Consider the following 115,343-nt stretch of genomic DNA (forward strand, 5'->3'; position numbering starts at 1 on the left):
ACGCCTCGGGCTTTACCCAGGGCACGATTGGGTTTGGCGTGGATGCCTATGCGTACGGCGCGATGAAGCTCGACGCTACCCACGCAGATGCCGGCACCGGTGAGCTGCCGACCGACCGAAATGGCGACCCTGCAAATGGCTACGGTTCAGTGGGCGCTGCGGTGAAGATCAAGGTCTCCAAGACCCAACTCAAATTCGGTGATATGCAGCCCACCGCACCGGTCTTCGCCACTGGCGGCACACGCATTTTGCCGCAGACGGCCACCGGTTTTGACCTGACCAGCAGTGAAATCGCTGGCCTGGACCTGGAAGCCGGGCACTTCACCAGCACCAACAGCGGCATGACCAGCAACCATGACCACGATATCTATGCGACCTATGCCAACGTGGCCGCCAACAGTGCCAGTTTCATCGGCGGCAAATACACCTTCACACCGTCCTTGAGCGCGACCGTGTATGCCGGCGAGCTGGAAGATATCTGGCGCCAGTACTACACCAACCTCAATTACGTATTGCCATTGGGGCATGACCAGTCGCTGGCACTGGACGGCAACCTGTACCGCACCCTCGACACCGGCAGCGCCAAAGCCGGGGCAATCAACAACACCACCTACTCGGTGGCGGCGGCCTATTCGTTCCTGGCGGCGCACACCCTGACCTTGTCGTTCCAGAAAGTGCATGGCGACACGCCGTTCGACTACATCGGCACCGGCGACAACGGCGCAGGCGAAGGCGGCGACTCGGTCTTGCTGGCCAACTCGGTGCAATGGGGCGACTTCAACGGCCCGGGGGAACAATCCTGGGGCGTGCGGTATGACCTGAACATGGCCAGTTATGGCGTGCCGGGCCTGAGCTTCATGACCCGCTACATCAACGGCTCGGACATCAACGGCACCCACACCCCGGCCAACAGCGCCTATGCCGGCGACTACGGCGCGGATGGCGACCACCACGAAACCGATGTGGAGGCCAAATACGTACTCCAGAGCGGCCCGGCGAAAAACCTGTCGCTGCGCGTGCGTGACGCCATGGTTTCATCGAATGCCGATCAGCGCGACGGCAAGTTGAATGAGCTGCGGGTGATCGTCGACTACCCGTTCGCCCTTTTGTAAGGCGTTCAGTGCGCCGACCGGCTCCTATGCTGGCCGGCGCACTGCCATTATCCAACCCAGCCGACCGCGGCTTTCGGAATGACCTCAGACTCATCCATCTTTGAGGCAAACATGCTCACGGCTTGTACGGCATCGCTGGTGCTGGTGCGGATCTGCAGGATCACCGAACCCGCCTGGTCAGCCAGGCTCACGCCACGCTGCGCGCCTTCCTGAGTGGCATTCATACTGGCAACGGCATCACGGGTCTCCGACAAGATCATGCTGATCATCTCGGCAATCTCCGCTGTTGAACCGCTGGTCCGCCCTGCCAGTTGCCGCACCTCATCGGCCACCACCGCAAAGCCACGGCCCTGATCACCTGCCCTCGCCGCCTCGATGGCAGCGTTGAGCGCCAGCAGATTGGTCTGGTCAGCGATGCCGCGGATGGTATTGACGATGGCAGTAATCTGTTCGGAGCGATCACCCAGTTGGCCCACCAGCCGGGCGGAGACGCCGATGTTGTCCGCAATCCGGCGCATTTCACTGGCGGTTTCTTGAATCACCTGTGTGCCATGTTCGGCGAATCGCTCTGTTTCGGATGAAATATGGTAAGCCCTTGAAGCGCCTCGTGAATCTTCCTCGAACTTTTCCACGCGCTCGGTGATGTCGCTGGCAAATTTGACAATCTTGATCAAAGTGCCATCGCCGTCATACACCGGGTTATAACTGGCTTCCAACCATACAACGCGACCGTGCTTGCCCACACGCTTGAATTGCCCGGTAAAAAATTCGCCATTGTTAAGGCGGCGCCAGAAGTCGGCGTACTCATGGCCATTGATCAAGTCGGGCTCGCAAAACATGCGGTGGTGTTTGCCTTTGAGTTCCGCGAGTGAATACCCCATCACGTTGAGGAAGTTTTCATTGGCCTCCAGGATTTGCCCTTTCAAGTCAAACTCGATCACCGCCATCGCCCGGTCCAGCGCGACCAGTTTGCTGTGGATGGCCGCTTCCTGTTCGACTTTGCGGGTAACGTCCAGCGCGTACTTGACCACTTTTATGACCTGGCCACGGTCATCCAGCACCGGGTTATAACTGGCCTCCAGCCAAACAACGCGGCCGTCACGGGTTACGCGCTTGAAGGTGCCTGATACGAACTTCCCCGCCTTGAGGTCATTCCATAACGCCGCATAGGCCGGGCTGCTGGTCAGCGCAGGTAAACAGAAATCACGATGGGCCTTGCCGACCAATTGATCGGCGCTGTAACCCAGGGCGTTCATAAAGTTTTCGTTGGCGCGTAGCACTTTGCCATTTGTGTCGAATTCGACCACCGCCATAGAGCGCTCGAGTGCAGTAATCAGTCCTTTATACTCGACGACTTCGGCCGTCCTGGCCGTCAGTTCTGTTTTGAGTGTTTTATTGAACATGACATACCCTCGTTTGTGCGCAGAATCCGGGTTACTCCATTGCACTATCGACACGGAAATACGCGACTTGATAGTCGAAAAATAATTATTAATTGACGTCAATTGTCCGGTGAGTTTTGCGCCGAATCGCCGTGACCCTGTGTTTAAATTGACGCCCCTTTTTTGCCTGCCAGGAAAACACCATGGCCAACCACGACCTGACCTACACCCCCGATCCGGATGCCGATTCCATTTCCTCCGACGTTATCGGCTTCAACGGCATTCTGGTCTCCACGCAGATCCCGACCCACGCCGACGGTAGTCTGGAACTGGGTGATATCACCCTGCAGAGCGAATGCACATTGCAAGCGTTGAAGGTGGCGCTGGAAAAAGCCGGCAGTTCCATGGACCGGGTCATGCACCTGACCATCTATCTCACCGACATGGCTGATCGGGCTGCATTCAACGAAGTCTACAAGCGATTTTTTGCCAAGCCCTGGCCTGTTCGCGCTGCCGTCGGCGTAGCGGCCCTGGCCGTTGAAGGCATGCGTGTGGAAGTCACCGCGATGGCTGCCAAGGCCTGACAGCCCTGTGGTAGATGCCGGTCAGGCATTTCACGGCTACAATGCACGCCTCAACCGTGACAAGCCTGACTAAAAAAACTATGTCCTTGCCCAAGCATCACCTGGAATTGCTCAGCCCTGCCCGCGATGTCGCCATCGCGCGCGAGGCTATCTTGCATGGCGCCGACGCCATCTACATCGGCGGCCCAAGCTTCGGCGCCCGCCACAATGCGTGTAACGAGGTGAGCGATATCGCTCAACTGGTCGAATTCGCCCGCCGTTACCACGCCCGCGTGTTCACCACCATCAACACCATCCTGCATGACAACGAGCTGGAACCTGCGCGCAAGCTGATCCATCAGCTGTACGACGCCGGTGTCGATGCGCTGATCGTGCAAGACCTGGGCGTGATGGAGCTGGATATTCCGCCGATTGAGCTGCACGCCAGTACCCAGACCGACATCCGTACCCTGGGCCGCGCCAAGTTTCTCGACCAGGCCGGTTTCTCGCAGTTGGTATTGGCCCGTGAGCTGAACCTGCAAGAGATCCGCGCGATCGCCGATGAAACCGATGCCGCCATCGAGTTCTTTATCCACGGCGCCTTGTGCGTGGCGTTCTCCGGGCAGTGCAATATCTCCCACGCGCAGAATGGCCGCAGTGCCAACCGTGGCGACTGCTCCCAGGCCTGCCGCCTGCCGTACACCTTGAAAGATGACCAGGGCCGCGTCGTGGCCTTTGAAAAGCACCTGCTGTCGATGAAAGACAACAACCAGAGCGCCAACATTCGCGCGCTGGTCGAAGCCGGTGTGCGTTCGTTCAAGATCGAAGGTCGCTACAAGGACATGGGCTATGTGAAGAACATCACTGCCTATTACCGCCAGCGTCTCGACGAAATCCTCGAAGACCGCCCGGACCTGGCCCGCGCGTCCAGCGGCCGTACTGCGCATTTCTTCCTGCCCGACCCGGAAAAAACTTTCCACCGTGGCAGCACTGACTACTTCGTCAGTGATCGCAAGATCGACATCGGCGCTTTCGACACCCCGACCTTTACCGGCCTGCCGGTGGGTGTGGTGGAAAAAGCCGGCAAGCGCGACCTGCAAGTGGTCACCCATGAGCCGCTGTCCAACGGCGACGGCCTCAATGTGCTGGTTAAACGCGAAGTGGTGGGTTTCCGCGCCAACATCGCAGAAGCCAAAGGCGAGTTCGAGGAAGACGGCAAGAAGCGTTACCGTTACCGTGTCGAGCCGAATGAAATGCCGGCCGGGCTGCATCAACTGCGCCCGAATCACCCGCTGAACCGCAACCTGGACCACAACTGGCAACAGGCGCTGCTCAAGACCTCGGCCGAGCGCCGTATCGGTCTGTCGTGGGTAGCACGCCTGCGTGAAGATCAGTTGGAAGTCACTGCTACCAGCGAAGAAGGCATCCGCGCCAGCGTTACCCTGCCCGGCCCGTTTGGCGTGGCCAACAAGCCGGAACAGGCGCTGGATACACTGCGCGATTTGCTTGGCCAACTCGGCACCACCGAGTACCACGCCACGCACATCGAACTGGATGCGCCCCAGGCGTTCTTCATCCCCAACTCGCAGCTCAAGGCATTGCGCCGCGAAGTAATCGAAGCGCTGACGGCCGCACGCGTCGCGGCTCACCCACGAGGTGGGCGCAAAGCCGAGACCTCGCCGCCGCCGGTGTACCCGGAAGCGCATTTGTCGTTCCTGGCCAACGTCTACAACCAGAAAGCCCGTGACTTCTACCACCGTCACGGCGTGAAGCTGATTGATGCGGCCTTCGAAGCCCACGAAGAAACCGGCGAAGTGCCGGTGATGATCACCAAGCACTGCCTGCGGTTCTCGTTCAACCTGTGCCCTAAACAGGCCAAGGGTGTGACGGGCGTGAAGACCAAAGTCGCGCCGATGCAGTTGATCCACGGCGACGAAGTGCTGACCTTGAAGTTCGACTGCAAGCCATGCGAGATGCACGTGGTGGGCAAGATCAAGGGGCATATCCTTGGGTTGCCGCTGCCGGGCAGCGGCGTGGGCCATTTCGACCCGGAAAATATCATCTTTCAGGGCACGCACTAGCTCTTGGGGAGCGGGGCCACCACCAGCCCCGCTGCAACCCCGCTGCCGCTAACAGAATCGCAACAACCCCCAGCCATTGCAGCCAACCCAGGCGATGCCCAAAGGCAATCCAGTCGACAACAATCGCCGCAATTGGGTAGATAAACGACAGCGCGCCGGTCATCGCGGTCGGCAGTTTCTGGATCGCCCCGTACAGCAACACATACATCAGGCCCGTGTGCACAACGCCCAGCGTCACCAGCGCAGCCCAGGCATTTGGGGTTGCGGGCAAGCTGTTCCAAGGCACTAACGGCGCCAACAGCAATGCGCCAGTGATTACTTGAATCAACGCCATCAAGTGCGCAGGCACTTCCTTCAAGCGCTTGATGATCAGCGCCGCAATCGCATATAAGAACGCTGCGCCCAAGGCCAAAGCGATACCCGCCAGATAATCCCCGCCACCGCTTTGCTGCTCGCCATGGGCGGTGACAATCGCCAACATGCCCAGGAACGCCACGCTCAACCACGCGAGTTTCTGCACGGTGATTTTTTCGCCGAGAAATACCGCCGCCAGCATCACCAGCATGAACGGCTGCACGTTATACACCGCGGTACTGATGGCGATGGACGCGCGCGAATAGGATTCGAACAACAGCAACCAGTTGCCGACAATGGCCACGCCGCTGAGCATCGCCAGGCCAAGCTTGGCCCAGGTGAGCAGGTCCAGTCGCAGGTAACCCAGCAACGCACAGACCAGCAACAGCGTCAGCGCGCCTATCACGCAGCGCCAGAACACCACTTCGATCACCGATACGCCCGACACCAGCACAAACCAGCCGATGGTGCCCGAAATCAGCATGGCGGCAACCATTTCCCACGACCCGCGACGGATAGATGTGTCCACGATGGAGGCTCCTCAAGTGAGGCTCAATTATGGCAATCTGAGTATCAGCCGCTCCAGCGACTAAACAAGGCAAAACGCCGCAATCACCTTTTCTTATTAGGCAAACCGCATGATTGACACCATCGACCAGCAACTGATCGCCGCCTTGATGGACGACTCGCGCCTGTCCCTCAAGGCGTTGGCGGGTATCACCGGGCTGTCATCGCCCAGTGTTGGCGAACGCCTGCGTCGCCTCGAGGAGCGCGGCGTGCTGACCCACTACACCGTCGACATCGACCCCAAACACTTCGGCTATTTGTTGCAAGCCATCGTGCGCATCCGTCCGTTGCCCGGCAAATTGCAGGAGGTGGAGCGCCAGATCCAGGCGATCCCGGAGTTCACCGAGTGCGACAAAGTCACCGGCGATGACTGCTTTATTGCGCGCCTGCACGTTCGCACCATGGATCACCTCGACAGCCTGCTCGACCGGCTCAACGCCTATGCCGAAACCAACACCGCCATCGTCAAGAAAACCCCGGTAAAACGGCGTTTGCCGCCGCTGGCTGATTAATGACTGAGGGTCATTAAAGCAGTGACGGAATCGCTATTCTGTCATCGCTGGCCGGTCTTTATGCTGGGCTCCACTCATTGGAACCCACAGGTGTAAAGCGCATGTACGTCATTACAGGTATTACAGGCAAGGTCGGCGGCGCGTTGGCGCGTGCGCTCATCGCAGCGCAGCAACCGGTGCGCGCGGTGATTCGCGATCCCGGCAAAGCGGCTTATTGGGCCGACCTGGGTTGCGAGATCGCCTTGGCTCGGATGGAAGATGCACAGGCACTGACTGAGGCGTTCAAAGGTGCCACGGGCGTGTTCATTCTGCCGCCGTCGGATTTTGACCCGCAGCCCGGGTTTCCTGAAGCGCGTGCGGTGATCGCTGCCGTCAGCCAGGCCCTCAAGGCCGCCGCGCCACACAAGGTGCTGTGCCTGTCGACCATCGGCGCCCAAGCCACAGAGCTCAACCTGCTGACTCAGCGCACGCTGATGGAGCAAGCGCTGAGTGCCCTGGACATCCCCGTGACCTTCCTGCGCCCGGCCTGGTTCATGGAGAACGCGGCGTACGATGTCACCACCGCGCGTGACAACGGGCTGATCCATAGTTTCCTGCAACCGCTCGACAAGCGCGTGCCGATGGTTGCGACGGCCGACATCGGCGCCCTCGCCGCGCAGCTGTTGCAGCAAGACTGGACCGGCCGCCGCGTGGTCGAGTTGGAAGGCCAATGGGTGAGCCCGAACGACATTGCCCAGGCCCTGGGGCAACTCCTGGGCCGTGACGTGAAGGCCGAAGTGGTCGAACGCGAAACCTGGGAAACCTTGCTTCGCGCCCAAGGCGCACACAACCCAACGCCGCGCATGCGCATGGTCGATGGATTCAACGAAGGCTGGATCTGTTTCGAGCACGACCCCGTGCTCAAGGGCACCACCTCGCTGGACAGCGTGCTGCGCAGTCTGGCCATTCAAACCACCTGATCCAGTGTGGCACCGCTGCTGTGGCGAGCGGGCTTGCCACAACAAAGGTCACCAGGAGGCTAATCAGTCGTGCAGCGCCTTTGCCGCAGCGTGTAAACCCTGGAACTTGCGATAACGCGCTTCCAGCCTCGGCTGTTGCGTGGCGTCCGGCAAGTACCGCGCCTTGACCGGCATGCCCGCTTGCAACAAGGCTGCGCCCTGCCCGATCGCCAGAAACCCAAGTTTCGCGGCGCCAATGCAGGCGCTCAATTCACTGCCCTGCAAGGTAACTATCTCGCGCTGCAGGATATTGGCCAGCAACTGCGCCCAATATTCGCTGCGCGCCCCGCCACCGACCAGGGCGCAAGCCCCCACGCTGGCGCCGGCCGCTTGCACGGCGCGCAGGGCATCCAGCAAACCAAAACCCACGCCTTCCATGACCGCATAACCGAGCATGGCCGGCGTGCAATCGTGGCCCAGGCTCATAAAGCCGCCGCGCAATAAAGGATCGTTATGCGGCGTGCGCTCACCGGCCAGGTACGGCAGGAACAGCGGCGTGTCCAACGGCACGGGCTGTGTGATCGGCAGCTGCGCTTGCACCCGATCCAGCAACGTCTGCTCATCCGGCATACCGGTCAGCCGCGTCACCCAACGCAAACAACTGGCACCGGCCAGCATCGCGCCCATGGTGTACCAGCGGTTCGGCAGCGCGTGGCAGAAGCTGTGCACGGCGCTGGCCGGATTCCCGGCGGCATGATCGGTAATCGCGACAATCGCCGCGCTGGTGCCCAGCGTAATGAAGCCGTCACCGGCGTTGATCGCGCCGATGCCGACGGCGGCCACCGGGTTGTCGCCGCCACCGCCGGCAATCACGACCTCAGGCGACAGGCCCAAGCCGCTCGCGGTCAAACACGCACTTGCCGCGCCGCCCTCCACCAACCTGGGCATCTGCGCAGGCGTCAGGCCCGTGGCGCGCACCATGGGCGCAAACCATTCACGCTGCGCCACATCCAGCCACAGCGTGCCGGCGGCATCCGACATCTCGCTGATGCGTTCGCCCGTCAGGCGTAGGCGCAGGTAATCCTTGGGGGACAGCACGCAATCAATCGCCTTGAACACCTCGGGTTCATGCCGCTGCAGCCACAGCAGTTTCGGCGCCGTGAGCCCGGCCATCGGCAAGCTGCCGGTGACCTCGGCAAACCCGGCACCGAGTTGTTCGGCCTCGGCCATCGCGCGCGAGTCGTCCCACAGGATCGCCGGGTACAACACCCGATCGTCTTCCCCCAGCAACACCGCGCCGTGCATCTGCCCCGACAGGCCGATACACGCCACACGGGCATACGCCTCATGCACCCGTAACTGCTCCAGCGCCTGCAAACAGGCCTGCCACCAGTCTTGCGGCGCTTGTTCGGACCAGCCGCTCTGGCGCCGCGACACGCTCAAACGCACGCCACTGTGGGCCAGCACGACGCCGTCAGCGTCCATCAGGATCGCCTTGAGTTCCGAAGTGCCGAGGTCTATGCCGAGGGAAACAGGACTGCTCATACGGGGATCATTCCAATCAAATACAGCCACATGAATTACGGTATTGCAGGCGGGGTGCCAGGCGCACACTTTGCGTAGGCGCAGCCGGCGACGCCATGCGCTGCAGCAACATTTGTACGGCGCGAGCCCCCAATTCGTTGACCGGTTGAGCAATCAACGTCAGGCGCGGCACGAAAAAATCCGCCCAGTCAAAATCATCAAACCCCACCAGGGCCATCTGCCCCGGTACTTCAATGTGCGCATCACGCAAGGCGTGCATGGCGCCAAGCGTCATCAGGTTATTGCCCGCCATGATCGCTGTCGGTGGCGCGGCCAGGCCCAGTAACTGCGCGGTAGCGGCCCGCGCCGGCGCGCTGCTGGAACCGCCATTGACCAGCAATTGCGGGTCAAATACCAGGCCCGCCGCCGCCAGGGCAGCGCGGTAACCCGCCACGCGCTCATCGGTGGTACCCAGCCCCGCTCGCCCGGCGATAAAGCCGATACGACGGTGCCCGTGTTCAATCAGGTGGGCCACCAGCGCCAGTGTGGACTGGGTATTCTCCACCCCGATCTGATCAAACTGCTCACTCATCATGCGGTCCACCAACACCGTCGGCATGTCATTGGCCTGTAGATACTCCAGGGCCGTTGACCCAGTGGACGGTGCCAACAGAATGCCGTCGACGCGCCGGTGATGCAGCGCCGTGACCACCCGCAGCTCTTGCTCCGGGTCGTCATGGGGGTCGGCAAACAGCATCATGTAGCCGTGCTTTGTGCACTCGGCTTCAATCGCGTGCACCATCTCGCTGAAGTAGTGGTTGGACAGCGCCGAGATCGCCACGCCAATCGTGCTGGTACTGGACCGGGCCAGCGAGCGCGCCAGGGTATTGGGGATGTAACCCAGTTCCTGAATCGCGCGCTGCACCGCCTGCACCGTGGCCGGGCTGACCTTGCGGGTGCCGTTCAACACGTGCGACACCGTCGACGTCGACACACCCGCTCTGCTCGCCACGTCATCCATGGTGATCACGACGCGCTCCCCTTCAGTGGATCAATGTTTGCTCGACCAGCCGCTGTAGGTACCGATGTTGTCGCGGGTAATCAATTTTGGCGTGAGCAGGGTCACCGCTTCGGCCGGAGCCTTGTCATTGAGAAGGTCATTGCCGACATTCACCGCGGTCTGGGCCATGGCCCAAGGGTCCTGACTGGCGGAGGCCTGGATCTGGGTGTCAGTCTTCAATGCATTCTCGATGTCCGGCGCACCGTCCACCGAGGTGATGACGATACCGCTGCGTTTAAGCTGCTTGGCCGCCAGGTCGCTGCCGATAGCCTGCGGGTCGTTGATCGCAAACAGACCGTCGATTTTCGGGAATCGAGTGAGGTAACCCTGCATCACATTCAGGCCACCTTCGCGCGAGCCTTTGCCGTCCTGGTCGTCGGAGAGCACCTTGATGTCCGGCGCGCCAGCCAATGCAGCCTTGCAGCCTTTGACGCGGTCGGTCACGGCGGTCACTTGCGGGCCATTCTGGATGATCACATTGCCTTTGCCCGCGAGCTTGTCCACCAGGAACTGGCAGGCCAGCTTGCCGGCTTCGACGTTGTCGGTTTGCACGGTGGCGTTGACGCCTTTGGCGTCTACATCCACGGCCACCACCACAATTCCAGCGTCACGGGCTTTCTTGATGGCCGAGGCCATCGCCGACGGATCGACGGCGTTGAGCAGGATCAGGTCGACCTTGGACGAAATGAAGTTGTCGATCTGCGAGAACTGCTTGCTCAGGTCATAGTCGGCCGACACCGAGGTGACCTTGACGTTGGGGTTCAGCTCCTTGGCCCGAGCCGTGGCACCGTCGGCCAGGGTCACGAAATACGGGTTACCGAGCGAGCCCATGCTGATGCCGAGGGCTTTGAGCTCCCGGGCTTCCACGACGTTGGACATCAGGGCAGCCAAGGCAAGCACGGGAAACAGGCGTTTAAGGTTCATGCGGGTCTCTCTTGTGATTGTTGTGGGAGTGAAATCAGGTACGTGCGCCGGATTGGCGATAGCGATCCAGCGCCACCGCGCCAATGATCACGATGCCCTTGATGATGTACTGCCAGATATCCGACACCCCCAACAGCACCAGGCCATTGGTGAGCACCGCGATAATCAGCGCGCCGATCAACGTGCCGCCGATGGTGCCGACGCCGCCGGTAAAACTGGTGCCGCCGAGAATCACCGCAGCGATCGCATCCAACTCATAGGACTGGCCCAGTTGCAGGCCATTAGCGGCAAACAGGCGCGAGGCGCTCATCACCGCGCCGAGCCCGGCCAATGCACCGGACATGGCGTAGACGAACAGCAACACCTTCCACACCTTGATCCCCGACAGCCGCGCGGCCTCCGGGTTGCCGCCCACCGAGTAAATCTGCACGCCCATCACGGTGCGGCGCAGGATGAACCACGACAAAAGCACCACCGCCACGGCGATGACCACCAGCCACGGCACGCCGAGGATCGAGTCATTGCCGATAAACGCGAATGGCAGGTCGGGGTTGAACACGGTTTTATCATCGGCCAGCAAACGTGCAAGACCACGCATGGCAGTCAGTGCGCCGAGGGTGACGATGAACGGTGGCAAGCGCATGAATGCAATCAGCCCACCGTTGACCAGGCCCAGCAACAAACCGAAACCGATCCCGGCGGCGATCCCGAACATGCCGAACTGCGGCGACATCGACGCCTGTAGCGCCACCACGGCGGAGGCCGCAAGGATTGCGCCGACGGACAGGTCGATGCCCGCCGTGAGGATCACAAAGGTCATGCCCGCCGCCAGCACCACGTTGACCGAAGCCTGCTGGGTAATGATCGACAGGTTCTGCACAGTCAGAAAGTTCTCGCTGGCCAGGGCAAAGCCCACCAGCAGCAACACCAGTACAGGCAGCATGCCCACCGTGCGCATCAGCTCGCGGACGCGTTCGGCCTTGCCCACCGCCGCGATTGTCATCGTGTTGTTTGAATCAACCATTGGCAGCCACCTGATCGCCACCGGTGGCGAGGTCAATAATACGTTCCTGGGAAATAACGTGGCCGGATGCCCCGCCCACTTCGGCCACCAACTGGCCTTCGCGCATAATCAGCACACGGTCGCAGGTGCCGATGATTTCCGGCAGCTCGCTGGAAATCACCACGATGCCAACCCCGGCCAACGCCAGTTGATTGATGATGCGGTAGATCTCGGACTTGGAGCCGATGTCGACGCCCCGCGTAGGTTCGTCGAGGATCAGCACATGCGGCTTGACCTCCAGCAGCCGCGCCAGCAGTACCTTCTGCTGATTGCCGCCGGACAGTGCACCGACATTGACCTTGCCGGAGGCCACGCGAATCGACAGCGACTTGATCGCATCATTCGCGCGTTGCGCGGCATGGCCGCGGTCCAGCACACCACCCGCGTGGGCATCCGGCACACACGCGCAGACGTTGATGTTGTCGGCGACGCTCATGTCCAGGAACAGGCCCTGGGCCTTGCGGTCTTCGGTGAGGTACACCACGCCGGCGCGGATTGCGTCCGCCGGGTTGCGCAGTTGGGTAACGGTCTTGCCCACCACTTCCAGGGTGCCGGAGGTGCGCGGGTCGGCGGCGAAGATCAGCCGTGCCAGTTCGGTGCGCCCTGCCCCGACCAGCCCGGCGATGCCCAGCACTTCGCCGGCATGCAGGTCGAAGCTGCAATTGCGCACGCGCTTGCCATCGGCCATGTCGCGCACGCGCATCACTACGTTGCCGGGGTTATAGGCGGCGTGTTCCTTCTTGTAGAAACCAGAGAGGTCGCGGCCGACCATCATTTTCACCAGTACTTCGGCCGACAACGCGTCGCGGGTCAGTTCGCCAATGTACTGGCCGTCGCGCAGCACCGAGACCCGGTCCGACAACTCGTAGATCTCGGCCATGCGATGGCTGATATAGATGATCGCCAAGCCCTGGCTACGCAGTTGTTTGATCAGCGCGAACAGCCGATCGGTCTCGCGCGATGACAGCGGCGTGGTCGGTTCGTCCATCACCAGGATCCTGGCGTGGGCATGCAGCGCACGGGCGATTTCCACCAACTGGCGCTCGGCAATCGACAGGCTGCTGACCGGCGTTGTGGGTTTGAACTCGGCGCCCAGCCGTTGCAGCACCTCGATGCAGCCGTTCTGCATGCCCTTACGGTCGATGGTCCAGCCACGCCGCAGTTCACGGCCCAGGTAAATGTTCTCGGCCACGCTCAGGTTCGGGCACAGGCTCAGTTCCTGGTAGATCACAGCGATGCCGAGGGTTTTGGCGGTGGCGGGGTCAAACGTGGCGACGGGCTGGCCGTCGATGCGGATTTCGCCGCTGGGGTCAGCCTGATAGGCGCCGGAGAGGATTTTCATCAAGGTTGATTTGCCGGCGCCGTTCTCACCCATCAAGCCGTGGATTTCACCGGGGTAAACCTTCAGGCCGACGTTCTTGAGCACCCGCAAACCATTAAAGGTTTTGCTGATGCCCTGCATTTCAAGCAAGGGTTCAAGGCTCATGCATGAGCTCCTGGAATTATTATTTTTGTAGTCGAACGCTGCCGACTCTATTCCAGTTGCATTTCGTTACGCAAGCGCTTGCGTCTGCCGTTTATCGCTTGGTTAAACGTTTCATCAGCTCAATAAATGTGAAGTTAGCGAATTTCATGGATGGCTGAACTCCTCCCCTGAGGCGGCTTGCAGCCATCCATGCCGATGCCCGGCGCGGTCCCGGCAAGCCCCAAGTGGTCATAGGTCGGCGCCTTCAGGGGGTAATCGCGACTTTCATGACGCCATCGCGCTGATGGGCGAACAGCTCATAGGCGGCTTCGATGTCGTCGAGTTTGAAACGGTGCGTCACCAGCGGCGACAGGTCCACCCCGCCGCTGGCAACCACGGCCATCAACCGGCGCATGCGTTCCTTGCCGCCAGGGCACAGGGTCGACACGATGCTGTAATCCCCCAGCCCTGCCCCAAAGGCATCATAGGGAATACGCAAGTCGCTGGAGTACACCCCCAGGCTGGACACACGCCCGCCCGGGCGCAGCACCCGCAATGCTGACTCGAACGTGCCTTGGGTGCCCAGGGCTTCGATCGCCACATCCACTCCGCGACCGTCCGTGAGGGCCATGATCTGCTCAACGACATCGCCTTTCTTGAAGTCGATGATATGAGTGGCCCCCAGGCGTCGAGCCACGCCCATGCGCTCAGTCACGCCGTCGACGCCGATGATCATCGACGCGCCCTTGAGCCGTGCGCCCGCCACTGCACACAAGCCGATAGGCCCCAGGGCAAATACCGCCACCGTATCGCCAATGCTCACCTCACCGCGTTCGGCGCCGGAAAAACCGGTGGACATGATGTCCGGGCACATCAGCACTTGTTCGTCGCTCAGGCCGTCGGGAATCGGGCACAGGTTGGCCAGCGCGTCGGGGACCAACACGTACTATGGCAACGCCTGGGGCTGGGGCGCATTTTGCTGCAGCACCTGATGACGGCGGCGCGAGCCCATGGCTTCAAACGGATGTATACGGTCGATGCGGCGACTAACCTGCCACTGCGTGAACTGACGCATGCGCTGGGCTTTAACAGCGTCACAGACCCCGATGAACGTACTCAGATCATCAGCAGTGTGGCGCTCTGAGCGCATTGGCACTGCAAACGACTCATACACTCGTTTGAGTGTATTCGTACCGTGCTGGTCGCAGCATCTGCTATTGTCCAAGGACCTCATCTCCTCCTCATCGCGGTCATGCGATTTTCTGTGAGCATGCTCTGCGGCCGTGTTCTGAACACGGCCGGGTCTGATATGCACGGACAACACTGCATTGGACAAAACCAGCCCTGGCGCAGCGCCCGAATTACAATCGCGGGCCGAAAAAATCGTCGAGTTCAAACGCCAGAAGACCCTGCTCAAGACCGGCGCCCTGCAAGACGCGATCTTCAACAGCGCGTACTTTTCGAGCATCGCCACTGACGAAAAAGGCGTGATCCAGATCTTCAATGTCGGCGCCGAGCGCATGCTCGGCTATGCCGCCGACGACGTGCTCAACCGCATCACCCCCGCCGACATATCCGACCCCGCCGAACTGATTACCCGTGCCGCCGCCCTTAGCCTGGAGCTGGACACGCCGATCACACCGGGCTTCGAAGCCCTGGTGTTCAAGGCCTCACGCGGCATTGAAGACATCTACGAACTGACCTATATCCGCAAGGACGGCAGTCGCCTGTCGGCCATGGTCTCGGTAACGGCCCTGCGCAATCGCCACGACACGATCATCGGCTACCTGTTGATCGGCACTGACAATACCGCGCGCAAACAGGAAGAAGCCGAGCGCAAAGGCTTTGAACGCGCGCTGGAAGAAAAGAACCTGGAACTGGAACACGCCAGCCACATGAAGTCCGAGTTCCTCGCCACCATGTCCCACGAGCTGCGCACGCCGTTGAACGCGGTGATTGGCTTTTCAGAGGCGTTGAAGGATGGTTTGGTCGGCGACATGAGCGAGGTGCAGCGCGAGTACATCGGCGACATCTTCACCAGCGGCCAGCACCTGCTGTCGTTGATCAACGACATTCTCGACCTGTCCAAGGTCGAGGCCGGGATGATGGACCTGGAGTTGGAGCCTGTGGAACTGGCGGGGTTGCTCGCCAAAAGCTTGTTGATCGTGCGCGAGAAAGCCGCCTTGCAACGTATCCAATTGAAGCTGGAATGCGAGGACGATTTTGGCACCCTGGAACTGGACCTGCGCAAGACCAAGCAGATTATCTACAACCTGCTGGCCAATGCGGTGAAGTTCAGCGCACACGGCGGCTCCGTGACCCTGGCGGTCCGCGAGGTCAGCCTCGCGCATGTCGGCCACATCCCCGGCGATTGGCCCGCCCACGGCTTCGCCCTGCAACCCAGCACTCACACGCAGTTCCTGGAGCTGAGTGTCAGCGACACCGGCATCGGGATCGCCGAGGACGACATGAGCAAGCTGTTCAAGGCCTTCAGCCAGATCGACAGCAGCCTGGCGCGCAAATTTGAAGGCACGGGTTTGGGGTTGGCAATGGTCAAGCAACTGACCGACCTGCACGGCGGCAGCGTCGCCGTGGCCAGCCGCGAAGGCTTGGGTACGCGCTTTGTGGTGTGGCTGCCGTTGCACCGCGCGCCGGAGGCTGCATGGCTGACATCCTGATCGTCGAAGACAACGAGGCGAACATGCGCCTGGCGCGGTTGTTGCTCGTCAATGCCGGGCACGGCGTGTTGTGGGCGGCGGATGCAGAAACCGGCCTGACCCTGGCGCGGGAAAAACAGCCGGCGCTGATATTGATGGATATTCAGTTGCCGGGCATGGACGGCCTGGCCGCCACCTCGTTGCTTAAGCAAGACCCCAACACCGCACACATTCCGGTGATTGCGCTGACCGCCATGGCCATGAAGGAGGACCGCGAAAAAACCCGCCTGGCCGGTTGCGACGCCTACATCATCAAGCCGCTGCGCTACAAAGAGCTTTACCAGGTCATTGACACCTTGCTGCAACAGCACATCAGCCCCCACCTGTGAGTCCTCTCCATGGCCAGCCAACCTGCAACGCTGTTGATCGTTGACGACGAACCCCAGATTCGCAAATTGTTGGAAACCCTGCTGCAGCACGAGGGCTACCAGACCCTGAGTGCGAGCAGCGGTGAAGAGGCCTTGCAGCTCGTGGCGCAACAACCGCCTGACCTGATCCTGCTGGACATCATGATGCCGGGCATGGACGGCTACGAGGTGGCCAGCCACTTAAAGGGCAACGAAACCACGGCAAGCATTCCGATCATCATGTTGTCGGCCCTCAGTGAGCCGAGCGCGCGCGTCAGCGGGCTGGAAACCGGCGCCGAGGAGTTCCTCAGCAAACCGGTGGAACGTGTGGAATTGTGGCTGCGGGTGCGCAACCTGTTGCGGCTCAAGGAACGCGGTGATCAGTTGAAGGTTCACAACCTGATGCTGGAGCAGCAACTGCAACGGCAAACGGGCGAGCCAGCGGGGATGAGCGTGCACGACCTGGCGCGCCAGGACTTTGAAAAAGCCCTGCGTCAGGCGGTGGAAAACAGCGAGTTCACCCTGCACTACCAACCCAAGATCGAGCTGGCTGGCGGGAAGATATGCGCCCTTGAAGCCTTGCTGCGCTGGGAGCGTCCCGGCTATGGCACGGTGTCGCCGGCGGTGTTTGTACCCGTACTCGAGAGCCTGGGCTTGATTGTGCAGGTCGGGCGCTGGGTGATCGACAGCGTTTGCCAGCAAATCGCCGTGTGGCAACGCGGCCTGATTGGTGCCGTAGAGATTTCGGTCAATGTATCCGGTCACCAATTGATCGAGGGCGATCTGATTGCCGATATCGAACGCATCCTGAGGGCAACCGGGGTTGCGCCCCATTGGCTGGAGGTTGAGCTGACCGAAAGCTCATTGATGGAAAACACCCAGCACACCATCGCCAGCCTGCAACGATTGCGCACAATGGGCGTGAAAATCTCCATCGATGACTTCGGCACCGGCTATTCAAGCCTGGCGTATCTGCGGCGGTTCCCCATTGATACGTTGAAGATCGATATCGCGTTTATCCGCGAAGTCACCACTAACCCGCAAGACGCGGCGATCACCCGCACCATCATTGAACTGGCCCATAGCCTGGGCTTACAAGTGGTCGCCGAAGGCGTGGAAACCCAGGAACAGTTGGGGTTTTTGAAGCAAGCCGGCTGTGATCAGATTCAGGGGTATCTGTTCAGTCGGCCATTGCCCGCAGCAACCCTGGAGCGCCTTTTGTTGGAACGCACGCCGCCGTTGTAGCCGTGAGGTTCAAGCCGCGGTTGTTCCTAAGGGTCGAGCACCCCACCGCTGTAACTGTCGGATAACCGCGCCCCGGTAAACTTCGCCACCACCGCGCCCTGCGCCACCAGGCGTTCGCGATGGGCCGTGACCATGCGCCCGGTTTGCGCGGCGTGTAAAATCACTTCTGACGCCGCATCACCCGGCCGTCCGATGATCCTGGCGAAACGCTCGCCCTCCTCGACCTGATCGCCCAGGCCCTTTTCAAACACCAGCACACCGGCGCGGGGCGCGAGGATGGTTTCCATACAGCCCATGTCCACTGCCTCGCCTTGCCATTCGCTGATCGCGGCCACTTCGTCGATCACGCCGTTGATGCACAGCCACGCCCACAGGCCATCGACATCCTGTTGCGCCAGGGTATCGCTGACATCCGCTTGCCCGCGCAATTCGATAGTCGCCGCCAGCCGTGGCGCGCCGTGATTGATGATGGTTTCTTCAAAGGAGCCGTCGCCGCCGTCATCCCAGACGATCACCACATCCACCTGCAAGGCCGCCGCCAGCGCCAGGCCTTGCTCCGGCCAGAAGCTGCGATGAATGTAGAGGTAAGGCAGTGCCTCATCGTCGGTGTGCAAGTCCAGCACCAGGTCGGCATCGGCGGCCAGTTGCACCAGGCTCTTTTGCCACTGCGCCAGGTTGCTCGCTGGGCGCTCCATGGCAAGGGAATGATCGAAGGCACGATTGAAATTCTGCCCGGTGGCCTCGTGAAACCGCCCCAGCAGTCGGCCCTGACGAAATTGGCCGATACCAAACGGGTTAGCCTGCGGCACTACGGTGACACTGCCTTTGAGCCGGCCCTGTGCCTGGCAAGCCTGCAAGCGCGGCAACAGTTGGTGCAGCACCAGCATCCCGGCGATTTCATCGGCGTGCACGCCCGCTTGCAGGTGCACTGATGGCCCGCTACCGTCGCCTTCATAGCGCCAAGCACCGATGTGCAGCGCGTTGCCCGCATCGCCCGCCACCTGCCACGAAAGGTCGTTTGCCATGCCTTGCCCTCCTCTCATCATTTAATCGCTAGAGATTGAACACGCGTTCAACTAACCTGTGCGCTCTGGTCTTTCATCAAAGGCATTCCCGTGACCATCGACCCTCCCAAACTGCGCCGTGCCGACCCCGATGAACGCCGGGACTTGCTGATTGCCGCCACCCTTACCAGCCTGTCCCGCGACGGGCACGCTGGAATTTCCGTGCGCAAGATTGCAGCGCAAGCCGGTGTTTCAGTGGGCTTGCTCAATCATCATTTCGGCAGCATCGATGCACTGATCGCCGAGACCTACCACAAGCTCGCCAGTGAATTGACCAGCGCGTTATGGGCGCAAGTCGAGTTGGCCGAAGGCGCCGCCGCGCGCCTGGATGCGTTTCTCAGTGCATCCTTTTCACCACGCGTCATGGACCCCGACCTGCTCGGCGTGTGGGTGGTGTTCTGGAGCCTGATCCGCCACTCGCCCCACGTAAATCAGTCCCATGAAAACAGCTACCGCGCTTACCTGGCGCTGATCCAGCAACTGCTCGACGACCTGGCCCGCAGCGAAAGCCTGGTGATCCACGACAGCCACCTGGCCGCTATCGGCTTATCGGCGATGCTTGACGGGCTCTGGCTCGAGGGGTGCCTCAACCCCGGCACTTTCAGCCCCGCCAACGGCCTGCACATCTGCCGCTGCTGGGTACAGGGGTTGCGTCACGGCGCATTCGGCGCCGACCACATCGTGTGATTCGGTGTGGCGGGCGCTGAGCATCGCCAACGTCCCGCTGACTGCGATCAGCACCGCGCCGATGATCAGCGACAGGTCCATCGACGTGCCCCAGATCAGGCTGGATAACAGAAACGCCCAGATCAAACCGGTGTACTCAAACGGCGCGAGCAAGGTCGCCGTGGCTCGACGGAAACTGGCAAACAACAGAAACTGACCGATACCGCCGACCAGCCCCGCCGCCAACATGCCCAGCCAGGCCGGGGTCGGCGATGGGGTATGCGTCCAGGGCAAGGTCAGCGCCATGCACACCACGAACACCACATTGGTGATCAGCATCTGCTCCAGCACCGAGGTGGTCGGGTCGACCTGGCGCAACTGGATATAGGTAAATGCCCAACACAGCGCAGCGGCCAGGGTCAGTGCGATTGGCAACGGGTCGACCATATTGCTCGGGCGACAGGCGATCACCACGCCGACAAAACCGATGATCAGCGCGACCCATTGGCCACGGCTGGCGCGTTCCTTGAGGATCAGCGCGGCGAGCAACGTGACCATGATTGGCGCGGAAAAATACAAGGTGGTCATTTCCGCCAGGGTCAGGTCCTTGGCGGCCGTGTAATAGAGCAACCACGCCAGCAGCGACAGCAACCCGCGAATGATCAGCAGCCTGCGGCTCACCGACGTCCATGCGCGACGCAACAAGCCCATGCGCCCGGCGATCACGCAGGCGCCCACCACCACCAGGCTGCGCCAGAACAGAATGGTGAACACCGAGTAATCAGCCACCAACCATTTGATCACCGCATCCTGCAGCGCCAGGAACGCATAGGCCAGTGAACACAGGGCAATCCCTTGCAACGCGCGATCCTGTTTCATCCGACCGACCTGCGCAGCGGCGTGCCGCGCCGTTCGGCGATGGCGTAAACGCCTTCGATCAGGAACGTCAGGCACAGGTAGACACCGGCTACCAGCAACAGCGGTTGATAGATCTGCAACGTCTGCGCCCGCACCACGTTGGCCGCGCCCAGCAGGTCGACCACGGCAATCGTCGACGCGAGTGCGGTGGACTTGAGCAACATCACCGTCTCCCCCGCCAGGGTCGGCAGCAGCAGACGCATCGCCCGGGGCAGGCGCACCCTCAACAACGCCTGGCGCGGCGTCATGCCGAACGCCGAAGCGGCCTCCATCTCGCCCTTGGGCACTGCCAACAGGCCGCCGCGAATCACTTCACCGACATAAGCGCCTACCGACAGCACCAGGGCAAAGACGATGTACCAATACCCGTCGCGCAGGAATGGCCACAGGAAGCTGGTGCGTATCAGTGGAAACTGGGCGAACAAACTCCCCAGCCCGTAGTAGAAAATATAGATCTGGATCAACAGCGGTGTGCCCCGCAGCACACTGGTGTAGGCCAGCGCACCCCGGGCCAGCCATTTGCGCCGCGACAAACGCGCCAACGCCACCAGCACCGCCAGGACGAAGCCGAGCACTGCCGAGATCGCCAGCAATGACAAGGTGGTCTGCAGCCCCTTGGCGATCAGCCCCGCGTAGTAACTTATCCATTCAGGCATAGCCCACTCACTCGACAACCGGCATCCAGCGACGAATACGTCGTTCCAGGCGCCCGGACAGGTAGTTGGAAGCCAGCGTCACCAGGTAATACAAGGCGGCGGCCGTGAGGTAGAACAGTAAGTATTGACGGGTCGAACCCGCCGCCTGCTTGGCGGTGTAGAGCAATTCGTTGGTGCCGACCACACTGATCAAGGCGCTGTCCTTGATCAGGTTGATCCACAGGTTGGACATGCCGGCCAGGGCGTACGGCGCCATGATCGGCAAGGTCACCCGGCGGAACAGGCCCATGCCGCTCAAGCCAAAGGCCCGCGCCGCTTCAATCTGGCCATGGGGAATCGCCAGGATTGCCGCACGGAAAATCTCCGACGCATAGGCGCCCTGCACCAGCCCCAACACCAGGATCGCCACCAGCGGGCCGCTGATGTTCACCTGCTCGAACCCCAGCCACAGCATCAACGCGTTCAGGCCCATGGAACCAGCGTAGTACAGCAGCAGGATCAACAGTAACTCCGGCACCGCGCGAAACACGGTGGTGTAGCCGCGCATCAACAAGGCGACCGGGCGTGGCGCGCTGAGCTTGGCGCAGGCCACGACCAGGCCGATCAGCAAGCCCACGGCAAACGAGCCGGCGGAGATTTGCAGGGTCATCCATAACCCTTTTAGCAGTGCGTCGCCCCATCCCTGTTCGCCGAAGCTGAGAAGGTCGAACATCTTATTCGGTCTTCTGGGCGATTTGCTGGTAGGGGCTGTCGCAAACCTTGCTCACATACGCCGGGGTGTCGGCACGCTTGCACGGGCTGACCGACACGCCGAAGTAATGCTCGGACAGGTCATCAAAATCCTTGCTCACCAGCAGCTCTCCGATGGCCTTGTCGAGACGGGCCTTGAGCGCGGTGTCTTCCTTGCGTAAGCCGGCACCGACGCCACGCCCGATGATCGGGTCGTAGGGCACGCTGGCGATATGCGCCAGGCCACTCGCCTCGGGGGTTTTGACCATCATCGCGATGGCGGTGTCGTCTGCCATCATGTAGTCGATACGGCCTGCGATAAGGTCGGCGTTGGCCGATTCCTGGGTGTCGTAGTACTTAAGGTCGGCGATGTTTTCGTAATACTTCTTCAGGTAGTTGGCGCTGACGGTGGAGATTTGCACACCGATCAACTTGCCCTTGAGGCCTTGAGGGGTAATGTCCACCGTCGCGCCCTTGGGCCCTGCCACACCCAGCAGCGAGTCGTAGTAGGCACGGCTGAAGGCGATCTGTTTTTCACGCTCATCAGTCACCGACATCGACGAGAAGATCACGTCGATCTTCTTGGCCAGCAGCGACGGGATGATGCCATCCCACGCCACTTCCTTGATCTGGCATTCGGCTTTCATGCCTTCGCAGAGTTTGTGAATCAGGTCCACTTCAAAGCCCGACCACTCGCCGTTACCGCCTTTTACGGTGAAGGGTGGATAGGGTTCCGCCGCCACCGCAAACACGATGGGTTTCTCCGCCGCCAGCGTAAAACCTGCGGCCAACATCAACACTGCACCGCTCAACCAGCTTGCCATGGGTCTTGATTTCATGATTTGCCCCGTCTTTTTGTGGAGTTAGCGCGTTTGATGCGCGTTGACGAACTGCCGGCAACGCTCACTGCGTGGGTCGATAAACACCGAGTCCGGCGTGCCGGTTTCCTCGATCATGCCTTGGTGCAGAAAAGCGACTTTGGAGGACACATCCCGGGCGAAGGCCATTTCATGGGTGACCAGGATCATGGTGCGGCCTTCTTCGGCCAGGGAGCGGATAACGCGCAGCACTTCGCCCACCAGTTCCGGGTCGAGGGCCGAAGTGGGTTCGTCGAACAGCATGACTTTGGGACGCATGGCCAACGCGCGGGCAATCGCCACCCGTTGCTGCTGGCCGCCAGAGAGAAACGCCGGGTATTCATTGCGCTTGGCGGCGAGGCCGACGCGATCGAGCAAGGCCTCTGCGCGCTCGATCGCCTCGGCGCGGCTTTCGCGCAGCACCTGGGTCGGGGCTTCGATGAGGTTCTCGAGCACCGTGCGGTGAGGCCACAGGTTGAAGTTCTGGAACACCATGCCGAGGGTCGAGCGGATGCGCACCAGTTGCTTCGCATCCGCCACCAGCGGCGCGCCGGGAATGCCGTAATTGAGCTTGATGCTTTCGCCGTCGACATGAATGCTGCCTTGATCCGGCACTTCGAGCATGTTGATGCAGCGCAACAAGGTGCTCTTGCCCGAACCGCTGGCGCCGATCAGCGAGATCACCTCACCTTCGCGAGCCGTGAGGGAGATGCCCTTGAGCACTTCGATATTGCCGAAACGCTTATGCAGGTCGATGACTTCAATCATCTTCCTGGCTTCGACCGGTTGCAGCACTTCAATCTTTGGCGCAGCCGCGACACGCGGCTCACCGGCGAGCCTGGCAACAAACCCGGCAATACGCTGGCAAGCCTCGGCCAGGCGGGCCTCACCCAAGGTAAACGACAACCGTACAAAGCCTTGCGCCGGCTCACCAAACGCGGCGGCATCGAGCACCGACACGCCCGCCTCGCGGAATAACCGCCAGGCAAAATCCAACGACCCCAGGCCGGTGCCGCGCACATCCATCAACACGAACATGCCGGCTTGCGGCGCCTGCACCTTGATCCCCGGGCACGCGCCGAGGCCGGCCACCACCAGGTCACGGCGGCGCCGGTAGATCTCGCGCATGCCCTGCGTCACATCATCATGGGCCAGCACCGCCGCCGTGGCGGCCTCCATCACGAACCCGGGCAAGCCATAGAGCATGCTCAATACCAGGGTTTCTGCGTGACCGATCATCTGCGGCGCAGCAATGATCCAGCCAATGCGCCAGCCGGTCATGGCATGGGATTTGGACAAGCTGCCAATCACAATGCAGCGCTCGGCCATGCCCGGCAGTGCGGCGAGGCTGTGGTATTCACCGTCGAACACCAGGCTTTCATACACCTCATCCACGACGACCCAGAGATCATGGGCGATGGCCAGGTCGGCGATGGCTTGCAGCTCTTGGGGGTTGAGGACCACGCCGGTGGGGTTGTTCGGGTTGGAGAAGAAAATCGCCCGGGTACGCGGCGTAATCGCCGCGCCGAGCAATTGCGCATCCAGGCGAAAGCCCGACGCCGGCGAACACGGCACGCGCGTTAGCGTTGCGCCGCTGGCCTTGAGCGTGGCTTCGTAGGTGACGTACATCGGGTCGAGCACCAGCACTTCATCACCGGCTTGCAGCAGGCACAGCGAGCTGATGAACAACGCGTTCTGCGCACCCGGCACGATGATGACGTTTTCGGCTGTCACCGGCCGCGACAGAGTCGTGCTGTAGCGGGCTGCAACGGCGTCGCGCAATGGCGGGCGGCCAGGGATTTCGGTGTAGTGGGTGTCACCGTCGCGCAGTGCGCTGACGGCCGCGTCGGTAATAAAAGAAGGCGTGGCAAAATCCGGATCGCCGACGCTGAGGATGATGATGTCCTCGCCCTGGCTGGCGGCGTGGAACGCGGCGTGGTGGATGTCCCAGGCGGCTACGCCCTGCCCTGCAATCCGCTCAACAAAGGGGGAAAACCGCATGCCAGAGCCTCTCGTACAAGAAGAAAAAGCGCGAACCCGTCTGCGTACAAACGGGTGGATGCGGTCAACATAGTGCAAACTGAACAGTCGTTCAATGGATACGCTTGCGGGGTGTCGTTTATCGAGCGAACAGGTCGCAGTCAGTGTTTTATCGACCTCGTCGCGACAGTGGGCTTACCGCGCGGTCATCAGGTTACAGTGGTGGTCCTGCAATTCCTCGGCCGAACCGAGGTTCAGTTCACTCAGCGCCACGTGTGTGCTCAGCAACACAAAACTGCCGTCTGCACGAGGTGCCATCAGCAGGCTGTACTGGCTCATGCTCGCGCCTTGGGCATCGACGTATGCACGCAACACGACCAAGGGGTCGAGCGCATCAGCGTCCACCGCCGTCAGCGTACGGGCACTGTAGGTGTGCCCCATCAATCGGGCCGGCAGTACCCGCCACTGTTCGTTGAGGGCAGTGCCTTGCTGGTTGAGCACGGCAAAGATATCCGGGCGCAGGCAGGCGATATGCAGATGCAGCTGGTTCTGTGTGCGGCCGTAACGGGAGTTGATCGCCACCGAAACGAAAGCATCGGGAATCGGCTTTATCAGGCCATCGGACAACACACTGCGGTGCCGCCAGGCTTGGGTAAAGTAATGCGGCAGCAACTGACGGCCCAGGGCCGCGTCTTCGATGCCGGTGATTTTATCCACCGGAATCAGCAGATCCTGCAGCGGGCCGTTGCGGTCTTTTAACAGGGTGTAGCCACGGTCCAGATCGACCGCCAGGCACGGGCTGGGGTTGTGCTGCTGTTGCTGGTTGGGCACGCATTGCCGGCTGACGATATGCCACAAGGCATCGGGGTTGCCCCGCCATTGCCAGGCGCCGACCAACACCAACCCTAAGAACACACCACCGACGATCTTGAATACGGTACCGCGCTTCATGCAAAAACCTCTACGCACAGGGAAATTGTTTTTTTGCCGACATCCCTGTCGTAGAGCTAACGTTTTACGGGCGTCATACAGTCCGGTTCGATCGGATTTTTTAGCGTGTTGGCGAGGATACGGTCGATATGTGTCAGGTCATCGGCGCTCAGGTGCCAGCCAAACGCCTCTTCAAAACCGTTCAATTGCTCGGGACTACGGGCGCCCCACAGTGCGATGGTCGGGCCTTGGTCCAGTACCCAGCGCAAGGCCAGTGCGAGCACCGACTTGCCATGACATTCACGGGCATAAATATCCAGCGCCGCCACGGCCGCCAGGTAGTGCTCAAAACGCGGCGCCGTGAATTTCGGGTCGAGCTTGCGTCCGTCATCGTCGGCAAAGCGGGCGGCTGAATGCAGGCTGCCGGTCAGCAACCCACGGCACAACGGGCCATAGGCCAACACCACCAGGGAATGTTGCTTGGCATACGGCAGAATGTCGCTGTCGATAGCGCGCTCGAACAGGTTGTATGGCGGCTGTACCGTGGCCAAGGTTGTGTGCCGGCTGAAATCGTTGATTTGCGCGCAGGAATAGTTGCTGACGCCTACCGCAAGGATCTTGCCCTCGCGGCGCAGGCACTCGAGCGTATCGGCAGTTTCCTGCTGAGCCACCAACGGGTCGGGCCAATGCACCTGGTACAAGTCGATGTAGTCCGTTTCCAGGCGCACCAACGAGTCTTCAACCTCTTTGCGAATACGCTGGGCCGTTGCATGGCGTCGGGGGGAGCCGTCGTCCCATTGCAAGCCGGCTTTGGTGGCGATCACGGCACTGTGGCGCTGGCCGCGCAGCGCCTTGCCGATCAGCGTTTCGCAAAGGCCCAGGCCGTGCACCGGCGCGCTGTCGATCAGGTTGATGCCGCAGTTCAACGCGTGGCGAATCGTTCTGATCGACTGCTCGTTATCCCCGCCGCCCCACAGGTGCCCGCCCATGGACCAGGTGCCGAGGGCGATCCGCGAGACGGCTTTGTCGATGCCGGCAATCCGGAGGGTCTCGATGCGCATAAAAAATAACCCCTGCCCGTAAAACGACGTATAAAAGCAATTACTCTAGATCATCCAAGGTTGAATAGGGCTCAACGCCGCATGCAACCGAACTCCTATAAAAGAGGCTTGTAATGGCGGCTTTCAATCGTTCCGAATTGGCCGATCTCAATGTGTTCATGGCGATCATCCGGCGCCGCAGTTTTCGCCATGCTGCCCACGAGCTGGGGGTTACCACGTCGGCGTTGAGCCACACCATGCGCAACCTGGAAACGCGCCTCGGGGTAAAGCTGCTGTACCGCACCAGCCGCGCCGTGGAACCCACCGACGCCGGCACCCTGCTCGCCGAAAAACTCGGCCTGGGTTTTGCCATGATCCAGGACGGCCTCGACACGCTGGAGTTGCACCGCGAGTCGCCCATTGGCCGCCTGCGCCTCAACGTGCCACGCGATGCGGCGGCGCTGCTGCTGGCGCCGATCCTGGGCGAATTCGCCAACGCCTACCCGCAACTGCGCCTGGACTTGATCGTCGAGGACGCAATGATCGATATCATTGCCGAAGGCTACGACGCGGGTATCCGCTACGGCGCCACCGTGCCCCAGGACATGGTGGCGGTACCGCTGACCGCGGCGTTGCGCTGGATCATGGTCGCCTCCCCCGCTTACCTCGCACGCCGGGGCATACCGCAAGCCCCCCAAGACCTGCTGCAGCATTCCTGCATCCGCATGTACCTGGGCGACAAGACCACCTACAAATGGGAACTGGGCAACGGCCCGAGGCAGCAACGTATCGACGTGCCCGGGCATTTCAGCGCGGCCGACACCGAGACCATCGTCAACGCCGCGCTGCAAGGCGTCGGGATTGCTTACTGCCTGTCCAACCGCGTGCAACAGGAACTGGCGGACGGCCGTTTGGTAGAGGTCATGCCGGACTGGGCCTGCCTGGGTGAACCGCTGTGCATGTACTACCCGAGCCGCCGCCAGTCGCAGCCGGGGCTGCGCCAGTTGATGGACATGATCCGCCTGAAAACCATCGGCTCGCAGTTGATGGCATCACATTGAACCTGAGCCCGGCAGCCATCCTCCAACCTGCATAGACCACGGCCGCGGTGCACGCTTCATGACTTTTATCCTATGGTTGGCCGTATTGGGCACTGTGCTGCTCACGCTCGCCCTCACTTCTTCCTATTTGCGCTGGATGCCGGTGACCACCTCAGCCGTGTGCCTGTTGCTCGGCGTGGCCATCGGGCCGCTGGGTGTGGACCTGTTGCACCTGGATATCAAAAACTCAGCCCGCTGGATGGAGCACCTGACCGAAGTAGCGGTGTTGTTTTCCCTGTTCGTCAGCGGTTTGAAACTGCGCCTGCCGCTCCGGCATCGCACCTGGCGTATCGCGTTTGGCATGGCGGGGCCGGTGATGCTGCTGACCATCCTCGGAGTGTGCCTGGCCCTGCATTACGTGTTCGCGTTGTCCTGGGGCGTCTCGTTGCTGGTGGGTGCGATACTTGCGCCGACCGACCCGGTACTGGCGGGGTTGGTCCAGGTCAACAATGCGCAGGACTATGACGCGCTGCGTTTTGGCCTGTCCGGCGAAGCAGGCTTGAACGATGGCACTGCCTTTCCCTTCGTGATCTTTGCGCTGCTGTTCATGCAGCACGGCGGTTTTGAGGGTGACTGGTTCGGTGGCTGGGTGCTGAAAAACCTGCTGTGGGCGGTGCCGGCCGGGCTGTTGATCGGCTACTGGATGGGCCGTGGCATCGGCCGCGTGACGCTGTGGATGCGCATCACCAATGAGGACAGCACGCTGTCCCCCAACGACTACCTGACCCTGGCGTTGATTGCCCTGGCCTACGTGGTCGCCGAGGCGGTGGGTGGCTATGGCTTTTTGTCGGTCTTCGCCGCCGGGCTGGGCTTGCGCCAGGCGGAGTTCAGGTCCACGGGCAACTCGGTAACGCCCTCGGAGCATCTGGCTCTGCCGGTGGTGGGCCACCTGGAGGTGGCTCCTGAGCGCGCCCTGCAAGGGGATGTCAGCGAACTGGCGGATACGCAGATCGCCGCCGGCGTGATGATGGGCGACATGCTCTCGTTTGGCAGCCTGGTGGAGCGTTCGATGGAGGTGTTTCTGGTGACGGTGTTGGGCATCGTGCTGATCAGCCACTGGGACTGGCGAGCACTGCCGGTGGCGGCAGTATTGTTCTGCGTGATTCGCCCCGTGAGCGTGCTGGCAATGCCATGGGGCCGTTTGATCGATTACCGACAACGCGGTTTGATGGGCTGGTTCGGAATTCGCGGGATCGGCAGCATTTACTACCTGTTCTACGCGCTCAATCATGGGCTGGTCGGCACCAGCAGCGCGGTAGCGGTGAACCTTACGGTGTCGGTCATTGCCTTGAGCATCGTCGTTATGGCCTCAGCACCCAACCGATGCTGTTGTGGTACGAACGACGAGCCAAGGCTAAGACTCAACAGGTAACCGCTCAGTCCTGATTTTCGGTATTGCCCACATCAGCCGCATCGTCCAGGTCATTGAGCGGCACTTCTGCATCATCCATCAATGAGCCCGGGTCTTCGTTTCCCGGGTCATTGAGTTCTTCGTCGTCGTCGAGTTCTTGTGACATGACTGTCTCCTTTAACCGCCTTGAGTGTCGATATCAGCATCCGTTTCAGGCTTGGGCTCGCGCTCGGGCTTGAAGTCTGGACTGTAGTCGTTTTCCTTGGCCTTGGGGTCGACGGCAGGCTTCGGATCTTTCGGCGCGTCAGCCGCCGTACCGGGTGCGGGTTCACCACCGTCGATCGCCGGATCGTTACGGTTGCTGACTTGCGGATCGTTGCTTGTGTTCATGAGTCACCTCTTCGCAGTTTCAGAAAACACATCCTGCATAAAGGTAAGGTCCTGCGCAGGACGGTGAAGTTCCGACGATTTAACAGGCAACGCTCAAGAGACCGGGTTATCAATCTGGATGTAAAACGCATAGGCACCGAGTAATACCCAGAACACCATAAACAACCACGGCGCGCGCATGGAGAACAGCAGCGACTTGCGATAGCCCTTGTGGGACGACTCGGTTTCACAAAACAACGGCGAATCGTCATAAGCCATGCCCATTACCGGCTCGCTGCGCAGCAGTTCACTTTGCTTGTAGTGCCAGTGGTCGATGATTTCGTACGCGGCACGGATACCCGGCCAGGCATTCAGGGAGCTGAGAACGCCAAGGGACGCCAGGAACACCGGCACGATCAGCGTAAAAAACTTACCCCATTCCGGGTTGAGGTTGCCCATGCCGGAGACAAAGGCGATGACCAGGAACGACTGCGCGGTGAGGTAGGCGTCGGTGCGGTTGGCCAGGATGGTGGTTTCGTACTGAATTTCGCGGCGATAAAAGTCAAGACGGTCCTTGGGTGAACCGAAAATCTTGGCGTTGTGTTCACTGTGTTCGTCCAGCGACGCTTCTGGAGTGTTTGGAGAGATGATTCTGGGCACGACGATGCTCCACAAGGTGACAAGTCTTGTTAGAAGAATCGGGGCTGAGTGAAGTTCAAGTTTGTTCATGCACCATTGTGGAACACGTGCCGCACTGTTGTGGCGATCGCGCTGGGCTGGCGGCTGCTGGAGTGCGCAGGCCTCGGGCATTTTTCGGCCCATTGCTCAGCCCGGCGCCCGCTGGCTCGCTCGCCAACGGGTAATTACTCTGCCAAAAATGGGTTTCGGCACAGGCATTGCTTAATCCATTCATCTGCCCGGATACAGGAGCATTCGTTACCCCCCGACCCAGAGCCGACCACATAAGAAAGTAAGGACCAGGCTTGTTGGCACCCTCAGCCACAGGCTCATAAAACTATGCGTTTTTCAAAGCGGCAGTGCCACCCGCGCAATCCTCGGCACTGACAAGGTACTGGAATGGCTCGATCTTTCTTTGATGAAATGAATGACGCACAAGGCGCTTGCCGTGCGCACTATCAGGAATTCTCCCGCTGGCTGGCCAACACGCCGCCGGAACTGCTGGCCCAAAGGCGCCGCGAAGCGGATTTGCTGTTCCACCGGGCCGGTATCACCTTCACCCTTTACGGCGACGAGCAAGACACCGAGCGCCTGATCCCCTTCGACATCATCCCCCGCAGCATTCCTGCCAGCGAATGGAGCGTGATCGAGCGCGGCTGTATCCAGCGGGTCAATGCGCTGAACATGTTCCTTGCCGACATCTACCACGACCAGCGCATCATCAAGGCCGGGATCATTCCGGCGGATCAGGTGCTGGGCAACGAGGGTTATCAGAAGGCAATGGTTGGCCTGGACCTGCACCGCGACATCTACTCGCATATCTCCGGTGTGGACCTGGTACGCGATGGCGACGGCACCTATTACGTGCTCGAAGACAACCTGCGCACCCCCAGCGGCGTGAGCTACATGCTCGAAGACCGCAAGATGATGATGCGCCTGTTCCCCGAAGTGTTCGCCAAACAACGCATCGCGCCGGTGGACCACTACCCCAACCTGCTGCTCAAAACCCTGAAAAGCGCCAGCCGCCTGGACAACCCCAACGTGGTGGTCCTGACCCCCGGGCGCTTCAACAGCGCGTTCTTCGAACACGCGTTCCTCGCCCGGGAAATGGGGGTGGAACTGGTGGAAGGCGCCGACCTGTTCGTGCACGACCTCAAGGTGTTCATGCGCACCACCGACGGCCCCAAGGCGGTGGACGTGATCTACCGCCGCATCGATGACGCGTTCCTTGATCCGCAGGCATTCAACCCCGACTCCATGCTTGGCGTGCCTGGCCTGGTGGCGGCGTACTGCGCGGGCAATGTGGTGCTGGCCAATGCAATTGGCACCGGCGTGGCCGATGACAAGTCCATCTACCCCTATGTGCCGGAAATGATCCGTTTCTATCTGGATGAAGAACCCATCCTGCAAAACGTGCCGACCTTCCAGTGCCGCAAACCCGATGAGCTGTCCCATGTGCTGGCCCATTTGCCCGAACTGGTGGTGAAGGAAACCCAGGGCTCCGGCGGCTACGGCATGCTGGTCGGCCCGGCGTCCACTGCGGCCGAGATCGAGGACTTCCGCCAGCGCATCAAGGCTCGCCCCCACGCGTACATCGCCCAACCGACCCTGAGCCTGTCCACCTGCCCCACCTTTGTCGAAAACGGCATCGCGCCACGGCATATCGACCTGCGCCCATTTGTGCTCTCGGGCAAGGAGACCCGCCTGGTGCCCGGCGGCCTCACGCGCGTGGCGTTGAAGGAAGGTTCGTTGATCGTCAACTCGTCGCAAGGCGGCGGAACCAAGGACACCTGGGTGGTGGAGGGCTGAGTATGTTGAGTAGAACCGCCGCAGATCTGTACTGGATGTCCCGTTACCTGGAGCGCGCAGAAAACCTGGCGCGCATGCTCGAAGTCAGTTATTCGCTGTCATTGATGCCCCAGGCCGGGCGTAGCGATGGGCTGGATGAGCTGGCCATGTCGTTGCTCAGCAGCGGCACGCTGGACAGCTACCTTGAGCGTCACAAACAACTGGATGCGATGCGCATGCTGCACTTCTTCGCCCTCGACGAAGAAAACCCCGCCAGCATCTATAACTGCCTGCGCGCCGCGCGGGGCAATGCCCACGCAGTGCGCGGGCGGATCACCGCCGACATGTGGGAAAACCTCAACGCCACCTGGCTGGAAATGCGCAGCATCGCCGCCGGTGGCCTGGCCCGGCATGGCATCAGCCACTTCTGTGACTGGGTCAAGCAGCGTTCGCACCTGTTCCGGGGGGCGACCTCGGGCACCATCATGCGCAACGACGCTTACCGATTTATTCGCCTGGGCACGTTTGTCGAGCGTGCGGATAACACCCTGCGCCTGCTCGATGCGCGCTACGAGATGTTTGGTGAGGAGTCGGAAGAAGTCAGCGACCTGTCGGCACGCGGGTATTACCAATGGAGCGCCCTGCTGCGGGCCTTGTCGTCATTCGAGGCGTATACCGAACTGTACCCGAACGCGTTGAACGCGCGCTCGGTGTCCGAGTTATTGCTGTTGCGCAGCGATGTGCCGCGTTCGTTGCACGCCTGCATCGAGGAGTTGAGCCACATCCTGGCGGACTTGCCCGGCAGTTATGGGCGTACGGCGCAGCGCCTGGCGGCCGAGTTTGAAGCGCGCCTGCGGTACACGGGGATCGATGAGATTCTGGAGGACGGCCTGCACAGTCGGCTCACCGACTTCATCGACACCGTACGCGAGCTGGCCCGGGCGATTCATAGCTCCTACCTGGAAGTGGTGTGAGTTCATTGCAGTCACTTAACTGTCAATTCGGGTGATTGACCCTGCTTTGTTACCGCTCTTATGTTGGCGAGGTGAAATGCCTTTCCACCATAAGAACAGGTACACAGCATGTCCGAACTGAAACTGCACCCCGCCGCCGCCCACAGCCTGCAACGCTGGCATGCCATGCTGGCTGCTCACGACCTCAAGCCCCTTCCCGAATTGCTGGCGCCCGACGCCGTCTTTCGCTCGCCCATGGCCCACACGCCCTACCCTGGCGCGCCCGTGGTGTCGATGATCCTCAACACCGTGTTCAAGGTGTTTGAAGACTTTGCCTATCATCGCGAACTGGCCACCGGTGACGGCCTGAGTGTGGTGCTGGAGTTCAGTGCGCGGGTGGGTGACAAGCAGCTCAAGGGCATTGATTTGATCCGCTTTAACGAGCAAGGGCAGATTGTTGAGTTTGAAGTGATGGTGCGGCCATTGAGTGGCTTGCAGGCGCTGGGTGAAGAGATGGGGCGGCGGTTGGCGCCATACCTGGCAAAAGCCAAATCCTGAGCCGTAGTGGAGGCTAGTGTGGGAGCGGACTTGCTCGCGAAGGCGGCGTGTCAGGCACAGTATTAGTAACTGACCCACCGCTTTCGCGAGCAAGCCCACACATTTTGGTTTGCGGTGACTACTGGTTTTTGACCAGCACCGGTTCTGCTCTGTATTGGTCCGGGAACAGCTTTTTCAGCTGCGCCACTTTCGGCAAATCATTGATCACGATGTACGGGTAAGACGGGTTCTCGGTGAGGAAGTCCTGGTGATAGGACTCCGCCGGGTAAAACGCCTTGCCCATCTCTACCTTGGTCACGATCGGCTTGTTGAAGGCTTTGGCCGCGTCCAGCTGGGCGATATAGGCCTGGGCGACTTTTTGCTGCTCGGCATTCTGCGCAAAGATTTCCGAGCGGTATTGAGTGCCGCTGTCGGGGCCTTGGCGGTTCAGTTCTGTGGGGTTGTGGGCCACTGAAAAGTAGATTTGCAGCAGCTTGCCGTAGCTGACCTTGCTTGGGTCGTAGGTCACCGACACCGACTCGGCGTGGCCGGTATCGCCTCCGCTGACCGACTCGTACTGGGCGGTGTTAGCCGCGCCGCCGTCGTAGCCGGACACGGCGTTTTTCACACCCTGCACGTGCTGGAACACACCTTGCACGCCCCAGAAGCAGCCCCCGGCGAACACGGCCGTTTGCAGGTTGCCGGGCTCGGCGGGAAGGTCGAGGGCAGGTGGTGCGATTATTACGGCGTCTTCGGAGGCGCCAAAAGAGAATGCCGAGCTTTGGCCGACGAAAGCAGCGAAAGCGAGTGCGGGTAAAAATTTGAGCAGTTTCATACAACGTACTCCAGTACTCGGTTGAATGTGGGCGCTGGCTTGCCAGCGCCCACATTGACCGGGTTAACAGTTAATGAACGGGTTAGCCGAAAGTGAAGGCATAGGCGGCCACATGCGGGTCGAGAAAATCGATGGTGAAGGTACGGTCCTGCACGGCGCCGCGCTGACGAACCAGTTGGTACAGGCGTTGCTCGGTCACCGTGCCGCTGCCATCGGGCGCCACATCCGTGCCGTGGGCATCGCCCGGGGCCTGGCCATCAATCGTCACCTTGAATCGCACCGGTTTGCCGTCAGCCGCCGGGCCCAGCACCAGGTGCAGGTCGCGGGCATGGAAGCGATAGACGATGCGCCCGCCAGCCTGGTCGAGGGTGGCTTGCTGGCCGCCAACGTTCCAGTGGCCTTCCAGGGTCCAGTTGTTCAGGGCCAGCGTGCCGGCGGCCGGGTAATTCACCACTTTGTCGGTGGCCTGGGTGCCAGTGGTCACGAAGTTTTCGGCACGCTGGAAGCCCAGGTAGGTTTCCGGCGACTGCACTTCATTCATGTCCGGCGCTTGCTCAACGCCCTTGGCATCCGCCTCGATCAAACCACCTGCGACATCTTTCGCCCCGGCTTCACGCAGCAATTGCTGGATCACCCGCTCCGACTCGGCGTAATCACCCTCGCCAAAATGGTGATAGCGAATCTGGCCCTTGGCATCAGCAAAGTAATGCGCCGGCCAGTACTGGTTATTGAACGCGCGCCAGATCTTGTAGTTATTGTCGATCGCGACCGGGTACGTGATGCCCAAGTCCTTCATGGCCTTGGTGACGTTGTTCACGTCGCGTTCAAAGGCAAATTCCGGGGCGTGTACGCCAATCACCACCAGGCCCTGGTCGTGGTACTTCTCGGCCCAGGCTTTCACATACGGCAAGGTGCGCAGGCAATTGATGCAGGAGTAAGTCCAGAAATCCACCAGCACGACTTTGCCCTTGAGCGCTTCGGCGCTGAGCGGCGGGCTGTTCAACCATTGCACCGCACCATCCAGCGGCGGCAGCGTGCCTTCGATCGGCAGCGCGTCGCTGTGATTGGCCGCCATCATCATCGCGCCACCGGCCATCATCGCGCCGCCCTTCTGTTCGGGTTTGGCACTCAATTTGTCCACCAGGCTTTGTTCCAGGCCGCCCGTGGATGCAGTCGACAAGCGCGACAGCACACCGGTGTCCAGGCCCAGGGCGATGGCGGCCACACCGACCAGCATCAGTGCGCCGAGGCCACGGCGCAGCCATTCACCGGCACCGAGCGAGCGCTTCATAACGCCAAAGACTTTACCGCCGACCAGCAACGCCAACGCCAGGGACGTAGCGGCACCGGCGGCGTAGGCCAGCAACAGCAAGGTCGTGCCGATGCTGGCGCCCTGCAGCGCCGCGCCGGTGAGCACCAGCCCCAGGATTGGCCCCGCGCACGGTGCCCACAGCAAACCGGTGGCCACGCCGATCAGGAACGAAGCGCCCGCACGCGGCTTTGCGTCCGTTCCAGCGGCTTGCGACAGGCGACTGCCGGCGGCCACTAAAGGACGCGTCAAGCGTTCCGACAGTTGCGGCAGCAGCAGCGTGAGTCCGAACAGGGCAACGCACAGCAACGCGAGCCAGCGCCCGTACTGATTGACTTGCACCACCCAACCGCCGCCCACTGCCGCCAGTGAGGCCACCAGGGCGAACGTCACCGCCATCCCCGCCAACAGCGGCAAGCCACTGCGCATAAACGGCTGCCCGGTGCGAGCGAAGACAAAAGGCAGAACAGGCAGGATGCACGGGCTGACAATTGTCAGCACGCCGCCCAGGTACGCGAGAACCAGAAGCCACATGGGATCTTCCCTTATAAATATGCAGAGACATCGGCTTAAGCCGCCGTGAACGTCATGGCCACGCCATTCATGCAATAGCGCAGACCAGTAGGTGCCGGGCCGTCATCGAACACATGCCCTTGGTGACCGCCACACCGGCGGCAGTGAATTTCCTTGCGCACCACGCCGTAGGACGTATCGGTGTGGCTGGCGACAGCGTTGTCCAGTGGCTGCCAGAAGCTTGGCCAGCCGGTGTGGCTGTCGAACTTGGTGCTCGAGGCGAACAACGGCAACGCACAACCGGCGCAGGCAAAGGTGCCAGTGCGGTGTTCATCATTAAGGGGGCTGGTGTAGGGGCGCTCGGTGCCCTCCTCGCGCAGCACGGCGAATTGCTCGGCACTCAGCAGGCTGCGCCATTCGGCCTCGGTATGGTTGACTTCGAACGTCTCGGCGGCCTCCACCTCAGCGACCATATTCAGCTGTTTCAGCAAGCCGCCGGCCAGGACGGCGACACCCAGGCCACCACCGGCCAGCAGTATTTGTCGACGTGAGTACATGGCGTTCTCCTCGTTAAGCAATGAGGCCATCTTGAACCCTGGCCGGTCGCGAAATCCTCACGCAGAGTTAAACAATTCGTGATAACTACACTGTTGCAAAACCCGCACAATGCGCGAACTACAAGCGAAGGTTTCTTTACATGGATCAGCCCAAACGAGTCCTCGTCGTCGAGGACGATGCCCATATTGCCGACTTGATCTGCCTGCACCTGCGCGATGAGCAATTTGAGGTGGTGCACAGCGCCGACGGTAACGAAGGCCTGCGCCTGCTGGAACAAGGCGGCTGGGATGCGCTGATCCTCGACCTGATGCTGCCCGGCGTGGACGGCCTGGAAATCTGCCGCCGTGCCCGCGCCATGACGCGCTACACACCGATCATCATCACCAGCGCGCGCTCCAGCGAGTTGCACCGCATCCTTGGCCTGGAGCTGGGCGCGGACGACTATCTGGCAAAGCCGTTTTCCATGCCGGAGCTGGTAGCGCGGGTCAAGGCGCTGTTGCGCCGGGTCGACGCCATGGCGCGTAACTTGAAGATGGACGCCGGCAGCCTTGAGCTCGGCCCGCTTTTCATCAACCCGCTGACCCGCGATGCCACCTTGCAGGGCCAACGCCTGGACCTCACGCCGCGCGAATTCGACCTGCTGTATTTCTTCGCCCGCCAGCCAGGCAAGGTCTTCTCCCGCATGGACCTGCTCAACGCCGTCTGGGGCTACAGCCACGAAGGCTACGAACACACGGTGAACACGCATATCAACCGCCTGCGCGCCAAAGTCGAGACCGACCCGGCCAACCCGTCACTCATCCTTACGGTTTGGGGCCGGGGCTACAAATTTGCCGAGAGCAACCCATGAAGCTGACCCTGACTCAACGCCTGTCAGTCGTGTTCGCGGTGCTGCTGGTGATTTGCAGCGGTACCTCGGCCTGGTTGCAGGTACGTTCCAACCGCATGCACGAACTGGAAGTGGTGCAAGGCTTGTCCCGCGACCTCGCGGCGCACATCGCGCGTGATACACAGCTGATGGACGCCGACGGCCTCAAGCCCGATGCCGTGCGCATGCTGTTCAGCCAATTGATGCTGGTCAACCCGAGTGTCGAGGTGTACTTGCTCGATATCGACGGCCGCGTCGTGGGCAATGCTGCACCCAGCGGGCATTTGCTGCGTGACCATGTAGACCTCGCGCCGGTTCGACGCTTTCTCAGCGGCGCCATGCTGCCGATCCTCGGCGGCGACCCGCGCAGCGTTGACGGGCGCAAGGTGTTCAGCGCCGCACCGCTCAAGGCCAACGGCCAACAAACCGGTTTCCTGTACGTGGTGCTGCTGGGCGAAGCCCACGACGTGTATGACGCCAAGGACGCAACCGGCATGGCGCTGAAGATCGCCCTCTGGTCCATCGGCCTGGTGGCGCTGCTGTGCTTGATGGCCGGCCTGATCGCATTTGCCTGGATCACCCGGCCCTTGCGCCAACTGACCGACAAGGTTGGCCAATTCGATATCAACGGCGCACCGAAACCTGCGCAAGCGCCTCCTCGCGAGCTCAATAGCGGCGATGAAATCGCGGTGCTCGACCACGCCTTCGTGCAAATGGAAAACCGCCTGGGCGAGCAATGGCGTGCCATCACCCATCAAGACCAGGAACGTCGGGAAATGGTCGCGAATATTTCCCACGACCTGCGCACGCCCTTGGCCTCGCTGCATGGCTACCTCGAAACCCTGTCCCTCAAGGACGCCAGCCTCAGCCCCGAAGAGCGCCGCCGCTACCTCGGCATCGCCCTGGACCAAAGCCGCAAGGTCGGCGGCCTGGCCCAGTCGCTGCTGGAACTGGTGCGCCTGGAACATGGTTTCGTGCAGCCGGTGATCGAAGGCTTTTCCTTGCCGGATCTGGTGCAAGACATCTTCCAGAAATTCGAACTGACCGCCGAGGCCCGGTCCATCACGCTCACCGCCACCTTGCCGCCACAGGTGCCGACGGTGTTGGCCGACCTGGGCTTGATCGAACGGGTGCTGACCAATCTGCTCGACAACGCCCTGCGGCACACGCCGGTGAATGGTGAGGTCGAGGTGATCTTGTCACCCGAAGCGGATGGCATGGGCGTCACCGTCAGCGACAGCGGACCGGGAATCGACCCTGAGTTGCGTGAAGGCTTGTTCCTGCGGGCCTTCACCATCGGCGGCGCGCGCCGCGATGGCGGCCTGGGCCTGCGCATCGTGCACCGCATCCTGCAACTGCACGGGCGCAGCATCCGCTTGGTGGACCGCCCCGGGCATGGCGCGACCTTTACGTTCTGCCTAGAAACGCGAGCATCAGCGCGTTGACCCGCTGCCCCTGCTCGTTCTGGATCCAGTGACCGCAGTTGGCCAACACATGCTGCTCAAGGTCGGGCACTGAGTCGGGCATGCGCTTGAGGGTGTGGGCTTCGAACACCCCGACCGGGTCACGGTCGCCAATCAGGAACAAGGTCGGTTGCAGCACCTGCCGGCCCGCCAGGAACTCGGTGCGCTGCCAGTTGCGTTCGAAGTTGCGGTACCAGTTCAGCGGGCCGCGAAAGCCGTGTTCGGTGAACGCCTGCAGGTAGATATCCAAATCCTCCCGGGAACACCAGTGCGGCAATGTGCTGGGGGTTGAGACACCTGCGAACAGGCTGGCATTCGCCGATTTCTGCTGCAGGAACACGTCCTCATCCTGCATGAACAGCCGCAGCGTGCGTTCGATGTCGGCGTTCAGTTCCTGTTCGGCTACGCCAGGCTCCTGGAAATACAGGATGTAGTTGAAACGGTCGGCGTACAGCTCGCGCATGATTTCAATCACCGGGCGGCGGGCACGCCCGGCAAAAGGCACGGACATTGTGATCAGCCGAGTGATGCGCTCAGGCTCCAGCAGCGCCAGGTGCCAGGCGACCACCGCGCCCCAATCGTGCCCTGCCATCGCCACCTCACGGTGACCGAAATGATCCATGGCCTGCTGGATGTCGGCGCACAGGGTCAGCAATTGGTAGTCGGCAATGTCTGCGGGCGAACTCGATTCGCCGTAGCCACGCAGTTCAGGGGCAAACACCCGGTACCCGGCGGCGGTCAACGCAGGAATCTGTTCGCGCCAGGAGTGCCAACATTCAGGAAACCCGTGCAGCAGCCAAATTGGCCGGCCATTTTCGGGGCCATCGATGTGCACGCACAGGTGAATACCGTTGACGGGCAGTGTTTGCAGGCGCATGGGCGTGACCTTTCTGCGTGTTTTGATCAGGGTGCAGAATCGGCGCCGTGCATGCCAGTATCATTGATGGCGGGAATAAGCCAAACGCACTTAATCGACTGTCCACCAGCGCGGCAACAACTGCCGCACCCGCGCCTCGCCAAAGCGGTCATCAATCAACATCACCACCCCCCGGTCTTGTTGACTGCGGATCACTCGGCCCGCGGCCTGCACCACTTTCTGGATGCCGGGGTACAGATAGGTGTAGTCGTAGCCGGCCCCGAAGATCGCGCCCATGCGTGCTTTCATTTGCTCGTTGATCGGGTTCAGTTGCGGCAAGCCCAGGGTGGCAACAAACGCCCCGATCAAGCGCGCCCCAGGCAAATCAATACCCTCGCCAAACGCGCCGCCCAGCACGGCAAAGCCGATGCCCTGGCTGTGATGGGTGAACTGCTCAAGAAATGCTTGCCGCTCGGCCTCGGCCATACCGCGTGATTGCAACCACAGCGCGACCTGCGGGTGCCGTTCGGCCATCAGCTGCGCCACTTGTTGCAAGTAATCGAAGCTGCTGAAAAACGCCAGGTAGTTGCCCGGTTGCGTCGCAAACTGCCGTGCAATCAACGCGACGATGGGCTCCAGTGACGCTTGGCGATGCACAAAACGCGTAGAGATCTCATCGACGATGCGCACCTGCAATTGCTCGGCCTTGAACGGCGACTCCACATCAATCCAGGCGGTATCCGCCGGCAGGCCAAGCAAGTCGGCGTAATAGTGACGCGGGCTCAGCGTCGCGGAAAACAGCACGCTGCTGCGGGCCGCCGTCAGCCTGGGACGGATGAATTCGGCGGGCACCACGTTACGCAGGCACAACGTTGAAACACTGCGCTTGCCGCCGAACTGACGCTTGCTGATATCGAAAATGAACTGCTCGTTGAACAGCTCGGCCACTTTGGCAAATTGCAGCGCCTCGAAATAGAACGCTTGCAGGTCGCCGCTGAGGGTTTCGGGGTGGTCGTTGAAGTGGTCGCCCATGGCGCTGGTGCACAGGCTCAGGGCCTGCAGCAGTTTGTCCGGCTTGGTGGCATAGGCCTGGTACGGCGCAAGTTGGTCCTTGTGCAAGGCGTTCCATTCGCGGTTCAGGCGCTGCAAGGGTTTCTTCAGCGGCTCGGGCGCAGCGTCGCGCAAGGTTTTGAGGCTGTACTGGTCGAGGCTCGCGCTGTACATCGAGCGAGCGCGCTCCACCAGGTTGTGGGCTTCGTCCACCAGCACAGCGGCGCGCCATTGGTTCAACTGGGCCAGGCCGAACAGCATGGCGCCAAAGTCGAAATAGTAGTTGTAGTCGGCGACCACCAGGTCAGTCCAGCGCGCCATTTCCTGGCTGAGGTAATACGGGCACACATCATGGGCCAGGGCGACGTCGCGCAGGTTGCGCTGGTCCAACAGACGCACCTTCGAGGCTGCCGTGCGCGCGGCCGGCAGGCGATCGTAAAAGCCCTTGGCCAAGGGGCAGGAATCACCGTGACAGGCTTTGTCCAGGTGTTCGCACGCCTTGTCCCGCGCCACCAGTTCAAGTACGCGCAGCGGCAGATCGGGGTGACTGTCGAACAGCACTTGGGCGGCATCCAGTGCCAGCTTGCGGCCCGGGGTCTTGGCGGTGAGGAAGAACACCTTGTCCAATTGCTGCGGCGCCAGGGCCTTGAGCATCGGGAAGAGCGTGCCGACGGTCTTGCCGATGCCGGTGGGCGCCTGGGCCATCAGGCAACGGCCGGTGCTGACCGCCTTGTAGACGGACTCGGCCAGCGAGCGCTGGCCGGGACGAAACTCGGCATGGGGGAAGGCCAGGCGTTGTGCAGCGCTGTTGCGCGCGTCGCGGTGCTGCATTTCCTCGCGCGCCCAGCCCAGGAACAGCGCACATTGCTGGTTGAAGAACCGCTCAAGCTCGGCCGCCTGAAAACGCTGGTTGAGCAGGGTTTCACCCTCACCGACGATGTCGAAGTACACCAGCGCCAGGTCGATTTCATGCAGGCCGAGCTTCTGGCACATCAACCAGCCGTACACTTTGACCTGGGCCCAATGCAGTTGCCGATGGTTGGCGGGCTGGGCGTCGAGGTCGCCGCGATAGGTTTTCACCTCTTCGAGGCGGTTGCTGTCCGGGTCGTAACCGTCCGCCCTGCCCCGCACCTTGAGCTGCTGGTAGTCGCCTTCCAGGGCCACTTCATTTTGATAGTGCGCGCTGCGTCGCGAGGCGACCGTGCGATGGCCGACGATACCTTCCTGGGCGCTGGGCGACGGCGTGAAGCGCAGGTCGAGGTCGCCGACCTTGGCCGTGAACTCACACAGCGCCCGCACCGCAACGCTGTAGCTCAAGCCGGTTCAGCCCAGCGGACATAGCAGACGGTAACCGGCATCTGGTACTCACCACAGAATTCCAGCCATCGCAGTTGGTTGTCCTGCAGGCGATCGCCCGGGCCTTTGACCTCGATCATGCGGTAGGTCTTTTGCGCGGGCCAGAACTGGATCAGATCCGGCATGCCCGTGCGGTTGGCGCGGATGTCCAGCAGCAGACGTTCAAACCAGTAACGCAGGTGTTCGGCCGGCAAACACGCGAGTGCTTGCTCGAGCAGTTCTTCGCTGAGCAGGTTCCAGAACACGAACGGTGACTGGATACCCCACTTGTCCGCGTAGCGCTGGCGGATGGTGGTCTTATAACGCCCGTCCTCCAGTTGGTCGAAACAGGCGGCGAACACCACGCTGCGGCGCTGGTGAAAGTCTTCACTGTGCAGGTCCACCGGCCCACGCTGGAACGGGTGGAAGAACGAACCTGGCAACGGCGCAAAAATCGCCTCCCAGCACAACAGCCCGAACAAGGAATTGATCAGGCCATTTTCGACATAATGCACCGGCCCATCGGGCTCGCTGAGATGGGCCTGGACACAATACTCCACTGACATCAGCGGCTGCTGGACCAGTGCCAGGTCCAGGCGTGTGACCTCGCGTGGCCTGGTCTTGGGCAACGCCGGTTCGCCGAGTTTGCGGCGCAGGCGTGGCAGCACTCGCAGCAGGTGTTGTTGTTCGGCGGCACTTTCCGGGGCCTGTTGCGCGGCGCACGCCAGGGCCATGGCTTGCGCGTAGTGCGCCTGACGCTCCAGCACGCGAATCAGCCGTGAGCGCGCGCCTGGGTAGGCGCAATCACGGTAGATCTGCGCCGCCAGCGCCAATTCGGCGCTGCGCTCGCAATACTGGCCGACCTGGAACAACAGCTTGGCCCGACGTTTTTCCAGCCAGGGGTTGTCGGTGACAAGCGAAGCGATCCGTAGCAGCACCTCGTCCAGCGTCTCCCCCGCTTCAAAGGCCTGCTGGCATTGGTGCAGGAACAGAAAACCGACGACATCGTCACGGTTGCGCAGGCCACGGGACTCGGCGCAGAACTCGACTTTTTCGTAGGTGTAGATGCCCAGGTCAGCCAGCACGAACTCCGACCAGTCCTGATACAGATTGCCGAAGAACATCAGGCGCAGGCGGTCGCACAAATCCATGATGGTCAGGCTGTAGAGCGCATCGCTGACCGTCGGGCACCACTGGGCAAACCGGCGCTGTTCGGTGAACTGCTCCGCCAGCAACGCCAGCCAATCGGCCTTCCTGCCCTTGGGCTGATCAATCCACGGCTTGAAGGCCTCGAGGATTTCGCCTTTTTGCAGCAACGCAAACAGCTCTTCGACGCACAGCTGCCCCTGATCCTCAACCCAACCCTGCTCCACCAGTGCCAGCGCGGCCGTGCGGGTGCAACCAATCTCCAGATAATTGAGTTTGCTCGCCCGAAAGTGCACGCCCTTGCGCATCACCATGCGCACCAACAAGGCTTGGGACGCTTGCGGCAACCTGTCAAATTGCTGAATGAAATGCTGTTCATCCGGGTCGAGTAAATCGGCATAGCGTTGCCCCAACCAATGCAGCACTTGGCGGAAGTTATGCAGGTAATACAAGGGGTCGTCGAGGGGATTGGCCATGTCGCGCGCTGATCAAATACTGGTTATGCATACAGAGTGCCGCCAGTGGCGCGCTGTTGCAATCGGTAATAGATAAATGGCGCACGCAACTTTTTGTATAAAAGTGATCAGATAGGACAGTTGATGGCGTAACATTTGCGGCCCGCAGCCCATGGCGCGGGACTTTTCAGGGTTAAAGGTAAGGGTTATGAACATGAAGAATTTGGGTCTTCCACTGGTTGCACTCACTTTTCTGCTATTGACTGGTTGCTCCACGCAAACCGTCGTGACATTGCAAAACGGCACGCAGTATTTGACCAAGGACACCCCCAAGACCAAGACAGCCGACGGCTTCTATGAATTCACCGATATCGCCGGCAAGCACATACGCGTCAAGGCGGATGATGTAGCGACGGTGCGTAACGAAAAGTAAGCACCTGAAAACCAAAAAGCCCCGCCAATGCGGGGCTTTTTGTTTGGGCTGCCAACCGATCAATACCGGTAGTACGGGTGGTAGTAATACGGGTGGTAATAGGGATGGTAATAGTACGAGTGGTAGTACGGCCGGTAGCAGCATGGGCCCGGATAGGCCGGGTACACCGCGCACCCGCCCAGCCCCAGCAGTACCAGAGCGCACAGCATCAGTCGAAATCGGGACATGCTCAGCTCCTCACATAACGCGCGAAACATCTCGCAGGCAGTGATTAAACGCCTGAGACCGGCCCAATCCGTCGCTGCGCTGCGCCGTTGATCCGTGAAGATTTATTTACCGAAGGATTTTCGCCCTGCCGGCGTTTAACCGGTAAGCCGCCTTCATTTTCGAGGGTGGTAGAACGGAGAAAGACGGCCATGGCACTCATGTCCCGGACGGTACGCGCTCTTTTACTGATTCCGCTGACGCTGGCGGCCCTGGCCAGTGCGCCGGCGTTTGCCGACACCATCATCATTCGTCAGCCGCCAAGGGTGATCGTGGTGCAAGCCCCGCCTCCACCGGTCTATTACGGCCACTGGGGTTACGGCCCACGGCCCTATTACTATCCGCACCATGTCTACGGTTACGGCTATGGCAACCCCCACCGGCCGTATTGGGGTGGCGGCTGGCGGGGGCATAATTGGCGTTGATCAGCCGATGCTGACGCCGTCCGCCCACAGGCCACCATGCCCGACACCGACCAGGGTCACCGAGTCGGCGCCAAACGTGAGCACCGTGTCCGCGCCGACCACTTTGGCATGGTCACGCAGGTCGGTGCTCCCCTGCACGTCCTGGAACACCAGCTTGTCGGTGGCCTGGTAGCCAATCACGCGATCGTTGCCGAACTGGCCGCTGAACAGAAAGGTGTTATGCCCACTGTTGTCGCGAATCGTGTCATTGCCTTTGCCGCCTTCGATAAAGTCCGCGCCCTTGCCACCCTGGATCAGGTCGTTGCCGTCGCTGCCGATAATGAAGGTATTGCCCTTGTGCGGCTCGGCATTGCGGTTGAGGTCCTGCACCCAGGTAGTGGCTCGCGCCGGGTCGGACAAGTTGGCAACGATTACCGTGGAATCACGGGTCATCTGGTCATAGAACCCGGAGTCGAGGATGCGCGTCATGCCGTCGCCATACGCGGTCGGCAGGTGCGAGACCCAGGTCGGCAGGTTGACGATGGAGAACGGCAGCACATTCCACAGCGTCGAGGCGTAGTGGTCGTTGAAGCTGACGATATTGTCGGTGGTCGACTCGTGGGGCTTGTCGTGCACGCCCAGGGACGACAGATTGAAGGAGGAGCCGTCCAGCGCGCGAAACACCGGGTCGTTTTCATAGCCGATGTTGAGCACCTTGTCGCCGGCGCTTTGGGTCGGTGATGCATAGGCCACGTAGTTGGCGTCCTTGTAGAAGCCCGACCATTTGTTGGTGCTCAAATCCGCCATGCTGTTGACCGCCAGGCCGCCCAGGCTGTGGCCGCTGACCACCACGTCCTTGCCCGTCAGGCCATGGGCACCGGCGTAATCGGCGACGTTTTTGAGCAAACCGCCGAAGGCTTCGCCGGCGTAGTTTTTTGCGTAATCCTTGGGGCCCAGGGCAGCGAGCAGATCGCTGATCAGGTCGCCGATCGAGTCGCTGATCAAGGTTTCCCGTGGCCCCGATGTGCCACGAAAGCCGATGCCGATTTCCAGCAGTTTGCCGGCGTCATCGTACTTGCCCAGCACCTCGACCTGCGCCGTGGTGTAGCCGGCTTTTTCGCCAAAGAACGTGCCGCGCGCATCGACTTTGCCGCCGTAGCCGAGGGTACTTGCGCTGATCGGTGTCCAACCGGCTTTTTGCACCGCCTCCAGCGCGGCTTTTTCCGAATCGGGGTTCCAGGGAATGCCTGGGATCACGCCCTGTGAATCCGTGCTCCCGAGCAGCGCACCGACCAGCGTGGCCGGCAAACCAAGCCCGAGGCCATTGTGCTGGTAACCCACGGCAAAGCCGTTATCCAGGTTGTGGTAGGAATACAACGTGATCGCCATGGCGTCGGCGAACAGCGCTTTGGAACCCTCGGTGCCGAGGTTTTTATAGTCAAAGATACCCATGGTAGTGCCTCTCTGTTGTTGGATTTGTAGAGAAAGCGAAAACACCCGTTGCCCCTGAGGGGACAGGCTTTATGTGGGAGCTGGCTTGCCTGCGATAGCATCACCTCGGTGCAACTGACCTACCGAGGTGCCTGCATCGCGGGCAAGCCCGGCTCCCACACAAGCCCGGCACCCTGCAAGGGTGTGAAACCCTTAGAACGCCCAGTCGAGGCTCAACCCCACCCCGTGGATTTTTTCCTTGCTGGCGAGCAGGCCGTTGTAATCAAAGTTCACCCGCGCGTCCTTGCTCAACGCCAGGCTGACCCGCGCGCCCACCAATGCCGCATCACGCACCATCGGTGCACTTTCCACCGCAAACGACGGACCGCCCGAGGCAAACGCCAGGTGCTGTTCGGAATCGGTGCTGCTCAGGTTGTGCTGCCAGCCCAGCGTGCCGGACACCTCGAGTTGCTGGTGGTCATTGACATTGAAGGTCTTCAACGCACGCATGCCCAAGGTGCTCAACACCACATCACGGCTGTCGTCGCGACCTTTCAGCGCAGCGGCATCACCCTTTTCGGTGAAACCGTCGGTGTCCAGGTGCACGTAGGCCAGGTTGGCGAACGGCTCCAGGGCCAAAGGTTGCAGGTTGACGCGATACGCCGCCTCGCCGAACACCTGGGTGCTGCTCGCATCCACTTTGACTTTTTGCTTGCCGGAGACGTCGCCGTATTGCAGGTCGCGCTTCACGTCGGCGCGATGCCAGCTGTAGGTCGCACCACCGCTCAGGCGCAAGGCACCGATCTCATGCCCGGCGTACGCGCCGAAGTGGTAGCTGTCGACCGAAGCCCGGGAATGGGTGTCGTTGCCCATGTTCAACGAGGTGTCGCTGTAGCCGGCGACCAGGCCGATACGGGTCGCCTCGTCCAGCGCGCCGTCTACACCAGCGAGCATGCCGCCCAGTGACGTGGTGTAGCCCGCCGTGTCGCTGCGGCTGTCCGTCTTGCCCCACGCGCCCAACGCCTTGACCCACACGTTGCCACGGCTATCGAGGGTCTGGCTGCTGGCGCCCATCTCGCCATTGCGCAGGCGTTCGCCCACTGCTTCACGCACGTAACGGCTGTCATTCACCAACGCACTTTGCAGCGCCGGGTAAATTTCGCCGGAGAGCTGTTGGAACGCACCTTGCGCCGAGGCTGCAGTCGGCGCCAGCAACAGGCTTTCATACACCGCATTGCCCGCGCCCAATTGGTCGGCCGCAGCCGCCACAGCACGCTGGTTTGGCGTCACGGCCACACTGGCGAAGCTGTTGGTACGCGCCACGTCCAGTTGCACGCCGGTGGCGGCGTAGTTCAAGGTGCCACCGACAAACAGGTAGTTCGGCACTACCGCACCGAAACTGCCGGTTACGCCGCCTGCGGCTTGCAGGATGTTGTACTGGCGACCGATCAAGCTTCCAGCCTGCGCATTGGTCAGCAGCGTCGGGCTGTTTTCCAGGGCCAGGGTCACGGTGCCGCCATTGAGCGTGGCGGTCCCCCCGGCGACAATTCGGTCACTGCTGGTCGGCGACAACTCCACCGCGTAGGTCGACCCTGCGTCAAAGGTGACATTACCCGCCACATTCAGCGTGCCGATGGAATTACCCGGTGCCACGGTGCCGCCGCTTTTTGCGCTCAGCGAACCGATGCGCCCCGAGCCACCGAGCACACCGCTCTGGCCGACGGTCACGTCGGAAGTGACCGAGCCGTTGATCGCCAGCAAACCTTGATTGACCAGGGTCGGGCCGCTGTAGGTGTTAGCGCCGGTCAGCACCAGGGTGCCGATGCCCTGCTTGGTCAGGCCGCCATGGCCTGAAATATTGTTGCTCCACACGTCCAACCCGCAATGCACGTCCGTGCACAGGCGTTGGGTCGGTTTGCCGGCATCCACCACGGCGCCGATCCCTGGCAAATCCGCGACAAACTGCCCGCTGCCATACGCCCCGTCGATACGGAACTCAGCCGGGATATCTTCGGCGGTAATAAACATCCCTGGCCCGTTAACCGCCTTGCCCAGGTTGATCATGCCCCAGCCGTACAGCGCGTCGATGCCCGGCGCGCCGAGGTCGGTAGCGGTGGTTTTGAGCACGGTGGAGACCTGCTCGCCGCTCATGTACGGGAAGCGCTCCATCAGCACCGCCGCGGCGCCCGCCACATGGGGCGCAGCCATAGAGGTGCCGTTTTTGTTAGCCCAGTCGGTGGTGAGGTTGGCAAGGGTGGTGCCGTTGATGATCGAGCTGAAAATCTTCGTGCCCGGCGCCGACACACAGAAGCTCGCCGCATACCCGCAGCGCGACGAGAAGGTGCTGATCACATACGGATTGGGACTCGTGGTATCCGGGTTTTGCTGCAAGGCGGCTACCGACAGCCAGTTCGGTGCAATCTCCGGCACAAAGTACGCCAGGCCCGACATTGCATCCGGGTTGTTGCGGTTGTAGTCGTTACCGGCGGCAAAGATGGTCAGCACGCCGCTGCGGGCCGCATCGATTGCGCCTTGATAAGCACCACCGGCAAGCGTGCCGAGGATCGGCCGGATGTTATTGACCTGAGCCTGCGCTTCGTTGACCGTGAAGTTCGGGTACGCCGGATCGCGACCGCCCTTGGCGTACTGGTCACCAATGCCGATGCCCCAGCTGTTGTTGATGATCCGGGCGCCGCTGGCGACCAGCCCATCCCAGCCTGCCTTGTACACCGCGCCGTCGTTGCCGAGGATGATCCCGTCTTCCGGCCCCGGGTCGCCGTTTTCCGCGCTGATGATTTGCGCATTGAAGGCCACGCCATGCATCGGCCCGCCGTCACGGTTACCGGCGGCAATGCCGCCGACGTGGGTGCCATGGTTACCCAGCTTGCCGTTAGAGTCCTGGGACGGCGTGCCGTCATAACGGAACGCATCGCCCGCCTTCACCGGAATATACGGGTCGGTGTATTGGCGGATGCCTTCGGTGACAATCGTCACCACCTTGCCGGGGCTGGCGAATTCCGGGTGCTGGGCGTACACCGGCTGGTCGAAGATGCCCAGCTTGACGCCCTTGCCGGTGTAGCCGGCGGCGTAGGCAGCGTCCGCGTGCACGGCGCCCAGGCCCCAATCGGCCTTGAACTCGTTGCTGCGCCAGCTCGCGGCGTCGCCCAGTTTGCCCGCTTCCACATAGGGTGCGGCCTGGGCGGTTCCCAGGCTTGCCAGGCAGCACAGCAACGCGCCGTATGGCACGCAGCTCAAGGCCTTGAGCGGATAGCCCGGGCCTGTGTAAGTGGCGGTAATTAACCCTGACTTGTGTTTTTTCACGGTGACCTTCCTTAGTTTTCTTATTGCCAGTATGTGAATCACTTTTCTTCAGCGCCGCAGTGCCAGTGTGGGAGCGGGCTTGCTCGCGAAAGCGGTGTATCAGTCGTCGCATTCATCACTGACCCACCGTCTTCGCGAGCACGCCCGCTCCCACCTTCTGACCTGCGCTGCCCTCTAGAACTGCCAGTTCAGGCTCAGCCCCACGCCCTGGGTTTTCTCACGGCCACCCAACTGGCCGTTGTAATCCAGGTTGACCCGTGTGGTCGGGCTCAGCGCGAGGCTGGCCTGCACACCGACCAGTGCGGCATCGCGCAGCAACGGCGAACTGCGCACGCCAAATGAAGGCCCGCCTGCGACAAACGCCAAATGTTCTTCGGAATCAACCGCCGTCAGGCTGTGTTGCCAGCCCAGGGAGCCGGAGAGTTCAAGCTGCTGATGGTCATTCAGAGGCAGGGTTTTCAGCGCCCGCACACCAAGGGTGCTGAGCACGGCATCGCGCCGATCACTGCCACGCTCAAGCGCTGCGGCATCGCCTTTTTCGTGGAAAGAGTCACTGTCCAGGTGCACGTAGGCCAGGTTGGCGAACGGCTCCAGCGCCAGCGGTTGCAGGTGAATGCGGTACGCGGCTTCGGTGAACAGCTGGGCCGTGCGCGCGTCTAGTTTGGTCTTTTGCTTGCCGCTGACTTCGCCGTATTGCAGCTCACGCTTCACATCGCCGCGATGCCAGCTGTAGGCACCGCCGACGCTGACGCGCCAGTCGCCCAATTCACGCCCGGCATACGCGCCGAAGTGGTAACTGTCGATGGACGCCGACGAATGCGTGCCGCTGCCCATATTCAGCGAGCTGTCGCTGTAGCCGGCAACCACACCCACGCGGGTCTGCTCGTCGAGTGCACCGTCGACACCGGCCAGCAGGCCGCCGATCGAGGTGTTGGCGCCAGCCGTTTCGCTGCGGCTGTCGGTCTTGCCCCAGGCGCCGAGCGCCTTGAGCCACAGGTTGCTTTCACCGTTCACCGGCACATGGCGCAGGCGCTCGCCGACGGCGTCGCGCAGTTGCAGGCTGTCGTTGATCAGCATCGCGCCAATCGCCGGGTAGATTTCACCGGACAGTTGCTGCAAGCCTTGGTGCGCGGTGGCGACCGAGTCCGACAACAACACGCTCTCGTACACCGGGTTACCGGCGCCGAGTTGCTCGGCGGCGGCCGCAACGTTGCGCTGGTTACGGGTGGCGGCGACGCTGGCGAATGTGGCGTTGTTGCGCCCCACGTCCAACTGCACGCCATTGGCGGCGTAGTCGAGTGTGCCGCCGAGGAACACGTAGTTGGGCAGCACCTGGCCAAACTGGCCCTGGATGCCACCTGCAGCCTGGAGGATGGTGTATTGACGGCCAATCAGGCTGTGCACCTGGTTCTGGCTGAGTAACGTCGGGCTGTTTTCCAGCGCCAGGGTTACGGTGCCGCCGCCCAGCACGGCCTTGCCGCCCGCGACAATGCGGTCGCTGCTGGTGGGGGTCAGTTCCACCGCATACGTGGAGCCCGCGCCCAGGTTCACATCGCCGGCCACCTGCAAAGTGCCCACGGAATTGCCCGGTGCCACCGTGCCGCCGCTGTTCACCGACAAGGCGCCGATACGCCCGGAACCGCCGAGTGTGCCGCTGGTGTTGACGGTCACGGCCGAGGTCAACGCGCCATTCACGGCCAACAACCCCCCATTAACGGTGGTCGCGCCACGGTAGGTGCTGTCGCCGCTGAGTACCAGGCTGCCGGCACCGGATTTGATCAGGCTGCCTTCATATACCCGGTTTGCAGCGGCCTGGTCGCGGGCGTTGCCAACGGCGTAATCGGTCTTGTCCTGCTGGCTGGCGGTCGCGCCCACACCATTTTGCCAGCCCTTGTCGACCAGGGTTTGCTGCCAGGCGCTGTGCTCGGCGCGGTCCTCGGCCTGGCGCTGGAGCAAGGCCTGATCGGAGATTGCATTGCTCCAGACATCACCCTGCCCGGCGGCCAGGCTGACATTCATCGGGCCAAGCAATTGCCCCGGCCCGTGCATTGCCCGGCCGAGGTCTGGCACGCCCCAGCCCACAGTGGTGTTGGGTGCCTGGGTGAGCGAACCGTCGAGCTGCGTGGCGGTGGTCAACAGCACCTGCAACGCTTGCTCATTGGTCATGTACGGGTAGCGTTCCATGACCAGCGCCAGCGCGCCCGTGGCATGGGGCGCCGACATCGAGGTGCCGGATTTCACCCCATAACCGCCATCGGGAACGGTGCTGTTGATCAGCGCGCCCGGTGTGGAAATGCACCAGTATTTGGCGATCCCGCACTTGTTGTATTTCTGGTTATTCGCCTTGTCCAAACCCGACACGGCCAACCAGTGGCCTTCCAGTTCCGGCTGGAAATACGGCAAGGCCGAACGCACGCTCGCGTTCGCATAACCGCTGTTACCGGCACTGAACACGTTGATAACGCCGGCCTTTGCCACGTCCGCCGCCGCATCCAGCCACGTGCCCTGGTTGTAATGCTGGGCGTAGGCCGCATGCAGGTCGCCGAGGGTTTGGTAGCTGACGTCCTTGGGCTGGCTGCCCCAACTGTTGTTGATGGCCCGCACACCGGAATCCACCAACGCGCTGTACACCGCCTTGAAATACTTGGGGTCCGGGGTCGGGCCAAACAGGAAGCTGTCGTTGGCGTTGGTATTGCCCACATAGATTTGCGCGTTATAGGCCACGCCGTGCATGCCGGTGCCATCACGGGCGGCGCCCATGGTGCCGGTGACATGGGTGCCGTGGGAGTCGTTATTGGGGTTGAGCGCACCGGTGGTGCTGAACGGGCTGCCATCGACGTAGGTGCCTGTGGCGGTGACGGCGTGATAGCGGTCTTTGGAAGCCTCGGGGTGATTGGGATCGAAGCCTGAGTCCAGCGCACCGACCTTGACCCCGTTGCCGGTGATGCCGGCGGCATAGGCTTCATCCGCCTTCATGCGACCCAGGCCCCAGTCGCTCTGGAATTCGGCGGAACGCCAACTGGCAGGGTTACCGGGTTGGCCGGTCTCGGTATAGGCCGCCTGTGCCGCAACGGACAACAGGAGCAAGGAGCCTGCGGTAAACGGTTTGAAACGCGGTGAATCGGTGATCATCTAAACCATCCTTATTGTTTTTATATGTGCTCATTTCACAGGGCCGAAGGCCTCATCGACTTTCGCAAGGTCGGTGTCGCGCAAGTTGCCCGCGTAGTAGTGCAATTTGGTCCAGGCCATCAGGTAGTCATACCGGGCCTGGGCCAGGTCGCGACGGGTGCTGTACAACTGCTGCTCGGCGTTCAACGCGTCGAGGTTGACCCGCTCGCCGCCGAGGATGCTTTGCTTGGTCGACACCACCAGCGCCTCGGCCGACGTCAGGGCCTTTTGATAGGCGCGCAATTTGCTCACCCCCGACAGGCAGGCGCTGAACTGGCGACGCAGCTCAATCAGGGTTTCGCGGGTTTTGCCTTCCAGCTCGTACTCGGCCTGTTCCATGCTGCGACTGGCCTGACGGGTAGAGGCCGAGATGCCGCCACCGGCATACAGCGGCATGCTCACTTCGACGCCGATGGTGTTGGTGTCGTAGCGCTGGTTGTAGGTGTTGCCGCTGTCGGATTCTTGCTGGCGTGAACTGGCATACGCGGTGATCTTCGGCAGATGCCCGGCGCGGTTGCGCTCCACTTCATAACGCGCCACTTCCACGGCCTGGCGCTGGGAGGCCAGCGTGGGGTTATTGCTGATCGCCAGTTCATGCCAGGTGTCGTAGTTGGCCGGGGTCAACGTGAAAGCGGCAAAGCTTTGGTTCAGTGGCGCCAGGTCATTGATGTTGACGCTCTGCACGCCGATCAACGCACCCAGCTCGCGTAACGACGCGTCTTGTTCGTCCAGCGCCTGGATTTCTTCGGCGGTGGCCAGCTCGTAACGGGATTCGGCTTCGAGGATGTCGGTGCGAGTGCCCTCGCCCTGTTGGAACAGGTGCTGGTTCTGCTGGAACTGCTGCTCGAAGGCCTTCTTTTTGGCGCGGGCAATGTCAATCTGGTCCTGGGCAAACAGTGCCTGGGTGTAATAGCTCAGCACCCGCACCAGCAGCGCCTGGCTCTTGTCGCGAAAGCTTTCATCGGCAAACAGCGACTGGGCCACGCCCTTGCGGTAGTTGGCATAGGCTTCGTAGTCAAACAGCGGCTGCTGCAGGCTGAACGTCGAGCCATAGCTGTCGTAGTTACGGTTGTCGTGGTAATTACCGCCGCGCCCGTCGGGCAAGGTGGCTTTGGAGTTGTTGCGGCCCTTGTTGTAGTTGTACGACAGCCTCGGCAGCAGCCCGGCGCGACCGATGGTGCGGTTTTCCAGGCCGGCGTCGCGCTCCTTGATGGCACCCAGAAACACCGGGTCGTTGCGCAGGGCCTGCTCGTAGACATCAAACGGGCCCATGGCGGCTTGGGCACCGGTGCAGCTCAATAGCAAGGCGAGGAACACAGGCTTCATGCTCATTCCTCGGTCAACGCGGAGCCGGCGCGATCGAGCAGCGGCTTGAACAGGTAATTGAGCAACGAGCGCTCGCCGGTGCGCACGAACATCTCGGCGGGCATGCCCGGCTTGATCACCAGGCCATGCAGCTTCGCCAGCGCCACCTCGCTCACAGTGGTGCGCAGCACGTAGTACGGCGCGCCGGTTTTTTCATCGAGCATCTGGTCGGCGGAGATCAGGCTGACTTCCCCCGGTACCCGCGGCGTGCGGCTCTGGTTGAAGGCGGTGAAGAGAATATCGACCGGCAAGTGCGTACCGACCTTGTCCACCAGGTGCACCGGCAAGTGCCCTTCGACTTCCAGGCGCGTGCCTTGCGGCACGATTTCCAGCAGGGTCTCGCCCGCACGCACCACGGCACCTTCGGTGTGCACGCCGAGGTTGACCGCAATGCCATCGGCCGGCGCATTGATTTCGCTGTGTTGCAGGTTGAAGCCGGCTGAGGTGAGCTGTTGCTCCAGGGTCAGGCTGCGCAGTTGCGCGTCGGCCAGTTGGCTGCGTACTTCCTTTTGATATTCCTCGCTGTGTTGCTGCAACTTGAGGCGCGACTCCAGGATGCCCTGCTCCACACGCCCGCTTTCGCCGGTGTTCTGGGCGAGGTCTTGCTGAACCTGGGACAGTTGGCGCTGGTATTCCATTAGCCGGTTACGCGGGATGTAGCCGTTGTCGGCCAACGGTTGCAGGTTGCTCAGTTGGTCACGCAGCGATTGCGCCTGGGCGGTCAGGTCGCTGCGGGCGCGACGCATGCCGCTCAGCTGTGAGGTAGCGCCGTCAATGTTCGCGCGGATACCGGCTTGTTCGCGGGCAAAGGCTTCGCGACGGCTGCTGAACAGTTGGCGCTGGCCTTCCAGAACGAGCGCCAACGCTGGATCAGGGTTGGCGCTCAACTCGGCAGGAAAGGTAATGCTGGAACGGTTGTCACGCTCACTCTGCCAGCGCGCCACGCTGGCCCAGGCCATGCTGTACTGGGCTTGCAGGGATTGCACGTCGGCCTGGTTCTGGGTCTGGTCGAGGCGAAACAGCGGCTGGCCCTGTTTGACCAGTTCGCCTTCCTTCACCAGGATCCGGCTGACCACGCCGGGGCTGAAGGTTTGCACCGCCTTGCGCTTGCCCGACACCACCACCGTGCCTTGCACCGGAATGCCCTGGTCCAGCGGCGCCAGGCTGGCCCAGAGGAAAAAACCACCGGCGCCGACCAGGGTCAGCAACCAGCCCATACGGACAAAGAAACCGGCGTCACGCTGTTCAAAACGGGGTTCAACAATAAGGCTGCTCATGCGCCTGGATTCCTTCCGGCTTGGTACTGACGGCTGAGGCTCACGCCGGCCTTTTCGCGGGGTGCTTCCTGCTGGCCCGACAAGGCGCGCAGCACTTCCTGGCTCGGCCCGAACGCCTGCAGGCGCCCTTCGTTGAGCACCAGTAACTTGTCGGCCTGGGCCAACGCCGAGGAACGGTGAGTCACCAGCACAACGCTGCTGCCCTGGGCTTTCATCTGCACGATGGCGCTGGCCAAGGCCGCTTCGCCGACGGTGTCGAGGTTGGAGTTGGGCTCATCCAGCACGATCAAGCGCGGGCCGCCGTACAGCGCACGCGCCAGCGCCACGCGTTGTTTCTGGCCACCGGAGAGGCCGCCGCCGTTGTCGCCCAGCACGGTGTCGTAGCCTTGGGGCAGGCGCAGGATCAGTTCATGTACACCGGCTTGTTGCGCGGCTTTGACCACGAGTTCCGGGTCGGCGTCGCGAAAGCGTGCGATGTTGTCGGCGATGCTGCCGCTGAACAGTTCGATGTCCTGGGGCAAGTAACCGATATGCGGGCCAAGGTCGTCGCGGTCCCAGCGATGAATATCCGCGCCGTCCAGGCGCACGGTGCCGGCCAGGGTTGGCCACACGCCCACCAGCACGCGGGCCAGGGTGGATTTGCCCGAACCCGACGCGCCGAGCACGCCCAGCACTTCGCCCGCGCCGAGGCTGAAGCTGACTTGATGCAAGGTCGCCATGCGCCGCCCCGGCGGGCCTGCGCTGACTTGCTCGAAACTGACCTGGCCCTTGGGGGCCGGCAACGCCATCTGCTCAACTTCCGGCGGGAATTCACGCAGCAACTCGTCAAGCCGCTGGTAGGCCAGCTTGGCCGAACTCCACTGCTTCCACACCGCAATCAACTGGTCGATGGGGCTGAGCACGCGGCCCATGAGGATGGAGCCGGCGATCATCATCCCGGCGGTCATCTCGCCCTTGATCACCAAAAATGCGCCCAGGCCCAGCACCAACGATTGCAGGCACAGACGCAGGGACTTGCTCAGCGAGGTGATCACCGAGCCGGTATCGCTGGCCGTGTTCTGATAGCCGAGAAATTGCGAATGCACGGCAAACCAGCGTTTGCGCAACGCGCCGAGCATGCCCATGGCCTGGATCGTTTCGGCGTTGTGCAAATGGCTGGTCGCCAACTGCGTGGACTGCTGGGAGAACGCACCCGCCTCGCCCAACGGCTTTTTGGTCAGGTATTCATTCAGGCACGCCAGCGCGATCAGCAGCACCGCGCCCGCAGTGGCCAGCACGCCGAGCCACACGTTGAACAGGAAAATCACGAACAGATAGATGGGAAACCACGGCGCATCGAAGAACGCGAACAGCGCCGGCCCGGTGATGAACTGCCGGATAACCGTCAAATCGCCGAGAGATTGCCCGGCATGCCCCTGGCCCCGCTGCAGGTTGCGTTCAAACGCAGCCTTGTACACGCGCAAGTTGAAACGCCGCTCCAGCTGGCTACCGATACGGATCACGATAAAACTGCGCACGACTTCCAGGGTGCCGATAAAGGCAAAGAAGCCCACGACCATCAGCGTCAACATCACCAAGGTGGTTTCATTCTGGGAGGACAGTACACGGTCATACACTTGCAGCATGTAAATCGACGGCACCAGCATCAACAGGTTAATCAACGCCGTGAAGCAGCCGATGCTGATCAAAATACTCTTGTATTCACCCAACGCCCTGAATAAGGGCGCAACCGCATGGGACTTCGCCATATCTTCTTATCTTCCGTGAGCGAATGACGCGCAATAGTTGCCCAAACCCTTAATAAGGGCGGCCAACTATAAAAATCGAGTTATATGCTTATAACTTTTAACTAAGGTCTTCGTTGCAGTACAACTTCCGTGCCGGACGGTGTGCGCCCTTTATATTCGCCTTCTTTCTGGCGGTTTAAATGGGTAATGCCCGTGCCTTCGGCATTCATCAGCCAGATACCATCCGGGGTGGGCGTCCAGGTCAGGGGTTTCTCGCCCAGCCATGCGGTGACACAGCCGACATCACCGGCCAGGGCATTGGCCTGTTCCAGCAAGTCCAGCGCGCACACCCGATCCTGCTGGTGTAACTGCCAATGGCCGGCCAATTGCGCGGTGGAGGGTAAAACAAGACTGCTCGCCATTACATGGGCTCCTGCCGAAACGAACAACACCTGTGAAGCACAGGCGATCAAATGAGAAAAACGCGGCATCTTTCGCTCCATCCTAGAGCGCGGCGCCGAAGCGCCGCGCGCTTTACATCACGCTACGATGTCGCTGACCGCTGCCTGGCCAACGGTGGTGACGAGGAAATCCGCCACGCCGTGCCCGGAGAAGTCCACGGCCAAGGTGCCCAGGTTGGTGCCCGAGGCATAACTCAGCACTGCGTCGCCGGCATGCCCGGAGAACGCGTTGACGAAGGTCAAGCCTGCACCTTTGGTGATACCGGACAGGTCGATCTTGTCCGAACCGGAGGTGAAGTCAAAGATCTTGTCTGCCGCACCCGGCTTGGAATCGGAACTGGCACCGAACACGAAGGTGTCGTTGCCGGCGCCGCCCCACAGTTGGTCCGCACCGCCACCACCGTAGATGATGTCGTTGCCGGCACCGCCTTTGATGAGGTTGGCTGCGTTGTTACCAATGATCAGGTCGTTGCCCGAACCACCGAACGCGTTCTCGACGGTAACGCCCTTGGCGATGGATACGTTGCCCACCAGGCCGCCAACGTCGGAGAACGAGGCCTCATTGAGGTTGATCTTCTGGTTCTGGGTGAAACCGGAGAAGTCCAGGGTGTCGTTGCCGCCACCGTCCCATACCGAAAACACCAGCTTGTCGGCGTTGGAGGTGGCGCTATAGAAGTCACGCCCGGTGTTGGAGTTGAAACCGTAGGTGGTGTCGCCGGCGCGGGTGCTGTAGTTGGCACCATAGAGCTTCTGGATCGCGGCAATGTCGTCGATCAGCGGGCCCGAAGAATAAGCTTCGACGCCGCCTTTACTGAAGTTCTGGTTGGTGTTGCTCTCGCTCCAGTAACTCATGACGCTGTAGCCGCGCGTGTCCTGTCCATAGGTCGCGTCGTTATAGGTCGGGTTGCCATTCCCGGCGTTGTAGTCGCCAGGGTGAGCCAGGCCCAGGGTGTGGCCGATTTCGTGGGTCAGGGTCTGCCGGCCATAGTTATTCAGGTCCGGCGTCTTATTCGGCGTGTAGCTGTTGTTGGTCAGGTACCACGAAGTGCCGTCGTAGCCTGCGCCGGTGCCGGGCAGGTAAGCGAACGCCGCCGCGCCGTCCTGGCCACCGCTGTAGTTGCCGAAGGTCATGTGTGCGTCACCGCCCGAGGCCTTTTCGCTAAAGGTCACGTTGGCAACATCCGACCAGGATTGCATGGCCAGTGCGGCCTGTGCTTTCTGCTGGGTGTTGAACTGGCTGAACCCGGAGATGCCATGTTTGTTCATGGTGGCCGAGGAAGCCGAGGTGAGGAAGGTGTAAGTCAGATCAATCTTGCCGTTGCCATCAAAATCCCGATACGCGGCGCCATCACGCAGCAGCTGGGTGGCTGCCTGGTCCACGGAATAGGACGGTTTGCCATTAACCGTGAGGTTGCCGCCACGGTCGTATAAATGGCTAAAGCTATCGATTTGCGAGTAAGCAGTGCTGGCTTGCGCGGCAGAAACAATAGCTTTGTCTTTTACTTTTGACATAAACGTACTTCCTTGTTTGCAAGTGCATCAGTCTTTGGTCGATAGGAACCTCGCGGGCGAGATCGTCCTATCACTCGCCTCTTTTGAAGGCGTATCGAAACTGACACAACTTGAAATCTTTCGTCTACAAATATTTCTGAACTGAAAATGTGACGCAGATTCAACTTAAAGAAGTCGCGCGTAGCATTTATTGGGCGGCATTGCTGTTGTGCGGCAAATTGCCAGCCACTGTTATTTAAATATTAAATAGACGAAACGCCGCTCTAGTTGAGCGGCGCACTTGAATAATGGATCCAATATATTGTCACGGTGTCATTGGCGACATTAAAGAGCCATTACTTAGACTATTTAATTAACGTTGTCCCCTATTACCGGGACACACCCCAACCCGACTTGCCTAATGCCTCCAATAACGTCTCGCCCGCCAACCCAGGCACCTGGACGCCGTCATCCGTGGTCATGTCCTCGCCGGCCAGCATGGCATTGATGATCGCCTCCTCCACCGCCTCGGCCGCAGCGCTGAACAGCGGCGAAATATGGTCGTTATTGACCATGCGCAACACGGTGCTCAGCGGCAGGTCCTTGCGCGCGTAATCCGCCGGCGGTAGCGCGTGATTGCCGGTGGCGAAGGCCAAGAACAGGTCGCCACTGGAGTCCTCGGTGCCGCCACCGGTGCGGGCAATGCCGATGGAGGCGCGCTGCGCCAAGCGCTTGCATTGATGGGGCAGCAGCGGCGCGTCAGTGGCGATAATCACCACGATCGAGCCCATGCCCGGCGTGCCCCGCTCGGCGAACGGTGAAGCAATGCCCATCAACTGGCGGCCCACCGGGTAGCCATCCACGCGCAGTTCCTGGCGTTTGCCATGGTTGGCCTGCACCAATACACCGACGGTCCAGCCGCCTTGCGCTTCAGGCAAACGTCGGGACGCCGTGCCGATGCCGCCCTTGAACTCATGGCAGATCATGCCGGTGCCGCCGCCCACCGCGCCCTCCTGCACCGGGCCGCTCTCGGCAGTGTCCAGCGCCTGGCGCACATGCTCGGGTTTGACGTGTTGGCCCCAGATGTCGTTGAGCAGGCCATCGTAGGTTTCCATGACGACCGGCATGCACCAGTACACCGCCGGGTCCGCCAGGCGCTCGCGCTCCAGGGCGATCAAGGTGTCACGCACGATACCGATGCTATGGGTGTTGGTGATGGCCATTGGCGTGGTCAACAACCCGGCCTCGCTGATCCACTCAAGGCCGGTGGCGTCGCCATTGCCATTGAGCACGTGGTAGCCGGCAAAACACGGCTGGTGCCGCGCCTCCCCGGCGCGCGGCTGGATCACGGTGACGCCAGTGCGCACTTGCTTGCCGTCGATACGGGTCTTGAGCGTACTGTGGCCGACCCGGACGCCTGGAACATCGGTGATAGCATTCAATTCGCCAGGCGTACCCAGCCCCAACGTGATGCCCAATTGACGTGCACGCATACCCACTCCTTACAATTTCTGAAACGCCGGACTCGACCGGCCACTGATGCAATACAAAATCACCGACAAGGCCAGCAAGCCGATGATAATCATGATGTCGCGCACGGACGCTTGTGCAACCAGGGTCACCAGCAGATAACCCGCGCCCAGCACCGCCAACAGCGCCGGCAGCGGCCACAACGGCATGCGATAGGGATGTTCGCGATCACGCAGCAGCACCCGGCTCATCAGCGCGCTCATCGCCACCACCAGGTACACCAGCATGATCAGCAACACGCTGAACGAAGTGAGGTCCGCCAGGTTGGAGCTGAAGCTCAGCAGCGCCGAGGGAATGGCCAGGAACAATGTCGCCAGCCACGGCGAATCCCAGCGCGGGTGAATGCGTGTGAACAGTGTGTTGATGCGCGGCGTCCACAAGGCATCGCGGCCACTGCTGAACACCACGCGACCAATCTGAATAACGATGGCGACGATTGCGTTGAACACCGACAGGAAGATCCCCGCGCTGACCAGTCGGGATAAGGTTTCATTGCCATGGCTGGTCAGCAAATAACCAATCGGGTCCGGGCTGCTGATCATCGCACTCAGCGACGGCGCGCCGATCAACAGCGCGGTGATAGGCACCAGCTCGATCACCACCACCAGGCCCAGCGACCACAACACCGCCTTGTGCACGCCTTTACCACCGCACTTCATGTCCTCGGCGAGCAAGACGGCCGGGCCGTAACCATTGAACGAGAACAGGCCGATACCCACCGCACCGATCACCAACGCCCAAGGCGCCAGGTGCAGCACGCCGTTTTCGACGATCTGCGGTTGAAACAACACGCTGGCGGGCTGCACCGGGTTACCGAAGCCGATAAACACGATGACCAGCAACGCCGCCACTTCCAACAGCAGGCAGGTGCCGGTGATCCAGGCATTGAGCTTGATATTGAGGATGCCCAAGGCGTAGCTGCACACCACAATCACCAGGGCCACGGTTTGCGAATCGAATCTCGTGCCCAGGGCGTTGTTCAGGTAAGTCGCCGCCCCCGTCGCCAGTACCGGCGGGATAAACAGCAACATCACCAATACCGTCAGAAACGTGGCATAACCCGCCATACCGCCAAATACCCGCTTGGCATACACGTATTCACCCCCGGCGCTGTTGTGCGCCCGGCCCAGTTCGGCGTAACAGAACGCGAACATCAGGGCGAGCACCGCAGCCATCACAAACGCCAGGAATACACCACTGCCCGCTTGCTGGATGGCAAAGGGCGCAATCACAAACACGGAACTGGCCGGCGTGACCGCCGAAACCGTAATGGCCACCACATCGAAAACGCTCAGCGTTGGCTTGAGCACGCCATCTGGCGCGGGGGAAGCACTCATATCGTTATCCTCTGTCGTTGTTTTTGGTAGGAGGCAGAAACGAAAAGTCGGGCTTTTGCGGGATATGTTTCCCACTGGACAGTGGCAAAGGTAAACGCTGTGTTTATGTCGGCCAATTCCCCTATTGGCGTACTCCCCTTGACGGTACTCGTTAAAAGCCGAACCCTTGGCCGATCTTTTGATGGCGGGAGCCTGTTACATGAGCCTGTTCAGAGAGGTCGGCATGCACGCCGGTTTGGGGCGTACCGTCGCGCACATCGGCACCGAGCGGTTCTGGAAACAGCTGGTGTTGTTGCTGCACCAATGCCTGCCGTTCGATAACGCGTTAGCGATTTTCTATCCCAAAGGCGGCCCGCCCCAGGCCCTGGAAGAATACGACGCCCAGCCCAGCAGCAAACCAGCGTCGATGCTGGTGTACCTCAATGGTTTGTATTTGCTCGACCCGTTTTACCAGGCCTGTCGCGAGGGCTACGCCAGCGGCGTGTACCGCCCGGAGGAAGTGGCACCGGACCATTTTCGCCAGAGTGAATACTTCCTCAACTACTTCCACGACAACGTGCTGGAGGACGAGGTGCAGTTCATTCTGCAATTGCCGGGAATGGGCACCTTGTCGTTATCGCTGGGCATGCAACGGCGGTTCAGCGTTGAAGAAACCGGGCTGATGGCCATGCTGGCGGCATGGGTGCTGCCGTTGATGCAGCAGCATTGGCAGCAAAGTACCCTGCGCGCGCCGGCCATGGACAGCCAGATCAGGGATGCGCTGAGCCATTTCGGCAGCGGCGTACTCTCGGAACGCGAACTGGAAGTCGCGCGCCTGGTACTGCGCGGTTTTTCGTCCAAAGCCATGGCCGAGCGCCTGAAGATCTCGCCGGACACCGTGAAGGTGCACCGGCGCCACCTGTACGCGAAGCTGGATGTTTCGTCACAGCCGGAACTGTTTTCGTTGTTTATCCAGTCGCTGGGGCATGACCTGGAAAACCCCTGATCTTTGGCCCCTTTGCAGTCTGAATGTGGGAGCAAGCCGCCTCCCACACAAACCTGCTCCCACAGGGGTGCTGCGTTCTGCCTAGCGCCCGGTACGAATGGTGTTCCACACCCGCGTACGAATCCGGTCGATATTCAGCGGCATCGCCTCCAGCGCGAACAACTTGCCCATCATTTCCGGGCTCGGGTACACCTTGGTGTCGGCTTTGATCGCCGGGTCCACCAGGCTATCGGCCGCCGCGTTGCCGTTGGCGTAGCGCACGTAGTTGGTGATGCTGGCCATCACGTCCGGGCGCAGCAGGTAGTTCATGAACGCATAACCGGCTTTTTCGTCAGGCGCATCGGCGGGCATGGCGACCATGTCGAACCAGATGGCCGCGCCTTCCTTGGGAATGCTGTAGCCAATGTTCACGCCGTTCTTGGCTTCCTTGGCGCGGCTTTCGGCCTGCAGGATGTCGCCGGAGAACCCGACGGCCACGCAAATATCGCCATTGGCCAGGTCGGCGGTGTATTTCGAGGAGTGGAAATACGCCACATACGGCCGCACTTTCATCAGCAGGTCTTCGGCCTTCTTGTAGTCCTCGGCCTTCTTGCTGTGGTGCGGCAAGCCCAGGTAGTTGAGCGCGGCCGGCAGCAGTTCCGGGCCGTTGTCGAGGATCGCGACCCCGCACTTCTGCAACTTGGCCATGTTTTCGGGCTTGAAGATCAAATCCCAGGAGTCCACCGGCGCGTTGTCGCCCAGTACCGCCTTGACCTTGTCGATGTTGTAGCCAATGCCGGTGCTGCCCCACAGGTACGGGAAGCCATGGGTATTGCCCGGGTCGTTGTTCTCCAGGGCCTTGAGCAACACCGGGTTGAGGTTTTTCCAGTTGGGCAGCTGGCGCTTGTCGAGCTTTTTCAGGGCGCCGCCCTGGATCTGCCGGGCCATGAAATGGTTGGACGGGAACACCACGTCGTAGCCGGATTTGCCGGTCATCAACTTACCATCGAGGGTTTCGTTGCTGTCGTACACGTCGTAGGTGAAACCGATGCCGGTTTCTTTCTGGAAGTTCTTGGTGGTGTCCGGTGCGATGTAGTCCGACCAGTTGTAGATCTTCACCGTCTCGGCGGCTTGGCTGATAGAGGCCACCAACATCAAGGGCAACAGGGCAATGGCTTTCATGGTTCGATTTCCTGGCGGTTTTAGGGCTGTTTTTATGGCAGGAGAACAAAAGGCAGCTGCAAGCGTTCAGCTGCAAGCTGTAAGCTTTTAGTCTTGAGGCTTGCAGCTGGGCGCTTGCAGCATCAGTACGTAGGTCTTGCGCACGGTTTCCTGGATATCCCAGACCCCGGTGCTGTTGGCCGGCAACATCAGTGCATCGCCGGCTTGTAGGTGGACGACTTCACCGTTGTCGGGGGTGAAGGTGCAGCGGCCCTGGATAAAGTGGCAAAACTCCTGGGATTTGATCTGCCGACGCCAGCGCCCTGGCGTGCATGCCCAGATGCCGGTTTCGACGCCGTCGTTACGCTCTACGCTCAAGGTCGAGGCCACGGCGATGGGCTCGCCCAAGGGCACGGCCACAGGTGATGAGTCCGGCAAGTGGGCATTCAGCGCGTCTTTGAATTGAGTGATGCTCATGGGGCTTCTCGTGTGAGTGAAACGTCTTAGTGCATGAAACTTTCCATGAACCCCGCCACGCCGGTCGCCAACTTGCGGCGCCAAGGCGCGGTACTGGGGTTGGCCAACACCTGGTCTTCATGGACAAAACTGCGAATGATCGCGTTGTAGCCCAGCCAGCGGCATGGCTCGGGCTCCCAGGCTTTGAGCGCGTCCAGGCCACGTTCGCGGATCACCCAGGGCTGCGTGGTCAAGGGTGTGTCGAGGCCGAGAATCAGATCGGCCAGGGTGCGGCCGCCGAGGTTGGTGGCGCCTACGCCCTCCCCGCCATAACCGCCGGACAGCGCGATGCCGGTCTTGTGGTCGCACAACATGTGCGGTCGGAAGTTACGCGACATCCCAAGGTTGCCGCCCCAGGAGTGGGTAATCTTTACGTTCTTAAGCTGTGGGAAGAGTTCGCCAAACAGGTAGCGACGCAGCTCCACTTCGCTGTCGGTCAGGTCGAAGTTGTGGCGCAACTTACCGGCGAACTGGTAGCCGCCACGGGCGCCGAATACCAAACGGTTATCGGCTGAACGCTGGCCATAGGTGACCTGCCGACTGCTCTCGCCGAACGCCTGGCCATGGCTCAAGCCAATTTCATCCCAGGTGCTGGCGGGCAGCGGCTCGGTGGCGACAATCAAGCTTTGTACCGGCAACTGATAGCGCCCCAACGGCGGCAAGGTAGTGGCGTAGCCTTCGACTGCCGGCACCACCCAAGCCGCGCGCACGCTGGCATTCGCGGTGCGCAGGCTGCCGGACTGCCAATGGGTGACCGGGCTGTTTTCGTAGATGGTGACGCCCATGCCCTCCACCACTTTCGCCAGGCCGCGCACCAGCTTGGCGGGGTTGATGGTCGCGACATGGGGCGCATAAATACCGCCATAGGGCTTGGCGATGCGGATCTGTTCGGCCAGTTGTTGCGGGCCCAGCCAGCGATAATCGGCTTCGGTCAGGCCTTGGGCATAGAGCTTGTCCAGGTAACGCCGCAGGCTGCCTTCTTGCTCGGGGTAACGCGCGGCGCAGTAAAGCGCGCCACCCTTGCGGTAGTCGCAGTCGATGCCTTCGCGGGCCAGCACCCGGGCCACTTCATCGGGGATGCCGTGCAGCAGGTCAAATGAAGCACGGCGCTGTTGCGGTGAAAGCCCGGCCAGCAGGCGGTCTTCACCCAGCAAGTTACCCATCAGCCAGCCGCCGTTGCGGCCCGAAGCACCGAAGCCTGCGGTCTGCGCCTCGATTATCGCGATTTTCAACTCGGGGGCCTGGCGTTTCAGGTAATAAGCGGTCCACAGGCCGGTGTACCCGGCGCCGATAATGGCCACATTGACGTCCAGGTCATGCTCAAGCGACGGCCGTGCTTGCAGCGGCTCGTCCAACTGGTCCATCCATAAACTGATAGTGCGCCATGCCGGCATGCCATATTCCCCAACCTCGTTTCGATAGGCTGGATCCTAGAGCGCGGTGTTATTGGCTGTCTTGCGCGCGTGCACGCAGGGAAATTTGTTTGACGTAGGCCTTCGGCGATTGGCCAGTGTGCTGGCGAAACGCACTGTAGAACGCCGACAGCGAGTTGAAACCGGCAGCGAATGCCAGGTCATCGACTTTTATCGGCGGCACGGCGGTCTCCAGCGCGGCCAGCAAATGCTGGAGCCGGGCCTGGTTGACGTAGCGGTAGAAGCTCTGCCCCAGCACCTGGTTCAGCAGGTAAGAAATCTGATTGCGGCTGTAGCCAACTTCCTTGGCCACCCGCTGCAAATCCAGTTCCGGGTCCAGGTAGGGTTGCTTGAGTTCGAAGTATTGCTGCAGGTCTTTGGCCATATGCCCCAATTGCTGGGGGGACAGGCCCAAGCGGCTGACCGTCGGGCGCATGGCCTGGGTGGGCTGCTCGTGGACCAGTGACGCATACTCGTTTACACGCCAGATCAGGCCATCGCGTACGGTGATCGCTTCGCTGGTGCGAAACGACACCAGGCCCTGCCCGCCACGCAAAGTAATGCGGTACTGAATAAATGCAGTGTCACCGTCGGCGCGGATACGGTCGGTGTGCTCAATCGCCTCATCGGCGCCACGGGGCATGCTGGCTTGCAGGTAATCACGCAACTCGGCGTAACCGACGACGCGGTTCTGGAAGAAGTCGTGGTACTGGATGTCGGGGTGATAGTAGGACATGACGCCATCCAGGTCTCGATGCCGCCAACACAAATGGTGGCGCAAGACCAGCTCGCCGGTGGCGTGAGTGTTTTGGCAAGCATCGTCTGGGGCGATGTTGGGCATGTAAGGCTCGGTGACGGATAAACGACTGAGATTGCCCAATTTTAGCGGGCCCTTCAATGGCCAAACGGAACTTCTGGCTAGTGGCCTTTTGCCTAGTTTGTAGTAGGACGTGACCTACATCAACCTAACGGAAGAGAACCGCCGAACGGGGCCAAAAAACTCACCGTCGACTTGCGAACGGATGCTATTTTGAAGTGAGTCGATGCCATGACCAGTGACGGTCCTGGCCCCCTGCCGCGAGCTAAAGGAAGCGCTCAATGAACAAGGTGGGCAACATGAACAAAGTGACGTTCCCCAACGCGTGCCAGCTGATGCGCTGGCATTTTCATCCGGTGGGCTTTGAGGGGAGCATGGACGCCCCTGGCAGTATGGTCGCCCGTCTGTTCGACCGTGGCACGGGCGAAACATTGATTGCCATTGCCGGCATCCCCTGCGCGACCGTGATGAATGCCGCCGATGTGGAGCGAATCATCGAGGCGGTAGAGGATGAGCTGGAGAGTTTCGTGCCACCGCTGTCCTTGCGGGCTTGAACCCACCGATCAAACAGAAGAGATCAGCCTGTGGGAGTCGGCTTGCCCGCTCCCACAGGAGGATTGCGTGTATCTACTGATTACGCAGATCGTCAAAAAACGCTTTTCTGCCGTCGACTCGCTCTGACGCCCGGGGCACATTCACGCCCTGGCCTTCCGGCTTCTCCACATACCAATAGCAATGGCTCACCGCACGGGTAATCCCGACATAGGCCAGACGCAGCACTTCGTCTTTTTGTGCAGCGTCATACGGCTCGCTGTCACCCTCATTGCCCAGGCCCGCCATGCGGTAGACCTGGTTCTTGTAGGGCGAACTCGTAACGTGTTGGCAATCCCCAAGCAGGAATACCGCATCCGCTTGCAGGCCTTTGGCGCTGTGATAGGTCAGTTGCTTCAAGCGGCGCGCGTGCGGCGGCAAACTAGAATCCACATTAACTACCGACTGAATATGCTCTTGAATCAGTAACTTATCGCTACTTTTTCGATAAAGCATTAACACTGATTCGCCTTTTTGATAGTGCTCCAGCAACCGGCGACCCAACGCAGCATCGTCCCGCTCCAGCACCGCAACAGGCACCGTTGTTTTGGGTTCGCCACTGGCTTTGGCCTTCTTGCCGGGGATCGCCGGTGCGGCACGCACGATATGCTCGGCGGCGTCGATGATGTGCTGATGGCTGCGGTAATTCTCACTGAGCATCACGCGGGTGGTGCTCGGCGACGGGAATTCCTTGTTGAACGCCATAAAATACTTGGGCGAGCTACCGCGCCAACCATAAATCGACTGCCAGTCATCGCCCACGCACAACAAGGACGAGCGTTGTGCGCCACGGCCCACGTGCATCGCCGGGCCTCGGCTACGGATCTCGCGCAGGCTGGCCCGCAGCCAGGAGACGATCTGCGGTGAGACATCCTGAAACTCATCAATCATCAGGTGCGACATCGGCCGCAGCAGCGGGTCGCTGAGCAACTTGAGGTTTTCCGGGGTGTTTTCGCCGAACAGCGAGAACATCCGGTTGTAGGTCATGATCGGCGGGGATTGATCCAGCAGGTGGTCTTCCAGGGCCTTCCAGAAAATACTCAGGGCTTCAAAGAAGAACCGGTCCGGGTCGTCCTTGGCGAAGCTCATTTGGCCAACAGCCGTCGGTACGTCCAACCCGAGGTTCTCGATAAACCCGGCCGCCATGACAAAACTGTCCAACAGCGGCGCCGACGACAGCTCACCTTTGACCTTGTAATCAAAACCGGGCCCGGCGGCGGCGTCACCGGCAAGGCTGCTTAAAAGGCGCTTTGATGACTCGTAACTATCTATCCATATCAAAGGCTTACGGCAGAAAGCTTGAAACAGGGTGCGCTTTACCGCCCACTCCGCGCGTACCGATAGTTTCGCGTTTGGGCGACTGACCTGGGCATTTTCCCGCGAATCGAAACCCAGCATGACCCAGGCATCCAATTCCGGGATATAACCGTGGCAATGAAACTGCGCGCCGTTGATTTCGAACGTCTGGCGGCTGGGCTCAATGCCCTTGATCGGCCAGGCGCCAGCGCGAAACCACAGGTCCTCGATCACATCGCAGAGTTCTTCATCGCGCTTGGCTGCCAGTTCGGTCACGGCCACCCGCTTCTGTACGTCCGGGTGATCGCGCTCCAACTCCTTGAGTTGCAGGCCGTGACGCGCCAACGGGGTAATCAGCTCGCGAAAGCGCTCATGGCGGCCATGCAGCCGGTGATAACAGGCATTCATCTGTTGGCGCTGGGCGTCGCTGATACGCAGGTCGAATGGGTTGCTGTCGGCGTCCTCGACACCGCTGCTGAGGTTTTCGAAGGCTTGCAGCCGTTCAAACCCCGGCAGGCTGCGGACCATCGGCAGAATGCGCGAGTGAAAGGTGCGCACCACCGCCTGAGCGTCTTTGAAGCCAAGGGGTTGGCCCCACAGGCCGAGAATTTCCATGAGCTTGTTGATGAAGTCCTTGCGCGACTCGCGGGTGAACGTCACCACGGTCATCGAGCTCAGCTCAAAGCCCAAGTAATGGGTCAGCAGCAGTATGCGCAGCACCAGCGAGGTGGACTTGCCAGCACCCGCGCCCGCAATCACTGAGGTCGAGGGTGTGTCGCTGAAGATCATCTTCCATTGCGCGGCACTTGGCTGTGCATGGGCCGGCAGCAAGCGCGCCACATCAGCCTTCATGCGCTTCTTCACCTCGGCGGTGAGTGGCAGGCGCCAGTCGTCGAACAAACTGTCGTCCACACCCGGTGCACGGTGCTCATCAGGGCGAAAGTCGCGGATCAGCAACACCTGCCGACCTTGCTCTATACCGTCGGCCTTGCCCTCGCGATAACCATACTCCACACCCGCCTCATGCCCGCTGCGGAACCCATCGGCCTGACCGTGCAGCCACGAAAACCGATGCTGCGCACGCAGGCGCGTGAGGCCATGGCCAAACAACCGCGCGGCAAGGCGTTTGAGCCAGGGCATTTCGTTTATCGGGCGCAGCTCGGGGGGCAGATCAGGCGTTTGTTGCGGCACGCGGACTCCAGCGATGAGGTTGGTTTTGGCGAAGGCGCCATGGTCGCCGGAATCGGCGCTCAGTTCCAGCCAATTGCTTTGACGTCATGCAGTTAGGCGACGAAGTAAAAGTCAAAACGCCAGCAACCAATCGAATCAACTGATAGGAATCAGGCATTTTTTACGCTTTTTATCGATCTTGCACTGCAGGATGATGGGCCCATCAACAGGAGACGATCATGCTTGAACTTCGACCTTTCAATACCCTGGGCGGCGCACATCATGGCTGGCTCGACGCTCATCATCACTTTTCATTCGCCGAATACCACGACCCCAAGCGCATGCACTGGGGCAATCTGCGGGTGTGGAACGATGACATCATCGCGCCAGGTACCGGCTTCCCGCAGCACCCGCACCGCGACATGGAAATCATCACTTATGTGCGTGAAGGCGCCATCAGCCATGCCGACAACCTGGGCAACAAGGGCCGTACCGAGGCTGGCGATGTGCAGGTAATGAGCGCCGGCACCGGGATTGCCCACAGCGAATACAACCTGGAAGCCACGCCGACCAAGATTTTCCAGATCTGGATCATCCCGAATGAAGCCGGCTTGCCGCCCTCCTGGGGTACCAAACCTTTCCCGAAGGGTGATCGCGAGGGATTTGTGACATTGGCCAGCGGCAAAGCCGGTGACAGTGAAAGCCTGCGCATTCGTGCCGATGCACGCCTGGTGGCAGCCAACCTGAAAGCGGGTGAGAGTGCAGAGTATCGGCTGGACAGCGGACGTCGGGCGTATCTGGTGCCAGCGACGGGGGTGATTGAGGTCAATGGCTTACGGGCGCAAGCTCGAGACGGTGTGGCGGTTGAGGATGAGCAGGTGTTGCGGGTGACGGCGATTGAAGACAGCGAAATCGTGTTGGTCGACCTGGCCTGATGTGACGCTTTGCGCCAAGCAAAAAAGTGGGAGGGAGCAAGCCCCTCCCACTTTTGGTTTGGCGTAATTACTGGCTGATGGCGCCGTCTACCAGCACCTGTGCTTCTTCCACCAACTGCTTGAGGTGATCTTCGCCAATAAAGCTCTCGGCGTAGATCTTGTAGATGTCCTCGGTGCCCGATGGCCGCGCGGCGAACCAGCCATTTTCGGTCATCACTTTCAAACCGCCAATGGCCTGGTTATTACCCGGCGCATGACTAAGGATTTGTTGGATGCTCTCCCCGGCCAATTGCGTGGACGTGACCTGCTCCGGCGACAGTTTGCCCAACAGGGCCTTCTGCGCCGGGGTGGCCTTGGCATCCACACGAATCGCGAACGGCTCGCCCAGGGCGTCGGTCAGGCCACGGTAGATCTGGCTTGGGTCCTGGCCTTTGCGCGAGGTCATCTCCGCCGCCAACAAAGCCGGGATCAGGCCGTCCTTGTCGGTGCTCCACACGGTGCCGTCTTTACGCAGGAACGAGGCGCCAGCGCTTTCTTCGCCGCCAAAGCCCAGCGAACCTTCGAACAGGCCATCGGCAAACCACTTGAAGCCGACCGGCACTTCGTACAGGCGACGACCGATACGGGCGGCGACGCGATCAATCAAGCCGCTGCTGACCACGGTCTTGCCTACGGCCGCGTCAGCACGCCATTCAGGACGGTTCTGGAACAGGTAATCAATGGACACTGCCAGGTAGTTGTTCGGTGCCAGCAGGCCACCGGACGGAGTGACGATGCCATGGCGGTCGTGGTCCGGGTCGCAGGCGAAGGCCACGTCAAAGCGCTCTTTGAGGCCGATCAAGCCTTGCATGGCATAGCTGGAGGACGGGTCCATGCGGATCTGACCGTCCCAATCGACGCTCATGAAGCGGAACGTGGCGTCCACTTCGGTGTTCACCACATCGAGGTTCAAACGGTAGTGCTCGGCAATTGCCGACCAGTAGCGCACCCCTGCGCCACCCAACGGATCGACACCCAGGCGCAGATCGGCGCTGCGGATGGCGTCCATGTCGATCACATTGACCAGGTCGGCCACGTAGCTGTTGAGGTAGTCGTGGCGGTGCGTGGTATCCGCCTTGAGCGCCTGGGCGTGGGTGATGCGTTTGACCCCGGCCAGTTTGTTGGCCAGCAGCTCGTTGGCCTTGGCTTCGATCCACTTGGTCACGTGGGTATCGGCCGGGCCGCCGTTGGGTGGGTTGTACTTGTAGCCGCCGCTTTGTGGCGGGTTGTGCGACGGCGTAATCACGATGCCGTCCGCCAGGCCAGTGGTACGGCCACGGTTGTAGCAAATGATGGCGTGAGAAATGGCCGGGGTCGGTGTGTATTCATCGCCTTCGGCCAGCATGACGTGCACACCGTTGGCCGCCAGGACTTCCAGGGCGCTGGCACCGGCAGGTGTCGACAGCGCGTGGGTGTCCAGGCCGACGAACAAAGGACCATTGATACCTTGGGCTTCACGGTACAGGCAGATGGCCTGGCTGATGGCAAGCACATGCCATTCGTTGAAGCTCAGCTCAAACGAGCTGCCGCGGTGCCCGGAGGTACCAAAGGCCACACGCTGTGTGGAGATCGCTGCATCAGGCTGGCCTGTGTAATAGGCCGTGACCAGTCGCGGGATATCCACCAGCAACTGAGCTGGGGCCGGCTTGCCCGCAAAAGGACTGATTGTCATGCATAAACCTCGATAAAGAAGGATTCGGAAAAAATGACAGTTTACTGAGAGTTGGACTACTGCGCGACGGTATCGATCCTACAGCGGCAAGAGAAATTTCATGCACTTAGGCAATCTGTGCCTGTCGCAGCGCCTCGCCCAGTGTCGCCAGGGCAATCTCCAGGTTGGGCTGGCCATGGAAAGTATGGCTTAAACGCAGGTGCTGATGATGCAGGCCGCCGACGCTGAACAGTTCTCCGGGCGCAATCACCACCTGCCGCGCCAGCAAGTGCTGGAATACCTGGCGCATGTCCACTGTTTGAGTGGAGCTTAACCAGAACGCGCCACCCCCTGCGGGCATCCGATAGCTCACTTGATCACCCAGATGCCGGTCCAGATACTGGCTCATTTCGCTCGCCTGTTCACGCAGCAACCGGCGCAAGTCGTGCAGGTGCTGGTCGATTCGCCCACTCTGATACAAACGTGCAATCGCGCGTTGGCGAATGGAGGACAACCGGAACGAACGCAACAGGAACTGGCGCTGCAATTCGCCGCTCAGGTGCCGCGACAGCGCATAACCAAAAGGCGCCTCTGGCCCGAGTATTTTCTCGAATGAGGAAAACACCACCAATCGTTCAGGGTTGACGAGGTCGCGCAGTGCCGCCTGGGGCGGCTTGAAACCCAGCTCACCGCAGGTGTCGTTTTCGAGCAGCCAGCAATCGTACTGGTCAAGCAGTTTCGCCACGCCCAGGCGGTCGCGAGGCTGCATCGCAACCGCCGACGGCAGGCTGACCGACGATGACAGCAACACCAGGTGCACCGGCTCACTGCGCAGCATCCCTTCGAGCGTCACCAGGTCCAGGCTGCCATCGTCGCCCCAGGGCCACTCGAGGATGCGCACCCCGGCATCCTGCAGCACGCGCAGGATCAGCCAGTCGCAGGGCGACTCGACGATCACCGTGGAGCCCCGCAAGCCCAACACCTCAATGAGAATGTCGAGCACGCCTCGCAGGTCAGCACCGATATACACGTCGTCGGCATGCCAGCAACGCGTCGGCGACGTGGTATAGCGTGCCGCCAGCGCCGCTCTCAGTTCCCAAACGCCACATGGCTGGGACCACGGCTGCAAATGACGCGGATACTGGCGCACCAGCTCGCGCTCCAGCCCCAGCATGGTGCCGTCCAGCGACGCCAGCAACGCAGGTTCATCGCCGCTGAGTACCACCATGCCTGGGCGACGAGCCGCCACATAGAGGCGTTCTAGTAAATCCCCACTGGGCCATGTGTCCGGGCTACCCGTCAGCGGCCAAGCGTAATAGCCCGACTTGGCCACCGAATACACCCGGCCCTCTTTCTCCAACAGCGAGTACGCGTATTGAATGGTGGAGATCGATACATTCAGACGCTGGGATAACTGGCGCAACGACGGCAGTTTTACCCGAGCATCGCTACTGACCTCATTGATCAAGTTGATCATGTAGCGATAGACCGCCTGATAAGCGAAGTCTACTTGCCGCGCCCCTCGCAGCGTCATCGGCCGGACAGCTGACAGGCCATGCTGCCACTGGCCATGGGCCTTTGCGTTAAACCGCTACGTATGCCAGCAGGAGCAAGCGTCATCGGCCGCTTGCGGTACAGATGCTGAAGCAAGGACAGCGGCAGCCCACTGGCGTCGGCCACCCATTGCTGCAGCATCTCGGCGGCGGGCTTGCCCTGCAGCATCTTGTGCAGTTCGGGCAACGCCACCAGCATTCCGGGGTGGCACTGACGCAAGTAACCTTCCAGTCGCTCACCGTGATGGATAAAGGGTGAAAACAACAGGCAGGTCAGTTGGCTTTCATCCAGGCCGAAGAACTGCTGGGCGTAACTGCTCGACACGACGCGCTCCTCGCGGTTGACGGCCCGGGTCACCAGCTCTTCGGGAACATGCCGACGCCGCAGGTACTCACGCGCGAGCACCAGGAACTCATCGACGCCCTCCTCGTAACGCAACTCACGCAGGCATTCGGCCTGCAGGCCTCGCAGGTGCGCCATCAACAACGGATTGGCAAAGGCTGGGTGGCTGAAATGAAAGCCCAGCGGGTCCGGTGTGTAGCCCATGAACTCGGTGAGCAACGGTGCACGAGCGCGATCGATACCCTCGAGCAGGTCGGCCATTCCGATGTACGCCAAGTTGCGGTGCCCACCCGGGCTGATGTCGGCCTTTGGCACGTAGTGCTCGCCGTACAGGTCGCGGTAGAAGTCGCCGCTCCATTCATCCATGCGCTTGAACAGCCCGTTGAGCGAGGAAGGCTGGCCCTTCGGGGAGCTGACACCCCTGGCTTGGGCGGCCTTTTTCAGCCAGGCGAGGAGCTGGCTCTGTTTACGCGTGGAATCGCCGCTGACCAATGCATGCACGCCGCCTTTCCAGGCCGTGACACGCTGATAGAAATCACCCAGGGCCAAGTAGGTCTCGTTGCACAGGGTGGCGCGAATATCGCCGGAGGTCAGATGCCCCACCATCAACATGTTGCGCTGGTGGGTTTCACAGGCACGGCCGGATACCGGACGCTGGTGATTGAAGGGCAGCACCTGTTCGTTGTCGACCATCAGCAGCTCGACGCGGTGGTCATCGTGGAAAAACAATCGGGTGTAACCGCGATGAATCGCGTCGAGGGTGTCTTGAGTCATGCCCGCGTGGCACAGCGTGGCGACCCGTAGCTGGAACGTCCTGGGCGATCGCCCGGCAATACTCAGTTGTGCGGCACGCAGCAGTGCCAGGGTGTAGCTGCTGACTTCGCCGCCGCCGTGGGCCACCAGCACTTTGTAATCCCCCACTTGCTCCATTCCGCCTGCGGCCACGACGATACGCTGAATCAACAATTGAAGTGCTGTGCGCTCCGCACGTGTGAAATACCCGACTAAGCGTTGTTGAACTTGCTGGTAAACATAATTCATAGCCTGTTCGTGAATAGCGCTCATAGCTCTACTACCTGAGTTGAAATATCAGTTTCAAACAACTACCGAGCGTAGTTGCCCGATCTCTTGCATGTGTAATGACGTTGCCCGTGGCACAGTGTTCGCGATAAAAAACACTAGCATCTTGCAACAAACCGATGGACTGCGTACTTCGCACGTCCGAGAGCACTCGCGGCGCCGAAAGCCAGTGCAACAAGCATCCAGCCCATTACAGCAGTGCTCCTAGGAATATTCAGACAAACTCCTACAACCCTTTAACCATGATTTAAAAGAGCCATCCGACAAATAAAAACCACTAAACTTTGATATTCGTTTGCGTATTGATTGATATCCGCCGTGAAAGGCCCCGTTTCCTCGGAGCTGGATAAGCACTGCATCACGCGTCATGGCGGGAAGTACCGGCCGCCGTATCAGATTGTCATTCATTACTCAGTCCTTGAGTTGAAAGTGAAGCACCAATTATCAGGACTGAAATAATGAATAACAGATACAGAACCTGGCCGAAAACCAGTTCAGACAGTTATCAGGAATTACGTTGAAGAGGCACACACAAGAACGCCGCGCTGAATTTCAGGGCGGCGCCGGGGAGAAAGGTATCGTTTACAGGACTGAAGGGCACCTGCGCGTTTCAGCCACCGCGCGGGTTAAACCCTGTCAAATGGCGCATTTGCCCCATGCGCCCGGGGGTTTGAAGACTTATTTGCGAATATTCCTACATCTCAAACAGCTTCAACCTGCAACGCAACACGCTCGCGGCACGGACATTCGTCCATATAACGGTGCGCTTCCACGAACTGGTTGAACGCAAACACCGTGGTTTTCAGTGGCACCAACACCCGATCGGCCGTCAGTTGGTTGATATCGCGCAACGCACGTTGCAACGCCACATGGTCCTGAATGATGCCCAGTTCCGGCTTACCGGTGAAGTTACCGATACAGTGCACGAAGAATTGAATGTTCTTCTGGAAGGCTGCGCACGCCGGGAATGGCGTCTGGTTGCCGCCTTGCAGGCCGTAGAGCACCAGGCTGCCACGCGGCGCCAGGACATCGCCCAGCAATGACATCTGCGGGCCGCCCAAGCCATCGAACACCACATCCACGCCGCGGTTATCGGTGTACTTGTTGATTTGCATGAGCAAGTCCTGCTCTTCGGTGACGATGACCTTCTCCGCCCCCAGGGACAGTAAGTACTCACGCTCCGCGCTGTCCTTGGTCGCGGCAATCACCCGCACACCCAAGGCCTTGCCCAGCTGTACGAACGAGGGACCGGCACAGTGGCTGGCGTCGGTCACCAAGGCAAATTGACCGGGCTTGACCCGCGCCAGATCCATGTAGGCAAAGTAGGCAATCAGCAGCGGCGTGTAGTGCACGCTGGCTTGAATCGGGCTCAAGACGTCCGGGTAGCGGGTCAAGGCCGAACGGGGCAAGACGATCTGCTCGCCATACACCGGGTAATCATTGGGGCTCTCGGCCGGAAAACTGGCCACTTTATCGCCCACAGCCAAATCATCCACGCCCTCACCGAGGGCGACGACCACACCGGCCATTTCATGACCAAGGCCGGACGGCAAACGTGCATGCGAGGACGCCAGGTTCTGGCGCCACAAAATGTCATACCAGCTGATGCCAATCGCTTCGACACGCACCTGCACTTCGCCCGGTGCGGGCTGTGCGGCTGCATGCTCTTCGCATTTGAGCACCTCGGCCGGACCAAACTTGTGAAAACGGATCGTGCGGGACATCGCAAACCTCGTCAAAGTAACCTCTAATGCCATGAACTCTATCTGGGCTTTCCAGCTAAGGCCATCGGTCGGCGTTAATAGTCGACATGCCTGTCATTGATTCCGCAACCGAGGAATAGACCTCAACTCCTGTAGGAAAACTCAATTATCTTGTGCAGAGTACCAGCCTTTCCCCGTAAGATTCATGCCGGTCATGCGTCTAAGTGGAACCTGAGGGTTCTGAATATGGCCGTTCACGTCAAGTTTGCTGACTCTTCCAGGACACAAGATGAACCGTAACGACCTGCGTCGTGTCGACCTTAACCTCTTGATCGTATTCGAAACCTTGATGCATGAGCGCAGCGTGACCCGCGCCGCCGAGAAGCTGTTCCTCGGCCAGCCGGCCATCAGTGCGGCCTTGTCGCGTCTGCGCGGGCTGTTTGATGACCCGCTGTTTGTGCGCACCGGGCGCAGCATGGAGCCGTCGGCACGCGCTGTAGAAATCTTCGCCCTGCTCTCCCCGGCCCTGGACTCGATTTCCACCGCCGTGAGCCGTGCCGCCGAGTTCGACCCGGCCACCAGCACCGCCGTGTTCCGTATCGGCCTGTCCGACGACGTCGAATTCGCCCTGCTTCCCCAATTGCTCAAACGCCTGCGTGCCGAAGCCCCCGGCATCGTGCTGGTGGTGCGCCGCGTCAACTACATCCTGATGCCGGGCCTCCTGGCCTCCGGTGAGATCTCCATCGGCGTCAGCTACACCGCCGACCTGCCGGCCAACGCCAAGCGCAAAGTGCTGCGTCGCAGCCTGCCGAAACTGCTGCGTGCCGACAGCGTGCCCGGCTCGCTGAGCCTGGACGACTTCTGCGCGCGCCCCCACGCCCTGGTGTCCTTCGCGGGCGACCTGAGCGGGTTTATTGACGAAGAGTTGGAAAAGCTCAATCGCAAACGCCACGTGGTACTGGCTGTGCCGCAGTTCAATGGGCTGGGCACCTTGCTGGCGGGCACCGACATTCTGGCCACCGTGCCGGACTATGCAGCCGAGGCCCTGACAGCGGCGGGCGGCCTTCGGGCCGAAGACCCGCCGTTGCCGGTGCGTAGCTTTGAACTGCATATGGCCTGGCGCGGGTCGCAGGATAACGACCCGGGAGAGCGGTGGCTGCGGTCGCGGATTCAGATGTTTTTTGGCGACCCGGACAGCCTCTGACCCGCCGGCCTCGGTCAATCCCCGCCGACGCTCAACTGCTCCCACAAAAAGCTGTACACCAACGCTTTCATGTACGCACTCTGCGCGTTATCCGCCGCACCTCCATGGCCCCCTTCGATGTTCTCGTAATAGGTCACGTCCTGGTTGGCCTCGATCATCCTGGCCGCCAGCTTGCGGGCGTGGGCCGGGTGTACGCGGTCATCACGGGTGGAGGTGGTGAACAGCACCGGCGGGTAGGTCTGCGCCGGATCGAACAGGTGGTAAGGCGAAAAAGTCTGGATGTAGGCCCACTCTTCGGGCACGTCCGGGTTGCCGTACTCCTCCATCCACGAGGCTCCGGCCAGTAAGTGGTGATAGCGCTGCATATCGAGCAACGGCACCTGCACGACAACGGCGCCTAACAGTTCAGGGTACTGGGTCAGCATATTGCCGACCAACAGGCCGCCATTGCTGCCACCTTGCACGCCCAAATGCCGGGGCGCGGTGATTTTTCGGCTGATCAGGTCTTGCGCGACCGCAGCAAAATCTTCGTAGGCACGCGCGCGATTGTGCTTGAGTGCGGCCTGATGCCAACGCGGGCCGTATTCGCCACCGCCGCGAATGTTGGCGACGGCATACACCCCGCCTTTGGCAAGCCAGGCGCGGCCCAGCCCGCCGGAGTACTCCGGGCACAGCGAATACTCGAAACCGCCGTAGCCATAGAGCAAGGTTGGCGCACTGCCGTCGTACTGCAACCCTTGCTCATGCACCAGGAAATACGGCACACGAGTGCCATCCCTGGACACTGCAAAATGCTGTTGCACCACGTGGCGACTCGAATCGAAGAACGCCGGCATGGCTTTCAGCACGTGCGGTTGAGCGCCGATTTGAGCCAGTGAAAGCGTGACCGGCGTGAGGTAGTCCCGCGTGATCAGCCAAACCGCGTCGCTGTCATCGCTGTCGACCGCTCTCACGTCCACAGTCGCCATCGGCGGCGCACCGATAAATGCACTGCGCGTCCAACCTTCGGCGCCAGGCGTCAGCACGCTGAGACGGTTCCTGACGTCATCCAGCACGTTCAGCACCAAGTGGTTGCGCGTCCAGTCCATGTCTGCCAGCGAGGTGCTGTCAGACGGCACGAACAACACGTCGAAATCGCGCGCGCCGGCCATGAAATGTTCAAACTTGATTGCCAACAACGAGCCGGCCACATAGCCGTCACCCACTGGCCAGTCGTCACGTAGTTTCAGCAGCAGCCAGTCTTTGTGCAGCGATTTTTCGGCCGAGTTAGGCGCGTCGATTTTGCTCAGTTTGCCGTCGCCGACCCGCAGGTACAGCTCATCGTTGTAGAACGCCAGCGTACGGCTGACGAAATCACGTTCGTAGCCCGGCGTACTGTCGTGCATCGCCGCGATATACATATCGTCGTGCTGGCCTTCGTACACAACACTGGCCGCGCTCAGCGGCATTCCGCGCTGCCATAGTTTGACGATGCGCGGGTAGCCCGAGCGCGTCATGCTCGCCGCACCGAAATCGGTGAACACATACACGCTGTCCTGGTCGATCCAGTCCATTCCGCCCTTGGACTCGGGCAGTTGGAAGCCGTCTTCGACCCAGGCTTTGCCGACCAGATCAAATTCGCGCGTCACGCTGGCATCCGCCCCGCCACGGGACAGTTCGATCAGGCAGCGCTGATAGCCCGGTTGCGAATGGCCCGGTCGCAGACAGTTGGCGCCATGCCATACCCAGTTCTCGCCCTCAAGGGTGTTCAAGGCATCGATATCCAGCACGGTTTCCCATGTGGGTTGGGCCTTGCGGTACTCCTCCAGCGTGGTGCGACGCCAAAGGCCGCGTGGGTGCGCGGCGTCAATCCAGAAGTTGTAATAGTGCGCGCCGATTTTTTCCACGAATGGGATATTGCTGTCGCTATCCAGCACCGCCAGCAGGTCGGCCTGCAGCGCCTTGAAGGCGTCCGATTGCGCGAGGCGCGTATCGGTTTTCAGGTTCTGCGCCCGCACCCAGTCCAGCGCCCTGGCGCTGTCGACCTCTTCAAGCCATAGGTACGGATCGTGGAGCGTGGTGGGTTCTGTTGGGAGGTTTGACATGGTCGAATCCTGTCGAAAGCTGTATTGAAAATTATCCGTGACCGCTTACGGCTTGCCCTCGGGACGCGTAGAAGTCGGCCATGTAATCGACAAACGCCCTGACGTTGGGCGCCAGATACCGCGATTGCGGATAGAGCGCGAAGTAATGCCGTTGGCCCAGCGAATAGTTGGGCAGAATGGAGACGAGTTGCCCTTGCGCAAAATTAGCGCGCACGGTGGCCTGGGTAAAACACGCGATGCCGGCGCCGGCCAGTGCGGCGGCGTGCAAGGCGCTGAGGGTGTTGGTCTTGAACTGCCCCGTTGGCGTGACCTTGACCGGTGCACCGCGTGGCGGGCACAGCTCCCAGTCGGATGAGGCGCCGATAAACGCCAGCAAGCGATGGCCGTCGAGTTCCTGGGCTGTGCGTGGCAAACCGTGGCTGTTTACATAGGCCGGAGAAGCTACCAGGACCAGCTTTGAAACCGTCAGGGTGCGCGCGACCAGCGTGGTGTCAGCCAGTGCACTGGCGATACGGATAGCCACATCGAACCCTTCGGCGACCAGATCAACGAACTGATCGTCGCAGCACAGCTCAAGTTCGATATCGGGGTAGCGCTTCTGGAAACCCGGCACCCAGTGCGGCAGGTCCAGCGTGCCGACCACCAGGGGCACGCTGACCCGCAACAGGCCGTTGGGTTGCTGATGCCCCTGCGCCATGGCCATGGCGGCCGCATCCAGGCGATCGAGAATATCGACGCACGCTGCGAAGTAGAGCTCTCCGGGGCGGGTCAGGCTGAAACGCCGGGTGTTGCGGTTGATCAACTGAACGCCCAGTTCAACTTCCAGTTGCTGCAATTGCCGGGAAATCGTCGAGTGGGTTGTGTCGAGCCGCTCTGCCGCGGCAGAGAAGCCCTTGGCCTCGACGATGCACCGAAAGGCGCGCATGGCAGATAACTGGTTCATGAAGCGAATGTGACTCCAGGCGAGCAGTCCGGTGGATCAGTGCACGGGCAAGGCAACGATTTGCGCGGTGGTCAGCACCGAACCGAAGGTGTCTTCGATTTCCGCCAGCGCCGCGTTGTGCAACGCGTCCTTGGACACCGAATCCCCATTGTCGCGAGTGATTGCGCGGGTTGCAGTGGCATCGGATGCTACCACAACGTCGTAGCCCAACGGCACCGCGTCACGCGCGGCACCGGCGACACAGGCGTGGGTCATCAGGCCGGAAATGATCAGTGTCTTGATTCCGGCTTTCTTCAACTGGGCGTCGATATCGGTGCTGGCGAACACACTCACCGTGGTTTTTTGAATGACTTTGTCCTGTGGACGCGGCTGCATCAACGGGTGGAAGTTCACCGTTTTACCGTCCTTGGCAAACACCGCTGCGCCCTCCGGAGCCACGTGTTGCACGTGGATCACCGGGATATGTTGCTTGTCGGCAAACGCGATCAGGCGCTGGGCGTTGTCCAGGGCTTTCATGCCATCCGGGATCGGCATGCGGCCCGTGAAGTATTCGTTCTGGAAGTCGATCACCAGCAGCGCGGTGGTTTTCGGGTCCAACTGGTCGGTCGGTTTGGCACCGAACATGGCGCGGATGGTCGGCTGCGGACTGGCCTGAGCCTCAGCGGCCACGGCACATTGGCCGAGGCTCATCAGCAGGCCAAGGCCGGCGATGACGGATTTAAGCATGTGCGGCACGGCGACGGCGTTTGCGGCGCGCAGAGTCAATTGAGAAGTAGCAATGGCGTGGGACATGAGCGGGTTTCCTTAAGCAGTCGTCGGGTTGACGAGGCCAGCTTAAGCAGGCCCTACTGTTTGATCCACGCACATAAGCAAACAATACCTGTGCTATTTCTGCACATATTTAAAGTCAAGCGACCGCTCACTCAAGCCCCCAGCCCCGTAACCAGCGCATCAACTACCGCGCGAATCTTGGGCAGCGCCTGGCGATTTTTAACCCAGGCCACATTGATCTCCATTCCCGTGATTGCCAGTTTCGGCAACACCTCAACCAGCGTCCCGTCCCGCAATGGTTGCTCGATCAGCCATGACGGCAACTGTGCGATACCGCAGCCTGCCAGTGCGGCCATCATCAATCCGTCACCATTCCCCATCACCAGGTGCGCAGCGATTTGCCTGTGGCGTGTTTCGCCCTGCTCGCCGGCGTAACGCCAAGGGCTGATGCTCCCGTCAATCCAGCCATAGGCAATGCACCGATGATGCTCAAGGTCGCGCTCCGCGTGTGGGGTGCCATGGCGAGCCAGATACGCAGGGGATGCACACAAAACATGCCGCTCACGGTTGAGCAGCCGGTGCTCTACCGTCTCCGGCCAGGTGTGTGCGTCGCCAATGCGCACCACGATGTCCACGCCTTCCTTGAGCGGGTCGATAAAACCATCTGAGAAAGAGATATGCGGTATCAGCAATGGATGATCCTTCACCCACTGCAGAAGGATCGGTAACACCTGTGCGCGGCCAAATGCGCTGGGCAGGTCAATGCGCACACGCCCGCGAGGCTCGGTGTTTTCTGCCTGAAGTGATAACTCCGCTTCTTCCAGGTCTGCCAGTACGCCGGTGCAGGTGCGCAGAAACGCAACACCGGCATCCGTCAGCGATAACGTGCGCGTGGTGCGCTCGAACAGTCTGGCGCCCAGGCGCGTTTCCAGGCGCGCGATGTTTTTACTGATGGCAGAGGCCGTCAGGTGCATTTTCTCGGCCGCTGCCGTGAAGCTGCCGTACTGCGCGACGCAGACAAACACATCGATGCCCTTCAAGCGTTCGGAGGAAAACACAGACGTTCCTTATTCATGAATTCATTTCCAATATATTGATAAAAAGCATCCTAAATCAGAACCAGGATCAAAAGTAAGCTGCACCTTTCCGAGCGAGCGAATCATGACGCTTGCACCTTATAAATGGACGATGAGGCTCGAATGCTGGCAACGCTGAAAAACTACCCGCTCACCCTCAACCTGCTGCTGTGTGCCTCACTGGTATTAACCCTCGCCCGCGCAATTACGCTGCCCTACCTGGTCATCTATTTATCGGGCCACTTTGAATTGAGCATCGCCGACATCGGCCTGGTCATTGGCAGCACGCTCATCATTGGCTCGCTGCTGAGCCTGTATGGCGGTTTTCTAGTGGACAGAATGTCCAGTTACCGGCTTATTCTCACGTTCTGCGGCGTGTTCACGCTGAGCTTTCTCGGCGCGTATGTCGCGCCCGCGCTCTGGCTGTTTTACCTGTGCCTGGTGTCAGTCAACCTGGCCTATGCCGTGATTGATATTGCAGTGAAGGCCGGATTTGGCAGCCTGCTCCCCGTCGATCAGCGCAGCGAAGTGTTTTCGATCAAATACACGCTGACCAATATCGGTTATGCCGTCGGGCCGTTTCTGGGCGCGGGGTTGGCCGCCGTGGATACCAGCCTGCCCTTTCTGATGTCAGCAGGGCTTGGCGCCGGGTTCTTTTTTATCTATTTCGTGTGGGGCGACAGGTGCCTGGTAACGGTCGACGCAAACCGGCCGCCCACGCCGTTCCTGGCAGTCGGCAAACTGCTGCTGCGTGATTACCGCCTGGTGTGCTTTACCTTGGGCGGGCTATTGAGTGCGGTGGTGTTCGGCCAATTCACTGCCTATCTCTCGCAGTACCTGATAGTCACCTCCACGCCCCAGGCGACCTACCGGATTATCAGCACGGTTGTGGCAACCAATGCCCTGATGGTGATCAGCTTGCAATACGGCCTGGGCAAACGGATTACCCATCGGTACTTGAACGTGTGGCTGGCGGCCGGCCTCAGCCTGTTTATCGTCGGGCTGGGCGGGTTCGCGCTGTCCACCACACTGTTGATGTGGGTGCTGTCCATGGCCATTTTCACCCTGGGTGAAATTATCGTGTTCCCCGCCGAATACATGTTCATCGACAACATTGCGCCGAATCATCTGCGCGGCATGTATTACGCCGCGCAGAACCTCAGCAACGTCGGCGCGGCATTGGGCCCCGTACTGTGCGGATGGGTGCTGGCAACGCAGCCGGCTCACTACATTTTCTACATGCTGGTACTTTTTATAATCGGCGGTGGGATGCTGTATCTGCTGGGCGTTTCCCTGTCAGGTGCCCTCACCGCCAAACCGGTGAAGTGAGCGCCTTCGAGCGTCCTGGCGGGGTATACGATCGGTTGCGTCAAATTACCACCCGGGCTGACGCCTGCGGCCAGGTTGATACTGTTCAAGCGGCTCGCAATGCAAGCTGGCCAGCGACAGCGCGACGTTGGCCGTGTTCCTTGCAAGCTGCGCAATACACCTTTGTCATCAAGCCCATTGATAGCTCCCTAACGAAACCCGCATCCTAGAGGGCTAATCTCGCGCTTATATCATTCCGAATGATAGTTACCTTTGCTTCATTCGATTCGTGACATAGCACCTCGCCGCGCATGATCCGCCCATCTCAAATACATTGGCGGATGCACCTCATGGAACAGTCACTCAAACATTTGCGCTTCCCCTTGGCGATTTTGGCCGTGGTGGTGATGAGCGCGTGCGGCAAAACTCCGGAACAAGCGGCCGCCATGCCCCCTGCAAAAATCAGTGTGGCCAAGGTGCTCGAACAACCGGTAAACGAGTGGGATGAATTCACCGGTCGCCTGGAAGCGCCGGAAACCGTGCAGATTCGTCCGCGCGTGTCCGGCCAGATCGACCAAGTGGCGTTCATCGAAGGCGCCCTGGTGAAGAAAGGCGATGTGCTGTTCCAGATCGACCCGCGTCCGTTCCAGGCTGAAGTGCGCCGCCTCGAAGCCCAGCTTGCCCAAACCAAAGCCGCCGCCAGCCGTAGCGATAATGAAGCGCAACGGGGCGAACGCCTGCGTCAGAGCAACGCGATTTCCGCCGAACTGGCCGACTCGCGCACCACCGCTGCCCAGGAAGCCCGCGCCGCTGTCGCCGGGATTCAGGCGCAGTTGGACCTGGCCAAGCTCAACCTGAGCTTTACCCGCGTGACCTCGCCGATCAGCGGCCGCGTCAGCCGTGCCGAAATCACCGCCGGCAACCTGGTGACCGCCGACGTCACCGCACTCACCAGCGTGGTCTCCACCGACAAGGTCTACGCCTACTTCGACGCCGATGAGCGCGTGTACCTCAAGTACACCGAGCTGGCCCGCCAAGGCCGTCGTGGCGCAACAACGCCTGTGTACCTGGGCCTGTCCAACGAAACCGGCAACCCGCACCTGGGCCAGATGAACTTCGTCGACAACCAGGTCAACCCGGCCACCGGCACCATCCGTGGCCGCGCCGTGTTCGATAACAGCAAGGGCGAATACACACCTGGTCTGTATGCCCGCTTGAAGCTGGTTGGCAGCGGCACCTACTCCGCCGTGTTGATCAACGACGAAGCGGTCGGCACCGACCTGGGCAAGAAGTTCGTGCTGGTGATGGACGGCGACAAACCGGCTTATCGCTCGGTGGAACTGGGGCCGAAGATTGAAGGCTTGCGCATCGTACGCAGCGGTTTGAACAAGGACGACACCATCGTCGTGAAGGGCTTGCAGCGCATTCGTCCGGGGTCGCCGGTTGCACCGGAAACCATCCCGATGGCCAGCAAGGAAACCCTCGCCGCCTTGGCACAACAACGACAAGCGCTTGAAGCCAGCAACCTGGAGCAAGTGGCGCCGGATAAAGCCGCGCCCAAAGTTGCCAGCGTCGCGACTCCACGCGGTTAAGGGATACAACTCAAGATGAATTTTTCCAAGTTCTTCATTTCACGGCCGATCTTCGCAGCGGTGCTGTCGCTGTTGATCCTGATCGCCGGTGCAATCTCGCTGTTCCAACTGCCGATCAGCGAATACCCGGAAGTGGTGCCACCGACCGTCGTGGTGCGTGCCAACTTCCCGGGTGCCAACCCCAAAGTCATCGGTGAAACCGTGGCCGCTCCCCTGGAGCAAGCCATCACCGGCGTCGAGAACATGCTGTACATGTCCTCGCAGTCCACCGCCGACGGCAAACTGACCCTGACCATCACCTTTGCCCTGGGCACCGACCTGGACAACGCGCAGGTGCAGGTGCAAAACCGTGTGACGCGGACTCAGCCGAAACTGCCTGAGGAAGTGACCCGCATCGGTATCACCGTGGACAAGGCTTCCCCGGACCTGACCATGGTGGTGCACTTGACCTCACCGGATCAGCGTTACGACATGCTGTATCTGTCCAACTACGCCTTGCTCAATGTGAAGGATGAGCTGGCACGCCTGGGCGGTGTGGGTGATGTGCAGCTGTTCGGCATGGGCGACTACTCCCTGCGTGTATGGCTGGACCCGAACAAGACCGCGTCGCGCAACCTGACCGCCACTGATGTCGTGAATGCGATCCGCGAACAGAACCGTCAAGTGGCCGCCGGTGCCCTGGGTGCGCAACCTGCGCCGAATGCCACCAGCTTCCAGTTGTCGGTGAACACTCAGGGCCGTCTGGTGACGGAAGAAGAGTTCGAGAACATCATCATTCGCGCAGGCGATAACGGTGAAATCACGCGCCTGAAGGACATCGCACGGGTCGAGCTGGGTTCCAGCCAATACGCCCTGCGTTCGTTGCTCAACAACCAGCCGGCCGTGGCGATCCCGATCTTCCAGCGCCCAGGCTCCAACGCCATCGAGATCTCCAACGAAGTGCGCGGCAAGATGGAAGAGCTGAAAAAGAACTTCCCGCAAGGGATGGACTACAGCATCGTCTATGACCCGACCATCTTCGTGCGTGGTTCCATCGAAGCGGTGGTGCACACCCTGTTCGAAGCACTGATCCTCGTGGTGCTGGTGGTGATTCTGTTCCTGCAAACCTGGCGCGCCTCGATCATTCCATTGGTGGCGGTGCCAGTCTCGTTGATCGGTACTTTTGCGGTGATGCACCTGTTTGGCTTCTCGCTTAACGCGCTGTCGCTGTTCGGCCTGGTACTGGCGATCGGTATCGTGGTGGACGACGCCATCGTGGTGGTGGAGAACGTCGAGCGTAATATCGAGTTGGGATTGGAACCGTTCCAGGCCACTGAAAAAGCCATGAGCGAAGTGACCGGCCCGATCATCGCCACAGCGTTGGTGCTGTGTGCGGTGTTCATTCCAGCAGCCTTTATCAGCGGCTTGACCGGGCAGTTCTATAAGCAGTTCGCGTTGACCATTGCGATCTCGACGGTAATTTCGGCCTTCAACTCGCTGACCTTGTCCCCTGCCCTCGCCGCCGTGTTGCTGCGCGGTCATGATGCGCCGAAGGATCGCTTCTCCAAGGTGCTCGACAAGATTTTCGGCGGCTGGTTGTTCCGTCCCTTCAACCGCTTCTTCGTCAAGGCCAGCCACGGTTATGTCGGCACCGTACGCCGGGTTATTCGTGGCAGCGGTATCGCGTTGTTCCTTTACGCCGGTTTGATGGTGCTTACCTGGTTCGGTTTTGCCCACACCCCGACCGGTTTCGTGCCGGCCCAGGACAAGCAATACCTGGTGGCCTTCGCGCAATTGCCGGACGCTGCGAGCCTGGACCGCACTGAAGATGTGATCAAGCGCATGTCCGACATCGCGCTGAAGCAACCGGGCGTGGAAAGCGCCGTAGCGTTCCCGGGCCTGTCGATCAACGGTTTCACCAACAGCCCGAACAGCGGCATCGTGTTCGTGACCTTGAAGCCGTTCGACGAACGTAAAGACCCGAGCATGTCTGCAGGTGCGATTGCCGGTGCACTGAACGGCAAGTACAGCGGCATCGAAGAAGCCTACATGGCGATCTTCCCACCGCCGCCGGTACAGGGCCTGGGCACGATTGGCGGGTTCCGCCTGCAGATCGAAGACCGTGGCAACCTGGGGTATGACGAGCTGTACAAAGAAGTGCAGAACATCATCACCAAGAGCCGTACCACGCCGGAGTTGTTCGGCCTGTTCACCAGCTACACGGTCAACGTGCCCCAGGTCGATGCTGCCATCGACCGCGAAAAGGCCAAGACCCACGGCGTGGCGGTCAGCGACATCTTCGACACCCTGCAGATCTACCTGGGTTCGTTGTATGCCAACGACTTCAACCGCTTCGGCCGTACCTATCAAGTCAACGTGCAGGCTGAGCAGCAGTTCCGCCAGGATGAAGACCAGATCGGCCACTTGAAAGTGCGTAACAACAAAGGCGAGATGATCCCGCTGGCGACCTTCATCAAGGTCAGCGACACCTCGGGCCCTGACCGCGTGATGCACTACAACGGCTTTATCACCGCCGAAATCAACGGCAACGCCGCACCGGGCTACAGCTCCGGCCAGGCCCAGGCGGCGATTGAAAAGCTGCTGAAAGAGGAACTGCCCAACGGCATGACCTACGAGTGGACCGACCTGACTTATCAGCAAATCCTCTCGGGCAACACTGCACTGTTCGTGTTCCCGCTCTGCGTACTGCTGGCGTTCCTGGTACTGGCGGCCCAGTACGAAAGCTGGAGCCTGCCATTGGCGGTGATCCTGATCGTACCGATGACGCTGCTGTCGGCCATTACCGGGGTGATCATCTCCGGCGGCGACAACAACATCTTCACCCAGATCGGCTTGATCGTACTGGTGGGCCTGGCGTGTAAGAACGCGATTCTGATCGTCGAGTTTGCCAAGGATAAACAGGCCGAGGGGCTCGATCCGCTCGCTGCGGTACTGGAAGCCTGCCGTCTGCGTCTGCGGCCGATCCTGATGACCTCGTTCGCCTTCATCATGGGTGTGGTGCCACTGGTGTTGTCCAGCGGTGCCGGTGCCGAGATGCGTCATGCCATGGGCGTGGCGGTGTTCTCCGGGATGATCGGGGTGACCTTCTTCGGCCTGTTGCTGACGCCAGTGTTCTACGTATTGATCCGTCGCTATGTGGAGCGCAGCGAAGCGCGCAAAGCGGCCAAGGCCTTGAAGCTGGAGACACAGCAATGAGCGTGAAAACATTCCTGCCTAGCCTGCTGGTATTGGCGCTGAGCGCCTGCGCCGTCGGCCCGGACTACAAAACCGAGAAGCTTGCGGCTGCCAATATCACGGCCGCCGCCGACACCAAAAGCTATGACCATGCCCAGTACGAAGGCATCTGGTGGCAGCAGTTCGAGGACCCTACCCTCAACCAATTGGTGACCCAGTCGCTGAGCGGTAACCGCGACCTGCGTGTCGCGTTCGCCCGTCTGCGAGCCGCCCGCGCGATTCGCGATGACGCGGCCAACGACATCATGCCGGTGGTGACCAGCCGTGCCAGCAGCGACGTGGGCAAAGGCCAGATTCCCGGCCAGACCACCAAGCGAGTCAACAGCGAACGCTACGACCTGGGCCTGGACATGGCCTGGGAAGTCGACTTGTTCGGCCGCATCCGCCGCAACCTCGAAGCCAGCGACGCTGACCAACAGGTGGCGGAAGCCGACCTGTACCAACTGCAAGTCACCATGATTGCCGAGTTGGTGGACGCCTACGGCCAACTGCGCGGCGCTCAACTGCGCGAACGCATCGCCCTGGACAACCTGAAGAACCAGCAGGAATCGCGCACCATCACCGTCAGCCTGCGTGATGCCGGCGTCGGCGACCAACTCGACGTGGAACGCGCCGATGCCCGCCTGGCGGCGGTTGAAGCCAGCGTGCCGCAACTGCAAGCCGAGCAAGTGCGCGAGCGTAACCGCATCGCCACCCTCCTCGGCCAGCGCCCCGACAAGCTGACCGTGGACCTGAGCCCGAAAGACCTGCCGGCGATTGCCAAGGCGTTGCCAATCGGTGACCCGGGGCAACTGCTGCAACGTCGCCCGGACATTCTCAGTGCCGAACGCAAACTGGCCGCCGCTACTGCCCGTATCGGTGTGGCCAAGGCGGACCTGTTCCCGCGGGTCAGCCTCAGCGGCTTCCTCGGCTTTACCGCCGGGCGCGGTTCGCAGATCGGCTCGGCGGCCGCGAATGCCTGGTCCCTCGGCCCGAGCATCACCTGGGCGGCGTTTGACCTGGGCAGCGTGCGTGCGCGTTTGCGCGGCGCGAATGCCGAGGCCGATGGCGCCCTGGCGACGTATGAGCAGCAAGTATTGCTGGCGCTGGAAGAATCGGAAAATGCCTTCAGTGATTACGGCAAACGCCAGCAGCGTCTGGTCTCGCTGATTCGTCAAAGTGAATCCAGCCGCGCCGCCGCCGACCTTGCCGCGATCCGTTATCGCGAAGGGACGGTGGACTTTCTGGTGCTGCTCGACGCGCAACGTGAGCGCCTGGCGGCGGAAGACTCACAGGCACAGGCCGAAGTGGATTTGTATCGCGGGATTGTCGCGATCTACAAAGCCCTCGGTGGTGGCTGGCAGCCGGACACCGTCGTCGCCAGCAGCAAGTGAGGTAAAGAGCTCCTTTGGTTGGTCGCATCCAGCCAATTTTTTAGCCCTGCGGTCCATTCGGTCGCGGGGCTTTTTTTATAGCGGATTCAGCAGGTTTAACACGGATCTTGTGCTTCACTCCTTCACAGTGATGACTTCACAAGGAGCCCGAGATGGATCGACTTTCTGCTGCCCCCTACGCATTACTGGTGATGTACGCCTGGGACCTGTGCGACATCAACCCTCGCCAGATTCCGCCACAGATCGACCCACGCATCAACGAAACGGGATGGAACGTGGTGGGATTTATCTCAGGCTCGGACGACATCCTGATATCTGGCCTTGGCTTGAGGTCGACCATGCTCGGCGCCTCTGACGACCAGCGCAGTCGCGTCTGCTACGGCTATGTCGCCCAGCGTAACGTCCAGGGCCAGGACCAGTACGTGGTGGCGATACGCGGCACCGACGGTGCGCAGGAATGGGGTGACGACCTCGATTTCCTGATGATGAACCACCCCAACCCGAAAGCCGGGCTGGTGGATCAGGGTTTTTGGGACATCTACCGGACGATGCAATTCCACGGCGCGGACGGTGCGTCGCCGGTGCCGCTGGCGCTCGGCATCAGCCAACTCACGACCGCCAACCCGCCGATGGTGTTGGGACACAGCCTGGGGTCGGCCCTCGCAACCTACCTGACCCTCGACCTGAACCTGCAAGGCTGTAAGGCGAGTGCCTGCCTGTTTGCCTCGCCAAAAACCGGTAACAAGACGTTCGTGGACTTCTTCGAGACTCAAGTCGGCAACTACGACCTCTTCAACTATGCACGCGATGTTGTGCCGACCGTCCCAAAGAGTGACATATTGCATTTCTCCGCCTACTACGCGTTGTTGCAGGCCAAGACAATTCCCGCCGGTGCTTCAAGTCTCGGGATTAAGGACAACCCCCTGTGCAATCACCACCTGATTTGCTATACGGCGCTGCTTGATCCTTTGGCCTATAAGCAAGCCATGGCGGACCCCGGCTGCACCGCCGACGACCGACAGTGCGCACAGTGTGTTGTGCCTGGAGCCTCCTGAACCGGCGTCAGCGTGCGAGAACCATCGCGAAGTAGCCAAACACCGTCAGCAAAATCCCCGACACCGCATACGCCACTGGAAAACCGATCCAGGGCACGCTGCTGTCGATCTCCTTGGCGGCTTCACGTGCTGGCCCGGAATGGCTACGCGCCCCCGCCACACCGCCCATGAGGATCGCCGGGTTGATCTTGAACACGTGAAACCCCACCGCCCATACGATAAACGGCGGAATGGTGCAGGCCACAAAGCCCAGCACAAAGATCTTCAACGCGATGATCGGGCTAATTTGTGAAACCAGATTAGCCCCGGCATTCACCCCTACGATCGCGACAAAGAAAATCAGCCCCATGTCCTCAAGAATGTTGCGTGCCGCGTTGGGTGTATTGCCAAAAAAGCGCACTCGCGACACCAGTGACGACACGATAATCCCCGACACCAGCAAGCCGCCCGCGTTGCCCAGGCCCACCGCTGCACCGAACGCCGGCACTTGGATCAGGCCGATCAGCAAGCCCAATACCATGCCCAACGATAGCGTCAGCAAATCGGTCGCGGTACTCGGCCGCCCTGCCTTGCCCAGTAACGCCGTGGCTTTGTCGATGGCCGTACGCAGGCCGATCAGGTGCATCACATCCAAGCGTTGCAGGCGTGTTTCCAGCCCCACGGGAATGGGCGCGCCGCCGCGCTCGATACCCACCAGTTGCACTTGTCCGGCAATCGACGACTGGCTGAACTGCTTGAGCTGCTTGCCGATCGCGTCGCGGTGGGTCACCAGAATCACCGCCTCATCCAGCGGGATATTAAGCGCCCGGGCATCCGGCACTTCCGGCCCGATCAGGCCCATGTGATCCGTCAGCGCATCAAGGCTGCCCCCCAGCGCAATGATATCGCCCAGTTGCAGCACCAGTGCCGGATCGGCCCCGAGCAACTGGTCGCCGCGCTCGACATTCTCGATCTGGTACAGCTCAAATTGTTGGCGAAACTGCGCGATGGTTTGCCCCACCCATTCACTGTTTACCAATCGATAGGCGCGCAGGTCAAAAGGCCGATAGCCACTGAGCCCGGCGTCGTCAACGTTCGGCACGCCATGCTCCACCTCATACGCCTTGGCCGCCTTGCGTGCATCCACTCCCCACCAGCGCGGCAGGTATTTGCAGATCAGGATGATGCCGACCGTGCCCCAGATGTAAGTGATGCCATAGGACAGCGCGATCATGGCCGTCGCCGCTGCGGCGGTGGTGCCCGGTGGCAGCGGCACGACGCCGGAAGTGATGGCTTGTTCCGCCGAACCGATGGCCGCCGACATGGTTTGTGAACCGGCAAGAATACCGCCGGCCGCACCCACCGGCAGCGACAACAGCTTCACCCCCAACACCACGATGCCCAAGCCGAGGAACGACGAAAGAATCGCCAGAAAGGTGAATTTCAACCCATCGCCCTTCAGGCTATTGATAAACGAGGGACCGACCCGCAACCCTACGCCGTACATGAACAGGTAATAAAACAGGCTCTTGGTGAAGTTATCGAGCTCGAAATGCACGCCGTAGTAAGACGCCCACGTCGCAATGGCGCAGCCTATGACGATAGCCCCGGCCACCGCCCCCAAGCCGTAACCTTTGATGGTGCCGCGCCCGACCCAGACGGACAGGCCGACCACCAGGAACAGCAGAATATAGGGGTTGTCGTGCAGGAAATTGAAGAAGGCTGTCACGATGATTCGTACCTTGCGATGAAACGCTAAAGGCACCGGGCCTCAGGCCCGGTGAAGATGCAATGCGTTCAGGCGAGGTTCGGGGTGTCGGCCGGGATGACCGGCTCAGCAATCGCACCGTGGCTGAAGCTCGGCCCGGCGTCGGAATTCAACACCGGGTTTTTCTGCAAGTAGGCAATGGCCTTGCGCAGGTCTTCAAGCAACAGCGCCACCAGGTCGCGGCTCACGCCATGGCGAACCAGGATGCGCTGCACCACGACGCTCTGGCGATCTGACGGCAGCGGGTACGACGCGATCTGCCAACCGCGCATGCGCACGCGCTCGGACAGGTCATACAGGCTGAATCCATGGTCAATGCCGTCCTTGAGTTTGTAACAGACCGCCGGCAGCCCGTCCTTGCCGTGGTACACCAACTCCAGCGGGGCGAATTTGACGATTTCCGAGGCGAGCCATTGCGCCGTGTCGGAGCAGGCCTGCTGAATACGCGTATAGCCATCACGCCCGAGCCGCAGGAAGTTGTAGTACTGGGCAATGATTTCACCACCCGGCCGGCTGAAGTTAAGGGCGAAGGTCGCCATATTGCCGCCCAGATAATCCACGTAGAAGATCAGCTCTTCCGGCAAGTCGGCGGTGGAACGCCAAATGACCCAGCCCACGCCAAGCGGCGCCAGCCCGTACTTGTGGCCCGACGCGTTGATCGATTTGACCCGTTCGATCACAAAGTCCCATTGCAGCGTCTGCTGGATGAACGGGGCGATAAACCCGCCACTCGCCGCATCAACATGTATCGGGATATCCAGGCCGAGATCGCGCTGCATCGAATCCAGCTCGGCGGCCAGCGCGGCGACAGGCTCGTAGATACCCGTGAAGGTCACGCCCAAGGTCGCGACCACGCCGATGGTGTTCTCGTCGCAATATTCTCGCAGGTCGGCCGGAAGCAGGCCCAAGGCGTCGCCGCGCAAGGGCACTTCACGAATTTCCACATCAAAATAACGCGCGAATTTTTTCCAGCAAATCTGCACCGGGCCGCACACGAAGTTCGGTTTGTCGGTCGGCAGGCCAGCGGCTTCACGACGCTTCTTCCAGCTCCACTTCAGGGCCAGGCCACCAAGCATGGCGGCTTCGCTGGAACCTGTGGTCGAACAGCCAACGGTTTGCCAGGATTTGGGCGCATGCCAGAGGTCGGCGATGATGTGCACGCAACGGTTTTCAATCTCGGCGGTTTGCGGGTACTCGTCCTTGTCGATCATGTTCTTGTCGAGGGCATCGGCCATCAACTGCTTCACTTCGGGCTCGACCCACGTGGTGCAGAAGGTTGCCAGGTTCTGCCGCGAGTTACCGTCAAGCAACAGCTCATCGCGCACCAGGTTGTAGGCCGCCGACGGCGTAGTCGAGTGATCAGGCAAACGGTACTTGGGCAAGGTGTGCTGGGACGAGCCGCTCGAATACACATCTTCGATGGCTTGGTCTTGAGTTTCTACGGTTTTGTGAAGTGCCATGAAATCCTGCTCTTGAATGAGGGAAATGGCGTAGACGTTGATCGCGACAAGTGCCGATCAGGCTGCGTCAGGGGCAAGCGATGGAACGGTCGCGCCGACTATCACACATAATCCGGCGCCGGAAAGTGCCCCAGATCATTGAAACCATGGGTCTGCGGTCAGAGAGGGTCGGTCGCTTGCAAGTGACCTATTGGCTTATCGCTTCGTTCAATATCAAACTGCGGTAATGCCCGGGGTTGGACCCCGACCACTTGCGAAACGCCTTGTAGAACGAACTGGTGTCGGCAAACCCCAACCGCCCGGCGATTTCGGCAAAACTGACCTGTGGCTCAGCCAGCCAGACAATCGCCAGTTCCTTGCGCACGCTGTCTTTAAGGCCCTGATAGGTCTGGCCTTCATCCGCCAGGCGGCGGCGCAGGGTCGACGCCGAGATGCACAGGCTGGCGGCCAGGCCGTCGGTTTCCGGCCACATGTCAGGCGGCATCTGGCGCAGGTCGTTCTTGATGCGAGTAGCCAGGCTATCCGGATCACGGTATTTGACCAGGATGTTGGCCGGCGCATGCGCGAGAAAACGCTTGAGGTCCTCCGGGCTGCGCTTGATCGGCAGGTCCAGGCAGTCGGCAGAAAAGATCATGCGCGTGCGCGGCCGGTCAAACCGCAGGTTGTCGGAGAACATCACCCGATAATCGTCACAGAAGTCCGGCTGCGGGCAACGCAGCTCAATGGCCAGGATCGGAATGCGTCGCCCCGCCAGCCAGCAGGCGACGCCATGGACGATCATCCAATAAGTGAAATAGGTAAACGCCCGCTTGGGCTCCAACTCGGGCTCCAGCAACACAATTTCTGCCAGGCTTTGCTGGCGCACCAGTTGAGCGGGCATCTGCTCAAGCATCAGCGACAGAAAACCCAGGCCGGTTTCCAGGCTTGTGTCCAGACTGGGCTGCGCCATTGCGGCGCGGCACAGGAACGCCAGGCTGCCGGACTTGAGCTTGCGCGGGTCCATGCCGAAGAACTCATCATCCAGGCGCCGCGCCAACAAGCGCCACAGGCGCGCGTACGCCGTTGCCGGCACCCGAGCATTGGGCTGCTGCAGCCATGCCGGGGCGATCCCGACCTTGCTCAACGCTTCAACCGTGGCCGCGCCGGGGGCGCAACTTTGCAGTAAGGCCTCACGGACAAGATGGATGGAGATGGTGTCTTTTTCCGCCATGGGGGTTGGGCTATTCAACGCTACAAAAGAGGATGAGCATCATAAGGGCGGTTGCGATTCGCCACCACCGTTCAGCCGCAGTTCAGCAAAGGTCGACATTCAGTGTTTAGTAATGAGTATCATTATGTTACAAATTAGCATCTTCTACAGTCTTGATGCGGTGCCGAATGCTCGTTCCCTTTTTAATCATGCTGCGCGAAGGCATTGAAGCCGCATTGATCGTTGGCATCATCGCCAGCTACCTGCAACAAACCGGTCGCGGCCAGTGGATGCCCGCCGTGTGGATCGGCGTGTTCCTTGCCGCCGCCCTCGCCTTGCTGGTAGGCGGTGGTCTGGAGCTGGTCAGCGCTGAATTCCCGCAAAAACAACAGGAACTGTTCGAAGGTGTCGTAGGCCTGGTCGCCGTGGGCATTCTCAGTTCCATGGTGTTCTGGATGCGCAAAGTAGCGCGCTCGATCAAACATTCCCTGCATGCATCCCTGGACCACGCGCTCACAGGCTCCAGGCATCAGGTGATTGCGCTGATCGCCATGGTGTTTTTCGCCGTGGCCCGCGAAGGCCTGGAAACGGTGTTCTTCCTGCTGGCGGTGTTCCAGCAGAGCGAAGGCCCGGGCGCACCGATTGGCGCCCTGCTCGGCCTGATCCTGGCGATCATCGTCGGGTTCCTGATCTACAGCGGCAGCATGCGCCTGAACCTCGGCGCGTTTTTCCGCTGGACCGGCCTGTTCATCCTCGTGGTAGCCGCCGGCATTCTGGCCAATTCGGTGCAGGCCCTGCACGAAGCCGGTGTGTGGAACCACCTGCAAACCGTGCTGTTCGACTTCAGTGCCGCGCTGCCGATGGACAGCCCGCTGGGGTCAGTCCTGGCCGGTATGTTCGGTTACCAGGAAGCGCCAACGGTCAGCACCCTGGGCGCCTATCTGATTTATCTGGTGGTGGCGCTGGTGATGTTCTTCCTGCCCTCGCCCCCCGCCAGGCCCGTCGCCAACCCCTCTTCCGTTTCCAGCCAGTAAGGACCGTCTCTTGTCCAACCAAACCCCTCAATCGGCACCGCCTTCCCGCGCCTTGCGCTGGGCGGTGGCCGGCTCGGTGGTGGTGATGATCGCCGCCGGCGCGCTGTTCTACTACGCCTCACAGTTGGCCGCGGCCAAACGCCAGACCAACCACGATGAAATTGCCGTGACCATCCATGGACACGCCTGCGAACCCAACGAACTGACCGTGCCCGCCGGGCGCGCGAGTTTTCGCATCATCAACCGCTCCGACCGCGCGGTGGAATGGGAAATCCTCGACGGTGTGCTGGTGATAGAAGAGCGCGAAAATATCGCCCCGGGTTTAAGCCAGATCATCAACGCCAACCTGCTGCCCGGCGACTATGCGATCACGTGCGGTTTGCTGAGCAACCCGCGCGGTACCTTGCACGTCACACCGACGGCGGCGTCCGATGCCCAGGCCAAGGCCAAGCCGTCGATGGTGGCCTTTATCGGCCCGCTGTCGGAGTTCCGCGTGTACCTGAGCAGCCAAGGCAGTGCACTGATCAAGGCGGTAACCGCGCTGCAGCAAGCCATTGAGGCCGGCGACCTGGCCCAGGCCCAGGCACTGTATGTGCCGGCCCGCGAGGCGTATCAGCGACTGGCGCCGGCCTCGCAACGCCTGGCCGAGCTGGATAACGCGATCAACGCCCGCGCCGACTACTTTGAAAAGCGCGAGCAAGACCCTGCCTTCAGCGGCTTCCACCGCCTTGAATACAGCCTGTTCAAGCAGCGCAGCCTGGATGGCCTGGCGCCGGTTGCTCAACGCCTGGTCAGCGACGTCACCGCGCTCAAGCAACAACTGCTGGCCCAGTCGCTGCCACCCGAGCAACTGGTGAGCATTGTGGTGCGCAACCTCAATAGCCTGGCGGATGTTCGTGCCGCCAGCGGTGAAGAGGAACGCTACAGCCATATCGACTTGAACGGCTTTGCCGCCAACCTTGAAGCCGCCCACAAGGTGGTGGAGTTGATGCGACCGTTGTTGACCAAGTCCGCTGCTGACGTGCTGCCGAAAATCGACAGCGCCCTCGAAGCGTTCGATGCCGAACTCAATGGGTTCAAGGTCAACAACGGCTACAGCGCGTATGACAGCGTTACCGCCGATCAGCGCAAGCAGATCGCCGACAAGGCCAAGGCTCTGGCCGTTGCACTCGATGGAATCGACCCCGCCCTTGGCCTTTCCGGCCTGCAGTGAAGACGACCTAACACATGAGTGATTCAGAACAATTTTCCGCGCAACGCCGCCGGGTCCTGCTCGGCATGGCCGCCACCGGCGCAGCGATTGCCGGCAGCACCCTGACCTGCCCGGCCATGGCGGCCGCCGCCGCCGAACAGGTCACTACCGCACCGCGCAGTGACAAGACCCAGGACCATCAGGACTTTTTCGGCAAGCACCAGAGCGGCATCGTCACTCCGCGCCCGGCCTGCGGCATGCTCGTAGCGTTTGATGTGCTGGCCAGCGACCGCGAAGATTTGGAGCGCCTGTTCCGCACGTTGAACGAGCGCATCAGCTTCCTGATGACGGGCGGCACCGTGCCGCAAGTCGACCCGAAACTGCCACCCACCGACTCCGGCATCCTCGGCCCGGTCGTGACACCGGATAACCTGACGATCACCGTCTCCGTCGGCGAGTCGCTCTTCGATGAGCGTTTCGGCCTCACTGCCGTCAAACCCAAGCGCCTGATCCGCATGGTCGGCTTCCCCAATGATGCGTTGGAACCGGCGCAGTGCCACGGCGACCTGAGCCTGCAATTTTCCTCCAATACGCCGGACACCAATATCCACGCCCTGCGCGACATCGTGAAGAACCTGCCGGACCTGCTGCTGGTGCGCTGGAAGCAGGAAGGCAGCGTACCGCCCCAGGCCCCCGCCAAACCGGGTGAGCCTGCGCAGAGCGCGCGTAACTTCCTGGGCTTTCGTGACGGTTCGGCCAACCCGAACTCCAACGACGACAAGGCCATGGACCAGATTGTCTGGGTGCAGCCCGGCAGCGACGAACCCGCCTGGGCCGCCAATGGCAGCTATCAGGCCGTGCGGATCATCCGCAACTTTGTCGAGCGCTGGGACCGTACTCCGCTGCAAGAACAGGAAAGCATCATCGGCCGCGTCAAACCCACGGGCGCGCCGATGGATGGCGACAAAGAAACCCAGGTCCCCGACTACAGCAAGGACCCGGAAGGCAAGTTGACCAAGCTCGATGCCCACATCCGCCTGGCCAACCCACGCACCCCGCAGACTCAGGCCAACCTGATCCTGCGTCGGCCGTTCAACTACTCCAACGGCGTCAACAAAAACGGTCAGCTGGACATGGGGCTGTTGTTCATCTGCTACCAGGCTGACCTGGAGAAAGGCTTTATCAGCGTGCAAACCCGCCTCAACGGCGAGCCCCTGGAGGAATACCTCAAGCCGGTCGGCGGCGGGTACTTCTTCACCTTGCCAGGGGTGGCGGGCCCCAAGGATTTCATTGGGCGCACGCTACTTGCTGCAACGCACCCTCAAACCACTGCCAACACTTAAAACAAACTCAGAGCGGATACGTCACATGAAGAAGTCGATTATCGCGTTGTCGTTGTTAATGACCCTTTCGCCGCTGGCAGCGTTCGCCGCGACTGCGCCGCTGGACCTGGTAGGCCCGGTATCGGACTACAAGATCTACGTCACCGAAGAAATCGGTGAGCTGGTCACCCAGACCAAAGCGTTCACCGATGCTATCAACCAAGGCGACCTGGCCACCGCCAAGAAGCTCTACGCGCCAACCCGCGTGCACTATGAGTCCATCGAGCCGATAGCCGAGCTATTCAGCGACCTCGACGCCTCGATCGACTCACGCGTTGATGACCACGAAAAAGGCGTGACCGCCGAAGACTTCACCGGCTTCCACCGCATCGAGTACGTGCTGTTCTCCCAGAACACCACCAAAGGCCTGGAAACGCTGACCGCCAAGCTCAACACCGACGTCAACGACCTGAAAACCCGGGTCGATGGCCTGACCTTCCCGCCCGAAAAAGTCGTCGGCGGTGCCGCAGCATTGCTGGAAGAAGTCGCCGCCACCAAGATCTCCGGTGAAGAAGACCGCTACAGCCACACCGACCTGTATGACTTCCAGGGCAACATCGACGGCGCGAAGAAAATCGTCGACCTGTTCCGTGGCCAGCTCGAGAAGCAAGACAAGGCCTTCCTGGCCAAGGTCGACAAGAACTTCGCCACCGTGGACAAAATCCTGGCCAAGTACAAAACCAAGGATGGTGGCTACGAGACCTACGACAAGGTCAAGGAAACCGACCGCAAGGCCCTGGTGGGTCCGGTCAATACCTTGGCTGAAGACCTTTCCACCTTGCGTGGCAAGCTGGGTCTGAACTGATAACAAACTCCCGCGCCATGCACCTGGACGAGTCGTAGAGTGCATGGCACGGGGCCTGTGAGCGCTTAACTCACCGGTGAGTCCGGCGTGAAGTCTTGCAATGGAGCGCCAGTGGGCTGCTGCGTGACGGGGTCAATCGCGTACCACAGTGTGTCTATTTGCACCGCGCGCAATGCGCAATTTTGACTCACTCCCAACTGGCTTGACGGGTACGTACTGGCCTCCTGCCCCACGGGCTGAGGGTACAACGTGTCATAGACCCCAAGCCCCCATCGGCACTTTTCAAAGGCCGTGGTCGTCAGATAGAAACCTTTCCCGACAGGCACCAACTTACCTGCCAATACTTGTCGGGTTGCACCGATTGCTTTGGGGCCGATCCTCAAGACATCAGAAACTCCGTCGAGCGGATTGAACAGACTGCGAAAGAATGGCGCAACGCCTTTCACCGCCCGCAGGGTGAATGCAGTGCCGCTGAACGGAACAATCGCCTTGAGCCCCTTGAAAAAGTTTCTTGCCCCGGCCAACCCTCCAGTAAATGCGAATGAAGCGAAGTCGATCAACAACCCTTTGAACCCTGCGCCAATGTTGCCGTCGCCGATATCGGCAACAGCCCCCACAAACGGGATAAGGCTTAACACCGTTCTCAGGTTTTCATGGGTAAAGACTTTCCCGGAATCAAACGGATAGGTGCGTCTTTTCCGCAGCTTTGTCGGCTCGTTGGCGTAATCGAGCAACGCCTGGCGTTTGCCATCGAACGTGGCGGCGACGATAGCCTTGGCTATATCGTTGGTTTTTCTCGAAGCCCAACTGTTGGGCACATAAACAGGTGTGACGTTGGACCGCCTCGGCGCAGCCTGACCCGGCAACGTTTGCCCGAACTTTTCGATAATGGCCTTGGTTCGCACCCCAGGGCGCAGCTCGCTCCCCGTCTGGTAGGCCTGGAAGTCAAAGTCAACCGGTGCCGCCTTACGAAAGTCCACAGATATGTGTGCGAAAGGGCCATAGGGAACCGAATCTTTTTCAACCACACCGTCCAACTTGAGCTCAGAGAACAGCAGGTGGCGTTTGGACACCTTCATTGAGCCTGGGAACATTTCGAGATAGGTGTATCCCCCTTCTTCTCCTTTGTTCTTGTAACGCAGCAGAACGCCGCGCTTGGCCCTCTTGTCGGCAACCTTCGAGTCCTTCCCCTGATCCCGTTCCAGGGGCTCCCCGGTCTCTTCCCGCAATGTGAAGATCTCCACATCACCGGACTCCAACCCCTGGCGCACATCCAGCGGTGCGTTGGCGATCATCAGCTTGATCACGGTTTCTTCTGCACGACGACTGTCGGCCAGGTATTGATCCACAGCAGGCGTCACCAGCGACGCAATTGACGCAAGCTTGCTGATCCTATCGTTAAAGGTTTCCTGAGAAACCTTGGGGTGGATGAATCTGTATTTTTTGTCTTGGGCAAATACCTTGTTCAACACCTCGCCCAGGAGCGTCAGAGGGTCCAGACTCGCTTGTTGTGTAAGGATCACATCGGTCAAGCGCAGCTGGCGTGGCTCCAGGTGCCCTTCATTTCTAGGGTTGTACGGCGTGTCGGTATCAAGTTCGAGTTTGAAGTTGGCGATTTCTTCTTGGGTCATTTCAGGAAACAGCAGCGCCAATTGATCGATCAACAGGCTCGTCTGGCTGGGCGGCTCACTGGTCAGGCTCTGGAAAGCTGTGTGAGTACTGTTTTCTCGGTCGGCGAACGCCTGCGCGGCGGCGCTGTAATCCCCAGCAGAGTAAAACCCATCGGACCTCTTGGGAAATACACCACTCATCACGGCCCAATCCAGCAGCGTCGGTGCCCCGAGGCATTTTATCAACGTCTCGTGTTCCAGCCCCATGGGATTGAGCCGGGTAAGGGCCTGAGCCTGGGTGATATTCAACGATCGTGAACTACCCGCCCCACCCAGTTTATCCGCCATGGCACAACCAAGGCGCAGGTTCATCCAAGCGGTCGAACCCATGCTGACTTGCCCGGGTGACAACTTGAGCGACTCAGGCGCCTGTGCCGACACGCCGGGGTCGGGTTTAACCAGAAACTCGGGGGCCGCCTGTGCCAACAACAGATGGGCGATCAGAGGTGCCATCTTGGCGTCGGCAACTTTACTTTCCAATTGGGTTTCAATATCGCCGCGTACCTCGTCCAACGTGCGGCCAAGGTTGTTGGGCTGATAAATGTCGTAGCCGGCAACCACCCCAGGCTTGCCGGGCAGCTCGGCACCGGCGCCGGCCTTGATGGCGGCCGCCAGGAGTTGATGACGGGTTGCCCGTGAGAGCGGCTGGCCACCTTTGACCTCCGCCATATTCAGCCGCTGGGCCAGTGCCTGGGCCCCGGCGACAGCGTGGGGCGAGTCGAAAAACCCTTGCAGTTGCAGGTCCCGATCATTCGGCAAATCTGTTCTGGCCATATGGCTGACCAACAGTTGAGTCACCGAGCCAGGCCCGATAGATGCCGCCCTCAACACGATCAAATCATTCGACGACAGCGCACCTGGAGCCCAGGTATAGGGTGACAATCCGCCAAAGTCCCCTGCCGTTGGCGGGGGTGGCAACCGAGTGGTCAGCCAGGCAATGGCCGAGTTCACTTGCGCAACCGTTTCGGGGCTCCCCAACCCGGAAAAACTCAGCAGTTGCCGTAGGTCGTACAGGGGGCGCGAATACACGACGTTTCCGGTTGCCTTGCTCCTCTCTACGAGTTGATTGAAGTCGTTATTGAGGCTGTGGATAGCGGCTTTTTCGGCCGGACTACCGCCCACTGAAACTTTGCTGATCTCATCGTCCAGAAAGACGTGTAGAGAGATCCATTGATTAGCGGCGTCACGCAATTCGAGGTTGCCGTTGGATAGCCTGTAAATGGTATCCGCGCCGCCAAGGCCCGTCTTCTCTATGAAGGTCTTGAACGCTGGCATCGCCAGCCATTCAACGAAGCGTTCACGGGGTAGCTGGATTTTTTGCGCCAACGTCGATTCAGGGTAAATGACTGCAGACAGGTCGCTCAGGTTGAGCGTGTCTCCTTCGTTTTTATCTGCGACCTGTGCCTGCAGTTGTGACGCCAGTTGCGAGCGAACATCGACGTCAGTGCTTTTCTGCGAAAGCTGCTCGAACCGTTGGCGCCATTCGTTACGTGTTTCGTTGGATATAGCCGGCCAACCGGCTTTTTTAAGCCGCTCGCCAAGCTGCTTTCCATCTGTTGGGGCGCTGGGCATGTTTACACCGTAAAAATGCAGGATCGCGTTTAAATCCCGGAAAGGGACCGCTTCATTTCCCGGCAGCAATACCCCTAAATCATCCGGGCGCAGCTTTTTCACAGCCTCGCTGACTTTTGCGCCGACCTGCCACCAACCTGACCCGTCGGTAGTGGTGAACCTTCGCGTTACCGTTTCGCCCTCAACCACCACCGAGCCTGCTACCCCGTCGCTGAAAACACGCACCGTCGATACATCCAGGCCTTTGGCGTTAAGCCACGCCTGCACCGGCGGCTCGCGCACTGCGTCGATGAAGGCCTCAATGAAAGGGCTGATCGAGGCGTTTGGAGGAAAGGGGTTGGCTCTGAGCTTGCCGGTAAGCAGCAAGTGGGTGAGGGTTTTCTGCAGATTGGCATCGGCTTGTTTTGCGGGCTCGGACGCTGGGTAAACCATGGGTTTGCGCACGGGGTCTGCCGAGGGAGCCTCGCGCTTTGAGCGTATCGAGTGTTGTTCGAACCCCACTTGTTTCAGTTGGCCGCCCCACTGCTGTAGCGCGCCGGCAACCGATGACTTTTCACTCGCGTCCGGCCGGTCCTGAGCCCTCGGCGCGCTGGAGGGATTAAGCGGTTTCGCCTCACCATTACTAGCTGCCGAAACATAAGCAGGCATAGCTGTACGGCTTACAGAAACTGTCGACATTTCAAGTTCTCTTCACGTTTAACCGCAAGAGTTCTTGTCCTTAAGAACTACCAACAAAAAGCCTAAGAGAGAACCCAAAGGCAAGGTGTAGGAGAGATCTCAATGCATCGACGAAAGTAAACTGGAAAGCCGGCGATTCCGGAGAACCTATGCGCGCTTACAAAATGCGGTAAAGCAACCGCTCGATCCGCACCCGGCTGACCCGCCGCAGGAACTTGCCCACGGCCGGCGGGTACTCCAGCAGCGTCTGCAATTGTTGGTAACGTTCGATGCGCGTGGTGTGCTGAAAAATCTCTGCCAGCTCCGTACGCCTCGGCGCCAGCCACTGGCCTTGCGGGTCATCAATCAGCAAGGCGTTTTCCAGATCGAGGCGGAACGCACGCGGGTTGAGGTTATTGCCCGTGAGCAAGGTGTAACGTTGGTCGACCCACATCCCCTTGAGGTGGTAGGTGTTGTCACCGTCGCGCCACAAGTGCAGGTTCAACTGGCCGCTGTCGATCATTGGCTGATGGCGTTTGGCGAAGCGGCGCAGGCTGATTTCATACAGGTAAGGCAGTGCCGAGATCACCTTGAATGGCTCGCTGGGCGGTATGTAGAAATCGTTAGCGGTTTTGTCGCCGACGATGATGTCGACCTTCACCCCGCGCGCCAGCGCCCGGTTAATTTCCCGGGTCACTGGCAGCGGCAGGTTGAAGTACGGCGTGCAAATGGTCAGTTGATGCTGGGCACTGGCGATCAGCTCGAGGATCACCCGGTTCAACGGGTTGTTCTTGCCGACACCGAGCAATGGGCTCACCAACAAATGGCCATTAGGCAACAGCCCCGTGGTGGTGTCATAGGCGGCGTGCTTCAAGCGGCTGCGCAAGTCGCCGATATCGTTGCGCAGGCTGCGGGTGGTCGGCGGGTTCGGCAAGTCCAGGCGGTGCACGGCCTTGGACGCTACCAGCCCGTGCTCCACCAAGTGTTGCATCGAGTCAGCCAACGGCGGGTTGTGGAGCAGGTGATAGCGGTCAAAACGGTACTTGTCGAACTTGTGCAGGTACACGTTGTTCAGGCTGGCGCCGCTGTACAGCACACTGTCGTCGATCACAAAGCCCTTGAGGTGCAACACGCCGAACAGTTCGCGGGTTTGCACCGGCACGCCGTAAACCGGCACTTCGCTGGCGTGGGTTTGGGTCATGGCCTGGTACCAGGCGCTGTTGCCCGGCTGCTTGCCGGCACCGATCAAGCCGCGCTGGGCACGCAGTGAATCGACCACCACCACAACGTCCAGCGCGGGCCGCGCAGCCTTGGCGGCGTGCAAGGCGTCGTAGATTTCCTGCCCTGCTTCGTCCTGCTGCAAGTACAGCGCAACAATGTAGATACGCTGCGTGGCCTGGGAGATTTTTTCCAGCAGGCAACGGCGAAATGCGTCGGCGCCGGACAGCACGTCGATGGCATCGGGAGACAGTGGGAAACCGCGCAGCTTGGGCAACAGGGAGCGTTTGAAGAACGACGGCATAAGGCTCGCAATGGTCGAATCCGAAGAGGCCCCGAGCTTACACCATGGGGGTGCTCAGGTCTCGCTGTCACACAGGGGAAAAATGTAATTGACCAAGAAGAACGATCGTTCTACTGTAGCCGGCATGAACGATATGACCCTGAGTGAAACCCGCGACATTATCCTCGACGTTACCGAAAAGCTGATCTATCGCCACGGCATCGCCGCCACGGGCATGGAGTTGCTGGTGAAAACGGCCGGTGTCTCGCGCAACAGTATTTACCGTTACTTCGCCAACAAAGATGAGCTGGTGATCGCCGCGCTGCAACGCCGCGACGCACGCTGGATGCAGTGGCTGCGCGATGAAGTGCAACGCAGCGAAGGCAGTGGCGAACGCCTGCTGGCGCTGTTCAGCGCCCTCAAGGCCTGGTTCGGCTCGGCGGACTTTCGTGGTTGCGCCTTTATCAATACCAGTGGCGAAACCGGCAACCCGCAAGACCCGGTGCGCCTGCTGGCCAAGGCGCATAAACAGAAACTGTTCGAGTACGCACGTGAACTGTGTGAAGCCCATGGCACCGCAGCCCCCGAACAGCAGGCCGCGCAACTGCTGATCCTGATCGACGGCGCCATTACCGTTGCCTTGGTGATGGGCGATTCAACGGCTGCTGATAACGCGCAATGCATGGCGCGAACGTTATTGGGGCTTTGAACGCACATGCGTTGCAACTTTCGATAACCCTTTTTGTGTTCTGGAGCTGCCCCATGTCATCCAACGCCGAAGTACGTCCGCCACTGCCTCCATTTACCCGTGAGTCCGCCATCGAGAAAGTCCGCCTGGCCGAAGACGGCTGGAATTCCCGGGACCCACAGCGGGTGTCGCTGGCTTATACGCCGGACACGCAGTGGCGAAACCGCGCCGAGTTTGCGCACAACCGCGAAGAGGCCAAAGGTTTCCTCACCCGTAAATGGGCCAAGGAGCTGGACTATCGGCTGATCAAGGAGTTGTGGGCGTTTACCGGCAACCGCATCGCCGTGCGTTATGCCTATGAGTGGCACGACGACTCCGGCAACTGGTTCCGGTCCTATGGCAATGAGAACTGGGAATTCGACGAGAACGGCTTGATGGCGAATCGTTTTGCCTGCATCAACGACCTGCCGATCAAGGAAAGCGAGCGCAAGTTCCACTGGCCGCTGGGCCGGCGCCCGGATGATCACCCAGGCTTGTCTGACCTGGGTTTATAGACCCACGCTGTCAACAGGTGGGAGCTGGCTTGCCTGCTCCCGCCTGCCGAGGTTGTTCAGTCCTGATTCAGGCCTACCCGATACAGCACGCCATTGTCCTCATCGGTCAGCACATACAGGTAGCCGTCCGGGCCCTGGCGCACATCGCGAATCCGCGCGTGCAAAGCGCCCAACAGGCGCTCCTCATGGATCACCTTGTCGCCATCGAACTGCAGGCGGATCAGCTCCTGGCTGGATAACGCGCCAATAAACAGGTTGTGCTGCCACGCCTTGAAACGATCGGCGTCATAAAACGCCATGCCACTGATGCCCGGCGATTTTTCCCAGACGTGATGGGGCGCCACTGTACCCTCCACGGTCTTGCCCTTGGCCTCGGGAATTGGCGTGAGGGAATAGTTGATGCCATGGGTTGCCAATGGCCAACCGTAATTCTTGCCACGCTCAATGATGTTGATTTCATCCCCTCCGCGCGGCCCATGTTCATTTTCCCAGATCGTGCCGCTCCACGGGTTCATCGCCAGCCCTTGCGGGTTGCGCTGGCCATAGGACCAGATTTCGGGGCGTACGCCCTGCTGACCGACGAAAGGGTTGTCATCCGGCACGCGGCCATCCGGGAAGATCCGCACCACCTTGCCTTGCAACTTGTCCAGGTCCTGGGCCGTCGGCCGGTCGTTGTTTTCACCGAGCGTCACGAACAGGTAGCCATCGCGGTCGAAAGCCAGACGTGAGCCGAAGTGGTTTCCGGTCGAGAGCTTGGGCTCCTGGCGCAGAATCACCTTGAAGTCTTTCAAACCGCTCAAGTCGTCGGCCAGACGCCCACGCCCGACGGCGGTGCCGGCTTTGCCACCCTCGCCGCCGCCTTCGGCGTACGACAGGTAGACCATACGGTCCTGCTTGAAGTCCGGCGAGAGCACCACATCGAGCAAACCGCCCTGCCCTTTGGCCCACACCTGCGGCACACCAGTCAGTGGCGCTGAAAGCTGGCCGTCCGGGCTGACAAACCGCAGATGCCCCGGGCGCTCGGTCACCAGGAAGCCTTGTTTGTCTGGCAGAAACGCCACCGCCCACGGGTGGTCCAGGCCTTTGGCGATCGGGGTCGCCGTGATGCTGCCTTGCTCGCTCGGGAACTGCTGGGCATCAGCCGCCCAAACGGTCGTCATGGGCAGCAGCGTGGTTGCGCAAAGCGCGGCTAGAAGGGTTTTGCGTAGAAACATAAGACAGAGTCCTTACCGGCGATTGCCGTTGGCATCGTAAGTGGGCGCTTTGGTGTCAGTGGCGGGACGGCTCGGGGCGGCATCCCGTTTCGGGTAGCGATTGCCGATACCACCGTTTTCCACGGTCGGCGCGGGGCTGGTCGGCCCGGTCTGGACACCGCGAACGGCCGGCGTATTGGGCTGGGTGCCCTGCATGCTGTTGGGGTTGGCCCGATGAATGGGGCTGTTGTTGGAGTCGTTGCTGCCGGGCAGGTTTTGCGCCTGGGCAAATGGCGCGAGCGCCAGGCCCAACGCGAGCACTGCGAGATGACGCACACAGCTGTTCATGACAAAGCCTCTTTGGGGCGAGTGGTACCTGCTTTCGATAACACGCTACGCCTTGGGTTCGGCTTTCGACATTAAATAGTTTCTCATCAGATGTAACACAATCTGTCCGCGCATCTGCCCGTCGAAACTTTTGCCAACGCCTGCGAGTCACCAGAACACTGACTCTTCTCAAGGAACGCAGCCATGCCAAGGGCAATCTGGAAAGGCGCCATCAGTTTCGGCTTGGTCCATATCCCGGTCTCGCTGGTCTCGGCGACGTCCTCCGAGGGCGTCGATTTTGACTGGCTGGACAAGCGCAGCATGGACCCGGTGGGCTACAAGCGCATCAACAAGGCCACCGGCAAGGAAATCAGCAAGGACAATATCGTCAAGGGCGTGGCCTACGAGAAAGGCCGCTATGTGGTGCTCAGCGAAGAAGAAATCCGCTCCGCTCACCCTAAGTCGACCCAAACCATAGAAATCATCGCCTTTGTCGCCGCCGACCAGATCCCTCTGCAAAACATCGACACGCCCTACTTCCTGGCCCCGGACAAACGCGGCGGCAAGGTCTACGCCCTGCTGCGCGAAACGCTGAAGAAAACCGCCAGGGTGGCACTGGCCAATGTGGTCCTGCACACCAAGCAGCACCTGGCGGCGCTGATGCCACTGGACTCGGCGCTGGTACTGGTGATGCTGCGTTGGCCCGCCGAGGTACGCAGCCTGGACGAACTGGAGCTGGGCAGCGACGTGACCAAAGCCAGTTTGACCAAGGGCGAGCTGGACATGGCCAAGCGCCTGGTGGAAGACATGAGTGCCGACTGGCAGCCCGACGAATACCGCGACAGCTTCCAGGAAAAAATCATGGCGCTGGTCGCGAAAAAGGCCAAGGCCGGCAAAATCGAAGATGTGGAAAGCCAGGAAGGCAGCGAGGAACGTAAATCGGCCGATGTCATCGACCTGACAGAGCTGCTCAAACGCAGTCTTGCCGGCAAAGCCACCGCCGCCAAGGCCGCGCCGAAAAAGCCTGCCGCGAAAACGTCCTCCAAAAAGGCCTCAAGAGCCTGACATCCGCCGGAGAACGTCATGGCGAAGCCCCTGAGTGAATACAACCGCAAGCGCGATTTTGAGATCACCGCAGAGCCCGCAGGCGACGCGCCTGCTGGTAAACGCAAGGCTTCGGCCCTGTCATTCGTGATTCAAAAACATGACGCCCGCAACCTGCACTACGACTTTCGCCTGGAGCTCGATGGCGTACTTAAAAGTTGGGCGGTGCCGAAGGGGCCGAGCCTCGACCCCAGCCAGAAACGCCTGGCGGTTCACGTTGAAGACCACCCTCTGAGCTACGGCACCTTCGAAGGCAGTATTGCGCCTGGCCAGTATGGTGCCGGGGATGTGATTGTGTGGGATCGCGGTGTCTGGCAACCCCATGACGAGCCGCACAAGGCGTATGCGGCCGGCAAACTCAAGTTCACCCTGGTCGGTGAAAAACTTTCCGGCGATTGGGCGCTGGTCCGCACTCGGCTCAAGGGCAGCGGCGATAAGGAACAGTGGTTGCTGATCAAGGAAAAGGACCCGCAGGCCAGGCCGTCCGCTGATTACGACATCGTCCTGGACCAGCCGAAAAGTGTGCTCAGCGGCGCCGTGGTTGGTACTCCCAAGCCGCCAAAGAAACGCGAGAAAGCGCCCACTGCCCTGCCCGAACAACTCACCCCGCAATTGGCGACCCTGGTTGACCGCGCACCGCCCGGCGACTGGCGGTATGAAATCAAATTCGACGGTTACCGCATGCTGACACGCATCCACGACGGTGAGGTGCGCCTGTTTACCCGCAACGGCAATGACTGGACCGACCGCTTGCCGCGTCAAGTCAAAGCGCTGCAAGCCCTCAAGCTCAAGGACAGCTGGCTGGACGGCGAAGTGGTCAGCCTCAATGCCGACGGCTTGCCAGACTTCCAGGCGCTGCAAAATGCGTTCGATATCGGCCGCAGCCTGGACATCGTCTATTACCTGTTCGACGCGCCTTTTCTGCAAGGGCAAGATCTGCGCGAAGCCCCCGTGGAGGAACGCCGTGCCGCGCTCAAATCCGCGCTGTCCGGCAGCCGCAGCAAATTGCTGCGGTTCTCCGAAGCCTTTACCGCCAACCAGCGCGACATCTTCGAAAGCGCCTGCGACCTGGCACTGGAAGGCGTAATCGGCAAGCGCGCAGGCAGCCCTTATGTTTCCAGCCGCAGTGCCGACTGGATCAAACTCAAGTGCCGCTTGCGCCAGGAGTTCGTGATTGTCGGCTACACGCGCCCCCAAGGCTCACGCAGTGGGTTTGGTGCGCTGCTGCTGGCGGTCAATGACGACGCCGGGCTGGTCTATGCCGGACGCGTAGGTACCGGGTTTGATCAGGCGGCGCTGAAGTCGATCTACGCGCAGCTCAAACCCCTGGAGCGCGAAACCTCACCGCTGGAACAACCCTTGACCCGCACTCAGGCACGCGGTGTGCACTGGGTTGAACCCTCGCTGGTCGGCGAAGTGAATTTCACCGAATGGACCCGCGAAGGCGTGGTGCGCCATGCGTCATTCGTTGCGTTGCGCACCGATAAGCCGGCGACGCAGATCAATCGTGAGCAGCCACGTAAGGCCAAGTCCCTCACGAAGGCTACGCCGGCGAGAAGCGCCAGCAGCGCTGTGAACATCACCCACCCCGACCGCGTGATTGACCCGCAAAGTGGTACACAAAAACAGCAATTGGCCGCCTACTACGACAGCATCAGCGAGTGGATCCTGCCCTTCCTGCGCCACCGGCCCGTCTCGCTGCTGCGTGCACCGCAAGGCATCGAGGGCGAGCAGTTCTTCCAAAAGCACTCTGAGCGACTCGCCATTGCGCATATCAAACAGCTGGACCAGAAGCTCGACCCGGGCCATGCACGCCTGATGGAAATCGACACGGCGAGCGCCCTGATCGGCGCCGTGCAGATGGGCACGGTCGAACTGCATACCTGGGGCGCCACCTCGGACCACATCGAAACCCCCGACCTGTTTGTACTTGATCTGGACCCGGACCCGGCACTGCCTTGGAAAACCATGCTGGAAGCAGCGCAACTGACACTGTCGGTATTGGATGAGCTTGGGCTCCAGGCCTTCGTCAAGACCAGCGGCGGTAAAGGTCTGCACCTGGTTGTACCGCTCGCGCACCGGGATGGCTGGGAGACCGTGAAGGCGTTTGCCAAAGCCATCGCGCAGTTCATGGCGCTGCAATTGCCCGAACGCTTTAGTGCTACCTCGGGCCCAAAGAACCGGATCGGCAAGATCTTTATCGACTACCTGCGCAACGCGCGTGGCGCGAGCACCGTCGCCGCCTATTCGGTCAGGGCACGACCTGGCTTGCCGGTATCGGTACCGGTGAGTCGAGAGGAATTGAAAGGGTTACGCGGAGCCCAACAGTGGACGATCGCCAACCTGCACCTGCGGTTGAACAACCTCAAGGGCGATCCGTGGACCGGTTATGCGCACCGGCAGAAGATCAGCAAGACGATGTGGGACAAGCTGGGCGCGAAACCACCGCAGTGATTCGCGCCCGCAGGGCGATTTAGATCAGGATAAAGATCAGCGCCAAACCGGCGAAGATTGCCCATTTTTCCAGGTAGTAGCGTGCACGATTGCGCTTTTTGAGCTCTTTACCACGCAGACGGATCTTGTACAGGCGCGTGAACGCGCGGTTCAAGCCGCCGGTCTTGTCGCCATCATCATTGGGCGAACCGGCAGCCGCCATCACGTTACGGCTGAACCAGCGGTTGAACGCCGCCGCCCAGCGGTACTTCATTGGGCGTTCGATGTCGCAGAACAAAATGATGCGGTTGTGCGGTGTGGTGTTTTCCGCGTAGTGAATGTAGGTCTCATCAAACATCACCGGCTCGCCGTCGCGCCAGTAATAGCTTTCGCCATCCACATTGATGTAGCAGCCAGGGTCATTGGGTGTATCCAGGCCCAAGTGATAGCGGTAGGAACCGGCGTACGGATCGCGGTGGCGTACCAGCTTGGAACCCGGCGGCAACTCGGCAAACATCGCCGCCTTGATCGAGCCGATGCTTTGCACCAGTTCAGTGGTGCGCGGGCACAGTTTCATCGCCGACGGGTGACTGTCGCCATACCACTTGAGGTAAAAACGCTTCCAGCCGGACTTGAAGAACGAGTTGAAACCCACGTCGTTGTACTGGTCAGAGCGCTTGATCTCGCCTGCCCGCATCAGGTTCTGGCCTTCCTGGCGGATTTCCTCCCAATGCTCCTGTAGCGGGCTCAGGTCCGGAAAATCGCTGGGCGACAGAAAGGGACGGCTTGGCTGCTTGGAAAACATGTAGAGGAAGCAGTTGACCGGCGCGAGGAACGTCGAGTGGTCGCTAAGCTGGCGGCCCAGCTTGTGTCGCACCCTGCCACGCAGGTGAACATACGCAATGGAGGCAACGTAGAGAACAACAATGATGAGTTTCAAGGGATTCGTCACAAGTCAGAAGAGAACAGGCTGCTCCTGCATGCCCACAACGGCCGAGGATAAGTAAGCAGCACCTGAAATCACGATTACACATTGGCAGTTAGTCGCGGGTTTACTGTCCGGACCAATGCCATTGGTGGTTATTTAGCCACAGTTTGTAACCAAAGGTTAACTAAGAATTGTGAAAAGCTGTCTACTAAACGTCATAAGCAAGTATGGACCGGCCTGGTTACCGGCCCATTGCAGGCGTGTTTACCGCGGCGGCTGACCGTCTGTGCGCTCGCCACGTTGGAAACGGCCACTCCCCACAAAGGCGTACGGTTCAGCCTGGCGGTGCACGAGTATAAAGTGACGGATCAGCGCCACCAGCAAGCCCAGGAACACGCCCATCACCAGACTCACCGCGATGATCAGCAGTTTTTTCGGCTTGATGGAGGCCAGCGGCTCCTGGGCGCGGCGGTCGACGGCCACCAGCTTCAAATGGCTCATATCGATGTTGAGGCCGCGTAGCCTGGCGGCTTCCGCCCGAAGCGGTTCGACATCCCGCAAGAAGATATCTTCGTTCCCACGTTTTTGCAGAATCTCAACTTCACGGTTGGATTCCAGCAGTTGAAGCTCTTTGCCAATTTCAGCGACACGGCTATTGGTGAAGTCATCGCTGGTACGCTGTTGCAAGGCAGTTCGCTCGGCTTCCAGGGCTTCAGTGCCGAGGAAATACAACGGGACCTTCTGGTTGCTGATCTCGGTGCGCACCACCTGATTTGAGCCTGCTCGCGTGGTATCGGCCATGGACGATGGCGTCGTCGGCTTCCTGATGCCCATGGTTTTGGCAATCGAGATCGCCTCGGCCAGTTCTGCCAGGCGGTCGGTGCGCTCCATTTTCATCTGCAGGCGCAGCCCACTGAGCTCATCCTGCAATCGGGCACGCTTGAGCCTGTCGGCCTCAAGCAGCGTGGCGATTTTTGATTCCTTTTCCGTTTCATAATTGGCACGGGCGGCGTCGATTTTGCCCTTGAGCTCGCTCAGGCGGTTATTAACGATCACCTTGAGATCGGCGCCGACTTGCTCACGCTCCGCGGCAATGGCGTAATCGACAAAACCATTGAGGATCGCAACGCCGTCGACGCCAGCCGGGTATTGCAACTCCAGGCGGATAGAATTGCTCAGGGAATCGGCTTTCTTGGGGTCCGACAGGATCACGTTGATTGAGCTTCGATTGAAATCTTCAAAACTCTGCTCGAGGCTGCGACCCGGCTTCTGGTAGGCATTGAACAGTTGTTCATGACTTTTAAAGAACGCCAGGCGAGCCTCATAGGAATCCAGCTGCGCGCCTACTTTCGCCAGCGCATCAGCGGCAGGCAGTTTGTAAACCTCGGAGCGGTTCAGCGCATCCAGCTCATTGATCGCCGCCGGCCGCAGCACGCTGCTGACCTCATACTGCTTGGGCGCCATAAACGCGTAACCCGCTCCCAGTAGGCCTGTAAGAATCGTACAACCCACTATCAACTTTTTTTGCCGCCACAGGGCATGGAACAATTCAAACAGGTCAATTTCATCTGGCGTTGCCGGCGAATTGAGCGGAGAAGTTTGGTTCAAAATAAGAACACTCTAAAGTTGACAATAGAAAGCCACCGCCCCTGAAATTCGGACTTGAAGCCCGAGAGGCATGGAAACTCAGAGACAACGCCCTGAATACGAATGACCTATGGCAGTCAGACCACTGGGTATGGCGAAAAATCCGATGCTATTAGAGATTGTTTCTGTTTCATGTCGATGAACAGGCAAGGCCGTCCCTTATGTATGACTAAGAATGTCACCAGCGTAGTCAATAGATGACTAAATCGCTGTCAGCCCACAAAAAAAGGCTGTTTGCGCCGCCTGTCAGTAGCGTTACAGTTACACATTGGCCGATTCACTCCCCGTAATGTTGTGCTCACACGGCACCTCAACCTTC

Annotated in this window: 91 protein-coding genes and 4 pseudogenes (1 of these 95 only partly in view); 36 read left to right on the plus strand and 59 right to left on the minus strand. The window is 60.6% G+C overall.

What is annotated here, in order from left to right:
- Positions 1-1,112, plus strand: the 3' portion of a protein-coding gene (locus ACI77D_RS15375; protein ID WP_407016947.1) for an OprD family porin. The gene continues 211 nt to the left of window position 1, outside the view; 1,112 of the gene's 1,323 nt are visible here — the last part of the coding sequence; the start codon falls outside the window, past its left edge; the stop codon is at positions 1,110-1,112.
- Between the two features lie 47 nt (positions 1,113-1,159).
- On the opposite strand, the gene ACI77D_RS15380 is transcribed toward ACI77D_RS15375, so the two are convergent.
- Both ACI77D_RS15380 and ACI77D_RS15385 read right to left on the minus strand, forming a co-directional pair.
- Positions 1,160-1,744 carry a methyl-accepting chemotaxis protein gene (locus ACI77D_RS15380; RefSeq protein WP_407017002.1) on the minus strand — a complete coding sequence of 195 codons (585 nt, stop codon included), beginning with the start codon at positions 1,742-1,744 and terminating at the stop codon, positions 1,160-1,162.
- 3 nt (positions 1,745-1,747) lie between these two features.
- Positions 1,748-2,515, minus strand: a pseudogene (locus ACI77D_RS15385) (PAS domain-containing protein); the annotation flags it as partial.
- Positions 2,516-2,697: 182 nt separating this feature from the next.
- Here ACI77D_RS15385 and ACI77D_RS15390 point away from each other — a divergent pair.
- Positions 2,698-3,078 carry a RidA family protein gene (locus ACI77D_RS15390; protein ID WP_053256117.1) on the plus strand — a complete coding sequence of 127 codons (381 nt, stop codon included), beginning with the start codon at positions 2,698-2,700 and terminating at the stop codon, positions 3,076-3,078.
- A gap of 80 nt (positions 3,079-3,158) precedes the next feature.
- Positions 3,159-5,138 (plus strand): U32 family peptidase, encoded by a 1,980-nt coding sequence (locus ACI77D_RS15395; RefSeq protein ID WP_262667941.1) that lies wholly within the window; start codon positions 3,159-3,161, stop codon positions 5,136-5,138.
- On the opposite strand, the gene ACI77D_RS15400 is transcribed toward ACI77D_RS15395, so the two are convergent.
- Positions 5,116-6,021, minus strand: a complete 906-nt coding sequence (locus ACI77D_RS15400) for a DMT family transporter (RefSeq protein WP_064452371.1) — start codon at positions 6,019-6,021, stop codon at positions 5,116-5,118. The genes ACI77D_RS15395 and ACI77D_RS15400 overlap by 23 nt on opposite strands.
- A 109-nt stretch (positions 6,022-6,130) precedes the next feature.
- Here ACI77D_RS15400 and ACI77D_RS15405 point away from each other — a divergent pair, with 109 nt between their 5' ends.
- On the plus strand, positions 6,131-6,571 hold the full coding sequence (locus ACI77D_RS15405; RefSeq protein WP_064452370.1) for an Lrp/AsnC family transcriptional regulator: 441 nt from the start codon (positions 6,131-6,133) through the stop codon (positions 6,569-6,571).
- A gap of 101 nt (positions 6,572-6,672) precedes the next feature.
- Positions 6,673-7,530: an NmrA family NAD(P)-binding protein gene (locus ACI77D_RS15410; RefSeq protein WP_064452369.1), complete on the plus strand. Its 858-nt coding sequence runs from the start codon at positions 6,673-6,675 to the stop codon at positions 7,528-7,530.
- 63 nt (positions 7,531-7,593) lie between these two features.
- Here the strand turns inward: ACI77D_RS15410 and xylB are convergent, their stop codons facing one another.
- From xylB to ACI77D_RS15440, 6 genes and pseudogenes are all read right to left on the minus strand, one after another.
- Positions 7,594-9,054, minus strand: a complete 1,461-nt coding sequence (gene xylB / locus ACI77D_RS15415; protein ID WP_407016948.1) for a xylulokinase — start codon at positions 9,052-9,054, stop codon at positions 7,594-7,596.
- A 16-nt stretch (positions 9,055-9,070) separates the two neighbouring features.
- Entirely contained in the window at positions 9,071-10,063 is a 993-nt protein-coding gene (locus ACI77D_RS15420) for a LacI family DNA-binding transcriptional regulator (protein WP_407016949.1), read from the minus strand.
- Positions 10,064-10,084: 21 nt separating this feature from the next.
- On the minus strand, positions 10,085-11,017 hold the full coding sequence (locus ACI77D_RS15425) for an ABC transporter substrate-binding protein (protein ID WP_221294690.1): 933 nt from the start codon (positions 11,015-11,017) through the stop codon (positions 10,085-10,087).
- A 34-nt stretch (positions 11,018-11,051) separates the two neighbouring features.
- Entirely contained in the window at positions 11,052-12,020 is a 969-nt protein-coding gene (locus tag ACI77D_RS15430; RefSeq protein WP_064454933.1) for an ABC transporter permease subunit, read from the minus strand.
- Between the two features lie 13 nt (positions 12,021-12,033).
- Entirely contained in the window at positions 12,034-13,566 is a 1,533-nt protein-coding gene (locus ACI77D_RS15435; protein WP_407016950.1) for a sugar ABC transporter ATP-binding protein, read from the minus strand.
- 244 nt (positions 13,567-13,810) lie between these two features.
- A pseudogene (locus tag ACI77D_RS15440) lies at positions 13,811-14,491 on the minus strand (zinc-binding dehydrogenase); the annotation flags it as partial.
- Here ACI77D_RS15440 and ACI77D_RS15445 point away from each other — a divergent pair.
- From ACI77D_RS15445 to ACI77D_RS15460, 4 genes are all read left to right on the plus strand, one after another.
- Positions 14,426-14,689, plus strand: coding sequence for an N-acetyltransferase family protein (locus ACI77D_RS15445; RefSeq protein ID WP_407016952.1), 264 nt, complete (start codon positions 14,426-14,428; stop codon positions 14,687-14,689). The pseudogene ACI77D_RS15440 and the gene ACI77D_RS15445 sit on opposite strands and share 66 nt — an antisense overlap.
- Positions 14,690-14,873: 184 nt before the next feature.
- On the plus strand, positions 14,874-16,223 hold the full coding sequence (locus ACI77D_RS15450) for a sensor histidine kinase (protein WP_407016954.1): 1,350 nt from the start codon (positions 14,874-14,876) through the stop codon (positions 16,221-16,223).
- On the plus strand, positions 16,208-16,591 hold the full coding sequence (locus tag ACI77D_RS15455) for a response regulator (RefSeq protein ID WP_064452353.1): 384 nt from the start codon (positions 16,208-16,210) through the stop codon (positions 16,589-16,591). The genes ACI77D_RS15450 and ACI77D_RS15455 overlap by 16 nt, the downstream gene beginning before the upstream one ends.
- Positions 16,592-16,600: 9 nt before the next feature.
- Positions 16,601-17,854 (plus strand): EAL domain-containing protein, encoded by a 1,254-nt coding sequence (locus ACI77D_RS15460; protein WP_407016955.1) that lies wholly within the window; start codon positions 16,601-16,603, stop codon positions 17,852-17,854.
- Positions 17,855-17,880: 26 nt separating this feature from the next.
- Here ACI77D_RS15460 and ACI77D_RS15465 read toward each other — a convergent pair whose 3' ends face one another.
- On the minus strand, positions 17,881-18,879 hold the full coding sequence (locus ACI77D_RS15465) for a succinylglutamate desuccinylase/aspartoacylase family protein (RefSeq protein ID WP_407016956.1): 999 nt from the start codon (positions 18,877-18,879) through the stop codon (positions 17,881-17,883).
- Positions 18,880-19,080: 201 nt separating this feature from the next.
- Here ACI77D_RS15465 and ACI77D_RS15470 point away from each other — a divergent pair.
- A pseudogene (locus ACI77D_RS15470) lies at positions 19,081-19,509 on the plus strand (TetR family transcriptional regulator C-terminal domain-containing protein); the annotation flags it as partial.
- Here the strand turns inward: ACI77D_RS15470 and ACI77D_RS15475 are convergent.
- The 7 genes from ACI77D_RS15475 to ACI77D_RS15505 form a co-directional block, all read right to left on the minus strand.
- Positions 19,465-20,463 carry a DMT family transporter gene (locus tag ACI77D_RS15475; RefSeq protein WP_221294685.1) on the minus strand — a complete coding sequence of 333 codons (999 nt, stop codon included), beginning with the start codon at positions 20,461-20,463 and terminating at the stop codon, positions 19,465-19,467. The pseudogene ACI77D_RS15470 and the gene ACI77D_RS15475 overlap by 45 nt on opposite strands.
- Positions 20,460-21,158, minus strand: a complete 699-nt coding sequence (locus ACI77D_RS15480) for an ABC transporter permease (protein WP_259762555.1) — start codon at positions 21,156-21,158, stop codon at positions 20,460-20,462. The genes ACI77D_RS15475 and ACI77D_RS15480 overlap by 4 nt, the downstream gene beginning before the upstream one ends.
- 7 nt (positions 21,159-21,165) lie before the next feature.
- The gene (locus ACI77D_RS15485; protein WP_407016957.1) at positions 21,166-21,870 is read right to left on the minus strand and encodes an ABC transporter permease; all 705 of its coding nucleotides are present in this window, start codon (positions 21,868-21,870) and stop codon (positions 21,166-21,168) included.
- A gap of 1 nt (position 21,871) precedes the next feature.
- Positions 21,872-22,726, minus strand: a complete 855-nt coding sequence (locus ACI77D_RS15490) for a transporter substrate-binding domain-containing protein (protein WP_064452347.1) — start codon at positions 22,724-22,726, stop codon at positions 21,872-21,874.
- Positions 22,727-22,750: 24 nt separating this feature from the next.
- Positions 22,751-24,745, minus strand: a complete 1,995-nt coding sequence (locus ACI77D_RS15495) for an aminotransferase class I/II-fold pyridoxal phosphate-dependent enzyme (protein WP_407016958.1) — start codon at positions 24,743-24,745, stop codon at positions 22,751-22,753.
- 174 nt (positions 24,746-24,919) lie between these two features.
- On the minus strand, positions 24,920-25,675 hold the full coding sequence (locus tag ACI77D_RS15500) for a CDP-diacylglycerol diphosphatase (protein ID WP_407016959.1): 756 nt from the start codon (positions 25,673-25,675) through the stop codon (positions 24,920-24,922).
- 56 nt (positions 25,676-25,731) lie between these two features.
- Positions 25,732-26,715 carry an aldo/keto reductase gene (locus ACI77D_RS15505; RefSeq protein WP_407016960.1) on the minus strand — a complete coding sequence of 328 codons (984 nt, stop codon included), beginning with the start codon at positions 26,713-26,715 and terminating at the stop codon, positions 25,732-25,734.
- 113 nt (positions 26,716-26,828) lie between these two features.
- Between ACI77D_RS15505 and ACI77D_RS15510 the strand changes: the two genes are divergently transcribed.
- Both ACI77D_RS15510 and ACI77D_RS15515 read left to right on the plus strand, forming a co-directional pair.
- Positions 26,829-27,755, plus strand: coding sequence for a LysR family transcriptional regulator (locus ACI77D_RS15510; RefSeq protein ID WP_407016961.1), 927 nt, complete (start codon positions 26,829-26,831; stop codon positions 27,753-27,755).
- A 58-nt stretch (positions 27,756-27,813) separates the two neighbouring features.
- A pseudogene (locus ACI77D_RS15515) lies at positions 27,814-29,180 on the plus strand (cation:proton antiporter).
- Here ACI77D_RS15515 and ACI77D_RS15520 read toward each other — a convergent pair.
- From ACI77D_RS15520 to ACI77D_RS15530, 3 genes are all read right to left on the minus strand, one after another.
- Complete coding sequence (locus tag ACI77D_RS15520; RefSeq protein ID WP_167353698.1) at positions 29,171-29,311, minus strand: hypothetical protein; 141 nt, start codon at positions 29,309-29,311, stop codon at positions 29,171-29,173. The pseudogene ACI77D_RS15515 and the gene ACI77D_RS15520 sit on opposite strands and share 10 nt — an antisense overlap.
- 11 nt (positions 29,312-29,322) lie before the next feature.
- Positions 29,323-29,535: a hypothetical protein gene (locus ACI77D_RS15525; RefSeq protein WP_128590033.1), complete on the minus strand. Its 213-nt coding sequence runs from the start codon at positions 29,533-29,535 to the stop codon at positions 29,323-29,325.
- A gap of 93 nt (positions 29,536-29,628) precedes the next feature.
- Entirely contained in the window at positions 29,629-30,174 is a 546-nt protein-coding gene (locus ACI77D_RS15530) for a hypothetical protein (RefSeq protein ID WP_064452340.1), read from the minus strand.
- A gap of 417 nt (positions 30,175-30,591) precedes the next feature.
- Here ACI77D_RS15530 and ACI77D_RS15535 point away from each other — a divergent pair, with 417 nt between their 5' ends.
- The 3 genes from ACI77D_RS15535 to ACI77D_RS15545 all read left to right on the plus strand — a co-directional run bounded on the left by ACI77D_RS15535 (position 30,592) and on the right by ACI77D_RS15545 (position 33,491).
- The gene (locus tag ACI77D_RS15535) at positions 30,592-32,001 is read left to right on the plus strand and encodes a circularly permuted type 2 ATP-grasp protein (protein WP_259762558.1); all 1,410 of its coding nucleotides are present in this window, start codon (positions 30,592-30,594) and stop codon (positions 31,999-32,001) included.
- 2 nt (positions 32,002-32,003) lie between these two features.
- A complete protein-coding gene (locus ACI77D_RS15540) occupies positions 32,004-32,954 on the plus strand; it encodes an alpha-E domain-containing protein (protein ID WP_053256152.1) in 951 nt (316 codons plus the stop codon).
- Between the two features lie 108 nt (positions 32,955-33,062).
- Positions 33,063-33,491 (plus strand): nuclear transport factor 2 family protein, encoded by a 429-nt coding sequence (locus tag ACI77D_RS15545; RefSeq protein WP_064452338.1) that lies wholly within the window; start codon positions 33,063-33,065, stop codon positions 33,489-33,491.
- 118 nt (positions 33,492-33,609) lie between these two features.
- Here ACI77D_RS15545 and msrA read toward each other — a convergent pair whose 3' ends face one another.
- The 3 genes from msrA to msrB all read right to left on the minus strand — a co-directional run bounded on the left by msrA (position 33,610) and on the right by msrB (position 36,684).
- Complete coding sequence (msrA, locus tag ACI77D_RS15550; RefSeq protein WP_407016962.1) at positions 33,610-34,305, minus strand: peptide-methionine (S)-S-oxide reductase MsrA; 696 nt, start codon at positions 34,303-34,305, stop codon at positions 33,610-33,612.
- A gap of 82 nt (positions 34,306-34,387) precedes the next feature.
- Positions 34,388-36,148, minus strand: coding sequence for a cytochrome c biogenesis protein DipZ (locus ACI77D_RS15555; RefSeq protein WP_221294680.1), 1,761 nt, complete (start codon positions 36,146-36,148; stop codon positions 34,388-34,390).
- 35 nt (positions 36,149-36,183) lie between these two features.
- The gene (msrB, locus tag ACI77D_RS15560) at positions 36,184-36,684 is read right to left on the minus strand and encodes a peptide-methionine (R)-S-oxide reductase MsrB (protein ID WP_064452335.1); all 501 of its coding nucleotides are present in this window, start codon (positions 36,682-36,684) and stop codon (positions 36,184-36,186) included.
- 140 nt (positions 36,685-36,824) lie between these two features.
- Here msrB and ACI77D_RS15565 point away from each other — a divergent pair, with 140 nt between their 5' ends.
- Both ACI77D_RS15565 and ACI77D_RS15570 read left to right on the plus strand, forming a co-directional pair.
- Positions 36,825-37,535: a response regulator transcription factor gene (locus tag ACI77D_RS15565; protein ID WP_064452334.1), complete on the plus strand. Its 711-nt coding sequence runs from the start codon at positions 36,825-36,827 to the stop codon at positions 37,533-37,535.
- The gene (locus tag ACI77D_RS15570) at positions 37,532-38,998 is read left to right on the plus strand and encodes an ATP-binding protein (RefSeq protein WP_407016963.1); all 1,467 of its coding nucleotides are present in this window, start codon (positions 37,532-37,534) and stop codon (positions 38,996-38,998) included. Before ACI77D_RS15565 ends, ACI77D_RS15570 begins: the two co-directional genes overlap by 4 nt.
- On the opposite strand, the gene ACI77D_RS15575 is transcribed toward ACI77D_RS15570, so the two are convergent.
- The 3 genes from ACI77D_RS15575 to ACI77D_RS15585 all read right to left on the minus strand — a co-directional run bounded on the left by ACI77D_RS15575 (position 38,961) and on the right by ACI77D_RS15585 (position 43,879).
- A complete protein-coding gene (locus ACI77D_RS15575; protein ID WP_407016964.1) occupies positions 38,961-39,893 on the minus strand; it encodes an alpha/beta fold hydrolase in 933 nt (310 codons plus the stop codon). The genes ACI77D_RS15570 and ACI77D_RS15575 overlap by 38 nt on opposite strands.
- Positions 39,894-39,983: 90 nt before the next feature.
- Positions 39,984-42,239, minus strand: a complete 2,256-nt coding sequence (locus ACI77D_RS15580) for an ATP-dependent DNA helicase (protein ID WP_407016965.1) — start codon at positions 42,237-42,239, stop codon at positions 39,984-39,986.
- Positions 42,236-43,879 carry a VRR-NUC domain-containing protein gene (locus ACI77D_RS15585; RefSeq protein WP_407016966.1) on the minus strand — a complete coding sequence of 548 codons (1,644 nt, stop codon included), beginning with the start codon at positions 43,877-43,879 and terminating at the stop codon, positions 42,236-42,238. Before ACI77D_RS15585 ends, ACI77D_RS15580 begins: the two co-directional genes overlap by 4 nt.
- 187 nt (positions 43,880-44,066) lie before the next feature.
- Here ACI77D_RS15585 and ACI77D_RS15590 point away from each other — a divergent pair, with 187 nt between their 5' ends.
- A complete protein-coding gene (locus ACI77D_RS15590; protein ID WP_064452329.1) occupies positions 44,067-44,291 on the plus strand; it encodes a YgdI/YgdR family lipoprotein in 225 nt (74 codons plus the stop codon).
- A 59-nt stretch (positions 44,292-44,350) separates the two neighbouring features.
- Here the strand turns inward: ACI77D_RS15590 and ACI77D_RS15595 are convergent, their stop codons facing one another.
- Complete coding sequence (locus ACI77D_RS15595; RefSeq protein WP_167353697.1) at positions 44,351-44,518, minus strand: hypothetical protein; 168 nt, start codon at positions 44,516-44,518, stop codon at positions 44,351-44,353.
- 189 nt (positions 44,519-44,707) lie between these two features.
- Here ACI77D_RS15595 and ACI77D_RS15600 point away from each other — a divergent pair, with 189 nt between their 5' ends.
- Positions 44,708-44,980 carry a hypothetical protein gene (locus ACI77D_RS15600; RefSeq protein ID WP_064452328.1) on the plus strand — a complete coding sequence of 91 codons (273 nt, stop codon included), beginning with the start codon at positions 44,708-44,710 and terminating at the stop codon, positions 44,978-44,980.
- On the opposite strand, the gene ACI77D_RS15605 is transcribed toward ACI77D_RS15600, so the two are convergent.
- The 10 genes from ACI77D_RS15605 to ACI77D_RS15650 all read right to left on the minus strand — a co-directional run bounded on the left by ACI77D_RS15605 (position 44,981) and on the right by ACI77D_RS15650 (position 62,070).
- Complete coding sequence (locus ACI77D_RS15605) at positions 44,981-46,411, minus strand: lipase (protein WP_407016967.1); 1,431 nt, start codon at positions 46,409-46,411, stop codon at positions 44,981-44,983.
- A gap of 192 nt (positions 46,412-46,603) precedes the next feature.
- Positions 46,604-49,711, minus strand: coding sequence for an autotransporter domain-containing protein (locus ACI77D_RS15610; protein ID WP_407016969.1), 3,108 nt, complete (start codon positions 49,709-49,711; stop codon positions 46,604-46,606).
- Between the two features lie 174 nt (positions 49,712-49,885).
- A complete protein-coding gene (locus ACI77D_RS15615) occupies positions 49,886-52,843 on the minus strand; it encodes an autotransporter domain-containing protein (RefSeq protein ID WP_407016970.1) in 2,958 nt (985 codons plus the stop codon).
- A gap of 30 nt (positions 52,844-52,873) precedes the next feature.
- A complete protein-coding gene (locus ACI77D_RS15620; protein WP_407016971.1) occupies positions 52,874-54,208 on the minus strand; it encodes a TolC family outer membrane protein in 1,335 nt (444 codons plus the stop codon).
- Positions 54,209-54,210: 2 nt separating this feature from the next.
- Positions 54,211-55,524 carry an HlyD family type I secretion periplasmic adaptor subunit gene (locus tag ACI77D_RS15625; protein WP_407016973.1) on the minus strand — a complete coding sequence of 438 codons (1,314 nt, stop codon included), beginning with the start codon at positions 55,522-55,524 and terminating at the stop codon, positions 54,211-54,213.
- Positions 55,521-57,272 (minus strand): type I secretion system permease/ATPase, encoded by a 1,752-nt coding sequence (locus tag ACI77D_RS15630; protein ID WP_407016975.1) that lies wholly within the window; start codon positions 57,270-57,272, stop codon positions 55,521-55,523. The genes ACI77D_RS15625 and ACI77D_RS15630 overlap by 4 nt, the downstream gene beginning before the upstream one ends.
- 101 nt (positions 57,273-57,373) lie before the next feature.
- A complete protein-coding gene (locus ACI77D_RS15635; RefSeq protein ID WP_407016977.1) occupies positions 57,374-57,742 on the minus strand; it encodes a protease inhibitor Inh/omp19 family protein in 369 nt (122 codons plus the stop codon).
- A 48-nt stretch (positions 57,743-57,790) separates the two neighbouring features.
- On the minus strand, positions 57,791-59,224 hold the full coding sequence (locus ACI77D_RS15640) for a serralysin family metalloprotease (RefSeq protein WP_064452320.1): 1,434 nt from the start codon (positions 59,222-59,224) through the stop codon (positions 57,791-57,793).
- Between the two features lie 368 nt (positions 59,225-59,592).
- Positions 59,593-60,696 carry a P1 family peptidase gene (locus ACI77D_RS15645; protein WP_407016978.1) on the minus strand — a complete coding sequence of 368 codons (1,104 nt, stop codon included), beginning with the start codon at positions 60,694-60,696 and terminating at the stop codon, positions 59,593-59,595.
- Positions 60,697-60,705: 9 nt separating this feature from the next.
- The gene (locus ACI77D_RS15650; protein ID WP_064452318.1) at positions 60,706-62,070 is read right to left on the minus strand and encodes an APC family permease; all 1,365 of its coding nucleotides are present in this window, start codon (positions 62,068-62,070) and stop codon (positions 60,706-60,708) included.
- A gap of 199 nt (positions 62,071-62,269) precedes the next feature.
- On the opposite strand from ACI77D_RS15650, the gene ACI77D_RS15655 reads away from it, so the two are divergent.
- Positions 62,270-63,055 (plus strand): response regulator transcription factor, encoded by a 786-nt coding sequence (locus tag ACI77D_RS15655; protein ID WP_407016979.1) that lies wholly within the window; start codon positions 62,270-62,272, stop codon positions 63,053-63,055.
- A gap of 81 nt (positions 63,056-63,136) precedes the next feature.
- On the opposite strand, the gene ACI77D_RS15660 is transcribed toward ACI77D_RS15655, so the two are convergent.
- The 4 genes from ACI77D_RS15660 to ACI77D_RS15675 all read right to left on the minus strand — a co-directional run bounded on the left by ACI77D_RS15660 (position 63,137) and on the right by ACI77D_RS15675 (position 66,964).
- Complete coding sequence (locus ACI77D_RS15660) at positions 63,137-64,216, minus strand: polyamine ABC transporter substrate-binding protein (RefSeq protein ID WP_064452316.1); 1,080 nt, start codon at positions 64,214-64,216, stop codon at positions 63,137-63,139.
- 87 nt (positions 64,217-64,303) lie between these two features.
- Positions 64,304-64,672 carry a cupin domain-containing protein gene (locus ACI77D_RS15665; RefSeq protein WP_064452315.1) on the minus strand — a complete coding sequence of 123 codons (369 nt, stop codon included), beginning with the start codon at positions 64,670-64,672 and terminating at the stop codon, positions 64,304-64,306.
- A gap of 26 nt (positions 64,673-64,698) precedes the next feature.
- On the minus strand, positions 64,699-66,105 hold the full coding sequence (locus ACI77D_RS15670; protein WP_407016980.1) for an NAD(P)/FAD-dependent oxidoreductase: 1,407 nt from the start codon (positions 66,103-66,105) through the stop codon (positions 64,699-64,701).
- A 49-nt stretch (positions 66,106-66,154) separates the two neighbouring features.
- Positions 66,155-66,964 carry an AraC family transcriptional regulator gene (locus ACI77D_RS15675; protein WP_064452313.1) on the minus strand — a complete coding sequence of 270 codons (810 nt, stop codon included), beginning with the start codon at positions 66,962-66,964 and terminating at the stop codon, positions 66,155-66,157.
- 257 nt (positions 66,965-67,221) lie between these two features.
- Between ACI77D_RS15675 and ACI77D_RS15680 the strand changes: the two genes are divergently transcribed.
- Positions 67,222-67,494, plus strand: coding sequence for a DUF1652 domain-containing protein (locus tag ACI77D_RS15680; protein WP_064452312.1), 273 nt, complete (start codon positions 67,222-67,224; stop codon positions 67,492-67,494).
- Between the two features lie 73 nt (positions 67,495-67,567).
- On the opposite strand, the gene ACI77D_RS15685 is transcribed toward ACI77D_RS15680, so the two are convergent.
- Positions 67,568-70,018: a UvrD-helicase domain-containing protein gene (locus tag ACI77D_RS15685; RefSeq protein WP_407016981.1), complete on the minus strand. Its 2,451-nt coding sequence runs from the start codon at positions 70,016-70,018 to the stop codon at positions 67,568-67,570.
- A 218-nt stretch (positions 70,019-70,236) separates the two neighbouring features.
- Between ACI77D_RS15685 and ACI77D_RS15690 the strand changes: the two genes are divergently transcribed.
- Positions 70,237-70,932, plus strand: a complete 696-nt coding sequence (locus tag ACI77D_RS15690) for a pirin family protein (protein WP_407016982.1) — start codon at positions 70,237-70,239, stop codon at positions 70,930-70,932.
- 67 nt (positions 70,933-70,999) lie between these two features.
- On the opposite strand, the gene pgm is transcribed toward ACI77D_RS15690, so the two are convergent.
- From pgm to ACI77D_RS15710, 4 genes are all read right to left on the minus strand, one after another.
- Positions 71,000-72,643: a phosphoglucomutase (alpha-D-glucose-1,6-bisphosphate-dependent) gene (gene pgm / locus ACI77D_RS15695; RefSeq protein WP_064452309.1), complete on the minus strand. Its 1,644-nt coding sequence runs from the start codon at positions 72,641-72,643 to the stop codon at positions 71,000-71,002.
- Positions 72,644-72,749: 106 nt separating this feature from the next.
- Positions 72,750-74,156 carry a PLP-dependent aminotransferase family protein gene (locus tag ACI77D_RS15700; RefSeq protein ID WP_407016983.1) on the minus strand — a complete coding sequence of 469 codons (1,407 nt, stop codon included), beginning with the start codon at positions 74,154-74,156 and terminating at the stop codon, positions 72,750-72,752.
- A complete protein-coding gene (locus ACI77D_RS15705) occupies positions 74,153-75,583 on the minus strand; it encodes a hypothetical protein (protein ID WP_221294672.1) in 1,431 nt (476 codons plus the stop codon). Before ACI77D_RS15705 ends, ACI77D_RS15700 begins: the two co-directional genes overlap by 4 nt.
- A 716-nt stretch (positions 75,584-76,299) precedes the next feature.
- Entirely contained in the window at positions 76,300-77,322 is a 1,023-nt protein-coding gene (locus ACI77D_RS15710) for a zinc-dependent alcohol dehydrogenase family protein (RefSeq protein WP_064452306.1), read from the minus strand.
- 268 nt (positions 77,323-77,590) lie between these two features.
- Here ACI77D_RS15710 and ACI77D_RS15715 point away from each other — a divergent pair, with 268 nt between their 5' ends.
- Positions 77,591-78,505 carry a LysR substrate-binding domain-containing protein gene (locus ACI77D_RS15715; protein ID WP_064452305.1) on the plus strand — a complete coding sequence of 305 codons (915 nt, stop codon included), beginning with the start codon at positions 77,591-77,593 and terminating at the stop codon, positions 78,503-78,505.
- A 14-nt stretch (positions 78,506-78,519) separates the two neighbouring features.
- Here the strand turns inward: ACI77D_RS15715 and ACI77D_RS15720 are convergent, their stop codons facing one another.
- The 4 genes from ACI77D_RS15720 to ACI77D_RS15735 all read right to left on the minus strand — a co-directional run bounded on the left by ACI77D_RS15720 (position 78,520) and on the right by ACI77D_RS15735 (position 83,361).
- Positions 78,520-80,589 (minus strand): prolyl oligopeptidase family protein, encoded by a 2,070-nt coding sequence (locus ACI77D_RS15720; RefSeq protein ID WP_407016984.1) that lies wholly within the window; start codon positions 80,587-80,589, stop codon positions 78,520-78,522.
- A 31-nt stretch (positions 80,590-80,620) separates the two neighbouring features.
- Positions 80,621-81,532 carry a LysR substrate-binding domain-containing protein gene (locus ACI77D_RS15725; protein WP_407016985.1) on the minus strand — a complete coding sequence of 304 codons (912 nt, stop codon included), beginning with the start codon at positions 81,530-81,532 and terminating at the stop codon, positions 80,621-80,623.
- A 36-nt stretch (positions 81,533-81,568) separates the two neighbouring features.
- Entirely contained in the window at positions 81,569-82,258 is a 690-nt protein-coding gene (locus ACI77D_RS15730) for a cysteine hydrolase family protein (RefSeq protein WP_407017003.1), read from the minus strand.
- 197 nt (positions 82,259-82,455) lie between these two features.
- Positions 82,456-83,361 (minus strand): LysR family transcriptional regulator, encoded by a 906-nt coding sequence (locus tag ACI77D_RS15735; protein ID WP_221294656.1) that lies wholly within the window; start codon positions 83,359-83,361, stop codon positions 82,456-82,458.
- A 141-nt stretch (positions 83,362-83,502) separates the two neighbouring features.
- On the opposite strand from ACI77D_RS15735, the gene ACI77D_RS15740 reads away from it, so the two are divergent.
- The 5 genes from ACI77D_RS15740 (at position 83,503) to ACI77D_RS15760 (ending at position 91,941) form a co-directional block, all read left to right on the plus strand.
- Complete coding sequence (locus ACI77D_RS15740; protein ID WP_221294655.1) at positions 83,503-84,708, plus strand: MFS transporter; 1,206 nt, start codon at positions 83,503-83,505, stop codon at positions 84,706-84,708.
- Between the two features lie 329 nt (positions 84,709-85,037).
- Complete coding sequence (gene mexE / locus ACI77D_RS15745) at positions 85,038-86,279, plus strand: multidrug efflux RND transporter periplasmic adaptor subunit MexE (protein ID WP_064452298.1); 1,242 nt, start codon at positions 85,038-85,040, stop codon at positions 86,277-86,279.
- Positions 86,280-86,294: 15 nt separating this feature from the next.
- Positions 86,295-89,474, plus strand: coding sequence for an efflux RND transporter permease subunit (locus ACI77D_RS15750; protein ID WP_407016986.1), 3,180 nt, complete (start codon positions 86,295-86,297; stop codon positions 89,472-89,474).
- Complete coding sequence (locus ACI77D_RS15755; protein ID WP_407016987.1) at positions 89,471-90,886, plus strand: efflux transporter outer membrane subunit; 1,416 nt, start codon at positions 89,471-89,473, stop codon at positions 90,884-90,886. The genes ACI77D_RS15750 and ACI77D_RS15755 overlap by 4 nt, the downstream gene beginning before the upstream one ends.
- Before the next feature lie 152 nt (positions 90,887-91,038).
- On the plus strand, positions 91,039-91,941 hold the full coding sequence (locus ACI77D_RS15760) for a lipase family protein (protein ID WP_407016988.1): 903 nt from the start codon (positions 91,039-91,041) through the stop codon (positions 91,939-91,941).
- 7 nt (positions 91,942-91,948) lie between these two features.
- On the opposite strand, the gene ACI77D_RS15765 is transcribed toward ACI77D_RS15760, so the two are convergent.
- From ACI77D_RS15765 to ACI77D_RS15775, 3 genes are all read right to left on the minus strand, one after another.
- Positions 91,949-93,649, minus strand: a complete 1,701-nt coding sequence (locus ACI77D_RS15765) for an aspartate:alanine exchanger family transporter (protein WP_262667880.1) — start codon at positions 93,647-93,649, stop codon at positions 91,949-91,951.
- A 68-nt stretch (positions 93,650-93,717) separates the two neighbouring features.
- Entirely contained in the window at positions 93,718-95,148 is a 1,431-nt protein-coding gene (locus ACI77D_RS15770; protein ID WP_407016989.1) for a glutamate decarboxylase, read from the minus strand.
- Between the two features lie 187 nt (positions 95,149-95,335).
- On the minus strand, positions 95,336-96,358 hold the full coding sequence (locus ACI77D_RS15775) for an AraC family transcriptional regulator (RefSeq protein ID WP_407016990.1): 1,023 nt from the start codon (positions 96,356-96,358) through the stop codon (positions 95,336-95,338).
- Between the two features lie 167 nt (positions 96,359-96,525).
- Here ACI77D_RS15775 and efeU point away from each other — a divergent pair, with 167 nt between their 5' ends.
- From efeU to efeO (ACI77D_RS15795), 4 genes are read left to right on the plus strand one after another with little or no spacing between them, the layout of a single operon-like run.
- Positions 96,526-97,371, plus strand: a complete 846-nt coding sequence (efeU, locus tag ACI77D_RS15780; RefSeq protein WP_064452292.1) for an iron uptake transporter permease EfeU — start codon at positions 96,526-96,528, stop codon at positions 97,369-97,371.
- Positions 97,372-97,381: 10 nt separating this feature from the next.
- A complete protein-coding gene (gene efeO / locus ACI77D_RS15785; RefSeq protein WP_064452291.1) occupies positions 97,382-98,584 on the plus strand; it encodes an iron uptake system protein EfeO in 1,203 nt (400 codons plus the stop codon).
- Between the two features lie 14 nt (positions 98,585-98,598).
- Positions 98,599-99,906: an iron uptake transporter deferrochelatase/peroxidase subunit gene (efeB, locus tag ACI77D_RS15790; RefSeq protein WP_221294652.1), complete on the plus strand. Its 1,308-nt coding sequence runs from the start codon at positions 98,599-98,601 to the stop codon at positions 99,904-99,906.
- 25 nt (positions 99,907-99,931) lie between these two features.
- Entirely contained in the window at positions 99,932-100,750 is an 819-nt protein-coding gene (gene efeO, locus ACI77D_RS15795) for an iron uptake system protein EfeO (RefSeq protein WP_064452289.1), read from the plus strand.
- 65 nt (positions 100,751-100,815) lie between these two features.
- Here the strand turns inward: efeO (ACI77D_RS15795) and ACI77D_RS15800 are convergent, their stop codons facing one another.
- The gene (locus ACI77D_RS15800; protein WP_407016991.1) at positions 100,816-104,670 is read right to left on the minus strand and encodes a hypothetical protein; all 3,855 of its coding nucleotides are present in this window, start codon (positions 104,668-104,670) and stop codon (positions 100,816-100,818) included.
- A 157-nt stretch (positions 104,671-104,827) separates the two neighbouring features.
- Positions 104,828-106,171 carry a CDP-diacylglycerol--serine O-phosphatidyltransferase gene (gene pssA / locus ACI77D_RS15805; protein WP_407016992.1) on the minus strand — a complete coding sequence of 448 codons (1,344 nt, stop codon included), beginning with the start codon at positions 106,169-106,171 and terminating at the stop codon, positions 104,828-104,830.
- 124 nt (positions 106,172-106,295) lie between these two features.
- On the opposite strand from pssA, the gene ACI77D_RS15810 reads away from it, so the two are divergent.
- Together ACI77D_RS15810 and ACI77D_RS15815 are read left to right on the plus strand one after the other, a co-directional pair.
- Positions 106,296-106,859, plus strand: a complete 564-nt coding sequence (locus ACI77D_RS15810) for a TetR/AcrR family transcriptional regulator (RefSeq protein ID WP_221296084.1) — start codon at positions 106,296-106,298, stop codon at positions 106,857-106,859.
- A gap of 53 nt (positions 106,860-106,912) precedes the next feature.
- Positions 106,913-107,392, plus strand: coding sequence for a nuclear transport factor 2 family protein (locus tag ACI77D_RS15815; RefSeq protein ID WP_221294649.1), 480 nt, complete (start codon positions 106,913-106,915; stop codon positions 107,390-107,392).
- A 56-nt stretch (positions 107,393-107,448) separates the two neighbouring features.
- Here the strand turns inward: ACI77D_RS15815 and ACI77D_RS15820 are convergent, their stop codons facing one another.
- The gene (locus ACI77D_RS15820) at positions 107,449-108,606 is read right to left on the minus strand and encodes a PQQ-dependent sugar dehydrogenase (protein WP_221294648.1); all 1,158 of its coding nucleotides are present in this window, start codon (positions 108,604-108,606) and stop codon (positions 107,449-107,451) included.
- A gap of 12 nt (positions 108,607-108,618) precedes the next feature.
- Entirely contained in the window at positions 108,619-108,933 is a 315-nt protein-coding gene (locus tag ACI77D_RS15825; protein ID WP_064452283.1) for a hypothetical protein, read from the minus strand.
- Positions 108,934-109,116: 183 nt separating this feature from the next.
- Between ACI77D_RS15825 and ACI77D_RS15830 the strand changes: the two genes are divergently transcribed.
- Together ACI77D_RS15830 and ligD are read left to right on the plus strand one after the other, a co-directional pair.
- Positions 109,117-109,977: a Ku protein gene (locus tag ACI77D_RS15830; RefSeq protein ID WP_407016993.1), complete on the plus strand. Its 861-nt coding sequence runs from the start codon at positions 109,117-109,119 to the stop codon at positions 109,975-109,977.
- 18 nt (positions 109,978-109,995) lie between these two features.
- Entirely contained in the window at positions 109,996-112,470 is a 2,475-nt protein-coding gene (ligD, locus tag ACI77D_RS15835) for a DNA ligase D (protein ID WP_407016994.1), read from the plus strand.
- 19 nt (positions 112,471-112,489) lie between these two features.
- Here the strand turns inward: ligD and lpxO are convergent, their stop codons facing one another.
- Together lpxO and ACI77D_RS15845 are read right to left on the minus strand one after the other, a co-directional pair.
- Complete coding sequence (gene lpxO / locus ACI77D_RS15840; RefSeq protein ID WP_064452280.1) at positions 112,490-113,389, minus strand: lipid A hydroxylase LpxO; 900 nt, start codon at positions 113,387-113,389, stop codon at positions 112,490-112,492.
- Positions 113,390-113,641: 252 nt separating this feature from the next.
- Positions 113,642-114,985: a Wzz/FepE/Etk N-terminal domain-containing protein gene (locus ACI77D_RS15845; protein ID WP_221294646.1), complete on the minus strand. Its 1,344-nt coding sequence runs from the start codon at positions 114,983-114,985 to the stop codon at positions 113,642-113,644.
- Between the last annotated feature and the right edge of the window lie 358 nt (positions 114,986-115,343).

This window comes from Pseudomonas sp. O39, from assembly GCF_045447295.1.
Lineage (GTDB): Bacteria > Pseudomonadota > Gammaproteobacteria > Pseudomonadales > Pseudomonadaceae > Aquipseudomonas > Aquipseudomonas antarctica_A.

Excerpts from the sequence above, each read along its gene's own strand:
- ACI77D_RS15390 (WP_053256117.1), top strand. The coding sequence starts at position 2,698 with ATGGCCAACCACGACCTGACCTACACCCCCGATCCGGATGCCGATTCC.
- ACI77D_RS15395 (WP_262667941.1), top strand. The coding sequence starts at position 3,159 with ATGTCCTTGCCCAAGCATCACCTGGAATTGCTCAGCCCTGCCCGCGAT.
- ACI77D_RS15405 (WP_064452370.1), top strand. The coding sequence starts at position 6,131 with ATGATTGACACCATCGACCAGCAACTGATCGCCGCCTTGATGGACGAC.
- ACI77D_RS15410 (WP_064452369.1), top strand. The coding sequence starts at position 6,673 with ATGTACGTCATTACAGGTATTACAGGCAAGGTCGGCGGCGCGTTGGCG.
- xylB (WP_407016948.1), bottom strand. The coding sequence starts at position 9,054 with ATGAGCAGTCCTGTTTCCCTCGGCATAGACCTCGGCACTTCGGAACTC.
- ACI77D_RS15425 (WP_221294690.1), bottom strand. The coding sequence starts at position 11,017 with ATGAACCTTAAACGCCTGTTTCCCGTGCTTGCCTTGGCTGCCCTGATG.
- ACI77D_RS15430 (WP_064454933.1), bottom strand. The coding sequence starts at position 12,020 with ATGACAATCGCGGCGGTGGGCAAGGCCGAACGCGTCCGCGAGCTGATG.
- ACI77D_RS15435 (WP_407016950.1), bottom strand. The coding sequence starts at position 13,566 with ATGAGCCTTGAACCCTTGCTTGAAATGCAGGGCATCAGCAAAACCTTT.
- ACI77D_RS15455 (WP_064452353.1), top strand. The coding sequence starts at position 16,208 with ATGGCTGACATCCTGATCGTCGAAGACAACGAGGCGAACATGCGCCTG.
- ACI77D_RS15460 (WP_407016955.1), top strand. The coding sequence starts at position 16,601 with ATGGCCAGCCAACCTGCAACGCTGTTGATCGTTGACGACGAACCCCAG.
- ACI77D_RS15465 (WP_407016956.1), bottom strand. The coding sequence starts at position 18,879 with ATGGCAAACGACCTTTCGTGGCAGGTGGCGGGCGATGCGGGCAACGCG.
- ACI77D_RS15475 (WP_221294685.1), bottom strand. The coding sequence starts at position 20,463 with ATGAAACAGGATCGCGCGTTGCAAGGGATTGCCCTGTGTTCACTGGCC.
- ACI77D_RS15480 (WP_259762555.1), bottom strand. The coding sequence starts at position 21,158 with ATGCCTGAATGGATAAGTTACTACGCGGGGCTGATCGCCAAGGGGCTG.
- ACI77D_RS15485 (WP_407016957.1), bottom strand. The coding sequence starts at position 21,870 with ATGTTCGACCTTCTCAGCTTCGGCGAACAGGGATGGGGCGACGCACTG.
- ACI77D_RS15490 (WP_064452347.1), bottom strand. The coding sequence starts at position 22,726 with ATGAAATCAAGACCCATGGCAAGCTGGTTGAGCGGTGCAGTGTTGATG.
- ACI77D_RS15495 (WP_407016958.1), bottom strand. The coding sequence starts at position 24,745 with ATGCGGTTTTCCCCCTTTGTTGAGCGGATTGCAGGGCAGGGCGTAGCC.
- ACI77D_RS15500 (WP_407016959.1), bottom strand. The coding sequence starts at position 25,675 with ATGAAGCGCGGTACCGTATTCAAGATCGTCGGTGGTGTGTTCTTAGGG.
- ACI77D_RS15505 (WP_407016960.1), bottom strand. The coding sequence starts at position 26,715 with ATGCGCATCGAGACCCTCCGGATTGCCGGCATCGACAAAGCCGTCTCG.
- ACI77D_RS15510 (WP_407016961.1), top strand. The coding sequence starts at position 26,829 with ATGGCGGCTTTCAATCGTTCCGAATTGGCCGATCTCAATGTGTTCATG.
- ACI77D_RS15520 (WP_167353698.1), bottom strand. The coding sequence starts at position 29,311 with ATGTCACAAGAACTCGACGACGACGAAGAACTCAATGACCCGGGAAAC.
- ACI77D_RS15525 (WP_128590033.1), bottom strand. The coding sequence starts at position 29,535 with ATGAACACAAGCAACGATCCGCAAGTCAGCAACCGTAACGATCCGGCG.
- ACI77D_RS15535 (WP_259762558.1), top strand. The coding sequence starts at position 30,592 with ATGGCTCGATCTTTCTTTGATGAAATGAATGACGCACAAGGCGCTTGC.
- ACI77D_RS15540 (WP_053256152.1), top strand. The coding sequence starts at position 32,004 with ATGTTGAGTAGAACCGCCGCAGATCTGTACTGGATGTCCCGTTACCTG.
- ACI77D_RS15545 (WP_064452338.1), top strand. The coding sequence starts at position 33,063 with ATGTCCGAACTGAAACTGCACCCCGCCGCCGCCCACAGCCTGCAACGC.
- msrA (WP_407016962.1), bottom strand. The coding sequence starts at position 34,305 with ATGAAACTGCTCAAATTTTTACCCGCACTCGCTTTCGCTGCTTTCGTC.
- ACI77D_RS15555 (WP_221294680.1), bottom strand. The coding sequence starts at position 36,148 with ATGTGGCTTCTGGTTCTCGCGTACCTGGGCGGCGTGCTGACAATTGTC.
- msrB (WP_064452335.1), bottom strand. The coding sequence starts at position 36,684 with ATGTACTCACGTCGACAAATACTGCTGGCCGGTGGTGGCCTGGGTGTC.
- ACI77D_RS15565 (WP_064452334.1), top strand. The coding sequence starts at position 36,825 with ATGGATCAGCCCAAACGAGTCCTCGTCGTCGAGGACGATGCCCATATT.
- ACI77D_RS15570 (WP_407016963.1), top strand. The coding sequence starts at position 37,532 with ATGAAGCTGACCCTGACTCAACGCCTGTCAGTCGTGTTCGCGGTGCTG.
- ACI77D_RS15575 (WP_407016964.1), bottom strand. The coding sequence starts at position 39,893 with ATGCGCCTGCAAACACTGCCCGTCAACGGTATTCACCTGTGCGTGCAC.
- ACI77D_RS15585 (WP_407016966.1), bottom strand. The coding sequence starts at position 43,879 with ATGGCCAATCCCCTCGACGACCCCTTGTATTACCTGCATAACTTCCGC.
- ACI77D_RS15590 (WP_064452329.1), top strand. The coding sequence starts at position 44,067 with ATGAACATGAAGAATTTGGGTCTTCCACTGGTTGCACTCACTTTTCTG.
- ACI77D_RS15595 (WP_167353697.1), bottom strand. The coding sequence starts at position 44,518 with ATGTCCCGATTTCGACTGATGCTGTGCGCTCTGGTACTGCTGGGGCTG.
- ACI77D_RS15600 (WP_064452328.1), top strand. The coding sequence starts at position 44,708 with ATGGCACTCATGTCCCGGACGGTACGCGCTCTTTTACTGATTCCGCTG.
- ACI77D_RS15605 (WP_407016967.1), bottom strand. The coding sequence starts at position 46,411 with ATGGGTATCTTTGACTATAAAAACCTCGGCACCGAGGGTTCCAAAGCG.
- ACI77D_RS15615 (WP_407016970.1), bottom strand. The coding sequence starts at position 52,843 with ATGATCACCGATTCACCGCGTTTCAAACCGTTTACCGCAGGCTCCTTG.
- ACI77D_RS15620 (WP_407016971.1), bottom strand. The coding sequence starts at position 54,208 with ATGAAGCCTGTGTTCCTCGCCTTGCTATTGAGCTGCACCGGTGCCCAA.
- ACI77D_RS15625 (WP_407016973.1), bottom strand. The coding sequence starts at position 55,524 with ATGAGCAGCCTTATTGTTGAACCCCGTTTTGAACAGCGTGACGCCGGT.
- ACI77D_RS15630 (WP_407016975.1), bottom strand. The coding sequence starts at position 57,272 with ATGGCGAAGTCCCATGCGGTTGCGCCCTTATTCAGGGCGTTGGGTGAA.
- ACI77D_RS15635 (WP_407016977.1), bottom strand. The coding sequence starts at position 57,742 with ATGCCGCGTTTTTCTCATTTGATCGCCTGTGCTTCACAGGTGTTGTTC.
- ACI77D_RS15640 (WP_064452320.1), bottom strand. The coding sequence starts at position 59,224 with ATGTCAAAAGTAAAAGACAAAGCTATTGTTTCTGCCGCGCAAGCCAGC.
- ACI77D_RS15645 (WP_407016978.1), bottom strand. The coding sequence starts at position 60,696 with ATGCGTGCACGTCAATTGGGCATCACGTTGGGGCTGGGTACGCCTGGC.
- ACI77D_RS15650 (WP_064452318.1), bottom strand. The coding sequence starts at position 62,070 with ATGAGTGCTTCCCCCGCGCCAGATGGCGTGCTCAAGCCAACGCTGAGC.
- ACI77D_RS15655 (WP_407016979.1), top strand. The coding sequence starts at position 62,270 with ATGAGCCTGTTCAGAGAGGTCGGCATGCACGCCGGTTTGGGGCGTACC.
- ACI77D_RS15660 (WP_064452316.1), bottom strand. The coding sequence starts at position 64,216 with ATGAAAGCCATTGCCCTGTTGCCCTTGATGTTGGTGGCCTCTATCAGC.
- ACI77D_RS15665 (WP_064452315.1), bottom strand. The coding sequence starts at position 64,672 with ATGAGCATCACTCAATTCAAAGACGCGCTGAATGCCCACTTGCCGGAC.
- ACI77D_RS15670 (WP_407016980.1), bottom strand. The coding sequence starts at position 66,105 with ATGCCGGCATGGCGCACTATCAGTTTATGGATGGACCAGTTGGACGAG.
- ACI77D_RS15675 (WP_064452313.1), bottom strand. The coding sequence starts at position 66,964 with ATGCCCAACATCGCCCCAGACGATGCTTGCCAAAACACTCACGCCACC.
- ACI77D_RS15680 (WP_064452312.1), top strand. The coding sequence starts at position 67,222 with ATGAACAAGGTGGGCAACATGAACAAAGTGACGTTCCCCAACGCGTGC.
- ACI77D_RS15690 (WP_407016982.1), top strand. The coding sequence starts at position 70,237 with ATGCTTGAACTTCGACCTTTCAATACCCTGGGCGGCGCACATCATGGC.
- pgm (WP_064452309.1), bottom strand. The coding sequence starts at position 72,643 with ATGACAATCAGTCCTTTTGCGGGCAAGCCGGCCCCAGCTCAGTTGCTG.
- ACI77D_RS15700 (WP_407016983.1), bottom strand. The coding sequence starts at position 74,156 with ATGACGCTGCGAGGGGCGCGGCAAGTAGACTTCGCTTATCAGGCGGTC.
- ACI77D_RS15705 (WP_221294672.1), bottom strand. The coding sequence starts at position 75,583 with ATGAGCGCTATTCACGAACAGGCTATGAATTATGTTTACCAGCAAGTT.
- ACI77D_RS15710 (WP_064452306.1), bottom strand. The coding sequence starts at position 77,322 with ATGTCCCGCACGATCCGTTTTCACAAGTTTGGTCCGGCCGAGGTGCTC.
- ACI77D_RS15715 (WP_064452305.1), top strand. The coding sequence starts at position 77,591 with ATGAACCGTAACGACCTGCGTCGTGTCGACCTTAACCTCTTGATCGTA.
- ACI77D_RS15720 (WP_407016984.1), bottom strand. The coding sequence starts at position 80,589 with ATGTCAAACCTCCCAACAGAACCCACCACGCTCCACGATCCGTACCTA.
- ACI77D_RS15725 (WP_407016985.1), bottom strand. The coding sequence starts at position 81,532 with ATGAACCAGTTATCTGCCATGCGCGCCTTTCGGTGCATCGTCGAGGCC.
- ACI77D_RS15730 (WP_407017003.1), bottom strand. The coding sequence starts at position 82,258 with ATGCTTAAATCCGTCATCGCCGGCCTTGGCCTGCTGATGAGCCTCGGC.
- ACI77D_RS15740 (WP_221294655.1), top strand. The coding sequence starts at position 83,503 with ATGCTGGCAACGCTGAAAAACTACCCGCTCACCCTCAACCTGCTGCTG.
- mexE (WP_064452298.1), top strand. The coding sequence starts at position 85,038 with ATGGAACAGTCACTCAAACATTTGCGCTTCCCCTTGGCGATTTTGGCC.
- ACI77D_RS15750 (WP_407016986.1), top strand. The coding sequence starts at position 86,295 with ATGAATTTTTCCAAGTTCTTCATTTCACGGCCGATCTTCGCAGCGGTG.
- ACI77D_RS15755 (WP_407016987.1), top strand. The coding sequence starts at position 89,471 with ATGAGCGTGAAAACATTCCTGCCTAGCCTGCTGGTATTGGCGCTGAGC.
- ACI77D_RS15760 (WP_407016988.1), top strand. The coding sequence starts at position 91,039 with ATGGATCGACTTTCTGCTGCCCCCTACGCATTACTGGTGATGTACGCC.
- ACI77D_RS15770 (WP_407016989.1), bottom strand. The coding sequence starts at position 95,148 with ATGGCACTTCACAAAACCGTAGAAACTCAAGACCAAGCCATCGAAGAT.
- ACI77D_RS15775 (WP_407016990.1), bottom strand. The coding sequence starts at position 96,358 with ATGGCGGAAAAAGACACCATCTCCATCCATCTTGTCCGTGAGGCCTTA.
- efeU (WP_064452292.1), top strand. The coding sequence starts at position 96,526 with ATGCTCGTTCCCTTTTTAATCATGCTGCGCGAAGGCATTGAAGCCGCA.
- efeB (WP_221294652.1), top strand. The coding sequence starts at position 98,599 with ATGAGTGATTCAGAACAATTTTCCGCGCAACGCCGCCGGGTCCTGCTC.
- efeO (WP_064452289.1), top strand. The coding sequence starts at position 99,932 with ATGAAGAAGTCGATTATCGCGTTGTCGTTGTTAATGACCCTTTCGCCG.
- ACI77D_RS15800 (WP_407016991.1), bottom strand. The coding sequence starts at position 104,670 with ATGTCGACAGTTTCTGTAAGCCGTACAGCTATGCCTGCTTATGTTTCG.
- pssA (WP_407016992.1), bottom strand. The coding sequence starts at position 106,171 with ATGCCGTCGTTCTTCAAACGCTCCCTGTTGCCCAAGCTGCGCGGTTTC.
- ACI77D_RS15810 (WP_221296084.1), top strand. The coding sequence starts at position 106,296 with ATGAACGATATGACCCTGAGTGAAACCCGCGACATTATCCTCGACGTT.
- ACI77D_RS15815 (WP_221294649.1), top strand. The coding sequence starts at position 106,913 with ATGTCATCCAACGCCGAAGTACGTCCGCCACTGCCTCCATTTACCCGT.
- ACI77D_RS15820 (WP_221294648.1), bottom strand. The coding sequence starts at position 108,606 with ATGTTTCTACGCAAAACCCTTCTAGCCGCGCTTTGCGCAACCACGCTG.
- ACI77D_RS15825 (WP_064452283.1), bottom strand. The coding sequence starts at position 108,933 with ATGAACAGCTGTGTGCGTCATCTCGCAGTGCTCGCGTTGGGCCTGGCG.
- ACI77D_RS15830 (WP_407016993.1), top strand. The coding sequence starts at position 109,117 with ATGCCAAGGGCAATCTGGAAAGGCGCCATCAGTTTCGGCTTGGTCCAT.
- ligD (WP_407016994.1), top strand. The coding sequence starts at position 109,996 with ATGGCGAAGCCCCTGAGTGAATACAACCGCAAGCGCGATTTTGAGATC.